This window comes from Blautia sp. HCP3S3_H10_2 (assembly GCF_052122375.1).
Taxonomy (GTDB): domain Bacteria; phylum Bacillota; class Clostridia; order Lachnospirales; family Lachnospiraceae; genus Blautia_A.
In genome coordinates, this window is the sequence record NZ_JBQKCL010000011.1 from 57,672 (window position 1) to 139,415 (window position 81,744).

At 41.3% G+C, this 81,744-nt stretch carries 66 protein-coding genes and 3 pseudogenes (1 of these 69 cut by a window edge); 11 read left to right on the forward strand and 58 right to left on the reverse strand.

Annotated elements, in window-relative coordinates:
• Together ACTQWB_RS12790 and ACTQWB_RS12795 are read right to left on the reverse strand one after the other, a co-directional pair.
• Positions 1-1,140, reverse strand: partial view of a hypothetical protein gene (locus ACTQWB_RS12790; protein WP_441501987.1) — the 5' portion only. The gene continues 792 nt to the left of window position 1, outside the view; only the first 1,140 of its 1,932 coding nucleotides appear in the window; it begins with the start codon at positions 1,138-1,140; the stop codon falls past the left edge of the window.
• Positions 1,141-1,327: 187 nt separating this feature from the next.
• A complete protein-coding gene (locus tag ACTQWB_RS12795; RefSeq protein ID WP_441501986.1) occupies positions 1,328-2,476 on the reverse strand; it encodes a ComEC/Rec2 family competence protein in 1,149 nt (382 codons plus the stop codon).
• Between the two features lie 192 nt (positions 2,477-2,668).
• Here ACTQWB_RS12795 and ACTQWB_RS12800 point away from each other — a divergent pair.
• Together ACTQWB_RS12800 and ACTQWB_RS12805 are read left to right on the forward strand one after the other, a co-directional pair.
• Positions 2,669-2,740 (forward strand): annotated as a pseudogene (locus ACTQWB_RS12800) (DUF6783 domain-containing protein); the annotation flags it as partial.
• A gap of 154 nt (positions 2,741-2,894) precedes the next feature.
• Positions 2,895-4,169, forward strand: a complete 1,275-nt coding sequence (locus ACTQWB_RS12805; protein WP_441501985.1) for a peptidoglycan-binding protein — start codon at positions 2,895-2,897, stop codon at positions 4,167-4,169.
• A gap of 99 nt (positions 4,170-4,268) precedes the next feature.
• Here the strand turns inward: ACTQWB_RS12805 and ACTQWB_RS12810 are convergent, their stop codons facing one another.
• The 15 genes from ACTQWB_RS12810 to ACTQWB_RS12880 all read right to left on the reverse strand — a co-directional run bounded on the left by ACTQWB_RS12810 (position 4,269) and on the right by ACTQWB_RS12880 (position 18,094).
• Positions 4,269-5,303 (reverse strand): NAD(P)H-dependent flavin oxidoreductase, encoded by a 1,035-nt coding sequence (locus ACTQWB_RS12810; protein ID WP_441502029.1) that lies wholly within the window; start codon positions 5,301-5,303, stop codon positions 4,269-4,271.
• Between the two features lie 359 nt (positions 5,304-5,662).
• Positions 5,663-6,949 (reverse strand): RIP metalloprotease RseP, encoded by a 1,287-nt coding sequence (gene rseP / locus ACTQWB_RS12815; RefSeq protein WP_441501984.1) that lies wholly within the window; start codon positions 6,947-6,949, stop codon positions 5,663-5,665.
• Between the two features lies 1 nt (position 6,950).
• Positions 6,951-8,093 (reverse strand): 1-deoxy-D-xylulose-5-phosphate reductoisomerase, encoded by a 1,143-nt coding sequence (gene dxr / locus ACTQWB_RS12820; RefSeq protein WP_441501983.1) that lies wholly within the window; start codon positions 8,091-8,093, stop codon positions 6,951-6,953.
• 16 nt (positions 8,094-8,109) lie between these two features.
• Positions 8,110-8,907: a phosphatidate cytidylyltransferase gene (locus ACTQWB_RS12825; protein WP_441501982.1), complete on the reverse strand. Its 798-nt coding sequence runs from the start codon at positions 8,905-8,907 to the stop codon at positions 8,110-8,112.
• Position 8,908: 1 nt separating this feature from the next.
• Positions 8,909-9,640 (reverse strand): isoprenyl transferase, encoded by a 732-nt coding sequence (locus tag ACTQWB_RS12830; RefSeq protein WP_441502028.1) that lies wholly within the window; start codon positions 9,638-9,640, stop codon positions 8,909-8,911.
• Positions 9,641-9,777: 137 nt separating this feature from the next.
• On the reverse strand, positions 9,778-10,332 hold the full coding sequence (frr, locus tag ACTQWB_RS12835) for a ribosome recycling factor (RefSeq protein WP_441501981.1): 555 nt from the start codon (positions 10,330-10,332) through the stop codon (positions 9,778-9,780).
• 90 nt (positions 10,333-10,422) lie between these two features.
• Entirely contained in the window at positions 10,423-11,118 is a 696-nt protein-coding gene (gene pyrH / locus ACTQWB_RS12840) for a UMP kinase (RefSeq protein WP_441502027.1), read from the reverse strand.
• A gap of 60 nt (positions 11,119-11,178) precedes the next feature.
• Positions 11,179-12,150, reverse strand: a complete 972-nt coding sequence (locus ACTQWB_RS12845; protein WP_441501980.1) for a hypothetical protein — start codon at positions 12,148-12,150, stop codon at positions 11,179-11,181.
• Between the two features lie 234 nt (positions 12,151-12,384).
• Positions 12,385-13,029: a helix-turn-helix domain-containing protein gene (locus tag ACTQWB_RS12850; RefSeq protein ID WP_441501979.1), complete on the reverse strand. Its 645-nt coding sequence runs from the start codon at positions 13,027-13,029 to the stop codon at positions 12,385-12,387.
• 19 nt (positions 13,030-13,048) lie between these two features.
• Positions 13,049-13,852, reverse strand: coding sequence for a carbohydrate ABC transporter permease (locus ACTQWB_RS12855; RefSeq protein WP_441502026.1), 804 nt, complete (start codon positions 13,850-13,852; stop codon positions 13,049-13,051).
• Positions 13,853-14,007: 155 nt separating this feature from the next.
• Positions 14,008-15,201 carry an ABC transporter substrate-binding protein gene (locus ACTQWB_RS12860; protein ID WP_441501978.1) on the reverse strand — a complete coding sequence of 398 codons (1,194 nt, stop codon included), beginning with the start codon at positions 15,199-15,201 and terminating at the stop codon, positions 14,008-14,010.
• Between the two features lie 231 nt (positions 15,202-15,432).
• Positions 15,433-16,647, reverse strand: a complete 1,215-nt coding sequence (locus ACTQWB_RS12865; RefSeq protein WP_044960653.1) for a site-specific integrase — start codon at positions 16,645-16,647, stop codon at positions 15,433-15,435.
• 104 nt (positions 16,648-16,751) lie between these two features.
• Positions 16,752-16,973 (reverse strand): excisionase, encoded by a 222-nt coding sequence (locus ACTQWB_RS12870; RefSeq protein ID WP_021650362.1) that lies wholly within the window; start codon positions 16,971-16,973, stop codon positions 16,752-16,754.
• A 424-nt stretch (positions 16,974-17,397) separates the two neighbouring features.
• The gene (locus ACTQWB_RS12875) at positions 17,398-17,670 is read right to left on the reverse strand and encodes a helix-turn-helix domain-containing protein (protein WP_015541278.1); all 273 of its coding nucleotides are present in this window, start codon (positions 17,668-17,670) and stop codon (positions 17,398-17,400) included.
• Positions 17,657-18,094 (reverse strand): RNA polymerase sigma factor, encoded by a 438-nt coding sequence (locus tag ACTQWB_RS12880; RefSeq protein ID WP_279207088.1) that lies wholly within the window; start codon positions 18,092-18,094, stop codon positions 17,657-17,659. Before ACTQWB_RS12880 ends, ACTQWB_RS12875 begins: the two co-directional genes overlap by 14 nt.
• 504 nt (positions 18,095-18,598) lie before the next feature.
• On the opposite strand from ACTQWB_RS12880, the gene ACTQWB_RS12885 reads away from it, so the two are divergent.
• Positions 18,599-18,958: a helix-turn-helix domain-containing protein gene (locus tag ACTQWB_RS12885; protein ID WP_015524620.1), complete on the forward strand. Its 360-nt coding sequence runs from the start codon at positions 18,599-18,601 to the stop codon at positions 18,956-18,958.
• 63 nt (positions 18,959-19,021) lie between these two features.
• On the opposite strand, the gene ACTQWB_RS12890 is transcribed toward ACTQWB_RS12885, so the two are convergent.
• Positions 19,022-19,357: a hypothetical protein gene (locus ACTQWB_RS12890; protein ID WP_441501977.1), complete on the reverse strand. Its 336-nt coding sequence runs from the start codon at positions 19,355-19,357 to the stop codon at positions 19,022-19,024.
• Positions 19,358-19,528: 171 nt separating this feature from the next.
• On the opposite strand from ACTQWB_RS12890, the gene ACTQWB_RS12895 reads away from it, so the two are divergent.
• The 3 genes from ACTQWB_RS12895 (at position 19,529) to ACTQWB_RS12905 (ending at position 20,385) form a co-directional block, all read left to right on the forward strand.
• The gene (locus ACTQWB_RS12895; protein ID WP_015541275.1) at positions 19,529-19,792 is read left to right on the forward strand and encodes a helix-turn-helix domain-containing protein; all 264 of its coding nucleotides are present in this window, start codon (positions 19,529-19,531) and stop codon (positions 19,790-19,792) included.
• 94 nt (positions 19,793-19,886) lie between these two features.
• The gene (locus tag ACTQWB_RS12900) at positions 19,887-20,060 is read left to right on the forward strand and encodes a hypothetical protein (protein WP_015541274.1); all 174 of its coding nucleotides are present in this window, start codon (positions 19,887-19,889) and stop codon (positions 20,058-20,060) included.
• Positions 20,047-20,385, forward strand: a complete 339-nt coding sequence (locus tag ACTQWB_RS12905) for a type II toxin-antitoxin system RelE/ParE family toxin (RefSeq protein ID WP_015541273.1) — start codon at positions 20,047-20,049, stop codon at positions 20,383-20,385. The genes ACTQWB_RS12900 and ACTQWB_RS12905 overlap by 14 nt, the downstream gene beginning before the upstream one ends.
• Positions 20,386-20,432: 47 nt before the next feature.
• Here ACTQWB_RS12905 and ACTQWB_RS12910 read toward each other — a convergent pair whose 3' ends face one another.
• The gene (locus ACTQWB_RS12910) at positions 20,433-20,792 is read right to left on the reverse strand and encodes an MmcQ/YjbR family DNA-binding protein (protein WP_019162150.1); all 360 of its coding nucleotides are present in this window, start codon (positions 20,790-20,792) and stop codon (positions 20,433-20,435) included.
• 400 nt (positions 20,793-21,192) lie between these two features.
• Here ACTQWB_RS12910 and ACTQWB_RS12915 point away from each other — a divergent pair, with 400 nt between their 5' ends.
• A complete protein-coding gene (locus ACTQWB_RS12915) occupies positions 21,193-21,534 on the forward strand; it encodes a plasmid mobilization protein (RefSeq protein ID WP_005426517.1) in 342 nt (113 codons plus the stop codon).
• Positions 21,483-22,862 carry a relaxase/mobilization nuclease domain-containing protein gene (locus ACTQWB_RS12920; RefSeq protein WP_015541272.1) on the forward strand — a complete coding sequence of 460 codons (1,380 nt, stop codon included), beginning with the start codon at positions 21,483-21,485 and terminating at the stop codon, positions 22,860-22,862. The genes ACTQWB_RS12915 and ACTQWB_RS12920 overlap by 52 nt, the downstream gene beginning before the upstream one ends.
• Positions 22,863-22,885: 23 nt before the next feature.
• On the opposite strand, the gene ACTQWB_RS12925 is transcribed toward ACTQWB_RS12920, so the two are convergent.
• Positions 22,886-23,299: a winged helix-turn-helix domain-containing protein gene (locus tag ACTQWB_RS12925; RefSeq protein WP_019162151.1), complete on the reverse strand. Its 414-nt coding sequence runs from the start codon at positions 23,297-23,299 to the stop codon at positions 22,886-22,888.
• 118 nt (positions 23,300-23,417) lie between these two features.
• Between ACTQWB_RS12925 and ACTQWB_RS12930 the strand changes: the two genes are divergently transcribed.
• Positions 23,418-23,792 (forward strand): BlaI/MecI/CopY family transcriptional regulator, encoded by a 375-nt coding sequence (locus ACTQWB_RS12930; protein ID WP_026077000.1) that lies wholly within the window; start codon positions 23,418-23,420, stop codon positions 23,790-23,792.
• Positions 23,793-23,802: 10 nt separating this feature from the next.
• Positions 23,803-25,599: a BlaR1 family beta-lactam sensor/signal transducer gene (locus tag ACTQWB_RS12935; protein WP_118252646.1), complete on the forward strand. Its 1,797-nt coding sequence runs from the start codon at positions 23,803-23,805 to the stop codon at positions 25,597-25,599.
• 27 nt (positions 25,600-25,626) lie between these two features.
• On the opposite strand, the gene ACTQWB_RS12940 is transcribed toward ACTQWB_RS12935, so the two are convergent.
• From ACTQWB_RS12940 to ACTQWB_RS13070, 27 genes and pseudogenes are all read right to left on the reverse strand, one after another.
• On the reverse strand, positions 25,627-26,874 hold the full coding sequence (locus ACTQWB_RS12940; RefSeq protein WP_441501976.1) for a DUF6070 family protein: 1,248 nt from the start codon (positions 26,872-26,874) through the stop codon (positions 25,627-25,629).
• Positions 26,861-28,018, reverse strand: a complete 1,158-nt coding sequence (locus tag ACTQWB_RS12945; protein ID WP_015541269.1) for a DUF6070 family protein — start codon at positions 28,016-28,018, stop codon at positions 26,861-26,863. The genes ACTQWB_RS12940 and ACTQWB_RS12945 overlap by 14 nt, the downstream gene beginning before the upstream one ends.
• 40 nt (positions 28,019-28,058) lie before the next feature.
• Positions 28,059-30,161 (reverse strand): penicillin-binding transpeptidase domain-containing protein, encoded by a 2,103-nt coding sequence (locus ACTQWB_RS12950; RefSeq protein ID WP_441501975.1) that lies wholly within the window; start codon positions 30,159-30,161, stop codon positions 28,059-28,061.
• A gap of 710 nt (positions 30,162-30,871) precedes the next feature.
• A complete protein-coding gene (locus tag ACTQWB_RS12955; protein WP_015541267.1) occupies positions 30,872-31,117 on the reverse strand; it encodes a transposon-transfer assisting family protein in 246 nt (81 codons plus the stop codon).
• A complete protein-coding gene (locus ACTQWB_RS12960) occupies positions 31,114-35,919 on the reverse strand; it encodes a DUF3849 domain-containing protein (RefSeq protein WP_015541266.1) in 4,806 nt (1,601 codons plus the stop codon). Before ACTQWB_RS12960 ends, ACTQWB_RS12955 begins: the two co-directional genes overlap by 4 nt.
• A 53-nt stretch (positions 35,920-35,972) precedes the next feature.
• A complete protein-coding gene (locus ACTQWB_RS12965; RefSeq protein WP_441501974.1) occupies positions 35,973-44,141 on the reverse strand; it encodes a DEAD/DEAH box helicase family protein in 8,169 nt (2,722 codons plus the stop codon).
• A 200-nt stretch (positions 44,142-44,341) separates the two neighbouring features.
• Entirely contained in the window at positions 44,342-44,443 is a 102-nt protein-coding gene (locus ACTQWB_RS12970) for a putative holin-like toxin (RefSeq protein ID WP_015524590.1), read from the reverse strand.
• A gap of 130 nt (positions 44,444-44,573) precedes the next feature.
• The gene (locus ACTQWB_RS12975; protein ID WP_114002924.1) at positions 44,574-45,044 is read right to left on the reverse strand and encodes a helix-turn-helix domain-containing protein; all 471 of its coding nucleotides are present in this window, start codon (positions 45,042-45,044) and stop codon (positions 44,574-44,576) included.
• Between the two features lie 63 nt (positions 45,045-45,107).
• A complete protein-coding gene (locus ACTQWB_RS12980) occupies positions 45,108-51,839 on the reverse strand; it encodes a SpaA isopeptide-forming pilin-related protein (RefSeq protein ID WP_288788167.1) in 6,732 nt (2,243 codons plus the stop codon).
• Positions 51,829-53,931, reverse strand: coding sequence for a DNA topoisomerase 3 (locus ACTQWB_RS12985; protein ID WP_288788168.1), 2,103 nt, complete (start codon positions 53,929-53,931; stop codon positions 51,829-51,831). Before ACTQWB_RS12985 ends, ACTQWB_RS12980 begins: the two co-directional genes overlap by 11 nt.
• Positions 53,932-53,979: 48 nt before the next feature.
• Complete coding sequence (locus ACTQWB_RS12990; RefSeq protein WP_129975301.1) at positions 53,980-55,476, reverse strand: CD1107 family mobile element protein; 1,497 nt, start codon at positions 55,474-55,476, stop codon at positions 53,980-53,982.
• Positions 55,460-55,708, reverse strand: coding sequence for a DUF4315 family protein (locus ACTQWB_RS12995; protein WP_021652602.1), 249 nt, complete (start codon positions 55,706-55,708; stop codon positions 55,460-55,462). The genes ACTQWB_RS12990 and ACTQWB_RS12995 overlap by 17 nt, the downstream gene beginning before the upstream one ends.
• Before the next feature lie 12 nt (positions 55,709-55,720).
• Complete coding sequence (locus tag ACTQWB_RS13000) at positions 55,721-58,561, reverse strand: CD1108 family mobile element protein (RefSeq protein WP_441501973.1); 2,841 nt, start codon at positions 58,559-58,561, stop codon at positions 55,721-55,723.
• A 27-nt stretch (positions 58,562-58,588) separates the two neighbouring features.
• Entirely contained in the window at positions 58,589-60,970 is a 2,382-nt protein-coding gene (locus tag ACTQWB_RS13005; protein ID WP_117640066.1) for a VirB4-like conjugal transfer ATPase, CD1110 family, read from the reverse strand.
• 55 nt (positions 60,971-61,025) lie between these two features.
• The gene (locus ACTQWB_RS13010; protein WP_173727760.1) at positions 61,026-61,454 is read right to left on the reverse strand and encodes a PrgI family protein; all 429 of its coding nucleotides are present in this window, start codon (positions 61,452-61,454) and stop codon (positions 61,026-61,028) included.
• Positions 61,455-61,468: 14 nt separating this feature from the next.
• A complete protein-coding gene (locus tag ACTQWB_RS13015) occupies positions 61,469-62,341 on the reverse strand; it encodes a VirB6/TrbL-like conjugal transfer protein, CD1112 family (protein WP_005426566.1) in 873 nt (290 codons plus the stop codon).
• 4 nt (positions 62,342-62,345) lie between these two features.
• Positions 62,346-62,429: pseudogene (locus ACTQWB_RS13020) on the reverse strand (Maff2 family mobile element protein); the annotation flags it as partial.
• Positions 62,430-62,520: 91 nt separating this feature from the next.
• Positions 62,521-64,191, reverse strand: coding sequence for a recombinase family protein (locus tag ACTQWB_RS13025; protein WP_002584321.1), 1,671 nt, complete (start codon positions 64,189-64,191; stop codon positions 62,521-62,523).
• Entirely contained in the window at positions 64,192-64,389 is a 198-nt protein-coding gene (locus ACTQWB_RS13030; protein WP_002592708.1) for a hypothetical protein, read from the reverse strand.
• 241 nt (positions 64,390-64,630) lie between these two features.
• Positions 64,631-65,968 (reverse strand): virulence-associated E family protein, encoded by a 1,338-nt coding sequence (locus tag ACTQWB_RS13035; protein WP_002584323.1) that lies wholly within the window; start codon positions 65,966-65,968, stop codon positions 64,631-64,633.
• Positions 65,937-66,581 (reverse strand): CHC2 zinc finger domain-containing protein, encoded by a 645-nt coding sequence (locus tag ACTQWB_RS13040; protein ID WP_002584324.1) that lies wholly within the window; start codon positions 66,579-66,581, stop codon positions 65,937-65,939. The genes ACTQWB_RS13035 and ACTQWB_RS13040 overlap by 32 nt, the downstream gene beginning before the upstream one ends.
• 65 nt (positions 66,582-66,646) lie before the next feature.
• Entirely contained in the window at positions 66,647-68,227 is a 1,581-nt protein-coding gene (mobQ, locus tag ACTQWB_RS13045) for a MobQ family relaxase (RefSeq protein WP_002584325.1), read from the reverse strand.
• A gap of 196 nt (positions 68,228-68,423) precedes the next feature.
• The gene (locus tag ACTQWB_RS13050; RefSeq protein ID WP_002584326.1) at positions 68,424-68,969 is read right to left on the reverse strand and encodes an AAA family ATPase; all 546 of its coding nucleotides are present in this window, start codon (positions 68,967-68,969) and stop codon (positions 68,424-68,426) included.
• Between the two features lie 214 nt (positions 68,970-69,183).
• Positions 69,184-70,644, reverse strand: a complete 1,461-nt coding sequence (locus tag ACTQWB_RS13055) for an Lsa family ABC-F type ribosomal protection protein (RefSeq protein ID WP_441501972.1) — start codon at positions 70,642-70,644, stop codon at positions 69,184-69,186.
• Between the two features lie 746 nt (positions 70,645-71,390).
• Positions 71,391-71,687 carry a DUF3847 domain-containing protein gene (locus ACTQWB_RS13060; protein ID WP_173877598.1) on the reverse strand — a complete coding sequence of 99 codons (297 nt, stop codon included), beginning with the start codon at positions 71,685-71,687 and terminating at the stop codon, positions 71,391-71,393.
• Complete coding sequence (locus tag ACTQWB_RS13065) at positions 71,680-72,021, reverse strand: DeoR family transcriptional regulator (RefSeq protein WP_173877597.1); 342 nt, start codon at positions 72,019-72,021, stop codon at positions 71,680-71,682. Before ACTQWB_RS13065 ends, ACTQWB_RS13060 begins: the two co-directional genes overlap by 8 nt.
• Positions 72,018-72,206, reverse strand: a complete 189-nt coding sequence (locus tag ACTQWB_RS13070; RefSeq protein ID WP_441501971.1) for a hypothetical protein — start codon at positions 72,204-72,206, stop codon at positions 72,018-72,020. Before ACTQWB_RS13070 ends, ACTQWB_RS13065 begins: the two co-directional genes overlap by 4 nt.
• A 483-nt stretch (positions 72,207-72,689) precedes the next feature.
• Here ACTQWB_RS13070 and ACTQWB_RS13075 point away from each other — a divergent pair, with 483 nt between their 5' ends.
• Positions 72,690-73,496 (forward strand): helix-turn-helix domain-containing protein, encoded by an 807-nt coding sequence (locus ACTQWB_RS13075; RefSeq protein ID WP_002584331.1) that lies wholly within the window; start codon positions 72,690-72,692, stop codon positions 73,494-73,496.
• Positions 73,497-73,614: 118 nt separating this feature from the next.
• On the opposite strand, the gene ACTQWB_RS13080 is transcribed toward ACTQWB_RS13075, so the two are convergent.
• From ACTQWB_RS13080 to ACTQWB_RS13130, 11 genes and pseudogenes are all read right to left on the reverse strand, one after another.
• A complete protein-coding gene (locus ACTQWB_RS13080) occupies positions 73,615-74,106 on the reverse strand; it encodes a nucleotidyltransferase domain-containing protein (protein WP_002584332.1) in 492 nt (163 codons plus the stop codon).
• A gap of 51 nt (positions 74,107-74,157) precedes the next feature.
• On the reverse strand, positions 74,158-74,535 hold the full coding sequence (locus ACTQWB_RS13085) for a TnpV protein (protein ID WP_002584333.1): 378 nt from the start codon (positions 74,533-74,535) through the stop codon (positions 74,158-74,160).
• A complete protein-coding gene (locus tag ACTQWB_RS13090) occupies positions 74,495-74,767 on the reverse strand; it encodes a helix-turn-helix domain-containing protein (protein WP_002584334.1) in 273 nt (90 codons plus the stop codon). Before ACTQWB_RS13090 ends, ACTQWB_RS13085 begins: the two co-directional genes overlap by 41 nt.
• Positions 74,768-74,921: 154 nt before the next feature.
• Positions 74,922-75,080: a Maff2 family mobile element protein gene (locus ACTQWB_RS13095; protein ID WP_005426591.1), complete on the reverse strand. Its 159-nt coding sequence runs from the start codon at positions 75,078-75,080 to the stop codon at positions 74,922-74,924.
• A gap of 241 nt (positions 75,081-75,321) precedes the next feature.
• A pseudogene (locus ACTQWB_RS13100) lies at positions 75,322-76,623 on the reverse strand (VirD4-like conjugal transfer protein, CD1115 family); the annotation flags it as partial.
• Positions 76,624-76,684: 61 nt separating this feature from the next.
• Entirely contained in the window at positions 76,685-76,864 is a 180-nt protein-coding gene (locus tag ACTQWB_RS13105) for a transposon-encoded TnpW family protein (protein WP_441205985.1), read from the reverse strand.
• Between the two features lie 226 nt (positions 76,865-77,090).
• Positions 77,091-78,281, reverse strand: coding sequence for a VapE domain-containing protein (locus tag ACTQWB_RS13110; RefSeq protein ID WP_441502025.1), 1,191 nt, complete (start codon positions 78,279-78,281; stop codon positions 77,091-77,093).
• Between the two features lie 58 nt (positions 78,282-78,339).
• Positions 78,340-79,023: a CHC2 zinc finger domain-containing protein gene (locus tag ACTQWB_RS13115; protein ID WP_441501970.1), complete on the reverse strand. Its 684-nt coding sequence runs from the start codon at positions 79,021-79,023 to the stop codon at positions 78,340-78,342.
• A 16-nt stretch (positions 79,024-79,039) separates the two neighbouring features.
• On the reverse strand, positions 79,040-80,263 hold the full coding sequence (locus ACTQWB_RS13120) for a serine/arginine repetitive matrix protein 2 (protein WP_441501969.1): 1,224 nt from the start codon (positions 80,261-80,263) through the stop codon (positions 79,040-79,042).
• A gap of 347 nt (positions 80,264-80,610) precedes the next feature.
• On the reverse strand, positions 80,611-81,003 hold the full coding sequence (locus tag ACTQWB_RS13125) for a GNAT family N-acetyltransferase (protein WP_441501968.1): 393 nt from the start codon (positions 81,001-81,003) through the stop codon (positions 80,611-80,613).
• A 39-nt stretch (positions 81,004-81,042) separates the two neighbouring features.
• The gene (locus ACTQWB_RS13130; RefSeq protein WP_441501967.1) at positions 81,043-81,576 is read right to left on the reverse strand and encodes a GNAT family N-acetyltransferase; all 534 of its coding nucleotides are present in this window, start codon (positions 81,574-81,576) and stop codon (positions 81,043-81,045) included.
• Positions 81,577-81,744 lie beyond the last annotated feature (168 nt).

Consider the following 81,744-nt stretch of genomic DNA (forward strand, 5'->3'; position numbering starts at 1 on the left):
GTAAGTACTGGTCTTCTGCGGCATTTTCTTAAATAATCCGCCATATTTGCCAACTATCCAGCTGTAAATACTATCTGCTGCCTGATGAAAAATCTCCGTAGCAGAAGCCGGCCTGTCATCTTTCAACCGGCTTCCATCCACCTTCGTACACATCTGGAATACATTATTCCTGATAAGCGGCTTCATCTCATAGTGCCAGGATTCTCCAAGGCTCTCCTCACGGCCATCATTATATACATCCCGTTCCTTAAAAATCGCCGTCAGACGGCTGTCATGGAACTGGCTGTCATTCAGAAGAGCAATGATCGTATTTACATTGATCGGCACCTTACGGCTCCGGTGGAGCAGCTGGTCAACCAAGGTCTGCTTACTGGTCTTATAAATACGCTTCGCCAGATTTTCCACCTGCAGATCGCAGTCCTCATCAAGCAGCTTGGCAACCTCCGGGTAAAGCTGTCCCTCGCCCAGCTTCAGGCGGAAATGACTCTTGATCATATCACTCCATCTGCCAGATTTATAAAGAGAATGTCCAAGATCTTCGAACAAGGTAACCATAGACTTGTCACAAAGCTCCAGTGTCGCCAGGATACTGTTAAAATACCGGGAAAAGCCCTTATAATTTTTCCAGAGCTCCTCTCCCTTATAACGCATATCATGCTCGATCTCATGCCATCCTTCGAAAAACATAGTCTTAATCTGTATTTCAAAGGTGTCATCAATATACATATCCCAGGTTTCCGGCGAAATCTCTGATTTCAGATATTCCGGAAGCCGGCACACTCCGTTTAACTTAGTCGGCTTGAATTCTTCCTCGCTTCGCTCAGAGGTAGACCAGCCAATCACATCGAAAGTATTTTCTACAATATTCTGACAGATCTCAACATCATCATCAAAATACAAATTGATACGGACACCCACCAGATCCTGCAGCTTCTTATTCTCCGCACCATAATCCTTCAGAGCAAATTTATGAGCCATGGAGGATGCTGTCTTAATTCTGGAAAAAACCCTGTAATATAGTCCGCACTGTTCCAGACGGTCACTGATAATGCGCTTCAGATCCTGTTCCACAATTGCTGGAACCTTCACTTTGGCCGCCAGTTCCTCCTTCGTAAAAATAACTCTTTTTTGTTCACTCACTAATTTTACACCACCAATTTATTTTGCATTGTTTACGTTCTTTTAAGCATACACTTTAGTATAACAGAATTCGCCAAAATAAAAAAGGGATAATCCGAAATATAGTTAAAATTTTTCATGCACCATTTTTTCGAACATCCCTTTTTATTATCTGTAAAAAAATCTGTTTACCCGCTTAACCGCAAACTTAGAAACATTTTTTACAAGGCTCATAGCCCTGGGCTTCTGCCTGCGAAACCGGCTCCTGATATGCTTTATCCGGATTCATGTTTCCACAGTCCGGAATGCTATGGTATTTGCTTCCGGTAGCAGAGATCCATACCATTTCTTCCTGGCTGTCATTCTGTCCAGCCGGTTCAGAAGCATTTACAGAAGAATCTTCTGTTTCCTGGCCGCTGCTTTGCCCGGATTCAGACGAAAATCCTGCTTCTCCAGAGCTCTGTGCAGAGCCACTGCCATCCCCAGACGTATAATCGTTACAAGGCTCCATATTCCAGGAAATAGAACTTCCATCTGACAGCGCTATGATTGTCCCTTGCTTATCTGTACGGTACACCTGGATTCCCATATCAGATAACTTTTCCATAGTATCCGCATCCGGATGTCCATACATATTTCCCGCACCACAGCTGATGACTGCAAATTCCGGCACTGTAGCCTGAAGGAAATCCCAGCTTGTAGCAGTGGCAGATCCGTGATGCCCAACACTTAATACATCACAAGCCAGATCAATTCCAGATGACACCATATCCGCTTCACTGTTATGATCTGCATCTCCGGTAAAAATAAAACTGTTCTCCCCGTTTGTCAGCTTAATTGCCACTGAATTGGCATTGCTTTCTTTACTGATCTCTTTCGGGGAAAGAATCGTAAATTCACCAGTTCCAAACTCATACTGTGTTCCAACGGCCGGGTGCTGTACCTCAAGACCCTGTGCGGCCACACTATCCATAAAAGAATCATATAAATTGGAATCGTGGACATAATCAGCTCCGATCACGTTGTCTACCTTAAAAGCATTCAGGCATCCGATCAGCCCACTTACATGATCTTCATCATAATGAGATGAAATCAGATAATCAATTTCCGATACCTGTTCATTCTGTAAATAAGAAACTACATAGCTGGAAGCAGTCCTGGGACCTCCGTCGTACAACAGATTCTGTCCATCTGACTGTACAAGAATCGCCAATCCCTGTCCCACATCCAGGAAATGAACCGCCATATCACCACCAGATGCCTGAACTGTCTTCTCACTTCCTGTAAACAGAACTCCTGCCAGAATCAGCACAAGAGTCAAAAAATAACCTGTGATCCGTTTTCTTAAGTGTTTCATCCTTTTCCCTCTTTCGTACCTTTCCTTTTTTATATATGAAAAATCACACTCAGGACAGTTCTGCAGTCTGTTCTACAGAACTGTTGTTCAAAGTTCTTCTTTTTCCTTACTTTTGAACTGTTATTCAGAACTCTTCTTTTATCCGTTCTATATCCATACTGAATCTGATTCTTCACTAGAGCCTGCCCCCAAAATCATTCCTGCAATCTGCACGCCCCACTTTGCGGGAGATTTTGCAGAAAGCCTTTTTCAAACACGCTCTAATAAATTATAATACAATTTTATTACTACAAACCACCCTTTTATAAAATTATACTCATTATTTTTCCATAACAGTTACGGTTCATTTTGCGCACAGGAATTCACACTATTTTATTTTCTGCATATAATACTCAGAAGAGTTTTTACGAGGTTCTCCATGTATTATAAAAAAGACTTACATGTACAGCAGGAAAACGTTGATCAGGGAACTTTGCAGATAACCGTGCGTTCTGAAGCTGATAACCGCCCAGTAGAAAATGCACTTGTCCGTATTTCTTATACAGGAGATCCGGACAGTGTGATCGAAGAGGTCCGTACCGATTCCTCCGGAAACACTCCTGTCCTTCAGCTGAAAACCCCTCCTCTCGAATACAGCCTCAATGCATCTGAGGAGGCGCAGCCTTATGCAGAATACTCCATGCAGATCGAAGCCGAAGATTTCCACCAGGAAGAAATAGCTGGTACTGAAGTTCTGCCTGCAGTACTTGCCAAACAGCCCGTCCTTCTGAACCCCAGGCAAACCTCTGCCTCCGACAACAGGGTTGTCATCCCGCCTCACACCCTTTTTTATGAATATCCACCAAAAATACAGGAAGCTGAGATAAAACCGATAAACGAAACTGGGGAAATTGTTCTCAGCAAAGTAGTTATTCCAGAATATATTGTGGTCCACGATGGTCCGGTTGGAGATAATTCTGCCTCCAACTATTATGTCCGCTACCGGGATTACATCAAAAATGTCGCCAGCAGTGAAATCTATGCAACCTGGCCCGACGACACCATCCGTGCCAACGTGCTGGCGATTATGTCTTTTACATTAAACCGTGTGTACACTGAATGGTATCGCAACAAAGGCAAAGACTACACCATCACCTCTTCCACCGCCTATGACCACAAATGGATCCGCGGCCGCAACATTTTTGACTCCATTGACCGCATTGTAGATGAACTTTTCGAAAACTATTTATCCCGTCCTAATGTCCGACAGCCTATCCTTACCCAGTATTGTGACGGCGAACGCGTCCAGTGCCGTGACCGGGGATGGATGACACAGTGGGGAAGCAAACGGTTAGGCGACCAGGGATACTCTGCCATTGAGATTCTGCGGTATTTTTACGGAAATGACATGTACATCAACGTAGCTGAAGAGGTATCTGGTATTCCTTCCTCCTGGCCAGGTTACGATCTTGACATCGGTGCTTCCGGAAACAAAGTGCTGCAGCTCCAGGAGCAGTTAAATGCCATCAGCCAGGCTTATCCGGCTCTTCCAAAGGTAAATCCGGATGGCATCTATGGTGCCCAGACTCAGACTTCCGTCCGAAAATTCCAGAACATTTTCGGCCTCCCGGAAACCGGAATCGTAGATTATCCAACCTGGTACAAGATTCAGGAAATCTATGTAGGGGTTACACGGATTGCGGAATTGCAATAAAACCGTCCACTTCAAAGTAGTCCATTCCCACAAATATGGCATGTCACAAATCCGTGACATGCCACTGCTCTTAAAGTTACGTCAACTCTGTCTCTCCTTCTATTTTCCCACCAATTCCCCCATTAACTCTTTTACAGTCACAATTTCTTTAATTCTTCCCACATTTGCCCCACAGAAAATCAGTCCATTTTCCACATCCCCTTTTACTGCATCCATCAGAGCCTTCGTAATACAGTACGGAACCGTGGCAGGATTGCATTTTTCCAGGCAATTATAACATTTCTTCACTGGAATCTTTCCATTCTCCACAGTCCTGACAAAACCATTTCTAAGCGCTCTTCCAGGCATCCCCACAGGGCTTTGGATAATCTGGATTTCTTCTGCTTTGGCATTCACATATGCCTGCTTATATTCCTCTGCAGCATCACATTCCTTTGTTGCTACAAACCTGCTTGCGATCTGCACACCATCTGCTCCAAGTTCCATCACATGGTCGATATCCTTACGGTCAAAAATCCCGCCAGCTACTACTACCGGAATCTTTTTTCCAAACTTCTTTTCATATTCTTTTTTACAGGAAATAATATCCCGGATTTCCTGATCAAAATCCAAATTTTCCATATGTTCCAGCTGCTCATTTGAAAATCCCAGATGTCCACCTGCTTCCGGGCCTTCAATTACAATAAGATCCGCCGTCCGTTTATAGCGGTGTGCCCACATTTTCAGGATCAGATTGGCAGCTCTTTTCGATGAAACAATAGGGGCAATCTTAGTCCGGCATACCTCTGGCACCAGCTGCGGCAATTCCATAGGCAGCCCAGCACCACTGATGATCAAATCTGCACCACATGCAACAGCTTCCTTAACATGTTCTTTATAATGCTTCAGCGCAACCATGATATTCACGCCGATCAATCCTCTTCCATGGGCAATCTCCCTGGCTTTTAAAATATGTTTCCTGATCGCTCTTAAGTTACATCCTGCCTGGTCTTTCTCGAACCCTTCTTCATCGTATCCGATCTGAGCTGTGGAAATGATTCCCACTCCCCCTTCTGCCGCCACAGCTCCTGCAAGAGAACTTCTACTGATTCCCACTCCCATTCCGCCTTGAATAATAGGAAGCTCTGCCACCATATCACCAATCTTCAGACTTTTTAAACAGTTTTTATTCACTCTATCCAAAACAAATTCCTCCATATGTTAATTTAGTTTTATTTTAAAACTATTTTAGTATAAAGTATTCTTGTTTTGATGTCAATATTTTTTGTTTTTATTTACGCCGTTATATAGTTTTTATTACTATGTGCTTTATGTTTCTTCTTTTACACAAATCCGTGAATCTGCCTCTCTGCCGCTTCTGGATCCTGCCCGGCAGGGCTTTTTATGTAATAGGAGATTCCAACGGAATTTCCTATTACATAAAAAAAGACCATGCATATTAATTTGCACAGTCTCTTTTTGCAGTTCCTTCGTTTTTCAATTGACCTTTATGCCTAAAAAATCTTCAAAATATCATTATACATTACCACTACCATTAATAGCATAAGCACCATCAGACCAGCGAAATGAATCATACCTTCTACCTGTCTGTTCACCGGCTTCCTGCGGATTGCCTCAATGATCAGAAATACAAGGCGTCCGCCATCCAGCGCAGGCAGAGGAAGCAGGTTCATAACTCCAAGATTTGCAGACAAAAGAGCCGCCATATAGAGCATATTTACCCAGATTGCCAGCATACCTTCACTCTTACTTTCTTCATAAGTGCTGCCAATTGCATCTACCACGCCCACCGGACCACTCAAATCCTTCATTCCAAGTCCACCTGTAAGAAGTTCTTTCAGACTAAGCAAGGTAGACCGGATCAGATATTTCACTTCCAGAACTCCATATTTCAGTACTCCAAATCCCTTTGCCTTGGTATATGCCAGGTTATAGGAGAAATCCAGTACCGGAGTCCGGTATTCTTTCGGTGTCACATCTGTAGTATATTCCAGCCCATTGCGCTCATAGGTAACGGTAACCGTCTCTCCCGTAAGCGGATGTTCTGCAAGATAAGCATTATAATCATCTGCATTTTCCAGCTTTGTGCCATTAATGGACGTAATCACATCCCCCGGCTCAACACCTGTCTCAGACAATCCCATTCCAGGAATCAGAGACTCCACCTCCAGAGATTCTGTATCTTTCCGGTTAAAGCCAAGAAGATATCTCACCTGTACATCCGGTTTAAATGACAATTCAATATCTTTACCGTCACGTTCAACCGTCATATTGACAGTCTCATCTTCCTGAAGACTGTTCAAATACATATACAAATATAAATCTCTTGCCAGATCGATATGATAACCCTGGTATTCTTTGATAATATCGCCTTCTTTAAGCCCCGCCTCAGCCACTGTAGAACCACTTCCTACGCTTGTAACCTCAGCAGGATCGTATCCGACCAGCGAAACAATGATCACAGTCAGTACAAATGCCAGGATAAAGTTAAAAACAGGTCCTGCTGCCACCGTAGCAATTCTTCCCAAGATTGGCGCACCATTGAAGGTTCCTGGTGCTTCATCCTCCATATCTTCCCCCATCATGGCGCAGGATCCGCCAAGAGGCAAAAGCTTCAGGGAATACCTGGTGCCATTTTTTACAGTACTTAAGATTCTTGGTCCCATACCAAGGGAAAACTCGTTTACCACGATCTTGCTTTTTTTCGCCAGCAAAAAGTGTCCTAGTTCGTGAAAAAGAATGATCGCACTAAAAATTAAAATTGCCAGAATGATCTTCAACCTACCACCTGCTTTCAATCCATTTATAAGTCTCGTCTTCTACAGCCAGTATCTCCTCCAGGTCTGGATTGGCAACCACTTTATGTCTCTCCATAGACTGTGCAATAATGTCATAAATATCCAGGAATCCAATTTTTTCCTGCAAAAACTTTTTAACAGCGAGCTCATTCGCTGCGTTAAATACAGTAGGCATACTGCCGCCCTTCCTGGCAGCTTCCATCGCCATAGGAAGTCCCAGGAAAGTATCCATATCCGGATCCTCGAAGGTAATCTCTTTCAACTGATGGAAATCCAGCCTTTCTCCGTCCAGATATCTGCGTTCCGGATAGTAGAGAGCATACTGGATAGGAAGACGCATATCCGGAGTTCCAAGCTGTGCCATAACAGCACCATCCTTGAATTCCACCATGGAATGAATAATGCTTTTCGGCTGGACCACCACCTGAATATGATCCAGATCCACATCAAACAGCCATTTTGCCTCCATAACCTCCAGGCCTTTGTTTACCAGTGTAGCGGAGTCTACCGTAATCTTCTGTCCCATTACCCAGTTCGGATGTTTCAGAGTATCCGCAAGAGTGACATGCTTTAGTTCCTCTCTTTTCTTACCCCTGAATGGACCACCGGAAGCTGTGATCAGAAGCTTCTCTACCTGTGCCCGTTTTTCGCCGTGAAGAGCCTGGAAAATAGCGCTGTGTTCGCTGTCTACCGGAAGGATCTGCACACCATACTCTTTCGCCATAGGAATAATCAGATGACCTGCTGTTACCAGAGTTTCTTTATTTGCAAGAGCAATATCCTTACCAGCCCTGATTCCCTCCATGGTAGGACGGATCCCGATCATACCCACAACAGCTGTAACCAGAATGTCTGTCTGCGGCATACGTGCAAGCTCTAATAACCCATCCATACCAGATACGATCTTCACATCCATATCCTGAAGGCGGACAGCCAGATCCTTTGCAGCTTCTTCCTCCCATACTGCGATCAGCTGAGGATGAAATTCTCTTGCCTGCTTTTCCAGCAGTCTGACATTTCTTCCGGCACTGATTCCCAGCACCTGGATATCACCATTGGCTCTTACCACATCCAGAGTCTGTGTACCGATAGAACCGGTAGAACCTAAAATTGCTATTTTTTTCATATATATTTCCTTTCATTTACCAGATTCCAAGCACGATTTTCGCAAGAAAATAAATAGCCGGTGCGGTAAAGATCACACTGTCAAATCGATCCAGAATTCCACCATGTCCCGGAATCAGCTTGCCGTAATCCTTAATCCCCTGGTTTCTCTTAATTGCAGAAGCAGCCAGATCCCCGACCATGGAAATCAGTGCTCCAACTCCACAAATCAACGCATACTCTGCCATAGGTCCTTTTGTCGCGGCTGCGTAGATCACGCCAAGAAGGGCAGCTCCGATAACTCCGCCAATTCCACCCTCCACGGATTTCTTCGGGCTAAGTACAGGCGCCATCTTATGCTTCCCGATTAGCATTCCCACACAGTAGGCGCAGGTATCGCAGCCCCAGGAACAAAGGAAGATCAGCCATACCAGGAATTTTCCGTCCGGGAGATTTCTGGTAAGATAGATAAAGGACAGCATCACTGCCACATATACCATACCGAAAAACGCTGGCATTACCTGCTCTGCCTTAAAGCGCGGATAAGTAAACACATAAACAAACATAAAAATCATGAACGCAATGATCACGCCCATCATTCCATATTCTTCAAAATCAATGGCCATCAGTATATAATAAATCACTGCGCCAAGATATCCTGCAATTTCCAGGGCATTAAACTGGTCTTCTCTTACTTTCATGGCTTTATACAGTTCCTGCATTCCGATCAGAGAGATTCCAAGTAATGTAAAAAACAGTACATAACCTCCACTGATGATTGTCAGAAGTGCTACTGCCACCAGCACAATGCCGCTTAAAAGACGTGTCTTAAACATCTTACTCCTCCTTCACCCCGCCATATCTTCTGTCTCTTTGATTATATTTCTCAATAGCCTGTACTAATTCTGCCTTGTGAAAATCCGGCCATGCCACATCTGTAAAATAAAACTCTGTGTAGGCCAGCTGCCACATCAGGAAATTGGACAGCCGCTGCTCCCCGCTGGTGCGGATCAGCAGATCCGGATCCGGTACTCCGGCTGTATCCAGATAACTGCCAATGGTATCTTCTGTAATCTCTTCCGGGGAAACCTTTCCGTCAGCCACATCCTTAGCCATCCTTCGCATTCCCCTTGTAATCTCGTCACGGCTTCCATAATTCATGGCAATCTGGAAATACAGCTCGTCATAATCCTTGGAAAACTCTTCCAGCTCACGAATGCTCTCCTGAATGTCCGGTGCAAAGGCAGAGATATCTCCAATGATCTTGATCTTCATCTTATTATCCCTGGAAATTTTGATGCACTTCTTCAGATAACTACGGAACAGTTTCATAAGCCCATCCACTTCTTCTCTGGAACGTTTCCAGTTCTCTGTGGAAAAGGCATAAACTGTCAGATATTTTACTCCCAGGTCCTTAATATCATAGCAGACCTGTTCCAGATTGGCACAGCCCTTCACATGGCCGTAGCCACGCGGCATCCCCTTCGCCTTGGCCCAGCGCCCGTTACCATCCAGAATGATCGCTATATGATTGGGTACGTTCATAGTATTCTCCTTATTTTCCCTTATTTGTAATTGTTCAGAGCAGTTACCCTCATTTTATGTATTTCCATAAGGCACAAAAGAGCTCTTGTAAAGAGCTCTTTTGCTATTTCCTTATAAAAGACTGACTGTCCAGCTTATTCACAGCAACACAAAAAGGCCGCTTATACAGTCATAATCTCCTTGCCCTTTGCTTCTACAGCTGCATCTACATCTTTGATATATTTGTCTGTAAGCTTCTGAACCTTATCTTCAAGCTCCTTGATTTCATCCTCAGATACATCTTCTTCTTTTTTCAGCTTCTTATAGGCATCATTGGCATCGCGGCGGATATTGCGGACTGCAACCTTGGCAGCCTCACCTTTTTTCTTAACATCCTTAACCAGATCCTTACGGCGCTCCTCAGTAAGCTCCGGGAAAACAAGACGGATCACTTTACCATCATTGTTCGGATTCAGGCCAAGATCAGAAGTAAGAATTGCTTTCTCAATTCCTTTGATCAGGCTGGATTCCCATGGCTGGATCTGGATCATACGTGCCTCTGGAACTGTAATATTCGCCACCTGCTGAAGAGGTGTCGGGCTTCCGTAATAATCAACTGTCAGCTTATCCAAAATATGCGGATTGGCACGTCCTGCACGGATCGTAGCAAGCTCAGCCTCTAAGCTCCCCAATGTCTTTTTCATTTTCTCTTCATACTTCTGAATTCTCTCATCCATAAAATTAGTCTCCCTCTTTATAATTTTCTGCCGGTAGGCAGTATTATTCTGTTCAAAACGGACATGTCTGCTTTCGCTACATTCCTGTGATCAAACAGTAACCTTCGTTCCTGAGAATTTTCCGTGAACGGTATTGATAATGCTGTTCTCCTCATCAAGAGCAAATACCATCATTGGCATTTTCTGCTCCAGACACATAATAGAAGCAGTAAGATCCATGGCAGCAAGCTTCTTATCAACTACTTCCTGAATGGAAATCTCATCATATTTCACAGCGTTTGGATTCACCTTCGGGTCACTGTCGTAAATGCCATCAACAGCCTTGGCAAGAAGGATGGCATCAGCCTCGATCTCAACAGCACGAAGAACAGTAGCTGTATCTGTAGAGAAATACGGATGTCCCGTACCACCTGCAAAAAATACCAGCTTACCCTGGGCAAAGCTCTCTTCTACGCTATCCTTGGAATACAGCTTCGTAAATGCGCCACATGCAAAAGGAGTATAGATCTCAGTCTTCATGCCTGTGTACCTGCAAAGATCAGAAACATAAATGCAGTTCATGATCGTTGCAAGCATACCGATCTGGTCAGCCTTATTGCGGTCAATGGTCTCACTGGTACGTCCTCGCCAGAAGTTTCCCCCACCGATCACGATACCGATCTGCACGCCTTCGTCCGAAATTGCCTTGATCTGCTTCGCTACTGCAAGAACAGTCGCCTCATCAAACCCTGTCTTCTTCGGGCCTGCAAGTGCCTCTCCGCTTAATTTTAATAATACTCTTTTCATTTCCATTCTTTTGTCCTGCCTTATTTTTATTCATAATATCCGGTGTCAATTATGACCGGTTTACCATACTCCTGCAACAACCTCATTACCACTCTCATCTACGGTAGTTGAAACAGTAAATGTATCATAATAGTGATATCCGGTCTCGCCAGTCTCTGGCTCATTCTCATAATCACTTCCATTAGCCTCTCCAAGAGCAGCTGTCAGACTGCTAAGTGGCTGGCCGATATACTTCTTGGCTATATCTGCACTGGCATCATCTGGATCGGTATCTGTGCTTCCATTGCCATTATTATTGTCAGATGGCGCCTGTGTAGGGCTTGGATCATCGGATGGAGCAGTTGTCGGATCTGCTGGTTCTGGTGTCGGGGTAACATCGCTCTCATCATCCTCAGATTCTGAGTCACCTTCACTGTCATCCAGACCAAGACGTGCCTTGACTTCACTCAATGTAGAAGTCTCTTTCTTACTGCTTCCAGTAAGATAAGTAGCATACGGAATCGCATCATCACCGGTTCCATCCATACGCAAGGTAATCTGTGTGATCATTGTCAGCGGAAGCTTACGGAAATAACAGTCTGTAAGATCCTCATCCTCATATACGATACGGATGTCATAGCTTGTCACCGCATTCCCATCAGCATCCTTCGCACTTCCATCATAATAGTACAGCGCCTTATCACCGTCTGCAAGGGTAAACAACCCGTTGATCAGTTCTGTGCCCCAGTCATCGTCATCATCTGTAGTCGGGCGTACATAAAGCCCCTTGATTGAAGAGCCTGTTCCATTTACAATGATCAGTTTGGAAGCTGTATCGGTCTTATCACCAATTACATTCTTAATGTTTTCCTCGTCAGACTTCTGCATATCCACAAGTGTTCCAGAGTCAGCAGAAGCTGCGTCTGTATTCTCCGCAGGTGCTACAGTTACCTGTGCATCCTTGGTTGTATCATCAGCCTTTTTCTTACCGCATCCGGCAGCTGCCATGGCAGCTAACAGAAGTGCTGCAAGAATCACATAACGTTTCTTCATAATATATATTCCTCCCACAAAACGGAATCAAATGTCCACTTTTTGTTCTCCATTATTATTACAGAGTATGGCAGACTTGTCAACCAAGCATGGGATGATTTCATACAATTTTTAGACTTTTAACCACTACTCGCTCTCTTATAATAGCACTTTCCGTACCACAAATCCAAGAGATTCGTGACCATTAAGCACTAAAACACCGCCCAGAATATTGCAGGTAAACACTCATAGTCTTTAAAGCTTTGTATTGCGAAATTCATTTGCAGAAATCCCTTCCAGCTTTTTGAACACTCTGGAAAAATGAGCCACGTCTGTAAATCCTACCATTTCTGAAATATCTACGATCCAAAGTGACATTTCCTTCAAAAGCTCCTTGGCATGCTCCACACGGATCTGATTCAATATCTCGGAAAAATTCCGATTCTCATGTTTATTGAGAAGCTTACTTAAATGCCACTGACTGACATAAGTTTTCTCTACCACAAGGCTTAAGGTCAGAATGATCGTGGAAAATACCGGGAACATCATTGCTGCAATTACAATGTTATACAGAAGTTTACTGCCCTTAAAGCTGTATCTTACCAGTGCAAAAGACGCCATTCCAGCAAGCAGGATTACCACAGCTGCCACACACCCCGAAATAATAATACTGTTTTTATACGCATTCAGGATATTCATCTTGGAAAATGCATCTGTGTAATTGGCTGTCGTAAACAGCTTTCCAACCGGAAGTGAAAAAGCATTCGACATAATCTGCTTCTTATCTTTAAATGAGTTTGAGATTACCCAGAAAATCGGGTAAATGGTTGTAACCGCCCAGAAAATCAGAACGATATAAATGACGAATGTATTCACATTCCTAATATGATTTTTCTTCATTTAAGCTCCTCCTTCTGGTTTAATAATCCCGTTCTTTAAAGATCTTATTGACAACCTTTGATAAAATCACACCGAGAATTACAATAAAAAATACAATTGCCGAGCTGTAATCAATGTCTGGTGCCTGCATGGTCTTATAGTACATATAGGTTCCTGTAAGCCAGGTCTTTCCAAGAGGTGCCCCGTTCGGGAACATCACCCACGGAAGATCGAATACCTTCAGTGCTCCTGTTACTGCAAGTACGGCGCAGGTACAGACTACATTATGAAGCATAGGCCAGGAAATGTATCTTACTTTCTGCCATCTGGTTGCTCCGTCAATGGCTGCTGATTCATAAAGCTCCTCTGGTATGTTGTTAAGCCCTGTTACCAGAATGATAAAATAAAATCCAACATACTGCCATACAACCGGTGTCATCATAACTGTCAACGGGTAAAGCTCCTTCCAGTTGGTCTTCTCTCCAACCAGCTGGCTTAACATTCCGCCGTCATACTGGAAGATCAGGTTAAAAAGAACACCAAGTGCAGTAGCTGAAACCACAATTGGGAAAAAGTACACAATGCGGAAAAATTTGGCCCCTCTTTTTACATTGTCTATCAGCATGGCAAGAATAACTGCCAGCCCAACTTCTCCGAACAGTGTAACAAAAATCATGATCACCGTATTTTTCAGTGCTACTCTCATGTTCGGATCTGTGAGCAACTCTGCATAGTTTTTGTAAAACGGATTGTTGACTCCCTTGGCTCCCCCACCCAGATTTCTTATCTTCATAAAGCTGTTTACGATGTTCTGAAGAAACGGATAATAAAGAAATACTGCCATAAAAAGGAACGCCGGAATCAGAAATACCCATGCAGGTTTTTTATTCTTATAAACGTTCACAGTAACACCCCTTTCTTGTAAAGAGGCCGGAGAAATATCTCCTCCGGCCTGATTTTTTTCATTTCCAGAAGAATCCGGAAACGGTTCAAGAGTGCTTATTCTGCATTTTCCTCAATAATTTCCAGCATTTCGCTGATAGCGTCTGGAATTTCAGTCTGTCCTTCTACGATCTGTGGCATATTATCGAAGATCGGAGCTCTCTCATCCTGTGTAACAAGGTCCTGAACAGCACCTGTAATACCAGTTGTATCTTTCAGCATTGCAAGAGCATCTTTTTCCAGGCTGGTAAGGCTGCTTTCATCAATCTCTGCACCATTTTTCAGAGCTGTAGTTGCGGTACCTGCAAAAGCGGATACTGTTTCGTCACTGATGAATTTCTCAACGAGAGATACAGCTGCATCACGTTTTTCTTCATCTTCCCAGCACTTTGTGGAAATATACCAGCCAGAAGAAAGACCTCCGATAATATCTGTGCTCTTTCGTTCACCGTTTCCAGGTACATAAGTTACAGTAAAGTTGTCAATGTCATCTGTTCCCTCTTTGATACCGCCCATTTTCCAGGAACCGTCAAGATAGAACGCAGATTTGCCTTCCAGGAAGCTCTGGAATACTTCGTCAGCAGTTGCAGTGTTGGTGTTCTCTGACAGGAAGCCTTTTTCGTAGAGATCCTTAATATCTGCAAGACCTGCCTGCCAAGCTTCTCCAGCTGCATCGTCAAGAGCTGCCGGAACGGTTGTATGTGTCTTAGCACTATCGTGGTTATAAATTGCAAACTCGAACCAGTAATGAGGCTCCTTTGCAAGGGAAGTAGCAATCAGTGTGTAACCTGCATTCTTAATGATCTGACAGGTTTCAAGGAACTCATCCCATGTAGTGTCTGCTGTAGGGATTTCTGCTCCGGCTGCTTCCATAACAGCTTTGTTTACATAAAGGCCTTCCCAATATCCATAGAATGGAACGGCATACTGTACGCCATCTGCAGGGGAAGCCGGAATCATGTCATCTTTCATATTGGAAGCATATTCCGGATACTCAGCACGGATATCTTCGATGGAAACAACCTTTCCAGCTTCAACAAATGGATTGGAATCATTGCCGTTAAAGAAGAACAGAACATCCGGTTCTGCACCTGTCTCAAAATCGGAAATAATTCTTGCCTTGAAGGTCTCATCAGATGTTGCAGAAGCATCTTCTACCGTGTTTCCTGTTTCCTCCTCCCAGGCTTTGATGGTATCCTGATAAAGCTCTACATTACTTTCATTTCCTGCAAATGTTGTGGTGGCAGACAAATAACACTCTTATCATTGCTTAAAACTCCTTGAAATGCTGTATTTACGCTGTTTACAGGCATTTTCCGATAATCTTCAATCCTGTCATTTTCCTGTATATCACAGCATAAATTCGTATATTTTCTTATCCAAATTTAGTAACTTCTTAGTAATAACCAGCCTGGAAAACAGGCTCTCTAAGAACCTTATAATCAGATTATTTTTAATTCTTTTTTCTATTATTTTATCATACTATGCCAGTTTTGCAATCCTATTCATCTCTTCTTTTGCATCAATTAATCCCAGATGCGTATATACATTTAACGTAACCCCTATATCAGAATGTCCCATTAAATATTGGAGTGCTTTCGGATTCATTCCAGCTTTCGCCATATTGGAACAATATGTATGCCTACATACATGAGGCGTGATCTTTGGCATTTGTTCCTCATGAGTACGATTATACTTTCCTAACGCCCACTGAAAATGTTTTTCCCAATGGAGTGCTACCTCAGGCATATCTTTTTTATCCAGGAATAAAAATCGACTATATCCATCTATAATCGGCTCAACCCTTACTTTTTTACGGTTTTTCACAATCTGTTCAAAACATTCATAAACTTCATCTGTCATCGGCAACATTCGTGTTCCACTTGAAGTTTTGGTATCTTCAATGACGTACTGCATTCCTCTGGTTCTCTGAAGCTGATGATTCACATTGATTTTTCTCTCCTGAAGATCAATATCTTTCACTGTCAATCCACAAAACTCAGAAATACGAAGTCCAGTCTTAAACAAAATAAACATTCCATTATAGTATTTTGAGTAATGGTCATCATTTCGGATAAACTCCAGAAATAACTCTTCCTGTTCTTTTGTAATTGCCTGTCTTGTAACACTGTCATTTACGACAACTGTACATAATTGAAATTCAAAAGGATTCTTGCGCAGTAAATCATCTTCAACTGCCATCTGAAATGCAGGTCTTACAATTCCACGCACACTGTGAATGGAACTGTATCCTCTTCCATCTGCTTGCAGCTTAATAAACCATGCTTTTGCATCCGACAATTTTATTTTATCTATTCTTCTGGTTCCGAATTCTTCTTTTTTTATTATATTGATCACAAAATCATAGTTCGCCTGAGTATTATGACGAACCCCCTTTTTTTGTCCAATATATTTTTGAACCAAATCCAAAACTGTTAAATTTCCTCCGTAAGGTACTATACCATCATGTAAATCTCTTTGGATATTTTTTTCTTTTTCCCTTAGAGCTAAGCATGGTCTGCATCCAGTTGGCAGAGAATCTGTTGGCTCTAATTTCCAACTATACAAAAACTTCTGCTTTCCATAACAATCTGTATATACAAACGCATATCTTCCATCTTTTCTCTGACTTTCTCCGTTTCGTAAAATTCGACCTTTTTTATCTCGTCGTTTTTGGTCACGTTTTGTTTTACCCAAACGTCTTCGCCCCTTTCTACGAAGAAGCCCTAGCACGATATAGGTATTATATCATACCAGGGCTAACATTTCCACTTTAAAGTGCTAAATTGTTCGTATATTTTTTACAAAGACGTAGTCTGATCCAGAAAGGCCTCAAATTTCTTACGGTTAATCAATGACTTACACCCCACCTGGACTGTAAAGCAACATTCTGAATTTAGATGTTCCGAAATAAGCATCCTTATTTTCTTTTCACCTATTCCGAAATATTGCACTGCTTCATCCACCGTAAGCATATATTTTTCCCAAATTGGAATCTTACCTTTTTCAATTTTAATCGCCACTCTTCTCTCCTCCTTTTCTCTTTGGACAAAACATTTTTATCTGCCCATGACAATTTACAATTTTATACACTGTCATCGGCAGATAAAATTACAATACAGGTGGCAGTTCAGTACTCTGCCCACATCGGTTTTGCACCGTCATTAAATATGACCAGCTTTTTTCTGGAAGTATCATTATCACAGATATGCTTCGTCGCCCTGTGCAGCTGCTACACATTTTGTCAAATTCTTCTCGCTCCATACCTTTACTTCAATGTTATATTTCAGCATTTCCTCGTATTTACTCCATTAACAGAGCAGATATATCATGGCGGATTTACCTAGTGGCTCTACATATCTTCACGTCCTGTATGTAAAACAATATACAATTTTCAAGGTACAAAAATTCCTGAAGGGGAAAAGGAATCTATATTAAATACTCCCTTTACTGATTACTTTTCCTTACATATGATTTCGTATCAAATCCCAAGGTCTTAGTAATCAGTTTTGCTTCCAGGCGTTGACGCAGAGTTTCATCTACACAGTAATGTACCTGTCCAAATTCGTCAAACATTTTTCTGGTAGCCAAAACTGTTATGTACCCTTCATAATGCTTCAACACTGCCTGGATTGCCTCAGTATCACCAGTTGATGCTGCCTCAATAACATGGAATGGCAGCAAATCAAATGCGCATTTCTGTTTTTTACTTTTTTTCATTTGCAGATTCCTCCATATTTTTTCTCATCAGTTCCAGTGATCGTCTACGATGCTCATTAATTGTGCTGCGTACAAGATTCATTTCTCTGGCAATGTCTGCATCACTCATATCCATAAAATATGATAATAACACAACATTCCTTTTCTTTTCAGTAAGTGTCTGCAGTGCTTCAGCAATCAATGCATCTTTGACTTCTATGTCGTAACCCAGGACCTGAAAACGATGTGTTTCCATTTCATGCTCATCCATTATAAAAAGTCTGCTCAACTCCTTTTCTGATAATTCTGACAACATCACTTCATACTTCTGGCGATATGCCATATGCTTTTCATAATTAATAACTTCACTTTTCAATGCCAGCTTGCACAGAGAATCAAACTGATGTCTGACTGTCTGCTCATCTTGAAAAGAGGATTGCTTCATAAGAGTTCACCTCCTTCCCCGCCGGTAGGCAATAAGCAAAGTTCTTGCTTCCCCTTCACACATATCCCAAACGGATGAGTGCATTTGTCGGGGTGTGGGAAGAAATTTTTAAAAAATTTCTTAATAAATACGAGAAAATTGTTTTTCCTGTATTTTGAGGTATATAAAAAACGTCCTAATGGGTAGTTTTTAGCCCATCGGACGCTATTTATATCAAAAGATAATATTTTGCCATCATTTTTTGTGGCATATAATTCACTTTTTGAGGTAAAGAAATTTATTTGCTTTTTTGAACTATTTATCTATTTCATCCGTCACATAATGACGGATATGATACCAGACAATAAAATTCTTAATCTTTCCTATACCTCCGGATCTGTTTTACGGAAATTCAGAATTTTATATGTCTTTTAAAAAGTGAAATATCACCCTCTTTTTTAGTGAAATATTAGTTCATTTTCTTTCAAGAAAGGGAACTATACACTAAACATGGAGGTGTATCATATGCCAAAACAAACAGATAAAGAACTGGGATTGTTTTTTAAGAACGCCCGACACGAGCAAAAATTGACTTATGAAGAATTAGCTGAAAAAGCAGAAATGTCCAGCCGATATTTAAAGGAAATTGAAAATGGGGGCCGAGTTCCGAGTTTTCATAAAATCAGAAAACTGGTACGCGCTTTAAATGTTCCTCCTGAACCATTGTTTTATCCAAACAATCATACAGATAATCTTGATTATCAACGCCTGCTCATGTACCTGTCAAAATGCAACGATGAGCAAATTACCGCTATCCTTGCCATCGTAGAAGCATACCTGCGCACATACAAAATTCCTACAGACCACGATAAACAAGATCCCTGAAATTCATTTGAATTCTATCTGAATTATTCTGAAGAAGCGGTATGGTTTCCCATACCGCCACTCTTAACGTGCATATTTTTCTATCATTCTCTTAACATTCGTGGATTTCTTTATTGCCCCTATATTAATAAGAAACTCAACTACATCCATCATTCCCTGGTAATAAGCCCGCTGCTCCTCTTCATAATGGAAATGTTCTAACTGATCCAGATATTTATTCCAGAAATTCTGCTCACGCTCTGGGATTTTTTCCAGATATAGTGGCAGCTTCTTTTGTATTTGTTTCAAATTCTTCTCTGCTTCTTTCCATTCTTCCGGCTGTACTGTATATTCTCTTTCTCCGAAGTCACAGCGCAATTCCTCAAATAAATTCGATACTGCTTCATAAAATTCATTCATCTTCTTTCCACCTCTCATTAGAATTATTTCTCATTACAGGCAGCATTATCATTTTCTTATTTCAAAAATCAAATAAACTTTCCAAAAACTTCATCTTTAGAAGTATAGTAACAATATTTTTCCTTAAAATCAATAATAATACTTCATCTTTAGAAACTTTTGAGGATCAGAATGATTATTTATTGGGATAAAAAAACGAACAGTAAAAACAGAATAGGACAACGGGTAAAAGAATTACGAAAGGCTCATAATCTTACTCAGAAAACACTCGCTGCCAAATTACAACTTGCAGGATATGATTTTAATGATCTGGCAATCCTGCGAATTGAACAAGGCACACGTTTCGTTCCCGACTACGAAGTTGTCGCACTGGCCGAAGTATTTAATGTTTCCTGCGAATATCTTCTCGGTCTGACGGACGCTCCTGCAAAATAATTTAATTGTATTGCCTCCAATTATATGCTAAACTATGGATAGATACTTCTGAACAACATACACTATTTATAAACCGTATGATTGGAGTGATTTCATGGAATTAACAAAAAAAGTCCCTACAACCGATAAAAGCCAGGAAAACAATCATCTTCTCCGCATGTTAGACCGGGGAATTGATGATATGGAAGCTGGTCGTGAATTGCCACTGGAAGATGCTTTTCGCAAAATCACAGAATTAAGGGATGCACGAAGAAATGCAAGAATATAGAATTATTTTAACCTGGGAAGCAATTTACGATGTCACAGACATTGCAGATTATATTGAAGAAGAATTCGGCCAGCAACATGCTGACCGTTTTCAATCTGATTTGAAAGAACAAATGCAGAATTTAAGTCAGTTCAGTACTGCCTTTCCCCGAACTCAAATTCTGTACAGAGGATATTCCATACATAAAAGATCTTTTCCGCCATCTATTATTTTTTATATTATAATGGAAGAAACAAAAGAGATTCATATTCTCCGAGTGCTGCGCCATGAACGAGATTGGGAAAATATCCTGTTGCAAAGATCAACTTATACATATCCAGAATGAATACCTGGGAGCCGATCAGAGATTTTTCTGAAAGGCTTCCTTTTTTATTACTTCCCACTGTCAATTAAATCATAACTCATATCCAGAAAATCCAGCGTCTTAGCTTCACTGACAGAATCATCCAAAAGAATCGTAATCCAGTGTTGCTTATTCATATGATACCCCGGTAAAAATCCATACGTTTGAATAATCATCCCAACCAGATCAGGATCACATTTTACATCCAGGATGTCAATGTTTCCATCTTCTTCTAATCCCAGTATTTTCTTTTCCACTACCATAATTATAGCATACCATTTTCCATTTTTATGTCGAAGCACCGCAGAATCAGGATCTTTTTTCCATAAATATTCCGGTTCAGTTCCATATTGCTCTTTTACATATTGAAAAATTTCTTCACGTTTCAAATTTATCCCTCACTTACGATTTCTTTCTCTGATTATACGCTATCAGGATTGTATTCTCAACCACTTCTCACAGTTCTATTTATGTTTTATAGCTTTTGCATAGCCTGCTTTGCAGGCTACACCCCAAAAGAAGCAAGCACTGCCAGTGTCATGACACCTGGCTCATTTTGTCAAATTCCCTTTCCGGTTCATTCTACCAAAATGTATCAGGGAGTATCCCTGGCCCTCTCATATTTTATAATTTCTTAATTTGACGCTTCCGCCTACTCCTGTTAAAATAAACTGTAGACACATCTATCCAAAACATCATACAGTCAAGTAATATAACTGTCATAACCGAACTGGTTAGACAGTTTTTTTGTACTCTTTTTTATAGAAAAAAACGAATTGGAGGATTTCAATGAGCAAACGTACCAGAATTCATCCCGTACAATTTTATTTGAATGATGACGAACAATACATTTTAGAAGAAAAATATCGTCTTTCCAGGATGAAAAGCAAATCTGCCTTTCTACGGAAAATGATCTTATATGGATTTGTATATGAAGTAGACTACTCTCATATCCGAAAAATGAATACCCTGTTGGGCAATATCAGCAGCAATTTGAATCAGATCACCCATCGTATAAACAGTACCAATACAGTTTACCCAAAGGACCTGGACGATATAAAGGAGTTAATGGAAAAAATATGGCAGTTACAAAAATCCATGGTATCAAAACAACCGTTAATAAAGCAATAGAATACATCTGCAATCCAGATAAAACTGACCAGAATCTATATATTTCTTCCTTTGCCTGCTCTCCCGAAACAGCCGTTCTTGACTTTAAATACACTTTGGATCATACACATGACTGCAGAGATCCGCACAATACAAATAAGGCATTTCATCTGATTCAGGCATTTTCCCCTGGTGAAGTTTCCTATGAAGAAGCCCATCAAATTGGCAAAGAACTTGCGGATCGCTTACTGGAGGGAAAATACTCCTATGTTCTGACAACACACACTGATAAAGGTCATGTACATAACCATTTAATTTTCTGTTCTGCAGATAACATCACTTTTTCTCATTACCATGACTGTAAAAAGAATTACTGGAAAATACGAAATCTCAGCGACACTTTATGCCAGGAACATAACCTGTCCACAATTATGCCAGATGGTAAAAAAGGAATGAAATACAATGAATGGGCTGCAAATAAATCTGAATCCAGTAAAAAAGCGCAGCTGCGAAAAGATATCAACCAGACAATCCGAATTGTTTCCACTTACTCAGAATTTCTTGCATTTATGGAAGCTAAAGGATATGAAATAAAAAACGCAGAATTTGGCGAAAGCAGCAGAAAATACATTACCTTTCGTTCTCCCGATATGTCCCGTCCAGTGCGTGGAAGTGCTAAATCTTTAGGAAAAAATTTTACTAAAGAACGTATCAAAGAACGCATTGAAAATAAACGTCAGAAAGCTATTTTTCCTTCTGTTCATAACAAATTAATAGATACCAATGCTCCCAATATAGCAGGAAACATTGGACTTCAGAAATGGGCAAATAAGGAAAATTTAAAAATTGTCTCTGCTGAATATAACAAGATGTTCACACATAATCTACATAATTTTTCAGAACTTGAAGACCGCATAGCCTTGTTACATATGCAGCAGAAAGAGGTAAATACCTCTGTTGTTTCTCTCGAGTCTCAGATACGCCATCTTCGAGAAATGCTAAAATATGCCGAACAATATCAGAAAAATAAAATTTACGACGACCATTATAAAAGCTCCAAAGATCCAGATCGTTATTTCCGTAAATATGAATCTCAAATTATTCTTTTCGCGGGTGCTGAACATATTTTACAGGAAAATGGTATAAACCTGAAACATCTTAATTCCAATAAGTTGCAAGAGCAAATTGCAGATCTTATTTCCAGAAAAGAATCTCTAAATACTCAATACGTTTCTTTTAAGCAAGAAATAAAAGAGTTGGAATTGATACATCAAAACCTGTCCAAATATCTCAAACAGGATGCTCCTGAAATACAAAGATCTTCTCATAACCAACTCCCTTCTTTGTAAAACCATAATAATAGGCAGCGATTTCACTCGCTGCCTAAATTCCCATTAAACCGATATCCTACACCTCGTACTGTTTGTATATATAATGGTTGTCCAGGATCATCTTCTATTTTTTCTCTGATATTGCAGATATGTCGCATAACCACATTATAATCACCGGAATAAGGTTCATTCCATACCAGATCATAAACCATTTCTTTTCCAAATATTCTACCTGGACTTTTCGCTAAAAAAAGTAAAATATCATATTCATATTTTGAAAGATGAACATCACTATCATTCTTTTTAACAATTCGTTCCTGTAGATATATTTTTAATTCTCCAAACCTTATAATTTCCGGTATGAATTGGTTTTTATGTTCCCAGCTAGTCAATATGTTTTCACTTATGCTTCCATTAGCATCTGTGATTCTCTCAATAATTTCTATCTTTTTCACCTTTATTGCCTCTACATTATTAATTTTATATTCTATATATCATCTGCCATTTGACTTTTTTCTTCTACAAGTAATATAATATATTTATTACATATGTAGGATTTAGCAGGAGGATTTTATTATGTCACTACCCCAGATTTCAGAAGCCGAATTTGAAGTTATGAAAATTGTATGGAAATATGCTCCCATCAATACAAATGAAATTACAGAAAAACTTACTCTAACTACCAGCTGGAGTCCAAAAACAATTCAAACTCTTATCAAGAGACTTGTTTCCAAAAAAGCTCTTTCCTGCGAAAAACAAAGCCGGGTATTTGTCTATACTCCATTAGTCCAAGAAGATGAATATATACGCCAGGAAAGCAATTCTTTTTTAAAGCGATATTATAATGGAAATCTTTCTTCTATGCTGGCTTCTTACCTTGAAGACGATAAGCTCTCTTCAACAGAAATTGATAACTTACGCCATTTATTATCAAAACATCAGAAATAGGAGGTTTTGAATGAGCAACTGGATCATCCACTTTTTAATCAGTAATATCTTCATATGTATTTTTACACTTGTAATAATCGGAACAAAAAAACTTCTGAAAAAATATTTATCTGCGACTACACAGTACCATCTCTGTTTTCTTTTATTTTTATTACTTGCCGTGCCATTTTTTCCTGTACAGATTCATGGCTCACAACTTTTTTCATGGTTACATTTTTTTCAAACTGACTCAGGACTTAACTCTGGTACCGACACGCTATCCGAACTTACCAGTAATACACAAAATATTTTGTTAAACCAGGTGAATGATTTTTCAGTTTCCATCAGTAGTCAATTTTCTGGAGGCTTGAATACCATACTCTTTCTAATATGGATAACGGGTGTTATGATTATGTCAGTCCTCACCCTTCATTCATTAAACTATGTACGTTCCATAAAAAGATCTGCTCTCCCGCTTCAAAATCAGCAGGTAAAAACTATTTATTACAATTGTTTAAAGGAACTTAAAATCTCTCACCCAGTATCAGTCTACAGTACTGCATTTTTAAAATCACCAGTTTTAATCGGAATAATACATCCCAGAATTTACATTCCCATCCATTTAATTTCCGAACTGAATCCTGATGATATGCGTTTTATGCTGCTACACGAATTACAGCATTACCGTCACAAAGATACATTTATTGGCTTCCTCATGGTCATAAGTAATATACTCTACTGGTTTAACCCTTTTGTTTGGTACACTTTAAAAGAAATTCTCTGTGACCGTGAAATAGCCTGTGATTCTGCTGTATTGCAGATGATTTCTGCTGATGAATACCAAGCTTATGGAACTACACTGATTAATTTTGCAGAAAAAATATCCTCTTTTTCCTCTCCACTGGCAGTTGGAATGTCCGGAAATTTCAGGCAGATGAAACGACGTATTCTCAACATCGCCGTTTTTAGGAAAGAAACTCTTTATCAAAAAATGAGAGCATTGATAATTTATCTGGTCATTAGTGCTGTTTTTATTGGATGTACACCCATTTTATCCATTGATGCCTCTACTCAAAACGTATATCATTTTAGTGATACAGACAAAAATATCTCCCTGTTAGATATATCCGAAACATTTGGAACATATGATGGATCATTTGTTTTGTATGACAATAATTTGGATTCCTGGAAAATATACGATCTTGAAGAAGCCACCAAACGTATTCCGCCAGAGTCTACCTACAAAATATACGATGCATTATTAGGGTTGGAATCCGGAATCATCACACCAGAACACTCTTCCATGACATGGAATGGTGATGCCTTTCCTTTTCCATCCTGGGAAGCTGATCAGGATTTAAACTCTGCTATGCAAAATTCCGTTAACTGGTATTTCCAGGCAATTGATTCGCAGCTCGGAATTAACAGAGTCCAGGAATTTTTGAATAAAATAGAATATGGAAACCAGACAACCAGTTCAAATCTGGATTTATACTGGTCCGATTTTTCATTAAAAATCTCGCCTTTAGAGCAAGTAACATTATTGAAAAAATTTAACACAAATGAATTCCATCTAAATTCCCAAAATGTATTTTCTGTTAAAAATGCTATAAAAATTGCCAGTACACCTAATGGTAATTTCTACGGAAAAACTGGAACCGGTCGTGTCAACGGACAGGATATCAACGGCTGGTTTATCGGATATGTAGAAACTTCCGATAACAGCTATTATTTTGCAACCAATATCCAAAGTGATTCTAATGCAACTGGCAAAAAAGCATTTGAAATCACTTCTGATATCTTAAAAAAATTACATATATGGAATTAACAAATATGAAAGGGCTGATAGTTGTTATCAGTTCTTTCTTTTTATTCTATATTGATATTTGGGAACTTCTTTCGTACCATTATTCAGAATTTTATTCCCCATATATTTAAAACTCTTATCATCGTTGAACTTAACAGTCAGCTCACTTGTAATAACGGCATCATTACATATAAATGTATCACATACAGCATCAACAACCAGCACATTGTTTCCCTCTCCGCTATCTCTTATTTCAACGACCTCCGGTAAAGATGTTCCAAAATAAGTAGGGCTATAATTTAAACAACCTAATCGTTCCCAGTCATAAGTTTGATGTTCCGAATCAAATACTGCCCATTTTTTAATTTGATCTGCTGTTATCGGCAAAAACTCCATTATCAGATTTTCAAACTCTTCTGCCGGAATTCCACTTGAGTTACCTGAAAACTCATATCTCTCCCCGTATTTCATTCGATATAAATATTCATATAAACCATTATAATCTAACCCTTCCATATCAGATCTATCCCAATCAGAACATAAAAGATTATTCCCCTGATATCCAAGCAAATACACACACCTCTTTGAAACTTCCCTGCATTCATCACTTAAAGGTTTAATTCTTATCATAGAACTGCCATCAACCGCTTCTGATACTTCCGGATACTTTGGAACGCATAGCGTATAACCAAACCAGCCTTTTTCTGTATATTTCCATTCTTCTATCCTTGTATACGAAACATATACAATAGATGGATTGTCGTTCATACCCCAAACAGCTTTCACAGCCAGCAAATACATATCTGTCCCATCATAATTGAATTTGAGTCTTTCTATCCCACCATCCCTGTTAATCCTATATAAGACGATATCTCCTGTCAGATCCTGTTCTGCCCTGAAAAGAAATTCTTCCATTTTAGAATAATTAGCCATATTTGAATACGGTGCTGATGTAATAACGGGGACATTTTTTTCCTTTAATACTTCCTGCATTTCTTCCATTACTGTCTCAGAAACTACTATATTCGATGAAGTCCCTTTATCCGCCTTTTGATAAATGACTTTCATCTGATTCATAACATTCTTACAATCTTCAATAGCTTCTTCTTTCACGACTTCATCTACTGGCAAATCATATCCTCTTTCTTGTACAGCATAATTCGCAGTTTCCTGTGAAATATATTCTAAATCAGCCCCTTTACATTTTGTATTTCCTATGAAAAAGCATCCCGAAATAAATAAAACGCTCATCATCTTTTTCAGTTTTCTTTTTGTAATCATATCAATTATCTCCATAACATTCCTCCCACTTTTCGTCTGATAATCTTTCCGTATACCAGGTAACCTCTATTTCTGACCTTGATACATAATTGGATACATATTGAAATCTATCTTTATCTAACAGCCGAATGGTTACGCTATGACAAAACGCCTGATCTAATTCTTTTTGTGGCCATACCGCATTTACTTCCAGTGTTATTGTTCCATCTTGATTTTCTATGTAGGAAACAACTTCCGGATATGGAATATATGGTGTGGGAGCAAAATCATATACGATTCCTCTGGTTCGATACCGATATGTCTGTATTTCTGTGTGAAATACCGTTCCTGTCTGCAGTATCTCTGCGCTTATATTAAAATATTTTTGAAATATCGTTTCAAATGATTCTTTTGGGATTTCATAAGTCTTTCCTTCCTTAAATTCATCAGTTTTTTCTTCCATTGAAAGTAAACGATCAAAAACATCATAAAAATTTATTCCATCATAATTTTTTTCACTCCAATTAGAAGTAAACAATTTATTAAGTGTATATCCAAAAGGAAGTATATATTTTCGATTCAACTCCCGACATTTTTTATTTAACGGTGCTACCCGAAAGTCCCGATATCCAGACGGTCCATCATATCCTGCCGGATGATATTCTTCTATAAAGAAATGCCCGTTTTCTGTATATTTCCATGAATTAGCTCTAAACTCATGATAATATGTTTCCTGCCAAGTGTCCTCTTTCCATTTAAAAGAGCTTACTTCAACGTCTATTTTCCCCTGTTTGGTTTTCAGATCATACCGGATAAAATAATCCCCTGCTATAACTTGAAATATAGTAGTTTTTCCATTCTTCTCTTTTTCTGCTTTTTTCAAAAAATCATCTACTTTAATACTTTGAACCATATCCAGCTGATTGTAGGAATCAATTACTGCATATCCATATTTTCCAAAATAATCCATACTTTTTTGTATTGTACTCAGCTCATATAGTGCATTTTCTTTCACAGCATTCTCATATATGTTCCGATAGCCTTCTGCTAGCATTTCACACTCTCTGTAAATTTTTTCTTTCGTATCTTCAATTGTCTTTTTCTGCTCTTTCTTTATGCCACATCCACTACAGACAGCAAGAAAAATAACTCCCACAAATATTTTCCAAATTTTTTTCATATCATTTTCCTCTTACATTTGTAATATTTAAAGGTAAAAATTATTCATTACCAAGATATTCATCCAGTATCGCCTTATCCTTTTCCACCACATAACCGCTTCCTCCAATATCTTTCACATTCTCTACCATACTGATGAGCAAAATAGGATTCTTTGTATCTCTATCTGTAGTAAAAACTGTAAACCAGCCAATTTCTGTTCCAGATGTATCTTCTTTTGTAGCTTTCAGTTCCGCTGTTCCGGTTTTTCCTGCTAATCTAATGTCTTCCCGGCATGCTCCATAACCAGTTCCTTCCGGGTTATTCACTACACCCTCTAACCCCTCCATAACCTCCGAAACAATTTGTGGTGAAAAAGCATCTTTTATCCAGATTTCACTGGAAGTGCTTCCACCATCCGCGTGAAGATATGGCTTTATCATATTTCCATCATTTAGAAAAGCCGTATAAATGCTTGCAAGATGCAAAGGATTTACCAGAATCTGTCCCTGTCCATACCCACTGTCAGCAAGCTGGATTTCTGTTTCTATCTTGTCCATATTAGAATATTGGGACTCTGACATTTTAATATCAAATGGAAGTTCCTGATTAAATCCTATTTGATTTAGAGACTGCATCAGTTGATCCGCACCAATTTTTAATGCTGCTTTTGCAAAATAAATATTATCTGAATAAATAAGCGCATTTTTCAAGATCACAGGTTCATAATCATGAAGTGTAGTCACTGTATAATCTCCCCACGAGGAATCTTTCTGCCACGCCAGACCCTCATTTCCAAAATCGTCATTTGCAGTAAATGCCCCCACTTTTAATCCAATTGCAGCAATTACAGGTTTAAAAGTTGAGCCAGGACACCATGTCTGGCGAAAGCGGTTGTATAAAGGCCTGTCTTCATTTTCATTTAATGCACTCCACTGGCTGTTGTCCATTCCACGTACAAAATCATTATTATCATAAGATGGCGTACTTACCAACGCCAATACTTCCCCTGTATAAGGATTCAAAGCTACAGAACATCCTCTGTCTTCTTTAAATTGTTCATAAAGAGTACTTTGAAGATCACCATCAATCGTAGTATGGATATCTTCTCCATCTTTTCTAGGCTCATATGCAATAACACTTTTTTTATTTCCATTTGCATCTACAATACAGATTTCACACCCATCTGTTCCTTTTAGTTCTTTTTCATAAAGCGTTTCCAGTCCCGTCTTTCCAATCACACTGTTTGTACGATACCCTTCCCCTTTATGTTCCTGCAAATCTTCGGCTGTAACCGCCTGTACATACCCTACCAGATGAGAGGCAGCTTCTTTTAGATAATAAGTTCGTACTTTTACATCAGATAACATAATACCTGGAATCTTCAATAATGTGTCCTGCTTTTCTTTTTCTTCCAGAACAGTTTCATCCGGATTCACTGTCAGAAGATCGACCTCTTGTATTTTAGGAATTGTTGCTACTGGTACAAAAGAATCTGCTTTTACCCAATCGGCTTTTAACTTATCCTCAATTTCGTCTGCTCCAATTCCAAGATACTCTGCCAGTTTTTTTATTGTATCTTCCCTGTTCTCCATTCTGCCCGGAACAATTCCTACCGAAGATGCAGTTCCCTCTCCAGCCAGCTGGCGACCATTTCTGTCTAAAATATTTCCTCTTTTTGCCTCTTCTAACGTTACCTGAACTTTATCCGTTGCAGATAACTCTGGAAAAATCAACTGATCCTGCCAGATTAAATGATATCCTGTCCAGTTATGTGAAAATACCGCATTGTTGGTAAATTCTACATTTCCTGCAGCAGTCTGCATATTTGTTGTATAGGAAACTGCCGCATTTCCGTTTTCTTTTCTTTTTGCTGTAATATCGGTTATGGACAGATCAGACATCTCAATGCCTTCATATATTTTAGAATTTCGTTCTATAAATTCTTCCTTACTGTTCATGCTGCTTTTTTTCTGATCCAGCATGGCATACATTTGCTCATATTCCCCTTTTTCAATATATTTCATATATTCCATTAGTCTTTTTTCAGGAACATTACGATTCATTATTGTTACAATACCGATTCCACCACCAATCAATATACCGCTAAATAAAACTATTTTTGTGATAGTCTTCGTGTGTTTTTTTCTTTTCGTTTTTCTCATATAGTTTTATTTCTCCTTTTTTCGTATTTTCTTAAATATTACACTTGTAATATTTAAACGTCAAGTTTTTTCTTAGGTTTATATATGTAAACAAGAGGAAAGATTTGGATAAAAAAAGAAAGGGCATCTCAAAGCCCTCTTTGATAAAGAACTTTACCGACACCCTGAGGTAATGGTTTCTCCGGATGTTTCCCAAACGCTATAATCACTCTCCAGAAGAACCAAAAACGATTTTTAATTTTTCTCTCAGAAAAAAAGAACTACTCTAAATCTGCAGATCTTTGAAATAACCCTGCTCGTTTCTTATAATCACAAACATATTCAGGCAACACATTCTTTGCTGGCAGATTATTATAGCGGAAAACGCAACAAATCCCTTTATTAACTTTTGTTCCATATATTTCCTGTACCAATCCTATTGTTTCATCATCTGAACAAAAGCTCTTCGGAATCTCCCTACAATCCCTGATAATAACGCAAATCTGTTTACTATGTCCTCTCTGTCAGTATACAAGCCAGCTAATCTCTTTATTATAGTATCTAAATACTTCTTCCCAATTCCACTACTCAAAATTTCTTCAGTCACTGTTTCTGCAGATGTGTTTTTATATCAGCCAGAGTTCCCCTGGCTGAATTCTTCCAATATATACCTGTTAACACTTCTCAATGCTGACACTTTTTCCTTCGCTTTACTACACACTGGCTTGAATTCATTCCTCCTCTTCCAGTTTCGATTTATAATCTTCCAAGTCCATAAGAAAAGTCTCATAGCCTTCATCACTCATGCAGAACAGCTTTCTTATGGTATTGCAGACAAGCCCGATCATGTCCGCATCCCCTTTCAGGAATGGAATGATATGGTCGATTGCTTCCATCGTGTCATTTCTGTTCCCTTTATCAAACATTGCGGTTACTAAACATTCGTCTGTATCAAAGTTCATTGCCAGATCCATCATAATTCTACATCCCCCTTCTTATGTGCTTTGGATTTTTCTGCTTCTTTATTTTTCTGTTCCTGTGCTTTTGCCCTTGCCTGAAACTCTTTCAACGACTGCAGTACAGATTTTTTCAATTCCCCTCTTTCGCCCTTTGCCGGCTCTTTCTTTTGTGTCTGGTTCTCTTCCACTGATACGGATTCTTTCTTGACTGGTGCTTCTGAAACTTCCTGTTTCACTTCCACAGTCTGTTCTGCTTCCTGCACTTTTCCATGTTTCTCATTCAGATACTTTTCCATATCGTTAATTGCTTTCTGTACTAATGGGCTTTCCTTATAATGAGGAATCATATCTATCAGTTCCCTGTCTACTCTATCCCAACACATCAGTTCATATTCCCCGGAATAATCCTTATCTCCATCCTGCAGATCAAATCCAATCCCTTTACCTCCATGCAAGCGATCTGCCGGAATACTTTCATAAATTTTAATCGCTTCTTCCAGAGTAAGATTATTATGGTACTCTCCCATGACCGGAAACTCCATGCACTCTGCCACATAAAAAGTAATCGTAGCTTCTGGTTGCTCCTGTTCTGGTTGTCTGGTAAAGATAGAAAAGGTTTCTGCATTTTCCAAACGGGAAAGTAATGACCGGGCAGTTATCACATCACTGTCTATATCCGATTCTTCTGCCACCTCAGTCAGCCAGTCTTTTAAACCTGCTGTCTCCTTGTTCAAAATATCCTCTGTGAGTTTCTCAACCTGTTCTTCCCTATTTTCAACGGTATCTTTATATTCATAAGTATCATATTCATAACTAAAATTATCCAAGTCCACTGCGAGTTTCCTGATTTCCTGCTGATCAAGATAGGCTTCCGATTCCTTTATATACTCTGCCAAAGTAATTCTTTCTTCTAAGATTGGGTTAATGTCTACTTTAATGCCTGCTATTGCCATACCATACGAATTCAATTCGTTAAAAAAACTATCCTCTCGAATATTTCCTCGATAAGAAAGCACCACATCAAGATCAGAATCTGCACGATACAGGTCATCTCTGCTTCTGGAACCATGTACTCTCGCCCCAATCAATGTAACTTCATTTTCCAGTCCCATTTCTTCCAGAACAGCTCTTGCATGAAATAAAACTTCATATTCAATTTCTGCCCTGTCCATCCCATTCAATGCTGTTTCACATCTGCCAAGTTCCGAAGTGAATCGAACATCTCCACTGGCCAGCACTTCTTTAGAATGACTGATTACCTTATCCCGAAACTCCCTGTCATCAACTTTTACACATTCAACATCTTCCAATCCTTCATTTTTCAAGCTGGCATACATTGCTTTCTGAATAGAATCTTCTGGATTTCCACAGGCATCTCCTGAAATTTCATGAAGTTCCTGATCATAAACCAGGTATTTATAGCCATCCTCCGTCGGTTGCACTGTTAAATACATACCAGACATTTTAAATTGTACGGTTATTCCCTCATAACTTTTTAATGCCGCTTCCCTGTCATAACCATCAAAAAAAGCCTTTGGGCAAGTACGTTCAAATTGTATCTTCTCCAGTCTCTCTTCTTCTGCATATTCAATTTCTGCATACATTTCTTCATAATCCATCACGCTTGCATCTTCTATCGAAAGTCCTTCCTCTTCCAAAATATTCTCCATTGCTTCAGTAATAGAAATAGTCGGATCATCATAAACGCCGCCATCCAGTTCCAGATAATCTTTATCATAGAATGTATAATCATAACCATCTTCTACCGTCTGAATTGTAAAATACTGATCTCCAATCTGGTATGCTATCTCTGTATCATGCACTGCCAGACTGTTTCCTATCTCTTTAAAAGTATTGTATATCTGCGGATTCAGCCATCCTTCCACTTCCTGGCAATCATAAATCAATGTATCTATTCCATTCTTACACTGAATAAAATCAAGACTACCTCGCAACGGTGCTGTATTTTCAATTCCAAGAGCTTTCATTTTATGATTAGGCAGAGAGTAATATGCTCCAAGGGCAGCTCCCAAATCCTTATATCTCTCGATCTTCATCCCACCTTTTGCTGCCAGATCTTCGATCACATAATATTGGTCAATATAATGATTTTCTGGCATTTTCAGGTCAATGCCATTATTTTCTCTGACTTTATGTATCTCGAAAAAGCTGAATTTCTGTTCTTCACCCCGCAGATTCTGTCCGGTCAGTGTCGGCTCCCATGTATCTGTACTGATTGGCTGCTGTTCCATGATTTTCATAACTGTTCCGTCTGCTAAGATGACTGTTGCCTGGTCTGGAAGATCTATCAGGTCATACACCGTTGCACCATTTTCTTCCAGATATTCTGAAATAGCTTCCCTGGCTCCTTCATCAAATCCATGCCAGATGTCCTCTGCCACCAGTGTCCCATTTTCCGATACGATAATATCTGCCACGTCCTGACCGTATTCCTCATTTCGCATCTGGAAGAATCGCTCCCCATGATATGTTTTCATATCCATCGCATACCAGGTGCCTGTATGTCCTTCTGCGTCATACCCTCTTGTAGTTTCAGTGATATGCTGATTTTTCACACCAAGCACCTCTTCCAGTTTCCGGGTACGGATTTCTTTTCTTGCCATATCAATAAATCCATTCAGGACTGCAGGATGGCTGCCCACAATATAGTCCCTGTTCAGATCCATTCCCCGACTGATATTTTCCGGAATATCAATGCCATCTGCCCACCGTTTATTGCCATCAGAAAATCTTCCATCATAGGAAAGCTGTTTCAATGTATTTGCCAGAACAAATGCAACTCGTTCTTCCCCGTATTTTTCAAACACGCCTACTGCAGCATCTGGATTTAAACGCATACCGTCGAATCCCTCTGTGATTGCCTGTTCAATTGCATTTTTACAGTCAATGTTCAGTTTTCTGGAATCCAGGTAAGCATCTACATTTCTCTCCTGCATAGCCTTTTCCAAAGTTCCCATATAAACTTCCGGATATGCTTTTACTGGATTGGCATTTAACATTTCAGCTCTCTGTGCTACAAAGTCCGGCAGTTCTGTAAATCCAAAAGAATCTACATAGTATGCGGTTAATCTGCCGCCCCGGTTCATAATGATCACATCACTGACTGACATGGAATGCCCAGTAAAATCGTTTGGTCGTTCTATATTAAAACGCTCAAAGAGATTATCCAGTGTCGTAGCATCCCTCAGTCTTTCACTGTAAACCATCTGATAGTCTTTGCCATCTACGGTAAATCCCATTTCTTTTGCCGCTTCCAGACTTAAAAACTGATACCCTCTTTCTTCCTGTCTACTGTTGATCTGGTAAATTCCATAGCGGTTTCCATCACTTTCTAAAAGAAGTGTTTCTTTGATCTTTGCTTTTTCTTCCGGTGTCATAATCGTTTCCTGACTTCTCCGGTAATTTTCCCATTCAAATTTCGTCACTCCGAATAACCCGTCATGCTGTAAAATATCCAGTTCCAGATTCATAATTCTTTGCGACTGTTCCTGACCACCAACTGCTCCGGTCAGTCCATAAACCGTTACTCCCTCATGGTGCAATTCCACTGCCCGCTCCCTGGTAAGCGGAAGCATACTTTCTGAATAAAATCCGGCTTCATGCAATTCTGATAAACCAATCATCGAATCCGGCAGACTTTCAATCTGTTCCTCCGCTTCTCCAATCAATTTTAGTACCGCTTCTCTGTTTCCATCCAGAATAGATTCTGCAAGATTCTCTGCCAGTTTTTCCATTGCTTCCCTATCATCCAGTTTATAAGCAAAATTCACGATAAGATTTCTCTGGTCATTGCTGAAAATCGTCCGTTCCTGCTCCAGACGATTAATAGTCTGTTCTGCATACTGCATGGCACTCATTTCTTCTGTCTGCTCCACAACATCTGCTTCCTGCTCTGCTCTTTCTATCTGAAGTTCTTTGAGTTTTTCCTCAATCTGTCCGATCATATCAGCAGAAGTCTTACGGATGGTGTCCATAGAAGCACGAAGCTCTTTCATATTTTTACCGGAAGACCAGCTTGCAATATAGGAAAAAGAATACTCCGATGTGTCCAGTCCGAAATGGTTACATACCACATAGGCAACACTTTCTGCTTCTACTTCCCTTGTAAGCTGATCTTTTACGATGCCCTCTGCTTCCATCTGATCACGATCATGCAATACTGCATGTGCGGTTTCATGCACCGCTGTTTTCATGGTTTGTGCCTCACTCATGCCAGGCTGGATAGCAATATATTTATCGACAAGCTGATAAAAGCCTTTCGCCTCCCCATCAATCTCAATAAAACGGATAGGAACCGGGGCAACCATTTTTAATGATTCCATAAAATCATGGTAGATCAAAACATCTCCATCCAGTTCTGATACCTCAAACTCTGGAATCGGTTCTCCTGTGGTCTGGCTGACATCAAATACTGTCGTAACCCGGAATTTTGTAATAACACGCTCTACTACTTCTGTTTCCGGCTGTCCATCTTCCCCGATCACAATCTCGCCTGTTTCCGGATCAGTTTTTTCAATCTCCTGTTTCTCTTTAAACGGAGCCGGGGCAATAATCTGGATGCCTTTTTCCCCTCTTTTTACCTGTCGGTTGAATTTCTTCTGCCATGCCTGATACCCCGCTACCAATGTTGCTTCCGGTTTCTGCATGGTGATCAGCAGTGTGTTATTAAAGCTGTAATTGTGGAACTTTGACATGGTATTCAGATATTCGGTATATCTCTCCGAAGTAAAGATTTCCTTTACTCCCTGTTCCAGCCGTTCCGATATTTCTTTTAACTGTTTTTCTATATTATTTGCCATAAACAAACCCTCCATTTTATGCCCCGCCAGAGAAAACTCTGACGGAAAATCTTTTATAACTCCTGTTCGTGTTTTTTCTTTGCAGTTTTCTGTGTAACGGTCTGTTCCGCTGTATTCTGCTGTGTCTTCTCCTGCTTTAAGCGTTCCAGAATAGATGGCTTATGGATTCTGTCTGCTGTTTCCGGAAGTTCTTTTTCTTCTACGGCATCCCTGCTGTCTGTGCTGCTTCCTTCTCTGCCAATATCCTCATCTGCCATAATCGTCTCATTGCCCTTTTCATCCATGTTCAGCAAGGCATTTAACTCGGATAATCGTTCCAGCTTTTCATTCAGTTCTGCTTCTTTCGGAAATGGCTTTTTTACCTCTTTCTGTGCAGTAGCAAGCTGCTGTTGTACAGTTTCCAATTTCTGCTCACTTTCCGTCAGCTTCCTGTCAATGGAAGAAAGCGTGTTATGGATACGCTGCATATTTCCTATCGGGTCTTTTCCGATTTCCAGCTTATAAGAACATTTTCCTTTGACCGTCAGTTCAAATGCATTGGAGAACATATTGTAGGAAGCAGATAACGTAAACCCATGATATTCCCCGACCTTTCCGCCGGTGCTAACAGTTTTTAGCCCTGCACAGGCAGCGATCAACGCTTCGCCTGCTTCTTTCTTATCTTCATAAAGGACATTTCCTACCGTCATGGCAAATGTGTCATTATCCTGTAAATCCACGCTTTTTACTACCTGCGAATCCACCTGCATTCCGGCAATCCGTTCTTTCAATGCACTGATCTGTACCGGGAAATTCTTTGCAATATCGGATTCCAGACGGTAAATCTGACTGGTATGGTTTGCCTTTAAGAGTTTCAGCTTACTCACCTGCACATCCAGATCCATTTTTTCCTTAATATACGGATTTCCTGTAGCAAGTGCCTTGATCTCTGCATAGGACAGTGCCGTATCATCCACATCTTCACAAGCTCTGACCGGGGATTTACTGGTCATGATCTGACTGATGAACTTCTGCTTATTCTCCAAAATCTGCCACATATACGCATCAAAAGTGTTCTCCGTCACATACCGAAATATCTTTACTTTGTCATTCTGGTTTCCCTGTCTTAAAATACGTCCTTCCTGCTGTTCCAGATCAGACGGCTTCCACGGACAGTCAAGGTGATGCAGAGCAATGAGCCTGTCTTGCACGTTGGTACCAGCACCGAGTTTCGGTGTAGAACCCATGAGGATTCTCACCTGTCCGGCCCGCACCTTTGCAAACAGTTCCGCTTTCTTTGCCTCCGTGTTGTATTCATGGATAAAAGCAATCTCTTCTTTCGGGATTCCTCTGGCAACCAGTTTGTTCCGGACATCATCATATACGTTGAAAGTCCCATCCCCTTTTGGAGTAGACAAGTCACAAAAGATCAGCTGGGTTGTCCGGTCTGTCTTTCCCTCATCCCATACCTGAAAAGCATTTTCCACACAGGTATTGACCTTGCTTTTTTCGGCATCCGGGAGAATTTCATTTAATAACCTCTGATCCAATGCACATTTTCTTCCGTCATTGGTAATCTTGAGCATATTGTCCTCTGTCGGATTTACCATTCCTGCCCTTACTGATTCTGCACGTTCTGAAAATGCAGCTACCATATCCTGCTGTTCTTCACTTGGTTTTAAAACTTCATTGATAAACTCTGCTTCCGGTACGGGAAGGTTCAGCATATCCGAAGTCTGAATATCCGCAGCTTCCTTAAAAATGGAGATCAGCTCCGGAAGATTAAAAAAACGGGCAAACCGTGTTTTTGCACGATAGCCCGTTCCTTCCGGTGATAATTCGATTGCGGTTACTGTCTCCCCGAACGTTGCCGCCCAGGAATCAAAGTGTCCCATACCCATACGCATGAGTGTGTCATACTGGAGATAACGCATGATAGTGTAAAGCTCCGTCATACTGTTCGATACGGGAGTACCTGTAGCAAAGGTGATCCCTCTGCCGCCTGTCAGTTCATCCATGTACCGGCATTTCATAAACATATCCGAACTTTTCTGTGCATCCGTCTGTGAGATACCCGCCACATTCCGCATTTTTGTATACAAGAAAAGGTTCTTAAAACTATGGCTTTCGTCCACAAACAGTCTGTCTACACCTAACTGCTCAAAAGTTACTACATCATCCTTTCTGGTCTGGTCATTGAGTTTCTTCATCCTCGCCTGCAGGCTTTTCTTTGTTTTTTCCAACTGCTTGATGGTATAATTCTGCCCTGCCTGATGTGCTGCTTCTTCAATGGAAAACGTAATATCTGCGATCTGATCTTCCAGCATGGCAATCTGCCGTTCTCTTGAAAGAGGGATTTTCTCAAACTGCGTATGGCCGATAATCACGGCATCATAATCCCCTGTCGCAATACGGGAACAGAACCGTTTTCGGTTTGCCGGCTCAAAGTCCTTCTTCGTTGCCACCAGGATATTTGCTCCCGGATAGAGACGTAGGAAATCACTGCCCCACTGCTCGGTCAGATGGTTTGGCACGACATAAAGATTTTTTTGTGAGAGTCCCAGCCGTTTTGATTCCATACCGGCTGCGATCATCTGGAACGTCTTCCCTGCTCCTACGCAATGAGCCAGTAACGTATTATTTCCATACAGCACATGAGCCACTGCATTTTTCTGGTGCGGCATCAGGGTGATCTCCGGGTTCATGCCGACAAACTGAATATGGCTTCCATCATATTCCCGTGGACGGATGCTGTTAAATCGTTCATTATAAATCTTACAGAGATCTTCCCTTCGGTACAGGTCTTTAAATATCCACTCCTTAAATTCCTCTTTGATCAGCTCCTGCTTCTGCTGTGCCAGCATCGTTTCCTTCCGGTTTAATTCCCGGTGTTCCCCATCGGCATCCTGTACCGTGTCATAAATTTTGGTATCTCTAAGGTTTAAGGCATCTTCCAAAAGGCGGTAGGCATTGGCTCTCTGTGTTCCATATGTGGAAGTAACAAGGGCATTTCCGTAGCTGTCCACATTCTTTCCCATAACATTCCACTGTCCGGTCACTTCTGCATACTGGACTTTGACCTTGCTCCCTACATAATATCTTGGTGTATGGAATGTCTCTGCCATAAACCGTGTAATGTAATCCTCGGAGATCCAGGTTGCCCCAAGTCTTGCCTCAATCTCTGACGCATCCAGATCTTTTGGCTGTACCTGCTCCAAATACTGCACGTTCACCTGATATTCCGGGTGATCTTCTGCAAACTGTTTGGCGATCTGCAGTTTCTCCCTCACATTTCCAGAAAGATATTCGTCCGATGGCTCCCATTTTTCACTAATCGGATTCTTAAAGATTACCCCTGCCAGTTCTTCGGTAAGCTTCTCTTCTGTTTTCCCGGAAAGCTGTGCCATATAGGAAAGGTCAACGCCTGCCCTCTCACCGATAGAAACCGCAAGTGCTTCACTGGCAGTATCTACAGAAGTTACCGTTTCTGCCCTGCGGATTGTCCTTTTGGTAAAAATATCCGCTTTCCGTTTCAGTTCTCCCTTATCATCCAGAAATTCCAGAGAAGTCAAAAGACAATAGCTGCTGTCCTGGCTAAATGCCCGCTTATTGGCATTACTGCTAAGCAGACCATACTTTGCTGTAAAAGTATCATATTCTTCATTAAGTTTTTCCTGCAGCTTTGTGATCTGTTCATCGCTTTCCTCTTCCATCTGGCACTGAATCAGTTCATTCGTAATATCACGAATCTTCACCATCCCTTTGACACGTTCCGCTGTCATTGCCGGAAGCTCCATGCGGTTCATCACAGAATTTTCCCGGTAATAGACTTCCTCATTCACTACGGTAAAACTGAAATTCTTTACATCCGGGTCTGCCGGGATAGAGACAACATCCTCCTCCAGCTCTGTATCCGAAAGTTCCAGTTCCGTGATCATGCCATGGATATTCCTGATAGCTTCTTTTAACTGTTCTTCTAAGGTAACGCCTTCTTTTGGTTTTACAGTCACTTCCTGCTTTCCATACTGAGTGCTTTCTGTGGTAAATTCACCAAGCACCATTTCCGGATGCTCTGCAAAATAAGCATTGACTGAATAGCCTTCCGGCATTTCCTTTAAATTTAACCATTCCGGTTCCTCAATGGATGCCCTGTCTCTTTTCTGGAAAAACAGAATATCAGAAACAACGCTGGTATTGGCATTTCTCTGGAACGCATTATTCGGTAATCGGATGGCTCCAAGCAGTTCTGCCCGGTTTGCGATATACTGTCTCACTGCCGGATTCTGCTTATCCATCGTTCCACTGGAAGTTACCACAGCCACTACGCCACCGGGACGCACCAGATCAAGGGATTTTGCAATAAAATAATCATGGATCATAAAATGATGCCGGTCATATCTGCGGTCACTGACCTGATACGCTCCAAACGGAACATTGCCTATCACACAGTCAAAAAAGCTGTCCGGATAACTGGTTTCCTCAAATCCCTGCACGGCAATCTTGTTTTTCTGGTAAAGCTGTTTTGCGATCCTGCCCGAAACCGGGTCAAGTTCCACACCATACATATTGGCTTTGCTCATACTCTCCGGGATCAGTCCCATAAAGTTACCGACACCACAGGACGGCTCCAGGATATTTCCCTGTTTCAGTCCCATGTTTTCCAATGCTTCATACATACTTCGGATCACGATCGGGGATGTATAAAAAGCATTTAAGGTCGATGCCCTTGCTGCACTGTATTCTTCTGGCGATAAAGTATTCTTTAATTCCAGATACTCATTTGCCCAACTGCTGTTACTCTCCTCAAATGCCTGTGGGATACCACCCCAGCCAACATAACGGGATAAGATTTCCTGCTCTTCAGGTGTTGCCAGACGCTCTTCTTTCTCCAAAGTCTGTAACAAATGGATGGCTTCCATATTTGCCTTATACTTTGCTTTAGGTCCGCCTGCACCAAGGTCATTATCCCGGATATGGAAGTTGTGTGGTTTTGTTACAATCTTTTCTACTTCCGGTTTTAAATATGGCTGGAATTCTCCCTCATATCCAAACAGTTCATTTTCTCCGGGAATATAATTGCGTCCGGTTTCCAGACACCGGAACACATCGGCAGTTGGTGCATTGCTGACTGCATAAAAATCATCATAAGAATACTTTGGGAAATCTTCTGTATGATAGGTTGATAAATGCAGTTCTGTATTGGAACGGGTCTGTGCAACCAAATCTTTTCCTTCTATTCCTTCCGGCAATACCCCTACTGCTTCAAAATGATACCCCAGATATTCAAAAACACCTTCATCCCAGGACTCTGCCAGTTCTTCTGCTGTTTTAGCTGTTATCTTTTCTTCTGATTCAGTTGCTTCCCGCTCCCCAGAATCTTTCGTTGTTTCCTGTTTCTGATTTTCCAGAATATCTTCTCTGGCAGTAACCTCTTCCTCTTCTATTTCCTCCACATCTGACATATCTACTACGGTCGGTTCTGCCACTGCCTTCGTATCCAAGAAATCAAACATGGTCATCTGGTGTCCGGATGGTTCCGCAAAAGACGGTTCTGCTTCCGGTGTCGGGAAAATCGTATAGGTTCCTTCTGCATACTGGTGAAGTTCTGAAAGAAGTTCTGTTTTCTGCTGGTAATTTGTCCCATACGCTTCAAAATCCAATGGAAGAGCTGCCAATGCTGCATCCATCTTCTGTAACAGTTCTTCTGTCTGCTCTGGATTCTCTAAAACTGACACCATTTCTTTTCCTGGTTTTTCCCAGAAGAAATCATCCGTAAATGGTCTGTCTATCTCTTCCGGAAGACGGTCATAAAAGCGGAGTACCTTATTCGCCATCTGCTCCCGTTCATATTCCGGCATACGAGCATAATCTTCTGCCTGCAGGAACTGGTCATTCTTTATCAGATAATCTACTCTGTTTGCAACTTTATTCCAGGATAATAAAATTGACGTATATGGATTCCCATAAGCACCTCTTGCAAGAAACAATCCTTTTCCATCATAGTTTGCGTGTGAATCATCGGCACCAGACAGTGCGTGACTGCTTCCACCGATCCCATACTGTTCCTTGATAAAACCTGTCCTCGATCTTTCATCTTCATGCAGCAGATAAAAGGAATACGTCCTAAGCCTGCCCTGCGAATACGCTCCACCTCCTGCAAGATAAGCATCAATCTCATCCTGTGTAATGAACATCGGATGTTCTTTCCAGGCAAAGCCCTCCCTAGCCTGATAAGGAATCACCTCATCCGCAAACTTCTGAAACTGCTTTGAGATATTTATAGGATTATAATGATGGAAACGCATAATAAAATGATTTTCTTCATAGGCTTCTGCCAGTGCATCCAGTCTTTCATTCAGTTCCGAAAGCCACTGAAGATCCTCCAGCTTTTCTTCCAGATAATCCGTGATCTCCGGATAGATACTGCGAAGATGTGGTAAATCCTCCTCATCGAAAACAATCTCCGCTACTCCTTCTGCCATATCCCCTTTCATATAAGCAAGAGCCTGGGCGTGTTCTTTTACTGCATTACTTCTTGCCGCATCCAATACAGACTGCGGTGCATATTCACCCTGGTCTAAAAGCTGATGGATACGTCCGCTGACATCTTCCCATGATAAAAATGCCTTATCTAAGATATGGTCTGTAACTGTATGCCCTACTGCGATCTGCATCCCGGTTTCATCAAACCAGACCGAATATTCATTTCCATCAATCTGAAAACCTTTTCCCCCTTTGCGGTATTCACGCTTCACAAACTCCGTATATTCCTCCGGTGTCTGTTCACTCATGAAATTATAGATGATCCGGAGCTGGCTGGCTTTCCGGTTTCCTCCTGTCCGTAAAATCTCATCGACAACTTCCTCTGGAATCTGGATTTCTCCGGCATAAAGGGCAGCTGCTCTTTCCTCGATCTGCCGCCTTTGTTCATCTGCGGTGGGATATTCGGGCAAAGATAAAGCAGAGGCGATCTCTTCCTCTGCTTTACTCAATCCATCTTCTCTTGTATCTTCGACTAACTGTATACCAATTCCGTCAAGATGCTCTCTTCCGCTGTTGCCATCAGTGCGTTCATGTGTGCTGTCCATGCCATCGGATCTGCTTCCTTGTCCGGTGCCGGATTCTTCTCCAGCAGTTTCTCCATCTGGCTGTCCATTCTCTCCTGTGCTGCTTTCTCGATCTGTTCCAGATGGCTGTTCAGCTTCCCGGTCAGGAACAGGCTCTGATAAAGGCTGTTCTTGTGTTCTTTCAGAAATGTCCTCCGCAGCATCCCATATTTCCCGATCGTCACTTCTTCCTCTTCGACGGTCAGATTCGGAAACAGGTAATCTCCCTTGCGATGATATGTCAGTTCCATAATCGGTTCCTCCTTCATTTTCAATATTTTCTTCTTTTTTCGTTTCTGCATCCTGGTTTTTAATTTCGTGCATTAACGTGGTAAAGTTATTATAATTCCTTTCATTGGAATTTTCAACCTCTTTTCTCGCTTCTTCCAGAGAAATTTTATGTACGGTCTTTCCAATATCAATCAGAATACTCTCACTGAGCTGGCTTGCCGCATTTCCAAGGAAGGTGAGAACTGACAGACGGTTATAATCTGTGATATGCATGAAGTCCTCTTCTTCCAGAAGTTCCATCGGGTCAAGCCCGCATCGCCTGGAAAGCAGATAGTAAACACTGTCTGTTGCCAGCTGACGAAAATCACTGCGGATCGTCACCTCATCCAGATCTTCCAGATAAGTACCTTCTACAGCATATTCCAATCCATCCAGGTATTCCTCCAGATTGTCATTGACCATTTCCCTTGCGACCGCCATCAATGCGTCCTGCAAAGTTGCCGCATCCTTTTCTTCCAGAGCATAGACTTCTGCCAGATGGGTGAGGATCTCTTCTCTCTGGTGTTCCTGCATCTTCCAAAGATATGGGCTTCTGCCTCCGGCTACCATGTGGGTATCCGAAATATCAAACACATAACGAAGTTTGGTATTCTGCCAGGTTTCATCAAACAAGGCAATTCCTCTTGCACCACGATTTACCCAGCGTAACATCTTTTCATTCCATAGTTCCAGTGATGCACAGGCTGTTGCGTCTGGACGCTGTGCATGGATCAGAAGCTGATCTGAAAAAGAATAACGATATAACCTTGATGCTGTGTCCATATAATCCATCCAATCCCCTGGCGAACTGCTCACTGATACGGCATGTTCCTGCACCAAGTTTCGGATGTCCTGTAGTTTAGACATTAAACTTCCCTCCTATCAATAAAAAAACAGCCCACTCTTTTTTAGAATTGGCTGCATAAAATGTACTTTACTTTTCGGAGAGAAAATGCTATATTCTAATTGAAAAGAGTAACCGCCCACAAGGTGGATGCTCCTGGATTAGGTTTTAATTTATTTTGCTCTCAAAGAGAGCTGCCTATCCTGTTGGCAGACAGGGTAGGCTATTTTTTTCGCTTGTTGTCCCTATTATCCAAATAGGCAAGCAAAGCAATCAGAAACGTACCGCCTAAGAACAATAAGCTCAAGACTTCGTATGTATCCATTCGCTCCACCTCCCTTCTTCTGTATCCCTTAACGGAATCTGAAAATCCAGGAGGTTTTTACCAACCCTGTACACGGTTACTCCAGTAATATTCTAACAGGTAACTCTCCGCAAAGCAATTCCTTTTTACTTCATACGGTTTTATATTCTGTTTTTCTCTTATTCTCTGGCCAATGCAGTTTCCATTCCAGATATTCCTCTTCTGTGATTCTTCCATCGCCCAATTTCTGCTTTTTCCCCATCCATTCCTGCAGATAAGACATTGTTTTTTTATCCCTCATTGTGATTCCAACTATTTCACTTTCTGAATCATTTAGCAGGAACAGATGAAAAAGCCCTCTATTTTCTTCATCCATCCAGAATAAAGTTTCCATTAATTCGTCCATTGTCGCAATTCCAGGACTTAAAAAATTTCGGACATCAACTTCCAATATTTCTGCTATCCGGATAAGCGTTTCCTGCTTCGGTGTACGCTGTCCACTTTCATATTGGGCGATTCTCACATCCGCACTACTTTCCCCATATCCTAATCTGCGTCCCAATTCCTTTTGAGTTATGTTGCGAAACATACGGATTTTTCTTATTCTTGCTCCTAATTTCAATTTCTTCTCCTTTTCAAAATGGGGCTGTGCAGTAACCACAGCCCCAGAACACTATTTATATTATCATTTGCGTTTTCTCTTAACTGTCACTACAGTTCCCAGACATCCTGCTGATACTGCAAGTGCCAGCACAAAAATAGCAATATTTGTATTATCTCCTGTTTTTGGTGAATTGGATACAGAAGTCGCATCAGAACCATGGGAACCAGGAGTGCTGACTCCCTGGTTTTCTGATGTTTCCGGAGTGTCTTTTTCCGGAGCTTTCTTATTTGTCAGATCCAGAGTATATTCAATCACAGGAGTACGGTCATTGACATATTCAAACTGAATCTTATGCTCGGTTTCATCAAGCTGATAGCCATCCAGTGTTTTTGTTTCTTTCAGGATATATGTGATTGCTTTTTTATACTGCCCATTCTTAAAAGTCGCAATCGGATAATTCTTTGATTCTGCATGGCCAGCACTGTCTGTTACCAGAGTTTCCAGAACTTTACCTTTGCTGTCACAAAGGGCAAATTCTACACCTTTCATTGGCTTCTTGGTATCTTTATCCGTTTTATTTAAGATTACCTTGCCCATTGCCTGTTCATCTTCCATTTTGGCTCCCTGAACATCTCCGGTGTCCTTAACCTCAAATGTCACTTTATTTGCCACAATATAGCCTTTCGGTGCTGTTTCCTCCAACAACGTATAAGTGCCGACTGAAAGTTTCTCTACATAATGGGGCTGATCACCAGATGTCCAGCTTTCCATAACTTCCTGGTTTTCATTAAGAATATACAGTTTAGCACCTTTGACCTCGCTGCTTCCATCTGTCATATCAACTTTACTGATCAGAATTTTTGTTGTATCATCCTGCATTTCTACTTTCTGTATATCTGCAGTATTTTCTACTACAAACGTAATGGATTCTGCAGTTGCATAACCATCAGCAGGAATTGTCTCTGTTAATATATATTTCTTTCCAACTTCCAGTTCCTTAATGATGTGTGGTGTGCTTCCGGAAGTCCACTCATCCACAACGTTTCCCTCTGAATCGGATACTTTCAGTTTTGCACCTGGTAATTCTTCCCCGGTTGTAATATCTGATTTTGTGATTTCAAAAGTAGTTGGCTCATCTTCATAAGTGAACTCAAAGGATACTTCTGCAACCTCTTCTCCCGCATAAGCAAAATCAAATTCCTTGATTTCTTCTGTTGTCACAAATCCAGCAGGAGCCTGCACTTCTTTTACATAGTAGTTGCCATTGATTGGAAGATCTGCCGTAAATACAATCCTTCCATCCTGATCCGTAGCTTTCTGCTCGATCATGGTATCTGCTTTCAGGATTACTTCGCCTTCTGCATTTAAAATATCATTCTTTGTATAAAGTGCAAATACTCCGCCTTCCAGAACACGGTCTGTATTTTTTTCTTTCTTAACTACAGTTACTTTTGCTTTCTGGCGGTTATTCTGCCAGTCCTCATCATAAGTCACAACCGGAGTATTCTGATCACGATAAGTCAGATCAACCTCTCTGATTTCTCTATCCAGAACATATCCATCCGCCGTCTCTTTTTCCTTTACATAATATTTGCCTAAAGGAAGATCTTCTGCTCTTGCATATCCAAGAGCATCTGTCGTAATTGTTGCTACCAATTCGTCCTTTTTATAATAATCACTGCTTTCCCCATCTGCAGCCTTGATATCCTCCGCTGCATAAATTTCAAAAGTAACATCTTTCAAAGAACCTGTAACATAGCCAAATGCTGCGTCCATGCCGCCTGCCAGCATATCTTTCCAGGTAACTTCCTTGACAAATTCACCTTTTTTATTGATGATGATTCGTCCAACCGGAACAGCATCCTTCATTTCTACTTTTTGAACATCTGCAGTATCAGAAACTGTAAATTTCACTTCCTCCGCCTGCAGATAACCATATGGTGCAAACTCTTCCCGAAGTGTGTAGGTTTTTCCCACATGGAGTCTTTTTATTACATGAGCTTTTCCTTTTACAGAAGTCCATTTTTCTACTTCTTTTCCGTCTGAATCCAAAACCGTCAGTGTTGCTCCGTCAAGTTCCACACCTGTTGTAATATCTGATTTCGTAAATTCAGTTGTTGTCGGTTCATTCTTAAAAACGGTTTCCAGTTTTACTGTTTTTACTTCCTGTCCCTGATATTTCGCAGTCACCTCAATCTGCTCATCTGAAGATACAAAACCATCTGGTGCTGCCAGTTCTTTTATATAATAAGTTCCAAATGGCAGATCCTGCTCAAAAACAGTTTTTCCATCTTCACCTGTTACCGCTTTTGTAAGCAGTTCGTCTGCTTTTACCAGTACCTTATCCCCTGCTTTTATATCCTCTTTTGCGTAAAGACCAAACTCTGCTCCAGAAAGCCCTTTCTCATTTTCAGCATCTTTTTTCACAACTGACACTTCTACTTTCTGGCGGTCATTTATAAACTCTGCACTCTGTGAGATCACTGGTGTATTCTGGTCTGCATAGACGAAAGAAATCTTCTGTTCTTCTTCATTTAATACAAATCCCTCCGGTGCAGTCTTTTCTACAACTTTGTATTCTCCTAGAGGCAGATTATCAAGCTCTGCTTTTCCGGATTCATCCGTTGTCAGTTCTGCAACTTTTTCACCCTTTGCATATTTCAGGATTCTTTTTCCTGTATCATCTTTCTGGAAATCTGCTGTATAGATATCCTCTGCAGCATATACTTCATATACTGCACCGGAAAGGTTTTGAACTTCATACCTAAAATCATTCTTATAGGTCGAAAGAACCTCTCCTTTTTTCTGTACAGTGAGTTTTCCTTTCACCGAATGGTCCTCATATACCACTTCAATGACCGCATCACCTGAAACCGGATCCGTCTGATACAGGGTATTGGTATCCACCTGTATTTCGACATAATTTTTGTTAATGGTATAACCGTCCGGTGCTGTTACCTCTTCGATTCTATAATGACCAATTTTTAAATTCTGAGGCAGTATCAGATATCCATCTATATCTGTGAAATATGAGGTATGTGTAACAGTTGTCGGGTATGTAGTTACCTGCTCTACATATTTTTCATGATCCATATCATAAATTTTAAACTCTGTTCCCGGAATTAGAACAGATTTTTTAGTCTCATCATCCTGTTTGATAATTTTCAGTTTTGCAGAAAATTCTTTATCCAAAAGAACTCTCCATGTCTGCGGCTCTGTTGGTTTATTCTCTGTAATCCGGACAATAAAATCATCTACAGGTTTGTAATTATGGGGTGTTGTAGTTTCTCTCACCAGATATGTTCCATATGGAATTGCAATGGATTTTACATAGCCTTTCTCATTTGTAAAAATTTCCGTTGCTCCATTTTCACCAATCACAACTGGCTCTGCAGAGGAAAAATCATAATTTCCATCCTCTTTTACCACCAAAGAAGATACCAGATATGCACTAAATCCAGCTCCGGATAGTAATGCAGCATCTGTGTCTCCATTATTGGCAGCTTTAATAAGTTCAAACGGCTGTTTCTTCACCGTTTCCAGTGAGGTACACTCTTTTTCTACAACCGCTGTCAGATCACCTTCATCACTGCATACAAGATCATATTCATGCTCGTCTGCCAGATATCCTACGGATGGGGTAATTTCCTTGATGTAATACTCTCCAAGATAAAGATTCTCTATCCTTGCTTTTCCTTCTTTATCGGTAGTTAGCGTACCAATCTGGCTTCCGGCTTTATAAATAACGCCTGTCTTTCCATCTGGATGGGTAATGTCGTTTCTTGCATAAAGTCCATACACCGCATTTTCCAGGGAAGCATCTCCCTGTGCCTTATTTTCTTTTGTCTCGGCATCTTTTTTATTCAAAGAGATTGCAGCACTGACCCTGTCATTCACAAAAGTATGACTGAAAGAAATTTTTGCCTGTTCATCATTGGTATAACTGAACTGGAAAGAATAAGTATCTTTCTCATTTCTGACATAACCAGCCGGAGCCTGGACTTCTTTTACATAATAAGAAAATCCCACTGGAAGATCTGCTTTAAATGCTGCTTTTCCATCAGTACCAGTAATTGCAGTCTCAATCAGAGCATCTTTTTTTACCGCTACTTTTCCATCCACAGTTTTCATATCCTGCGCTGCAAACAGAGCAAAATGCCCTCCGGATAGTGTATTTTCAGTATCTTTGTCTTTCTTTATCACCTGCACCACTGCTTTCTGACGGTCATTTGTAAAGGTAGTCTCTGAGAAAGCCGCTTCTGCAGTCTGCCCTGCATAAGAAATGGTTACTTTTTTTGTTTCTTTTGCATTATAAAAATTTTCCGGGGCCTGTGCTTCTGTTACATTATAGCTTCCAAGCGGAAGATTCTTTACCGTTACAGAACCGTTCTCACCTGTGATCAGATTTTTCGCTACTTCTGCGCCTTTTTTGTAAACTGTTTTTCCACCTGCTGTTACAATATCCTCGGCAGCATATACGTTATAAACGGCTCCTTTCTGACGGCGTTTCTCATACTGGAATGAAGTTCCATTTTCATCAGATACAGCTCCTACAAAAACTTCTCCCTCTTTATAAACGGTCAGATTTCCTTTCTGCTCTTTGTCCGTTACAGTCTGTTTGGTTGTACTGCCAACTACTAATTTCACTCCATACGAAGAAGCCTGGACAACATAACCTTCCGGTGCTGTAATCTCTTTTAAGTAAACAGTATCCTGTGTCTTGGTAAGAGTTACTCGTGAAGAACCATTGCTGTCTGTTGGCGGCATCTTAACAATCAGCTTTGTGCAGGCGTTATCACTATATACTCCATACACGGCTCCGGCCAGATTTTTCCCAGTATCTCCATCTTTCTTTGTAATTTCGATAACTGCTTCTTCCGGCCAGTCAACTGTAATCTGCAGATCAGCGGAATCCGTATAGTAGCCAAATCCAATATCCTGTGAACTCTCCAGTTTTAAAAGCATTGCATGGAAATCCAGGGGAAAATTGGAAGTGATCGCATACTTTCCTTTCAGACTGCCCATATTGGCTGTTGTAGCTACAAGATGAAATTTCTCTCCACCTTTTACAGTGACATTTCCAGATGCCGTCTTTCCTGTAGTTTCGTTGACAAGGCTCACACCATTTTCCAGATGAATGGTAATGGTAAATGCTTCATTTGCCTTCCAGGTAAAACTTTCTGTTTCCTTTCCCGTTGCATTAACGGAAAGTCCTGGAAGAAGTTTCATTGCTGTCGGATCAGGCATTTTAGCAAGAGCTGCTTTAATCTCTTTCAGCATATTTTTAGCGGTTGTAGAAAGCGCACCTCCAAATCCGGATTCGCCATCATATAAATAATCAACCAGATAATGCTGCATGGCTCTTGTCTCAGAACTGCATCCATATTTTTCCATGATGGATTTTACATTATATCCGTTGAATGTATGTCCCCATCCAGGACCGCCATATCCATAGAACAAAGCTTTCCGCAGATACTTATCATCTCCGCCCTCATCCAGTTCAACCATATTTTTATATGTTGTCCCACTTGGAGGTGACTGCATGGAGTGCTGCATACAATACGCATTTACTGTATAAGTCTTTCCGCCTGCTTTGTAACGAACATATTTGTAGCTGTCATTTCCACCCTGTCCCATAACTGTATCAAACGGATGAAGCTGGCCATCTGAATAATAGTAATATTTATTTGCTTCAATATTTGTTGCATCATCCCATGGAGTATCGGTTGCAAGTAACATGATACCATTTTCTGCCTGATCCATGGAAACACTTAGGTCAATGTCATCTGCTGGCATTTCAAAACTGAATTTATCCGATTCTTCGTGATAAGTCACCTCTGAATACAATAAATCTTCTGTATTCTCTGTCTGGTTTGCCTGTACTTTTGTTGTTCCTACTGCAATTAAGCTGCCTTGCGGCATATCTCCGGAAAATACAACGGTTTCTCCTGGCTGATACTGTCCATCTTCATGGTTCAGCTCAATATGAAATTCCTCTCCACGAACAATATTTACCTGATAATTTCCATCTGCATCTTCTGTTTTCTCTGTTCCATCTGTAAAAGAGTCGTCTGTCGCCTCTGGCATTTCTTCCGGATCTGTATCTGTAATTTCTTCAAATGTGCTGTCTGTATCCGGATTATCATCTATGGCAGGTTCTTCTGTTGAAACTTCCTCAGACGGATTTTCCGGGATTGGTGTATCTATTGGCTCTTCCTCAACCGGAATTTCTGTCGGAGTTACTTCTTCATAGATTTTATCCTCTGACGGAATTTCTACATTTCCCTCATCCTGCACAGGTTCTTCACTCTCTGCAGTGCCTATGGCTGGTTCCTCGCCTTCTGCTTCATTCTCATCTTCCTGGTTGCTTACAGATTCCTGATTCTCAGATTCAGCAACCTGCACCACCGCTTCCTTTACAATCAGCTTACGATTGATCTGATAAATTGGGTGGCCACTTACTGGCTCTACATAATAAACAGCTTTGTATGTATCTTCGTAATCTGTTGTAAAGTCCTGCTTTTCCTCATTTTTTGCCTCATGGAAAGTGATCTTCACCTTTTTTTCATCTGGTATTTCCAGTCCGGTAAAATCTTTCTCCACTTCAAAAATACTGCCTGTTTCCAGTTCCAGATCTTTTGCTTTTACCACCTCATCTGCATCAAGTTCATTTTTTACCTTTTCGTATAACGGTGGCTCTTCTGGCACTACATCTGCCGCATAGGACAGTATTGGAGATAGAATTGTAGATAACACTGTAAGCATTGCCAAGAATCCCGACAAAAATCTTCTCATATTTTTTTTATTCTTCATTCTTTTTTCCTTTCTTCCGTTCCGGGAAAATCAACTGAAACTTTGGATTTCCGGTTTCTGAAACCTCCATCTTTATAGTTGCTTCATACTTCCTTTTTGTTTTCTCTGATACCAGATCTTTGAAATGCACCTGCTTCTCACTCAGCAGCTTCCTGACAGTTGCTTCATCAAGTATTTTTCCCTGACTCTCAAAAAATCGGTTATTTTTCCATAAAGTAAAACTGCAATCACTTCCTGAACAATAATAATTTCTCTTTCCCACATAAACCTTATTGCCACATCTTGGGCATTTTCCAATTTCTTTCCGACCATCTGAAAATAGTTTCTGGTATTCTTCCACTGGCTGTCCATTATCACTTACCAATTTGGTAACCATTTTTTCAATTTCGAAGAGAAATTCTTCTACATTTTTCTGGCCTCTGGAAATCAGTGTCAGATCATTTTCCCATTCTGCTGTAAGTTTTGGTGATTTGATCATTTCCGGAAGAATCCTGATCAGATTTCTTCCATCTGCTGTAGGTAATATCTGCTTCTTTTTACGCTCAATAAAGCCTTTCTCAATCAGTTTTTCAATAATCGCTGCCCTGGTAGCCGGAGTTCCAAGCCCTTTTCTCTCTGCGTCTTCTATCGTATCCGAACTTCCAGCGTGTTCCATGGCACTAAGGAGCGTATCCTCCGTATAATGTTTCGGCGGTGCTGTAAAATGTTCACTAAATTTTACAACAACACATTCAAATACCTGTCCTATTTTTATATCTGGAAAATCACTTTCCTCCTCTTCTGGCTTTTCTGCATTTTTCCCATATGATTTAAAGAACCGTTCTTCCACTTCTTTCCATCCATATTGGAGAACATTCTTTCCAGATGCAGTAAACAGTTCTCCATGACAGGAAATTTCAGTCTTAATACTCTCATATATGTATTCCTGTTCCGATGCACATAATAACTTTGATGCAATCAGCATAAGAATTTCTTTTTCTCCACCCGGAAGTGCTTTTAAATCCGTGTTTGCAATTTCTACCGTTGGTATAATTGCATGATGATCTGATACCTTTTTGCTGTTTAAAAGTCTTTTTATCTCTGGTTCCGAACCCTTCATTGATATTTCTGGAAATACTCTATTTACCGCATCAATAACCAAAAACGCATTTTCTTCCATATCATCTGTAAGATATTGGCTATCCGTCCTTGGATACGTCACCAGTTTCTTCTCATAAAGGCTTTGGGTATAGTCCAAGGTTTGCTGTGCCGTAAATCCAAGAAGACGATTTGCTTCCCTCTGTAATGTGGTCAGATCATATAATTTCGGCGGCTGTACCTTTTTCTTCTCTTTCTTTACTGAAAGAATCTGTGCAGTTTCATCCTTCATATCCTCCATCATCTGAACGGCAGCACTTTTCTCTTTTATCCGGTTGCTTACAGCATCCAATCCATCCATCAGAAGATGAACCAGATAATACTTCTCTTTCTGGAAGTTCTCGATGCTCTTTTCCCGTTCCACCAGCATTGCAAGTGTAGGTGTCTGCACCCGACCTACAATCAACCGATGGTGATACAGCACCGTAAACAGTCTGGTGGCATTAATTCCTACCAGCCAGTCTGCTTCACTTCTCGCCACCGCAGAATAATAAAGATTATCATATTCATGTCCATCTTTCATCTGCTGAAATCCTTCCAGAATTGCTTTTTCCTCCATGGAAGAAATCCACAGTCTTTTAAAGGGAAGTTTACATTCTGCCTGGTTATATACCAGACGGAAAATCAACTCCCCTTCTCTTCCTGCATCTGTTGCACATATAATTTCTGTGACATCTGCTCTGTGAAGCAGTTCCTTTAAAACCCGAAACTGCCCTTTGGTACTTTCTTTAATCTGATATTTCCAATTCTCCGGAATCATGGGAAGTGTTTCATATTTCCATGCTTTCCAGTCATCCCGGTACTGATCCGCACTAGCCAGTTCAATCAAATGCCCAATACACCAGGAAACCAGATATTCTTTTCCTTCCAGGTAGCCATCTTTTACGTTTGTGGCATGAAGCACCTTCGCAATGTTTCTGGCTACGCTGGGTTTTTCCGCAATTACAAGCTGCAATTTTCAATCTCCTTTCTGCACCTGTCGCTGTAATTAAGTGAAACAAAGTTATTCCTCTGATTCTTCGTCTTCTACTTCACCTTCCATTTCATATTCTTCTAATTCTTCATCATCCTCACGAATTGTATCTTCCTCCTCATCGTCGTCCTCGTCCTCTTCATAATCAAAAGAAGTATTTCTTCCTTTCATAAATTTCCAATAATAGTAAGCACCACAAACTCCTGCCAGAACCAGCAGCATTAATAAAATCGTGCCGGAATTATTGCTTTTCTTTTCAGGTTCTTCCTTTTCTTCCGGTATGATCGTAACTTCTGGTTCCGGTGTCTCTGTGATCTTCTCTGTTTCAAGTGGCAGTGCGGATTCTGCAATAGCCTGGTTCTGTGGAAGTGTGACCATGTTGGTATCCGTAAAGTTCAACAGATCATTTTCGCCTACCTCTGTAAGAAGATAAACATTTTCATCCGTTTTATCCTTATCTACGATCAGATAAAAAACCTTATCACTTTTTGTCTTGATCGTATAAAATTCCTTTCCCCCTTTGTCCTGAACTGTTCCTGTTGACATGCCGGAAGCAGAACTTTCTCCCTGCACCCGTCCGGTATCTGCTTCTGTATCCGTTTCATTTCCTGTGTTTTCTGGTTCTGTTGGTGCAGTAGCAGTCTCATTCGTTGTCTGATGTTCCGTTACGGTTGCCGTAGCACTGGTGGGCTTACTTGCAGTTCCATCGGCTGGCAAAGAAGCTGCATTTTGCTCCGTTCCGGAAACCTCTGTATTCTCTTTTACTGCATCTGGATTTTCATAATAAGGGTTTCCTACTTTATAGATCTCTGACATATTTCCTGCTTTGTCTTTTGCCTGCAGGGTAAAGTATTCATAGGAAGTATCCGCTTTTTGCAAACGGACATTTAATGTATTATTCGTCAGTTCTGTGAATTCATTTCCATTGACATACAAAGCAGCAATTCCCGATTCCGCATCAACTCCCTGCACGATCAGTATCCCATTCTTCGCAGCCGCAATAATAGTTGGTTTGGTTTTATCAAAACACTCTATGTAACGATTCTGCTCATAAGTATTTCCATTCTGATCGGTAACTCTCACATAAATACTACAATTAGAAGAGATGGATACTTCCATATTTCCGGTTATGTCTGACCATCCTCCATTTTCTGAAAGTCTTGCTTCTACTTTTGCAATAGAAAAAGCACCTGTATTCTTTGTATCTTCCACTTGAATTTTTACGGTTGCCGTATCTGTCTGCCAGCCTTCGGGTTCTGTAAAGGTAATCCCTACTTCCGGTGTTTCCGTCACATCATTTCCTGCATCTTCCTGTGCCTGTTCCACTGGATCTGCAAGAATTTCAGCTTCTGATTCATCTGAAAAATCAACATCTTCCGGGCTGCTTTCTTCTGATGATTCCACTTCTACATTATCTGCCCATACAGTCAGACTTCCGGGCGAACTATAAAAGAAAGCTCCTGCCGGAAGTCCTGCTAACGTAGCTGCGGTTAAAAATACAGCTGCTCTTTTATGAAATTTCTTCATTTTCTGTCTGCTCCTTTTCTCTGGTTTCCAATATCTTTTTTTGTTCCTCCTTACTGATATCAATCATCAACTGAAGTTCCTCTGCGGAAACTCCATTGCTTCGGATAATTTTCAGATACTCCATATCCTCTGCCTGTTTCTTCTGTTCTTCCAGATCCCTTGCTTTTTTCTGTAGCTTTTCAATCTTAACGTAGGTTCTTGCAAGTTCTTCTTTTATTCGTTCAATGTTCAAATACGCCCCTCCTTATGGCCTGCCAAAAGCATAAAAATGAGACTGCCAGTATGCAGAATTAATGGACGTATACTGAATTGGATTTCCACAATGGATCATCTGTCCATCTCCGGCATAAATTCCTACGTGGGTAACCGGCTCTCCCGCATCATACGTCCCAGTGAAAAAGATAATATCTCCTGGCCTTGCTTCTTCTGGTGATACAGGCATACAAATGTCATAAATTCCCTGTGCAGTAAGTCTTCCCATATTGCAGACACCCGAATTGGTAAACACATAGCTTACAAAACCAGAACAGTCAAAAGAAGTCTCCGGGCTGGAACCGCCCCATACATACGGCATACCAAGATATTTGTCTGCTTCCGCAAATAATCTCCGCACAGTCTCATCATCATAACTGCCGCCTCCACCATACAGCCCGCTATCTCCGGTACTGATATAAAAAACAGGATTATAATATTCCCCATCTTTGACCAGTTCCAAATATAACTGGCTTCCGGTTGCACTTCCTGTACTTCCCGTTGTACCAATTACAGTATCTGTTGTTACTTCCTGACCATTTGCTACCGAAATGCTCTGCAGATAAGCGTATTTAATCTGCACACCTTTTTTATCCTGCGTAACTACATAATTTCCAAAAGTTCCGCTATATCCTACATCTACAACAAAACCATTCATCGCTGACTTCACTTCTGTTCCCTGTCGTACATTAATCGTCACACCTCTGTGAAGTTGTGTCTGCCCGGTTCCATTGTTTACAGAATACCCATAATAGGTACTGATATAGGCATACCAGTTTAACTCAACCGGAGTTTTATATGTCTGTAAATTTCCTCTGTTGGAATAGACCTCTTCATAAATTTCCTGCTCATCCTCTTCCATTCTGGACAGAATAACACTTCTAAGCGGTTTTGCCTGAACAGAAACATTCAGTACATCTGCAGTTACTGTACGGGTAACTTCCACAGAGTTCTGATTGCCCTCTGCCAGAAAACATTCCCAGGTCTGATGACCATGTGCCTCAGCTACTGCGTGATTATCATAATAAACATCAAACTGGACACCATACTGGGCAAAGTTTCCAGTATCTTCTACGGTGTACTCAATCCCATTCATCACTACTTTCGTCCCCATTGGAAGAAATGGGTTTGCAGCATCAACCGCAAGCGTATGATTAGCCTGTGGCATTGCCCCTGAAGCAGTAGGTCCTCCACTCCACACGCCACAGCAGATGGGACAATTACAGTATCCACTGGTCACAACATTTCCCAATGACTGCCCTACCTGTATTGTAGATGTTTCCTGCCGGGTTTCACTTTTTTCCTCTACGGTGATTCCGTACTGTAAAGAAAAAATTGTTTCCAGTTCTCCTTTTATCTCATCAAACTTAAAATCCCCATAACTGGCAGTCAGATAACTGATCAATGTATGAGGATCATGGCCGATTTCACCAATGTTATATCTGTATTCATCTTTTCCTGGATACCGGGCTTCCATCTGGTTTATTTTCTGTTGAAGACTGGCTTCCAACTGCGTATAATACAACTCTGCTTTTTCAATTTCGTCCGGATCCGCAATGTAACTGGAAGCGATTACCGTAGAAATTCCATTAGAAAACATAGCCGAACAGGAAGCAAATCCTGTCATTACAGAAAGAAGCAAAATCAATAACAACCCCAATGAGATCAGAGTAGTTACATTTCTTACAAATACTTCCTGTGCCTTTCTTGCAATTTTAGTAGCAAGATTTACTGACCGGATTGAGGTGTCTTTTGTTTCTTTTGCAATCTTCCCAGCCCGGTATGCCATCTGATACTCTCGCTTAATCCTCTGCTTCTGTATTAATTTTCTGATCAGCTTTTTCTGCATCTCTGGATGTTCTTCCAGATATTTCTGATATTGATACCTGGCTGCACTCTTCCAGACTTTTTGCTCTAAACGGTTTTCTTTATGTATCTGACTGCGATTCTTCCGGATATTTCGACTGCTATGTTCCTGTAATATCCACTCACTCGAACGCACCAGCTTATGCGCTGCATCTACAGCACTGTTTTCCTCCTCTTCCTCGCCTGTTTTCTGATATACTGCATTTTTTAATGCTTTTTGGGGAACAGAAGACAATGTTTTCTTTTTACCATCCGTTTTCCCTGTTTTTTTATCGAAATATAAATGATACTTTACCTTTGCTTTCTGTTCCTCATTTGTTTTCTTGATATAAACAGAATCTTTCGGAATTTTGTTCTGCCTTTCAGCTTCCTGTTTTCTTGCAGCCTTATCCACTTCCTGATAAGTTTTTATTGTTTTTCGGCTATATTTCTGCGTTCTTTTTTTTCGATTTGTAGAAACATCATTCTTCTCTGCCTGAAAATATCCTCCATCTGTTTCAGACGAAGTTTTCTTTTCTTTCTTCAGACTTCCATCTGTCTCCAGTTTTCCAAACTGCAGGCTCTGCTGTTTCTTTTTCTGTCGCTGATACTGGCTCCTGTGTTTTTCTTTGCGCTCACGTATTTCTACCGCTGAATCCACAGATACACCTGCAGGCTTGTCCCGGTATCTGTACCGTCCCTGTGTTTTTCGTTTTCCCGGAGGACTGTTTGCAGCCTCTTCTTTTTTCGCAGGATTTCCCTCCTGAACTTTTTCGGAAAATTGTTTCTTTTCAGCTTTTTTATGAGAGTTTTTCTTCTTTTCAGAAGTAATAAATGCCTGTTCTACATCCTTCTGTTTATAAGACAACTCCTGATCGCTGTTTGTAACTTTTCTGGTCTCCTTTGTTGCAAGATTTTCCTCAACCAGACCATTTCTGGTCATACGGCTGACTTTCTTCTCTTTCGCCGTATATTTTTGTTTTCCCAATGTACCTCACCTCTGCTTTTTTGTCCGTTAAGTCTGAATCTCATCCGGTTTAGTACTCATCAAAGCATAGGTTCTGGTATCCTGCGGATATCTGTCTGCAAAAGGTATGATTACATTTCCGTAAAAAAGCAGCCCTTCTCCTGCATTACTGTTATTTACAAAAGAAATCTGATGTTTGGAAATATTCAATTTCTCCGCAAGGATCTTCTGATCCCCACTGTGCTGATTTAACATCAGGATAAAATCACTGTTTCCCACAATACTTTCTACTGCCAGAGAGCCAAGAAAATCTGTTACATTCTGGCTGATTCCTGTAATGATTCCACCCCACTTACGAAATCTCTTCCACATTTCAATAGAATAATTAGCAGTCTGTGGCTGGTTCAGCAAAAGGTGAAATTCATCCACATAATAACGGGTTGATTTCCTGCGACTACGGTTCTGTGATACTCTTGTCCAAACCATATGCTGGACAATCAACATCCCTGCTTTTCGTAATGTGGTTCCAAGTTCCCGGATATCAAAGCATACCACTCTGTTCTGCGTATCGACATTACTTCGATGGTTAAATACATTCTGCGATCCTGTTACATACAACTGCAGACTGTTGGCAATGTTCTGTGCTGCTGGTTTATCTGGTGCATAAAAGTTCAGACGTTCATAGAAATCCTGCAAAGTCGGCATATTTTCCGGTTTTGGATCATTGTAAAGATATTTTTTATAAATGTCTTTTACACACAGGTCAATCATGGAAACCTCATCACCATTTAATTCTGCATTTTGAGGTTTCTTCATAATGACCTCGCAGAAAGATGTGATAAACTCTGCTTTATCAGCAATAATGGTATCAATATCCTCCACATCGCCATTAATCCTGTATTTCTCCGGATGATAAATAACATCCAGGTTCACTTCCATAGGATTGATGTAATCATTACTTTTTGCACTGATTTTAATAACTTCACCATTTAAGGCATTTACCAGCGGAAAATATTCTCCCTCCGGGTCACAGATAATAATGTCATCGTCTGTAATCAGGAAAACATTGAGAATTTCTCTTTTCGTTGCAAAACTCTTACCGGAACCAGGAGTACCCAAAATCAGGCCGTTAGGTGTTTTCAATCGTTTCCGATCCACCATAATGAGATTGTTTGACAGTGCATTTAAGCCATAGTAAAGAGCTTCACCGCCTTGGAAAAGTTCCTGTGTGGTAAACGGAACAAAGATTGCTGTAGAAGTCGTAGTCATAATTCTCTGTATTCCAGTCTGGTTCATTCCCAGTGGCAGTGATGCCACAAGTCCCTGTTCCTGCTGATATTGAAGTCTCCGTATATTACAATTATATTTCTGGGCAATTCCTGCCGTCTGATACACAATATTGTCCAGTTTTCTCTTATTATCCGCTGTATTCATCAGCAAAAAAGTAAGTTCAAAAAGTTTCTCATTTCTGGACTGGATTTCATTGAGCAATCCCTCCACATCCTCTCCGTATGTAGAAATGTCCGTTGGAATAATATCCATATCATATCCGCTTCTGACCGCTTTCTTCTGTTCTTCAATTTTCATTTTCTGAATATTTGACAGCGTACTTTTCAGACTTTTAATAGCTGCCTTGGGATCAATGGGACGCAAGTGCATATTGATGATAAGATTCTCTTCCAGATCCAGCAGATCTGCCAGCAGTTTATCCGTAAGTTCTGGTGATGTAATCTGTAAATATGACACGCATCCAAAAGTCTGTCCCATCCGAAAATAGCTGTCATTGCGAAAATCAAATCCGGTAGGTGCAATAAAGTCTTTTGTCTGCAGACCTGTTTTTGCAACCATCCCATAATGGAAATGGAAAGATTCTTTTGTGTCCATATTCATCACATCATGCAGAATTTTCAGACGTTCTACTCCATTTAAAGGCTCTGCCATGGCTCCCATCACCTTAAAATTATTCAACACACTGGCTTCAATTCTCTCCAGCCTGGATTTTGCATTTCGCAGATTATCCGCTTTAATGGAAAATGTGATATATTTTGTTTTTACAAGCCCGTTATTTCCTTTGGAAAGCTGCATTTTCAACATATCCGAATATTCTTTCCGGATATCATTGAAACAGTCATCCTGCTCTGGAATATCAATATTTTTTGCATACTCATCAAAATTCACCTGTTGATTAAGAAATGTAATTTGTACCTCAACAGAGCTGTCAAATGAATTTAGGAACTCACAATAGTTCTCAAAAATAGCCGCTTTATCATCATTCTGCGCTAACTGGTAATTTATATCGTAGAACTGCACCATTTTTGAATAATAGTTATCATCCGTTCTGCAGATACCATCCTTATATATTTCCTTATATGGAATCGTATCCTGCGCTGTAAAAGGCTTCCTCTTCTTCTGATTCTCCGCTTTTATCATCCGAAGTTCTTTCAGACGCTTTTTTTCCTCTTTCGTAAGTCCGGTTTTCTGTTTCTTATTTTTTTCGGTCTGCTTTTTTAAAGAAATGGAACGGATTTCTCGCTTCCCTGGCTTCTTTTGCCTTTTTCTCAAGCCATGCACCCTCTTTCTCTAATTTATCGTACTCTATAATCCGATCATATAAGTTTTTTGAACGATAGACCCTGATTCCAGGTCTTAAAAATTTCTGCCGGATAATGTGAAGCAGTATTTTCTCTGCTGGAAATCCATCCTTTTCATACATTGCAAAAAAGAAAAATGGCAGCATCACTATGATCATAAGCGTTGCTGCCACATCTGTTCCCAGTCCTGCTTTTGTCAGCAAATAGACCGGAACCCCACAAATTCCTGCCAGAGAAAAACATATAATTTGTCTTTTAGTTAAATTCAGTGCTAATTTTGTCTTTATTTTTGAAAAATCTTTCGGCACTGGAACATATGCCATATTCTTGTTTCCTCCTAATGTGCATTGAAGATTGATTTTGCCAGGGAACTGGTCTTAAACAGGCTGAAACATAAAATAACTGTATATGCTGCAACTGACCAGATAGCTGTATGAAGATTATCCGCAACTGTAATAGCATTTACCAGAACTGCATAAATCGCAACACATACCATCATAAAAAATCCCTGGAATCCCAACGCTAATAATGCCTTCACGTAATTATTTCCAATACTTCCCCATTCCCTGTTCGTAAATGTTGAAAACGGAATAGGTGCCACAGAGACATAAAGATATATTTCTATCATTCGTCCATATAAAATGACGGTAATCAGGACTGATATGATTTTTAGGCATAAACTGACCAGCATCGTTTCCAGACCAAGCCCCAGTAATTCTCCGATTCCCATATCTTCAATCTGCGTTTCAAGAAGTGTTTTCAATGCTTCTGTAACATCAATAGATGCAGAACCGGTTATCATACCGCCAGCATTAGATACCACATGATTCGCTACATCAAAAATTGCCATCGCAATATCAAAAGTATGAGTAACCAGATATACCGCTACCCACATCTTGAAAATGTATTTGAAAAACATAAACGTATCCGTATCGTGCATATTGTTTTTTTCCATAATCATGGAAATCAGCTCATAACACAGTACAAATGTAATAATCATCCCCGCAATGGGGACAATGACATTATCCGACAGATTTTTTATCATGGAAAAAATGCCACTGTTCCAATTTTGGGGTGTTTTCCCAACCTCTGTAGCAATCGTTTCTACTTTGGTATTTACATCGGTGAACATGGTATCCAGGTTTGATGTGATCCAGCCTGTTAGCAGATCCTTTATGAACTCTGTTATTTTTTCGGTTATTCCACCCATTTATTTATCCAAACAAAGTTGCAAGCTGTGGAATCAGGTTTATTCCAATCAGTACGATGCCACCGCCCGCCATCAACTGTTTCATCCCCAATTAGGTGTAAAAACTCTGCTCGATGGCGGGCGGCGGCGTACAAAAAATCTATATGGTGTTGTTAAGAGAACCGTCCCGGCGGGACAGGTCAGGCAGTGACCTGTTCCACCTCCGGGATGGGTTTGAGATTAAAATGAATTTCGATAGAAATGTGTCTTGTTTTATCTTCGTCAATGCGCTCATGCACAACGATTTCTTTGATTAAGCGGTTGAGGGTGGCTGCGTCCAGCTCTGTGATGTTGGCGTATTCCTGAATGGCTTCCACCCATTGTTTTGCATCATTGGCAAGCTGGACTTCATCGGACAGCCGCTTTCTGCCCTCGGACACTTTTGTTTTAAGCTCCGTCTGCTCGGTCTGTGTCTTTTCCAGCATGGTGTTGAAATTCTGCTCACTGATACGCCCTGCAATCATATCCTCATAAAGCCGCATGACCATTTTGTCCAGAACCTCAATCCGTTCCTCGTCCCTTGTAAGGGAGCGTTCCATTGCTTCCCGCTGTTCCCGCTGCTCGGCTTCACAGGTATTGGTCAGGCGGTCGGCAACCGCTTCCCCGTCCATCAGGGCAGCTCTGGCACATTCCCGGATTTTCCGCAGCACATGGCTGTAAAGGGTGTCATAATCAATCCGGTGCTGGGTGCAGTGGTTCTTTCCAAAGGCATTGTAGGTCTTGCAGGAGTAAATCCGCTGGGGATGTTTAGCGTTTGTGTAGCGTACCGTCAGCGACTTCCCACACTCGCCGCATTTTAACAGTCCGGCAAACAGGCTGATTTCATTGGTCTGCCCCGGACGCTGGCGGGATTTCAGCTTGTTCTGCACAATGTCAAAGCTCATGCTGTCAATCAGCGGTTCATGCTGTCCCTCCACCACAATCCAGTCCTCCGGCTTCTTTTCCCCAATCGTGCCGATTTTGAAGCGGTAGTCCTTTTTCTGGGAAGCAATCGCCCCGGTGTAGACGGGATTCATCAAAAGGTCTTTGATAACGGAGAAGTCCCACATATACCGCCCGTTTTCTGGGTCTTTCTTTTCCCATTTGGTGCGGGTATTGCGAAGCCCCCGTTCCCGGTTCCACCATGTAGGGCAGGGGATTTTTTCTTTCTCCAGCCGTCTGCGGATATAGTTCGGACCATGACCGTTCAGGGCATATCCGAAAATCAGCCGCACAATCGGGGCGGTTTCCTCGTCAATGAGCAGATGGTTTTTGTCCTCCGGGTCTTTCCGATACCCAAACGGGGCAAGACACCCGGTAAACTGTCCTTTCTGCGCTTTCAGAAGATAAGAGGAATGGACTTTCTTGGAAATATCCTTGCTGTACATCTCGTTCAGGATATTCTTGAACGGGGCAATGTCGTTGTTATCCCGCAGGGTGTCGATGCCGTCATTCATGGCGATATAGCGGACACCGTTTCTTGGGAAAAAGTCCTCAATCAAATGCCCGGTTTGCAGATAATTACGCCCCAGTCGGCTGAGGTCTTTCGTGATGACAAGGTTGATCTGCCTGCGCTCAATGGCTCTCAACATTCTCTGTAGGTCAGGACGCTCCATGTTAAGACCTGTGAAGCCATCGTCCTGATAGACTGCCACAACCTCCCATCCCTGCTTTTCGCAGTATTTTTCCAGCATATCACGCTGGTTTGCGATACTGGCACTTTCGCCTTGCAGGTCATCGTCCTTTGACAGCCTGCAATAGACCGCCGCACGATAACCCCCGGCAAGTGCCGAACCGATTGTTCTGTATTCCATTTCGTTCATCATAGCCATTTACCCACACAATCCAGACGGTATCTGGCTCTTTTGAACCTCATCTTCATTATAGCCTATATCTTTCTTTTTAGCAAGATATTCTTTTGCATTTGTCTTTCCGTATTTCTGGGAAATCAGGCTGACGAACACATCAGTGGCGTCAAGCTCCCCGTCAAATACAGTGGTCACATGAATCTCTGTTTTGTTTTTTGCCATAGGCAGTTATCCTCCATACATGAAAATAGCCAGACAGAGGGTGTCGGCAACGAAGTCCGGCAACGGACTTCAAAAGACCTTGCAAACAATCTCAATCTGGCGATGGTTACTATTTATACTTTTCTTTTATTTTTTTGTTGTTTTGGTTGTTATAAGGGAGAAAAGCCCGGAAATAAGGGGTTTTTCCCGGCAACCGGCTCGGCAACGGGATAACAACAGGGGGTGCAACGGGCTGTCCTTTTCAGAATGGAAGCTCCATCTGTTCTGTGACCTCCACAAAACCGTCCATCGTTTTTTCAGACGGGTTGCCGGAGTCCGTTGCCGGGTTTTCACGCTCCCAGCCCTTTTGTCTGCCATATTCGGAAAACATTCTTGGGTTTGGGAAGTACCGCCAGCTGGAAATGCACTGGTTCATAATCTCGTTGATTTCCCGGATTTCCCATTGCTTCGGCTCGTCAAAAGCATGGTTCAAGGCTTCCTTATAGAGCTGCTTGGAGCAGACCATGCTCCCGGTGTATTTATCAAGATACGCCTGTATCATCCCGGCTTTGGTGTCCTCCGGCATAAAATCCCGCTGGTGTTCTTTGAGATACCGCTGCATGGCGGGGCTGAAAGCCAGCTTGAACCTGCCGCTTTTATAAATCTCCATCGCTTCCGCCCACATCTGCCCGATATAGGCTCTGGAAGCGGCTTCATCCTCCAAAATGTGAACTTCCGCCTGCTCCGGGTACACCATGACCGGGATAAAGCGGCGGTTGCCGGAACGGTCAAGGGGCAGGAAGTCAAGGGCATTGGAAGTGCCGCCAAACACGCACTGACGGGGGCGGTCTGCCGGGTGGGTTTCATAAGGTATCTTGTAGACCTCTTTCTGCCGGCTTAAAAATGACTTGATTTCCTCAATGCTCTTGGCGTTGGCGGTTGCCATCATTTCCGACATTTCAATAATCCAGTGACCTTGCAGCTTGCGGTACACATTGTCATCGTCCAGCTTCCGCAAATCATCGGAGAACCACTCGTCCCGGACTGCCAGCAGCCGGAAGAAGGTGGACTTTCCAGCCCCCTGACCGCCTACCAGACAGAGCATGATTTCAAACTTGCACCCCGGCTGAAAGGCTCGTGAGATTGCACCCAGCAGGAACAGCTTCAACGCTTCATAGGTGTAATCGTCTGCGTCAGCCCCCAGAAAGTGCCGCAGGCAGAAGCGGATTCGCTCTGTCCCGTCCCACACAAGGGTATTGAGATAGTCCCGGATGGGATGGTACTTGTTTTCATTCGCCACAATCCCGATGGCGTTATCAATCTTTTTCTCATTGGTAAGCCCGTAGGTTTCTTCCAGATAAAGAAGCAGATACTTCATGTCCGTATCGTTCAGGGCGGTGCTTTCTCTGTGAAAACCGATGGGCTTTATGATGTCCTTGCGGTCAGTCAGGATGTTGTATGCGATAGCCCCTGAAAGCAGAGGGTCACGTTGGAATACGGTCAGGCAGTTCCGTATGCTCTGACGGACACCGCCTTTCTCGGTGGTTTCCAGCCCCGCCTTGATTTCCTCAACGCTCTGGGGCGGCTGCATGGCGTTCATAGTGTTTTTTAGTTCTTGCTGCGTCTGCGGCTGCAAGTTCTGCCATTCGCTGTTCAAGCTGTATCACATCCTTTCCGTAGTCCGTAATCAAATCCGCTTTTTCCTCTGTTTCCCCGAACAGCAGCACATCCAGCAGATATTCCACTTGGGCTTGCTTCTGTAAGGCTTCCACAAACCGGGGATGAAAGGCTTCCTCCGGGGAGTGCGGGGCGTAGTCCGTTCTCCATGCCATCAGCAGATGGAGATAATCGGCAAGAATACGGAAGCAGCGATTCTTTGCTTCCTGAAACTGTTCCTCCGGGGATTTCTGCCGGGTCTTGGGCTTTTTTACCTTTCCCGGCGGTTTCCAGTCCTCATAGGAAAGCCCGAAGTCCTGTGCCAGCTGTACGGCGGCTTCTTTCTTTCCCAGCCCATACAGGGCGGCGGCAAAATCAATCACATCCCCATCCGCACCGCAGCCGAAGCAATGGTAACGCCGATCCAGCTTCATGCTTGGGGTTTTATCGTTATGGAACGGGCAGCAAGCCATCCCGTTCCGACCTACATGGATTCCATAATACTCCGCAGCCTGTCTTGTTGTGACGGACTGCTTCACAGCTTCGAATACATTCAAATCTATCCCTCCTTGAAAATAAGAAAAGCACCTGACATTCTCTAATTGAAAATGGCAAGTGCCTGTTAAAGTTCCATATCCTGTTGTCTGTGTTTCTCCTGTGCCGGGGCGGTTCTTTGTGCTTTTTTCTCGTCAGTCTTATCCTGCAAGACTTCTTTGATGGGCTGCTTCTTGGGCGGCTCTTTGCTTTCCTCTGTGCCGGGTGTGGCTTTCCGTACCCAGTAGCGGATGTCCCGCAGCTTCTTCAAATCCTCCTGTACCTCGGTCAGTGGTACTTTCAGCTCTGCGATTTCGCTGAGAAGCGTTTCCTGCTCCTGTTGCAACTCATTTTTCGTTTTATCCTTATCGTCCGGGTGCTTGGCAAGGTAGTCAGCGGCTTTCTCATACCGGGCAACCTCCGGGTGTTCCTGTTTGAATTTCCCCTTTATTTTCTTAAAAAATATCTTCTGGTACTTCTCATAGACAGCCTTACATTCCTTGCAGTCTGTCCGGCTGGCAAGAATCCCGTCAATCACTTTGCTCCGGGCTTCCTTTGGCTTCATCTGATTGCGGTAATCTGCGGCTGATTTCCCGGAAGATTCCAGAAACGCTTCTAAGTCCTCCACAGTGGAAAGCCCCTTTTGCCGGAGATAGGACAGGGCTTCGCTGACTGCCTTTAAGTCCTGTGAAGTTCCCCGGTTCTGTCCAGCCCTTGTCCAGTCCTTCCGTTCTTCCTTTCGTATCTCCATATACTTCATCAGCAGATTGGGAAGAAGTGTCGCTTCCTCCGCCGCCTTTTGTGCAAGCAGCTCCTTCCGTTTTTCTCCCAGCTCGGTAATCCAGCCTTTGAGGTTTTGGATAAGCTGCCGGATGGACTTCATCAGGCGGTTGGCGGCTCTGATTTCCCGGTTCAGGTTGCCGATATTCGTCTGGATACCTCGCTTTTCCATCTGCCGGACAGCAGTCCCCTCATGGACAGTGGGGACTATATCAAGCCCCTGTCTGGCATAGGAACGCAAGTCCACACGCTCCGGGCGGTCATTGGCGTCCAGATAGCGGTTCTGGATAACCTCCCATTCATGCCGCCAGATTTCACAATACTTCTGGTCGTTCCAGTCCACCGTATCCTCCTTGTGGCTTTTCCACCTGCCGGACGGCAGCTTTATCCGTTCCCCATTCTCGTCAAGGTCATAAACCTTGCGGCTCTTGGGAAGCCATTTTCCATGTTCATCCATTGCCCGCATGGTCAGCAGGACATGGGCGTGGGGATTGTGTCCCGGCGGATGGGGGTCATGGATGGCAAAATCAGCAATCATGCCTTTGGAAACAAACTGCTGTTCACAAAACTCCCGTACAAGGACAGCGTACTGGTCGGGCGGTATCTCTCTGGGAATGGTAAGCACCCACCGCCTTGCAAGCTGGGAGTTCCATTGCTTTTCCACCGCTTCGGCGGCATTCCATAAAGTATTGCGGTCTGCATATTCCTGTGGAGCATTTGCCGGGAGCAGGATTTCATTGTGGACGATACCACGCTTTTCCGGGTAGTGCTTTACTTGCTGGTCGTATTCACAGAACAGCTTTTCGCCGCTTTGGTAAGCAGCGGCGGCAACCGCAGACTGCCGCTGGCTGCGCTGAACAATCGTGATTTCGTTGTGTGGACAAGGCATTTCGTGTCCCTCCTTTCGCTAATTGGTGGATGGGGTGGCGTTTTACCACCTCATTTTGGGCAGAAAAAAAGCAGGAGACCTTTTTCAGATTTCCTGCTCGGTGTGCCACTGTGTGAGCGGCGGGTATTTAGTTGTAAAAGTTCGGGACAAGTTGACCCGATGTAAAGCTAACAAACTGGAATTGCACCAAAACAATCTAAGACAACAACGCTGCCCTACTTGCGATTTTTTCTTGTACTGCGGAAACAGTTTCTTGAATGGAATAAGTGGTCGTATCTATAACATTCGATTCATATATTCCCAGATTGCAAAATTGCTCCCACATGGTTTCTACCAATTCGATATTTGTCTTTCGGTCTAACTTTGAGCGTTCAACAGCTCGCTTCAAGGTTTCTTCCTTACTTGCCCTTAAAATAATATAATGCACCTCATAATGTTCCCGAACAAGACTTTGCCACGGCTTTAAAAACCACGGTCCGATAATACCGTCAACAATTACATCATATCCACCACGAGCATATCGCTTCGCAGCTTCTAAAAACGCTTCAATGACAATCAAATTTTGCTCATTTGATTCTGGCAAATGCGGTGGTATTGCCCCTTTACTCAAATAATGATAAAAGTCATCTGTGTGCATATGCACAGACTTTTCCAAATCTGATTCTTTTGCAACAGCAGATGCCGTTGTAGTTTTTCCTGTCCCCGGCGCACCTGTGATTACAATAATTCTACCTTGATTCATCTATATTTTACCTCCACAAATTACGATTTTCTTAATTCTACAAACTGGAATTTGAGTCTCTGTAAAGCTGGAATTAACCCATACAATTATTTTAATTTAGAGGTTCTTACGCAATTATCCGTATTTTGTAATTTTTCAATACTGGAATGCCAGTGTAAATCAGCATTCTCCATTTTTATTAAAGCGAAAAACGTAAAATTGCGGAAGAACCAATTTAGATATTCACAATTTTACTTGCCACAGTATCTCGAAAAACACTGTCATGTTCTACCAGGAGCATGGTCGGGGCAAACTCCGTTATGAGTTGTTCAATCTGCATACGTGAGTACACATCAATAAAGTTGAGCGGTTCATCCCATACATACAAGTGTGCCTTTTCACAAAGGCTTTTCGCAATTAGGACTTTCTTCTTTTGCCCGCCAGAAAAGTCTTTAATATCCTTTTCAAACTGTACACGCTCAAAGTCCATTTTCCTAAGAATTGCCTTGAACAAACTTTCATCAAGGTTGTTTTCTTCTGCAAACTCGGAAAGGGTTCCACATAAATACGATGTATCCTGTGGCACATAAGAAATTACAAGCCCAGAGCCAAGTGTTACTGTACCCGTATAATCTATGGACTGCCCGACTACCAACTTTAACAGGCTACTTTTGCCACTGCCGTTCTTTCCATCAAGCACAATGCGTTCTCCCTGTCTTATTTCAAACGAAACGGGTTCACAAACTGAAATGCCATCATAATAAACTACTACATTCGATAATGATGCAAGCAAATCTGTATGGTAATTAAGCGGTTGTATCTTGAGGGCTTCTGCGGTTTCCATATTTTTCAGCAATGCTGATTTTTGTTCGATTGTCTGTTGTTGTCTCGCTTCTATAGATTTTGAACGCTTCATCATTTTGGCGGCTTTATGACCGACATAACCTTTATCTGCTGCCCCAATTTTGGAAGCTTCTACACGTTCAGACCATACTGCAGCGCGTTTTGCCGACTGCTGTAATCGTCTGATGTCCTTTTGCAAACGTTCGTTCTGAGCCAGTTCAAATTCTTGCTGTCGCTCAAAATTTGACATCCATGATGAAAAGTTTCCGCTTTGCACTTCGATATTCGCTCGGTTAATCGATAGAATATGGTCAACACAATCGTCAAGAAAGCGACGATCGTGAGAAACTAAGATGAATCCCTTTTTCTTTTTCAGATATGCCGCCACACTTTTTCTCGCTTTGGCATCCAAATGGTTGGTAGGTTCATCAATCAGTAGGAAATGCCCTTCATTAAGAAAAAGAGCGGCAATCAAAACCTTTGTCTGCTCTCCGTTGGAAAGTGTTTCAAAAGGTCGCCAAAGCACATCGACATCAACATCAAGATAAGAAAGTTCTCGCATAAGTTCCCATTCTTCCGCAAGTGGGCAAATCTCCTGCAATATATCCTCTGTAATACGATTCTTATCTGAAACGGGATAAGGAAAATAATCAAACTGTACGGATGATAGGATTTTTCCACTATACTCATATTTCCCAAGCAGAAGATTCAGAAAGGTTGTTTTACCTCGTCCGTTTCTGCCCACAAAACCAAGCTTCCAATCGGTATCAATCTGGAAACTGACATTTTCAAAAACATTATCATAACTTGTCGGATATGAAAACGTAAGGTTTTCAATTTTAATCATTGACATAAATATTATCCTCCTTTGCATGTCATACGATACAAAGTCGGTTCGGTGAATGTTTACTACGTATAGATTTCACCAAAAGGAACCGACACTATACGGAGTGAATCATGTGTAACTATCTGTTATGCACTATTCATAAAGCACCTCCAAAACAAAATAAGAGCCACAAGAAAGTTTATCCTTGCAGCTCGTCATAGCATAAAATAACACCACTAAGCAAAAGTGGCAACAGCACTATATTGAGTAAGATAGACATATAACTTTCTTGCAATAGACACAATAATGCCAAAGTATAGCACTACCGCATATTTTGATTTTATTTGCAAGAAAAGTTAATCATCTTCCCACCTCTTTCTAAATTTCAAAATATTATACCATAAATCGCAGGCAAATACAAGTGGTTATAAAAATTTAACAAATCGCTTATAATACAATCATATAACTTTACGCATTCCTTACTGACCGTAAAATTCCGATTTATTGCTGACTTTATTATACTTTATTGCCTATCGAAAAGATAGCATATTTTATGAAACTTGTCGGCTGGGAACAGCTTGCAACGCAAGGTGTCCCCAGATGACAAGTCCACAAAAGGGTAGCTGGCGGTAGCCAGCGCAGGGGAAGCGTAGCGTCCCCTGTATGATTTGGAGCAGACCATGACTGCGAAAAATCACAGCCCTCCGGCAAGGAGCCTTCGGAGAACGCAATGCACCAACCTTTGGGTGGTGTATAATTGCGCCCTTAGTAAACTAAGGGGTTTCCGGCTTCTCCCGTTCCAGCAGTTTTTTCAATAGTTCCTGCATGTCCTGTCTGTGAAAAATGAGTTTCAACAACAGCATGACATCATCATCTGTCAGACGTTCCGGTTCTTGCAGAAAACTTTCCAGCATACCGCCACGGGTACAGAGCCGGTGCGTCCGTTCCTTTCGGGTAAGCTGTTTCAACTGGTGCTGCAATGCCTTTTCATCATTGATGGCTTTCCGCAGTTTCTTTTCGCTTTTTTCCAACTCCCGATTGAGTTTTTCCAGCTTTGAGGTATCAGGCAAGGGCAGCGTCCTCCTTTCCCGGTATCAGAACATAAATCCTGTTTGGTTCTCCAACGCCCTGACGCACCCGCATGATAAGTCCGGCGGTTTCCAGTTCATTCAAAGAACGCTTGACCGTCATGGGGCTGCGGGACAGGACTGCGGCAATGGCTGTGACAGGGAAGCACACAAACAGGATTCCGTTCTCGTCCTCCTGTCCTTTGGACAGCATATCGTCCAGCATCCGGCAGTACATGACCTTTGCGGTGCTGCTGACTGGAAATCCTGTCAACGCTATGGGAAAGGGCATACAGGGCGGCAATGGTGTGTCTATCGTCATAAATTCAAAATTCATTCGGTGTGTTCCTCCTTTTTCTTTGCTCGTTTGGATAAATAACGGGGGCAGTCAATCACAACCGCCCGGAAGCTCTGCTTGCACCCATGCTTGCATTTCCGGCATAATTCGTTGTAAGTGACACGCCCCCGGTCATTGAGGTAAAAAGAAAGCTCATGCTTCCTCTTTTTGCTCATTCTCGGCATATTGCGTTTCCTCCCGTTTTAGTGTATAGTTTCGGGGCGATTTTCGGCAAAATTACGGTCATAGAGCCGTCTAAAATCTCCAGAAGTATCAGCAATAGGGTAGACTATCCCCCTATCAGATTGTCGTGTTTCGGTATCATTTCGGTATCAGTTCGCCAGTTCTCCCCGGTGTCGTTCCTCCCCTGAATCTCACAGCGGCGTATTGCTCCCTTTGGTACGCTCGTTTCGGTCAGGGTTCCTCCATATCCCTGCCAAAAGTCATGGCGCTACATCGCCGGGGAAGCATATCCCACACAGGCTGGTCATTCGATTGGAATAATCCATCGATGAACTACCTGTATCATAGAACATTTTTGTGCCCTGTGCCGTATGTCCACAAAGTAGGAATTAAGGGTAAAAATCAGAAATTTCCACGATTGCGGAAAGTATGATATAATCCAGTTAAGCGGCAGTAATGAAACCGCCGGAAAGGAGCGTGCGCCCATGAAAGGAGCGACAAGCATACAGGAACGCCTTTGGGAACTCCGCAAGGACAAAGGCTTAAATCTGGAAGAATTATCAGAGCTGACGGGCATTTCCAAATCAGCTCTTGGCAGTTATGAAAAAGAGGATTATAAGGAAATCAATCATGGCAACCTTATCACGCTGGCAGACTTCTATGGGGTTTCCGTTGATTATCTGCTGTGCCGGACAGAGAACCGGGAGCAGATCAACACGCCACTAACAGAGCTGCATTTGAATGATGAGATGGTGGCACTTCTGAAAGGCGGTCGGATTAACAACCGTCTGCTCTGTGAGCTTGCCACTCATAAGGACTTTATCAAGTTTCTTGCGGACATTGAGATTTATGTAGATGGGATTGCCACCATGCAGATTCAAAACCTCAACGCCCTTGTCGATACTGTCCGGCATGAAATCATTGAACGGTATCGCCCCGGCGAAGACGACCCGCATTTGAAAGTGCTGCAAGCCGCCCATATCAGCGATGATGAATATTTCAGCCACATGGTTCTTGATGACCTCAATCTCATTATCCGGGATATTCGGGAAGCCCACAAAAAGGACAGCGAGAGTGCGCCCCAGACCACCGTTGCCGATGAATTGAAAGAAAATTTGGAAGCGGTTGAAAATTTCAAGGGCAGTCGGGATGAAAAGCTGGTTGTCCTTTACTGCAAGCAGCTCGGCATCAACTATAAAAATCTGTCAGACGAAGAATTTCGCTGGCTCATTCGGATTCTACAAAAATCAAAGAAAACAGGAACTCCTATCAGTCAAAGGAAAAAACGGTAAAGAAAAACCGCTGTTGCATGGTTGTGTTTGCTTCCATGTAGCAGCGGTTGGTGCTATACTTATTCAGTTAAAATTTCAAAGCGATAAAGTGGAATTTATCTTAGAAATTACAGCAATGTTATTTTGATAAACTTTCAAGAATTGAAATATCATGCTTATCTTTATCTCTTAATTCATAACCTGAATGGAAAACTCTTTGGCCTTTTAAGGATATACAAGGAATTGTTTTTCCTTCAAAAAAAGCACTACCAAAGTAATCTTTTTCAAACTCATACCAGCCACCCTCTAAATCAGCTTGTTTTGAAGTTCCGTCCTCACTTAAAACGAACGGGTGAATGTCTAAGTAACCAAGTTCATCACTATATAACTCTATTCTAACCGGTTTCCAGTCTGTATCAATTTTATAGCCCAGATTCAAAAGCACATTTAACAATTTTTCCGTATGTTGAGCATCAAAATTTATATCTATATCTCTATGAATTCTTGTTTGTTTACCAGCTAAAATATCTACACCCCATCCGCCATCCAACCAGTATGTAATTCCAGTATTTTCGAATAATTCTATTACTTTCATTAAATCTTCTTTTGTTGTTATTTCTTTTCTACCCATACAAAGTCTCCTTTACAACTTCTAATTTGTAATAATCATTCTACCATACCGTTATGAATAAATCATCTCATGTAAAACAATTTCTTCTGCCCGGTTGTGAATGTTATTGCAACGCTGCACCCATTCCATTTGACGGGTACGCTTCAATTCCTCGGTCACGCCCTCGGCAGCTTTCATCTGCTCCATGATGGTGTCTAACCGTTTCTGTGCCTGTTCGTTCAGGTCTGCAAGATATGTCCACAATTCCCCGGTCAGGGTCAATGTGTGTAATCTGGCTGGGCAGACTTCTCTTAAATATTCCCGGTGCATCCGTCCGTACTTTCCGATGGGGCGGTGTTCCTCCGGCAACTTCAAGTCCGGGATGTAGTAATCTCCAACAAGGATATAATCAATTCCGTTTTCTTTTATTCTTGGTTTCAATTCGCTCATGTTCCTTACCTCCTGTGGAAGCAGGCTCGTCTGGTACTAACTCAATCACATCGGTAATCTCACAATTCAGCGTTTCGCAGATACGGGCTAATGTATCCATGCTGATGTGCTTTCCCTCTTTGCTCATGTTGGCAATCATATTTGTTGTCATACCAGCGGCAAGCCTTAAATCCTCTTTTCTCATATCACGCTCTAACAGTGTGTGCCAGAGTGGTTTATAGCTGATGTGCATATTGTTTTCCTGCCTTTCTATCCATACCACCGGAGCGGCTGCCCCGGCAGGAACTTTTCTCTTATTATAGCACCAATCTTGTGAAATCACAATTTATTCTTGTAGCCTGCCGCTGATACCGTCTGGATTGGCTTTTCCTTTCTTTTTGTTCCCTTTAATTAGCCATGAACTGTTTTATTCCTTGTGACTTTGCACCCGGATTGTCCGTTCCATATCCTTCCAGCAGATTGATCACTCCCCAGGCTGCAAGTCCGGCTCCGATCGCACAAACCAATGTTTTTAAGGTCGTAATTGCCGTTGTAAAAAATGCCATAAGTGTACCTTTGGAAAACTTACATTTTCCAGTCCTTTCTTAGATTTTTTCCAGAAAGGGAAGAAAACACTATATAAACCCTGCCTTTTGTGCTACACTAAGCATAGGATTTTCTACTTGGAAAATTCCTCACACGTACAGTCGGTATATTCATTTTCGTCGATGGATACCGACTGTTCCTTTTTTCCAAATTATTCATGATTTCCTCCCATAATCCACTTCCCGACAATTTGTCGAGAAGTTACATCTGATACAGTTCCACTTCATCCTCTGATTTTAGTATCAGATTAGTACTCAGATATTTTTCAATATCAAAAGTATTCTTTTTGTCATAATCGGACAGATATTTGTAGTTTTTATGTTTGCAAATATCGTATTTATTTGAGAAAAATGGTCTGACACCTCTCACCTGCAGAATACATTTTCCCCCGTCCATGACTGCTATTTCATCCTGGCTCATCAACTCCTTTCCTGTTTTCTGGTAGTTCATTCCATAAGACCGCTGACTGCCTCTCGTATCCGATGTGTTATAAAGATCTATGGTTTCTTTTCCCAGGATCTCCGCTATTTCCTTTAATGTCGTTTTTTCCTTTCCACCCAGGAATAAGGTCGTATCACAGTTCCCTTCGATGGTATCAGCATTATCCTTATAAATTGCCTTAAGCTGAGACTTTGACTGCAAAATAATAGAAGCTGAGATTTCCCGGCTTCTAATCGTAGCAATCAGTTTTTCAAATTTTGGAATTTGTCCGATGTTCGCAAACTCGTCTAGGAGACACCTCACATGAATTGGAAGTCTACCTCCATATACATCATCAGCTCTGTCACAGAGCAGATTAAAAAGCTGTGTGTACATAATAGAAACAATAAAATTAAAGGTATCATCGGTATCTGAAATAATAACAAACAATGCTGTTTTCCTGTCACCGACCAAATCCAGTTCCAGTTCGTCATAACTCATAAGCTCCCGCAGTTCCGCAATATCAAAGGGTGCGAGTCTTGCACCACAACTGATCAGAATAGATTTTGCTGTCTTACCGGCAGCCAGCTTGTATTTTTTGTACTGCCTTACCGCAAAATGGTTCGGGTCTTTCTGCTCCAGTTCATCAAACATCATATCTACTGGATTCTTGAAATTCTCATCATCTTCCCTGGCTTCTGACGCATTAATCATTGCAAGCAAAGTATTGAAATTCTTTTCCTCTTCCCTACCTTCATACCAGATATAACCGATCAGGGCACAATAATAAAGTTTTTCCGCCTTTACCCAAAAATCCTCACCCGATTGCTGCCCTTCACCTTTGGTGTTAGCAATAATGGTTGTTACCAGTTTTAGAATATCTTTTTCACTGCGGATATATACAAATGGATTATAGTGCATGGATTTTTTGAAGTTAATTGTATTCAAAACTTTGATTTTATACGGTTCGTATATAACTTTTCCCTCTTTGTCCCGCACGATTTTTCCATTCTCATCCGTCATCGGACTGCCTTTTGCCAGCATACTGCCAACTTCCAGAAGCACAGTTCCCTTCGGAAGCGTTTTGTCAATACAGAGAATGATAATTCACTATAAAAAATGTTCGTTTTAATGATTAACTGGCTTAGAAATTGCCAGCAACCACTTCCTGACGTATTAAATTCTTTATTCTGTCCTCTACTGTTACCTTTTTCGCATTGTTGAAGAACACCCCGACAAGGTAAGTAGTATTGCCGATTCTCGTCTTAAAATTACCGCCATCTATATAATTTGCTTTGTTTTCCACCGTTTTCTCTTCTTGCATTCGCTCCGCTCCTTTCCCAAATTCCCCCTACAAGGGAAAGGGTAACAAAAAAGGTAACATGACCGAAAAGACTTCTCAAATCACCGCTACCTATACTTGCTACCCGTATTTTATTTATTTTTCTATTTTCTTGTTACTTTTGTTACCTTTCATAGAAAACCCAGTAAAATCAATGCTTCCACTGGGTAACAACATAAGTAACAACAAGGTAACTTCATCAATTTTGTTACTTAAATGGTATCTCCAATTCCAACTGTTTCGGTATTTCCATAAAACCATCGCTGTCCGCTTTGTCGGGGATCTCCTGAGACGAACCGACACGCACCCAACCTCGTTGCTTGCCATAATCTCCGAAATGCATTGCTCCATCACTCATAACCCAGTCGGTCACAGAATTGTTCATAATATCACAAATCTGCTTTAGTTCAATCCTCTTAGGTTCGTAATCTCTGTGAAGGGCTTCTTTCCACAACAGTTTAGAACAAACCCTGTCTCCTTTGAAATCATCAAGAAAGGCAAGTATCATTCCGGCATCAGCATCTTCCGGCATAAACTGCTTCTGATAATCTTTCAGGTATTCCGCTGATTCCTTGCCAAGCATCAGCCTGAACTCTCCTGATCTGAATATCTCCATAGCTTCCGCCCACACCTGCTCGATATATTCCCTTGAACTTGCTTCATTATCAAGAATATGGCACTCTGCTCTCTCAGGATAGACCATGACCGGCATAAATCGTCTGTTACCGGTACGATCAAGCGGAAGCGTATCCATAGCGTTGGAAGTACCGCCAAACACGCACTGTCTCGGTCTGTCCTTTGGCTGTGTCTCATAAGGTACTTTATAAATATCACTCTGCCGGCTGATAAAAGACTTAATATCCTCAATGCTCCTGGCACTGGCAGTCGCTATCATTTCCGACAGTTCTATGATTAGATGTCCTTGCATTTTACGGAACACATTTTCATCATCAAGTTTTTTCAGATCATCAGTAAACCATGAATCATTCATGGCAAGGAACCTGAAAAATGTGGACTTTCCGGCTCCCTGACCACCCACCAGTATCAGCATATACTCAAACTTCGTCCCTGGGCGAAACACTCTTGAAATAGCCCCCAACAAAAGAACTTTCATTGCTTCGTAGGTATAGACATTCCTATCCGCTCCAAGAAAGTGATACAGCACATCTTTGATACGCTCTTTTTTGTCCCACACTAAGGAATTGAGTTTTTCCTGAATCGGGTGATACTTGTTTTCCATAGCGACCACATTGATTGCCGATTTTATCTTTTTCTCCGTGGTCAGACTGTAATTCTCTTCAAGATACAGCATGATATGGTCTATGTCAGAATCAGTCAGCACAGGGCTTTCCCGATACCACCCTAAGTCTTTTACAATGTCGTTCCGATCTGTCATCATGTTGTAACGAATAACACCCTTGAACTTCGGATCATTCTGCAATACTGTAACAACATTCCTAATGCACTGCTTCACAGCTCCTTTGTCTGTTGTGATTAACTGTTCTCTGATTTCTGCGATACTCACTAACTTTTCGTTCAATATCTGCCACCCCCTTTCCCAAATCTTTTACCAGCATTTCTTTTTCTTCCTCTAATCCCCATAGCAAAGTATCAAGCTGATATTGCACCTTAGGCAGATTCTGCACCGCTTCCTCATACCTTGCATCAATTTCATCAATGCTTTTCGGTTTGAAGTCTCTCTCCCATTCTTTTAACAAATGAAAATAATCAGATAACACACGATAGGTCTTTGTTTTAGCTTCTTCCAGTATCTGCATTGGAGATTTTTCTCTCCTGACCGGCTTTGGTGGAGACCGCACCGAACTGTCATAAGCTATTCCAAATTCATCAGCAATCTGCATAGCTGCATCTTTGGGAGAAAGGTTATAATACTTAGCAACAAAATCAATTGCATCTCCCTTTTCCCCGCAACCAAAGCAAAAATATTTTTTATCCATCGGCTTTACTTTCATGCTCGCTGTCTTATCCTGATGAAACGGACACTTGCACATATTACCCCGATTGAAAACAATACCGGCCCGCTCCATAACCGCCCTTGCGGTCACTCGTTCCTTTACTTCATCAAATACTCCCATAATATCCTTTCCGGACAATAAAAAAGCATCTGTCTCTCCAGTCATGGATAACAAATGCTCCTTAAAGTTCCATATTCTTTTTTCTGATAGGCACGTCTCGTTTCTGCTCATCTTCCCTAATTTGCTTCTGCATGGCTTTCAATTTTTCCTGAATAGATACCCTTGCGTGCTCCTTGATCTGCTCCTTTGCCTTAGTCTTATTCTTCGGCTCATTCAGGGCAGAAATAATATTGCCAAGAAGAACCTGAGACGCTTTCTCCAGTCGGAAAACAATCGCATTTACGACTTTGGAAGCTACCGACTTAGAACTGTCGCTGAGTTTCTCCTTCGGCTGTTTCTGTAACAATTCTCCGTAATCTTTTACTACATCAACATCATGCTTCACAGTTTCCTCTTTCACACGCTCTATGACAACCTCACAAGCCTTTTCATAGGCAAGGTCAACTGCTTCCTCAACAACTGCGTTTACGTCCTCTATCTTCATCATAAGCCCGTCTAAGATGGCTTGCTTCTCGTCAATACGTTTCTGCTGGTTCATGATAATAAAATCCTGCTTCTCCAAATAGCTCACACCACCATAGACCGGTTCAATGTCAATATCCAATCCGTGTTTCTGACATATGCTAATGAACAGCTTTCTGCACTCATCATCAAAGACCATCTTCCGATTGTTGTACTTTCCCTTTTTCTCATTCGGCTTCGGAAGTTCAAACCCTAATTCTTCCAATGCCTTATCCTGTTGGGGACATAATTCTCCATACTGGTTCAATGCGTCAAAAACGTGCCTTTCATGGATATGCGGAGTAGCTTCATCAAGATGTAAAGCCCAGTCCAAAATATGTACATGAGAACCATATCTCTTATTAAATTCCTCAAAGTATTCTGCGCTAATCTGAGCAAGCACATCGGCTGAAACTGTTCCGTCAATGTTTCCAAGCTGTAATAAAGTTTCTTCCGGACACGTTTTGTTATTTTCGAGAATACCATCAATCGTTTTTACACGGTCATAGTGCCTTGCCTTTCGATTTCTTTCATTCTGACCGTCCACATGATCTGAATAATTCTCAACATAGTAGGCTTTCTCCACTTCCGAAAAAGTGAACCTTGCCCTTTCGTTCTCATCATTCGGCAGACTGTATCCCTGATAGCAGTCCCAATAGACATTGAATTTCGTCCTCTCTGCGTCAATATGCTCACTATTCTCCACATCAAATCTGCGGTCATTATGCTTTGCATCGTAAGTCCCATGCTTACCTGATCTTCCATTATGTCTAGTTGCTTTCATAACCATCTTCCTTTCATATTCTGACAAAAAAAGACCAAGTAAATTTCTCTACTCAGTCTGTTAATAGCAACAATATTTAATTATTTTCCCGAAGGGAACAGCAACGAAGTTGCCAAAACTTGTGAAGCTCTGCTACAAGTAATACCCAGTACTTAGTGGCGAAACGCCACTAACTGGGCAATGGTTGCACCCTTGACCTGCTAAGGTGCTTCGCCCTTAACCCGAGCGGAGTCTTTCTCCTGCACCTTGCGTAAGGATCTGCCTTTACAATCCGACAACCTGAAATTTTCCAGTGCTCGATTTTGAAGTTAACACAATGCTTGTATATGATTGAACCCTCGTGATATTTAATTGCTGCTAAAGGTTTCCATTTGTCCACAAAGCATATTATAGAAACCGAATTTATCGTAAAACGGCTTTAAACTTTCTTCAAAAACAACAGAAATCATATATATGCGTTTTTCTTTCAGATACATAATCATCTTATTCATCAAATCGGTGCCAACACCTTTGCCTTGATAATCCGGATGAACCATCAAATCTTGAATGTAAGCATCTGTAACACCATTTGACACACAATCAATATATCCAACCAGTTCATCTTTTACATAAACGGCGATATGATAATATGATTTCATCAAAGGGTTTGTATACTCATTTTCCATTCTGTTCCAACCTACAGATTCACGCAAATCTGATAAGGCTTTTGCTGATACGGTTTCGTTGTATTTGTATATCATTTCATATTTTCCCTTCTGCCTCACAAATCCGAATTTTCATCAAAACTTCAAATACCAGAATATTGCTGTTGAATCAGACCAAGGTTTGGAAAAATTTTTATAAAGCATAGTATTTACTGCTCCAATAACAAATCCACATTTTGAATAAAATCTACATGCTAACAAATTATTATCCTGCGTTTCTAAAGCCAGACCATCTAACTCCTTGCCTTTTGCCCATTCAATAGCTTTCTGTATTAAAGCAGTTCCAACTCCTTTTCCTCTGCTAGTTCTCGACACACATATATCCTCTACTAAAGCATACTTATTCCAATCTTTTTTTAAGACTATTTGACCAATACATTCTTTGTCGGAATATGCCAAAAAAACTTCCCTATCAGGATTTTCAATATAAAGTGAATAGTCACAATCTTCATTAGGATATGAATGTAAATACGAATAGTCATAGATTTCTTCTGTATAAGTCCATTCATCATTAACAAATGTCGGTTTGAGTTTGCCTATTATTTCAAATGGCTCATTAGCCTTGTTCATATCTTTTAAAGTGTCGGAATTCAATTTCACAATTTCCATATAATACCTCGTTAAATATTTATAATCTGTTTTTGATACTCAACAGAAACTTCAAATTGAACAAAATCGCTGCGCGATGGCCTGCCAAGGCTGTGGCGCAGTTTTACTGTTTTTTTATTAAAAAGGCAGTTGATTCTTCTTTAAAATGTATTTATTGTTAAGTTACCA

Bases quoted from the DNA above. Each gene is read 5' to 3' on its own strand.
- ACTQWB_RS12955 (WP_015541267.1), bottom strand. From the start codon at position 31,117: ATGATGGATCTGGCAATGAACTTTGATACAGACGAATGTTTAGTAACC.
- ACTQWB_RS12890 (WP_441501977.1), bottom strand. From the start codon at position 19,357: ATGAATGAATTTTATGAAGCAGTATCGAATTTATTTGAGGAATTGCGC.
- ACTQWB_RS13050 (WP_002584326.1), bottom strand. From the start codon at position 68,969: ATGAATCAAGGTAGAATTATTGTAATCACAGGTGCGCCGGGGACAGGA.
- ACTQWB_RS13110 (WP_441502025.1), bottom strand. From the start codon at position 78,281: ATGATGACAGATCGGAACGACATTGTAAAAGACTTAGGGTGGTATCGG.
- ACTQWB_RS13105 (WP_441205985.1), bottom strand. From the start codon at position 76,864: ATGCAAGAAGAGAAAACGGTGGAAAACAAAGCAAATTATATAGATGGC.
- ACTQWB_RS12965 (WP_441501974.1), bottom strand. From the start codon at position 44,141: ATGTCTAAACTACAGGACATCCGAAACTTGGTGCAGGAACATGCCGTA.
- ACTQWB_RS13075 (WP_002584331.1), top strand. From the start codon at position 72,690: ATGAAAGGAGCGACAAGCATACAGGAACGCCTTTGGGAACTCCGCAAG.
- ACTQWB_RS13030 (WP_002592708.1), bottom strand. From the start codon at position 64,389: ATGGCAAAAAACAAAACAGAGATTCATGTGACCACTGTATTTGACGGG.
- ACTQWB_RS12855 (WP_441502026.1), bottom strand. From the start codon at position 13,852: ATGGCAGTATTTCTTTATTATCCGTTTCTTCAGAACATCGTAAACAGC.
- ACTQWB_RS12990 (WP_129975301.1), bottom strand. From the start codon at position 55,476: ATGAAGAAATTTCATAAAAGAGCAGCTGTATTTTTAACCGCAGCTACG.
- ACTQWB_RS13080 (WP_002584332.1), bottom strand. From the start codon at position 74,106: ATGGGTAGAAAAGAAATAACAACAAAAGAAGATTTAATGAAAGTAATA.
- ACTQWB_RS12950 (WP_441501975.1), bottom strand. From the start codon at position 30,161: ATGAGAAAAACGAAAAGAAAAAAACACACGAAGACTATCACAAAAATA.
- ACTQWB_RS12845 (WP_441501980.1), bottom strand. From the start codon at position 12,150: ATGAAGAAACGTTATGTGATTCTTGCAGCACTTCTGTTAGCTGCCATG.
- ACTQWB_RS12970 (WP_015524590.1), bottom strand. From the start codon at position 44,443: ATGGATACATACGAAGTCTTGAGCTTATTGTTCTTAGGCGGTACGTTT.
- ACTQWB_RS13055 (WP_441501972.1), bottom strand. From the start codon at position 70,644: ATGTCAATGATTAAAATTGAAAACCTTACGTTTTCATATCCGACAAGT.
- ACTQWB_RS13115 (WP_441501970.1), bottom strand. From the start codon at position 79,023: ATGACTGGAGAGACAGATGCTTTTTTATTGTCCGGAAAGGATATTATG.
- ACTQWB_RS12805 (WP_441501985.1), top strand. From the start codon at position 2,895: ATGTATTATAAAAAAGACTTACATGTACAGCAGGAAAACGTTGATCAG.
- ACTQWB_RS12920 (WP_015541272.1), top strand. From the start codon at position 21,483: ATGGCAGTTACAAAAATCCATGGTATCAAAACAACCGTTAATAAAGCA.
- ACTQWB_RS12885 (WP_015524620.1), top strand. From the start codon at position 18,599: ATGCCAAAACAAACAGATAAAGAACTGGGATTGTTTTTTAAGAACGCC.
- ACTQWB_RS12905 (WP_015541273.1), top strand. From the start codon at position 20,047: ATGCAAGAATATAGAATTATTTTAACCTGGGAAGCAATTTACGATGTC.
- ACTQWB_RS12825 (WP_441501982.1), bottom strand. From the start codon at position 8,907: ATGTTTAAGACACGTCTTTTAAGCGGCATTGTGCTGGTGGCAGTAGCA.
- ACTQWB_RS13065 (WP_173877597.1), bottom strand. From the start codon at position 72,021: ATGAATTTTGAATTTATGACGATAGACACACCATTGCCGCCCTGTATG.
- ACTQWB_RS12810 (WP_441502029.1), bottom strand. From the start codon at position 5,303: ATGGTGGCAGAGCTTCCTATTATTCAAGGCGGAATGGGAGTGGGAATC.
- ACTQWB_RS13035 (WP_002584323.1), bottom strand. From the start codon at position 65,968: ATGAACGCCATGCAGCCGCCCCAGAGCGTTGAGGAAATCAAGGCGGGG.
- ACTQWB_RS12880 (WP_279207088.1), bottom strand. From the start codon at position 18,094: ATGAAGCAATCCTCTTTTCAAGATGAGCAGACAGTCAGACATCAGTTT.
- ACTQWB_RS12935 (WP_118252646.1), top strand. From the start codon at position 23,803: ATGAGCAACTGGATCATCCACTTTTTAATCAGTAATATCTTCATATGT.
- ACTQWB_RS13130 (WP_441501967.1), bottom strand. From the start codon at position 81,576: ATGGAAATTGTGAAATTGAATTCCGACACTTTAAAAGATATGAACAAG.
- ACTQWB_RS13120 (WP_441501969.1), bottom strand. From the start codon at position 80,263: ATGAAAGCAACTAGACATAATGGAAGATCAGGTAAGCATGGGACTTAC.
- ACTQWB_RS12980 (WP_288788167.1), bottom strand. From the start codon at position 51,839: ATGAAGAATAAAAAAAATATGAGAAGATTTTTGTCGGGATTCTTGGCA.
- ACTQWB_RS12915 (WP_005426517.1), top strand. From the start codon at position 21,193: ATGAGCAAACGTACCAGAATTCATCCCGTACAATTTTATTTGAATGAT.
- mobQ (WP_002584325.1), bottom strand. From the start codon at position 68,227: ATGCCTTGTCCACACAACGAAATCACGATTGTTCAGCGCAGCCAGCGG.
- ACTQWB_RS13025 (WP_002584321.1), bottom strand. From the start codon at position 64,191: ATGGCTATGATGAACGAAATGGAATACAGAACAATCGGTTCGGCACTT.
- ACTQWB_RS13090 (WP_002584334.1), bottom strand. From the start codon at position 74,767: ATGCACATCAGCTATAAACCACTCTGGCACACACTGTTAGAGCGTGAT.
- ACTQWB_RS12960 (WP_015541266.1), bottom strand. From the start codon at position 35,919: ATGGCAAATAATATAGAAAAACAGTTAAAAGAAATATCGGAACGGCTG.
- ACTQWB_RS12875 (WP_015541278.1), bottom strand. From the start codon at position 17,670: ATGAAAAAAAGTAAAAAACAGAAATGCGCATTTGATTTGCTGCCATTC.
- frr (WP_441501981.1), bottom strand. From the start codon at position 10,332: ATGGATGAGAGAATTCAGAAGTATGAAGAGAAAATGAAAAAGACATTG.
- ACTQWB_RS12900 (WP_015541274.1), top strand. From the start codon at position 19,887: ATGGAATTAACAAAAAAAGTCCCTACAACCGATAAAAGCCAGGAAAAC.
- ACTQWB_RS12850 (WP_441501979.1), bottom strand. From the start codon at position 13,029: ATGAAGAAAAATCATATTAGGAATGTGAATACATTCGTCATTTATATC.
- ACTQWB_RS13095 (WP_005426591.1), bottom strand. From the start codon at position 75,080: ATGGCATTTTTTACAACGGCAATTACGACCTTAAAAACATTGGTTTGT.
- ACTQWB_RS13010 (WP_173727760.1), bottom strand. From the start codon at position 61,454: ATGGCATATGTTCCAGTGCCGAAAGATTTTTCAAAAATAAAGACAAAA.
- pyrH (WP_441502027.1), bottom strand. From the start codon at position 11,118: ATGAAAAGAGTATTATTAAAATTAAGCGGAGAGGCACTTGCAGGCCCG.
- ACTQWB_RS13015 (WP_005426566.1), bottom strand. From the start codon at position 62,341: ATGGGTGGAATAACCGAAAAAATAACAGAGTTCATAAAGGATCTGCTA.
- ACTQWB_RS13005 (WP_117640066.1), bottom strand. From the start codon at position 60,970: ATGATAAAAGCGGAGAATCAGAAGAAGAGGAAGCCTTTTACAGCGCAG.
- ACTQWB_RS12795 (WP_441501986.1), bottom strand. From the start codon at position 2,476: ATGAAACACTTAAGAAAACGGATCACAGGTTATTTTTTGACTCTTGTG.
- dxr (WP_441501983.1), bottom strand. From the start codon at position 8,093: ATGAAAAAAATAGCAATTTTAGGTTCTACCGGTTCTATCGGTACACAG.
- ACTQWB_RS12945 (WP_015541269.1), bottom strand. From the start codon at position 28,018: ATGAAAAAAATTTGGAAAATATTTGTGGGAGTTATTTTTCTTGCTGTC.
- ACTQWB_RS13125 (WP_441501968.1), bottom strand. From the start codon at position 81,003: ATGATATACAAATACAACGAAACCGTATCAGCAAAAGCCTTATCAGAT.
- ACTQWB_RS13085 (WP_002584333.1), bottom strand. From the start codon at position 74,535: ATGAGCGAATTGAAACCAAGAATAAAAGAAAACGGAATTGATTATATC.
- ACTQWB_RS13070 (WP_441501971.1), bottom strand. From the start codon at position 72,206: ATGCCGAGAATGAGCAAAAAGAGGAAGCATGAGCTTTCTTTTTACCTC.
- ACTQWB_RS12895 (WP_015541275.1), top strand. From the start codon at position 19,529: ATGATTATTTATTGGGATAAAAAAACGAACAGTAAAAACAGAATAGGA.
- ACTQWB_RS12940 (WP_441501976.1), bottom strand. From the start codon at position 26,874: ATGGAGATAATTGATATGATTACAAAAAGAAAACTGAAAAAGATGATG.